Source organism: Mucilaginibacter sp. (assembly GCF_965277465.1).
Taxonomy (GTDB): Bacteria; Bacteroidota; Bacteroidia; order Sphingobacteriales; family Sphingobacteriaceae; genus Mucilaginibacter.
In genome coordinates, this window is sequence record NZ_CBDICW010000001.1 from 2,649,574 (window position 1) to 2,734,076 (window position 84,503).

Annotated in this window: 85 protein-coding genes, 4 tRNA genes and 1 pseudogene (1 of these 90 running past the window's edge); 51 read left to right on the plus strand and 39 right to left on the minus strand. The window is 41.6% G+C overall.

The annotated features are described in order from the left end of the window. A protein-coding gene (locus ACQY4U_RS11860) for a TCR/Tet family MFS transporter (protein WP_428329625.1) crosses the window boundary here: on the plus strand, positions 1 to 135 show its 3' portion. The gene continues 1,092 nt to the left of window position 1, outside the view; 135 of the gene's 1,227 nt are visible here — the last part of the coding sequence; its start codon lies beyond the left edge, outside the window; its stop codon occupies positions 133 to 135. A 34-nt stretch (positions 136 to 169) separates the two neighbouring features. Beyond that, positions 170 to 1,390 (plus strand): TCR/Tet family MFS transporter, encoded by a 1,221-nt coding sequence (locus ACQY4U_RS11865; RefSeq protein ID WP_428329626.1) that lies wholly within the window; start codon positions 170 to 172, stop codon positions 1,388 to 1,390. Here the strand turns inward: ACQY4U_RS11865 and ACQY4U_RS11870 are convergent, their stop codons facing one another. The 4 genes from ACQY4U_RS11870 to ACQY4U_RS11885 all read right to left on the minus strand — a co-directional run bounded on the left by ACQY4U_RS11870 (position 1,391) and on the right by ACQY4U_RS11885 (position 5,694). Then, positions 1,391 to 1,984: a DUF502 domain-containing protein gene (locus ACQY4U_RS11870; RefSeq protein ID WP_428329627.1), complete on the minus strand. Its 594-nt coding sequence runs from the start codon at positions 1,982 to 1,984 to the stop codon at positions 1,391 to 1,393. 87 nt (positions 1,985 to 2,071) lie between these two features. After that, a complete protein-coding gene (locus ACQY4U_RS11875; protein ID WP_428329628.1) occupies positions 2,072 to 2,605 on the minus strand; it encodes a hypothetical protein in 534 nt (177 codons plus the stop codon). 147 nt (positions 2,606 to 2,752) lie between these two features. After that, positions 2,753 to 3,091 (minus strand): hypothetical protein, encoded by a 339-nt coding sequence (locus ACQY4U_RS11880; protein ID WP_428329629.1) that lies wholly within the window; start codon positions 3,089 to 3,091, stop codon positions 2,753 to 2,755. Positions 3,092 to 3,234: 143 nt separating this feature from the next. Next, positions 3,235 to 5,694, minus strand: a complete 2,460-nt coding sequence (locus ACQY4U_RS11885) for a bifunctional UDP-N-acetylmuramoyl-tripeptide:D-alanyl-D-alanine ligase/alanine racemase (RefSeq protein ID WP_428329630.1) — start codon at positions 5,692 to 5,694, stop codon at positions 3,235 to 3,237. Between the two features lie 60 nt (positions 5,695 to 5,754). On the opposite strand from ACQY4U_RS11885, the gene ACQY4U_RS11890 reads away from it, so the two are divergent. From ACQY4U_RS11890 to ACQY4U_RS11900, 3 genes are all read left to right on the plus strand, one after another. Next, complete coding sequence (locus ACQY4U_RS11890) at positions 5,755 to 6,246, plus strand: regulatory protein RecX (RefSeq protein WP_428329631.1); 492 nt, start codon at positions 5,755 to 5,757, stop codon at positions 6,244 to 6,246. Between the two features lie 115 nt (positions 6,247 to 6,361). After that, positions 6,362 to 6,434: transfer RNA gene (locus ACQY4U_RS11895), tRNA-Gly, on the plus strand. A gap of 49 nt (positions 6,435 to 6,483) precedes the next feature. After that, positions 6,484 to 6,568: transfer RNA gene (locus ACQY4U_RS11900), tRNA-Leu, on the plus strand. Positions 6,569 to 6,677: 109 nt separating this feature from the next. Here the strand turns inward: ACQY4U_RS11900 and ACQY4U_RS11905 are convergent. Beyond that, the gene (locus ACQY4U_RS11905; RefSeq protein WP_428329632.1) at positions 6,678 to 7,256 is read right to left on the minus strand and encodes a YdeI/OmpD-associated family protein; all 579 of its coding nucleotides are present in this window, start codon (positions 7,254 to 7,256) and stop codon (positions 6,678 to 6,680) included. A 141-nt stretch (positions 7,257 to 7,397) separates the two neighbouring features. Beyond that, positions 7,398 to 8,084: a class I SAM-dependent methyltransferase gene (locus tag ACQY4U_RS11910; protein WP_428329633.1), complete on the minus strand. Its 687-nt coding sequence runs from the start codon at positions 8,082 to 8,084 to the stop codon at positions 7,398 to 7,400. Positions 8,085 to 8,135: 51 nt separating this feature from the next. On the opposite strand from ACQY4U_RS11910, the gene ACQY4U_RS11915 reads away from it, so the two are divergent. Continuing rightward, positions 8,136 to 8,852, plus strand: coding sequence for a DUF92 domain-containing protein (locus ACQY4U_RS11915; protein ID WP_428329634.1), 717 nt, complete (start codon positions 8,136 to 8,138; stop codon positions 8,850 to 8,852). A 16-nt stretch (positions 8,853 to 8,868) separates the two neighbouring features. Further along, the gene (locus ACQY4U_RS11920) at positions 8,869 to 9,678 is read left to right on the plus strand and encodes an SDR family oxidoreductase (RefSeq protein ID WP_428329635.1); all 810 of its coding nucleotides are present in this window, start codon (positions 8,869 to 8,871) and stop codon (positions 9,676 to 9,678) included. A gap of 79 nt (positions 9,679 to 9,757) precedes the next feature. Here the strand turns inward: ACQY4U_RS11920 and ACQY4U_RS11925 are convergent, their stop codons facing one another. From ACQY4U_RS11925 to ACQY4U_RS11965, 9 genes are all read right to left on the minus strand, one after another. Beyond that, a complete protein-coding gene (locus tag ACQY4U_RS11925; RefSeq protein WP_428329636.1) occupies positions 9,758 to 10,522 on the minus strand; it encodes a polysaccharide deacetylase family protein in 765 nt (254 codons plus the stop codon). Between the two features lie 155 nt (positions 10,523 to 10,677). After that, a complete protein-coding gene (locus ACQY4U_RS11930) occupies positions 10,678 to 11,766 on the minus strand; it encodes a Gfo/Idh/MocA family protein (protein WP_428329637.1) in 1,089 nt (362 codons plus the stop codon). A 16-nt stretch (positions 11,767 to 11,782) separates the two neighbouring features. After that, positions 11,783 to 14,062 (minus strand): GH92 family glycosyl hydrolase, encoded by a 2,280-nt coding sequence (locus tag ACQY4U_RS11935; protein ID WP_428329638.1) that lies wholly within the window; start codon positions 14,060 to 14,062, stop codon positions 11,783 to 11,785. Between the two features lie 42 nt (positions 14,063 to 14,104). Next, positions 14,105 to 15,127 carry a Holliday junction branch migration DNA helicase RuvB gene (ruvB, locus tag ACQY4U_RS11940; RefSeq protein WP_428329639.1) on the minus strand — a complete coding sequence of 341 codons (1,023 nt, stop codon included), beginning with the start codon at positions 15,125 to 15,127 and terminating at the stop codon, positions 14,105 to 14,107. Positions 15,128 to 15,299: 172 nt separating this feature from the next. Further along, on the minus strand, positions 15,300 to 16,031 hold the full coding sequence (locus tag ACQY4U_RS11945) for a polyprenol monophosphomannose synthase (protein WP_428329640.1): 732 nt from the start codon (positions 16,029 to 16,031) through the stop codon (positions 15,300 to 15,302). Positions 16,032 to 16,144: 113 nt separating this feature from the next. Then, positions 16,145 to 17,632, minus strand: a complete 1,488-nt coding sequence (locus ACQY4U_RS11950; RefSeq protein WP_428329641.1) for an MFS transporter — start codon at positions 17,630 to 17,632, stop codon at positions 16,145 to 16,147. A gap of 227 nt (positions 17,633 to 17,859) precedes the next feature. After that, positions 17,860 to 18,213, minus strand: a complete 354-nt coding sequence (locus ACQY4U_RS11955) for a hypothetical protein (RefSeq protein ID WP_428329642.1) — start codon at positions 18,211 to 18,213, stop codon at positions 17,860 to 17,862. Between the two features lie 144 nt (positions 18,214 to 18,357). After that, complete coding sequence (locus ACQY4U_RS11960) at positions 18,358 to 19,278, minus strand: hypothetical protein (RefSeq protein WP_428329643.1); 921 nt, start codon at positions 19,276 to 19,278, stop codon at positions 18,358 to 18,360. A gap of 8 nt (positions 19,279 to 19,286) precedes the next feature. Then, on the minus strand, positions 19,287 to 20,465 hold the full coding sequence (locus ACQY4U_RS11965; protein ID WP_428329644.1) for an acetyl-CoA C-acyltransferase: 1,179 nt from the start codon (positions 20,463 to 20,465) through the stop codon (positions 19,287 to 19,289). 155 nt (positions 20,466 to 20,620) lie between these two features. Between ACQY4U_RS11965 and ACQY4U_RS11970 the strand changes: the two genes are divergently transcribed. From ACQY4U_RS11970 to ACQY4U_RS11990, 5 genes are all read left to right on the plus strand, one after another. After that, entirely contained in the window at positions 20,621 to 22,687 is a 2,067-nt protein-coding gene (locus tag ACQY4U_RS11970) for an HD family phosphohydrolase (protein ID WP_428329645.1), read from the plus strand. Positions 22,688 to 22,766: 79 nt separating this feature from the next. Beyond that, positions 22,767 to 22,853 (plus strand) — tRNA-Ser (locus ACQY4U_RS11975). 144 nt (positions 22,854 to 22,997) lie between these two features. After that, positions 22,998 to 23,711, plus strand: a complete 714-nt coding sequence (locus ACQY4U_RS11980; protein ID WP_428329646.1) for a hypothetical protein — start codon at positions 22,998 to 23,000, stop codon at positions 23,709 to 23,711. Between the two features lie 152 nt (positions 23,712 to 23,863). Continuing rightward, on the plus strand, positions 23,864 to 26,119 hold the full coding sequence (locus tag ACQY4U_RS11985; protein ID WP_428329647.1) for an alpha-N-acetylglucosaminidase: 2,256 nt from the start codon (positions 23,864 to 23,866) through the stop codon (positions 26,117 to 26,119). Positions 26,120 to 26,407: 288 nt separating this feature from the next. Then, positions 26,408 to 28,987: a DUF5686 family protein gene (locus ACQY4U_RS11990; RefSeq protein ID WP_428329648.1), complete on the plus strand. Its 2,580-nt coding sequence runs from the start codon at positions 26,408 to 26,410 to the stop codon at positions 28,985 to 28,987. 51 nt (positions 28,988 to 29,038) lie between these two features. Here ACQY4U_RS11990 and ACQY4U_RS11995 read toward each other — a convergent pair whose 3' ends face one another. Further along, positions 29,039 to 29,644, minus strand: a complete 606-nt coding sequence (locus ACQY4U_RS11995; protein WP_428329649.1) for an START domain-containing protein — start codon at positions 29,642 to 29,644, stop codon at positions 29,039 to 29,041. A 556-nt stretch (positions 29,645 to 30,200) separates the two neighbouring features. Between ACQY4U_RS11995 and ACQY4U_RS12000 the strand changes: the two genes are divergently transcribed. From ACQY4U_RS12000 to ACQY4U_RS12015, 4 genes and pseudogenes are all read left to right on the plus strand, one after another. Next, positions 30,201 to 30,274: transfer RNA gene (locus ACQY4U_RS12000), tRNA-Pro, on the plus strand. 271 nt (positions 30,275 to 30,545) lie between these two features. Next, complete coding sequence (locus tag ACQY4U_RS12005; RefSeq protein ID WP_428329650.1) at positions 30,546 to 31,787, plus strand: site-specific integrase; 1,242 nt, start codon at positions 30,546 to 30,548, stop codon at positions 31,785 to 31,787. A gap of 235 nt (positions 31,788 to 32,022) precedes the next feature. Continuing rightward, positions 32,023 to 32,212 (plus strand): annotated as a pseudogene (locus tag ACQY4U_RS12010) (IS1 family transposase); the annotation flags it as partial. Positions 32,213 to 32,338: 126 nt separating this feature from the next. Continuing rightward, positions 32,339 to 32,791 carry a helix-turn-helix domain-containing protein gene (locus ACQY4U_RS12015; protein WP_428329651.1) on the plus strand — a complete coding sequence of 151 codons (453 nt, stop codon included), beginning with the start codon at positions 32,339 to 32,341 and terminating at the stop codon, positions 32,789 to 32,791. A gap of 385 nt (positions 32,792 to 33,176) precedes the next feature. Here ACQY4U_RS12015 and ACQY4U_RS12020 read toward each other — a convergent pair whose 3' ends face one another. From ACQY4U_RS12020 to ACQY4U_RS12040, 5 genes are all read right to left on the minus strand, one after another. After that, complete coding sequence (locus ACQY4U_RS12020) at positions 33,177 to 33,365, minus strand: hypothetical protein (RefSeq protein WP_428329652.1); 189 nt, start codon at positions 33,363 to 33,365, stop codon at positions 33,177 to 33,179. A 211-nt stretch (positions 33,366 to 33,576) separates the two neighbouring features. Further along, positions 33,577 to 34,101 carry a hypothetical protein gene (locus ACQY4U_RS12025; protein WP_428329653.1) on the minus strand — a complete coding sequence of 175 codons (525 nt, stop codon included), beginning with the start codon at positions 34,099 to 34,101 and terminating at the stop codon, positions 33,577 to 33,579. Positions 34,102 to 34,163: 62 nt separating this feature from the next. After that, the gene (locus ACQY4U_RS12030) at positions 34,164 to 34,502 is read right to left on the minus strand and encodes an SDR family NAD(P)-dependent oxidoreductase (protein WP_428329654.1); all 339 of its coding nucleotides are present in this window, start codon (positions 34,500 to 34,502) and stop codon (positions 34,164 to 34,166) included. Between the two features lie 154 nt (positions 34,503 to 34,656). Continuing rightward, positions 34,657 to 34,857: a hypothetical protein gene (locus ACQY4U_RS12035; RefSeq protein WP_428329655.1), complete on the minus strand. Its 201-nt coding sequence runs from the start codon at positions 34,855 to 34,857 to the stop codon at positions 34,657 to 34,659. Positions 34,858 to 34,988: 131 nt separating this feature from the next. Continuing rightward, entirely contained in the window at positions 34,989 to 35,426 is a 438-nt protein-coding gene (locus tag ACQY4U_RS12040; protein WP_428329656.1) for a MarR family winged helix-turn-helix transcriptional regulator, read from the minus strand. Between the two features lie 267 nt (positions 35,427 to 35,693). Here ACQY4U_RS12040 and ACQY4U_RS12045 point away from each other — a divergent pair, with 267 nt between their 5' ends. The 23 genes from ACQY4U_RS12045 (at position 35,694) to ACQY4U_RS12155 (ending at position 54,485) form a co-directional block, all read left to right on the plus strand. After that, a complete protein-coding gene (locus ACQY4U_RS12045; RefSeq protein WP_428329657.1) occupies positions 35,694 to 36,011 on the plus strand; it encodes a helix-turn-helix domain-containing protein in 318 nt (105 codons plus the stop codon). 3 nt (positions 36,012 to 36,014) lie between these two features. Continuing rightward, positions 36,015 to 36,350: a hypothetical protein gene (locus ACQY4U_RS12050; RefSeq protein WP_428329658.1), complete on the plus strand. Its 336-nt coding sequence runs from the start codon at positions 36,015 to 36,017 to the stop codon at positions 36,348 to 36,350. Between the two features lie 192 nt (positions 36,351 to 36,542). Then, the gene (locus ACQY4U_RS12055; RefSeq protein ID WP_428329659.1) at positions 36,543 to 37,148 is read left to right on the plus strand and encodes an AAA family ATPase; all 606 of its coding nucleotides are present in this window, start codon (positions 36,543 to 36,545) and stop codon (positions 37,146 to 37,148) included. A 70-nt stretch (positions 37,149 to 37,218) separates the two neighbouring features. Further along, positions 37,219 to 37,479, plus strand: a complete 261-nt coding sequence (locus ACQY4U_RS12060) for a hypothetical protein (protein ID WP_428329660.1) — start codon at positions 37,219 to 37,221, stop codon at positions 37,477 to 37,479. A 176-nt stretch (positions 37,480 to 37,655) separates the two neighbouring features. Then, entirely contained in the window at positions 37,656 to 38,078 is a 423-nt protein-coding gene (locus ACQY4U_RS12065; protein ID WP_428329661.1) for a plasmid mobilization protein, read from the plus strand. Further along, on the plus strand, positions 38,033 to 39,289 hold the full coding sequence (locus ACQY4U_RS12070; protein WP_428329662.1) for a relaxase/mobilization nuclease domain-containing protein: 1,257 nt from the start codon (positions 38,033 to 38,035) through the stop codon (positions 39,287 to 39,289). Before ACQY4U_RS12065 ends, ACQY4U_RS12070 begins: the two co-directional genes overlap by 46 nt. Before the next feature lie 10 nt (positions 39,290 to 39,299). Then, positions 39,300 to 41,225, plus strand: a complete 1,926-nt coding sequence (gene mobC / locus ACQY4U_RS12075; RefSeq protein WP_428329663.1) for a conjugal transfer protein MobC — start codon at positions 39,300 to 39,302, stop codon at positions 41,223 to 41,225. Positions 41,226 to 41,339: 114 nt separating this feature from the next. Continuing rightward, positions 41,340 to 42,206: an RteC domain-containing protein gene (locus tag ACQY4U_RS12080; protein ID WP_428329664.1), complete on the plus strand. Its 867-nt coding sequence runs from the start codon at positions 41,340 to 41,342 to the stop codon at positions 42,204 to 42,206. Positions 42,207 to 42,359: 153 nt separating this feature from the next. Beyond that, a complete protein-coding gene (locus ACQY4U_RS12085; protein ID WP_428329665.1) occupies positions 42,360 to 42,899 on the plus strand; it encodes a hypothetical protein in 540 nt (179 codons plus the stop codon). Between the two features lie 88 nt (positions 42,900 to 42,987). Further along, positions 42,988 to 43,269 (plus strand): DUF4134 domain-containing protein, encoded by a 282-nt coding sequence (locus tag ACQY4U_RS12090; protein WP_428329743.1) that lies wholly within the window; start codon positions 42,988 to 42,990, stop codon positions 43,267 to 43,269. Between the two features lie 11 nt (positions 43,270 to 43,280). Beyond that, the gene (locus ACQY4U_RS12095; protein WP_428329666.1) at positions 43,281 to 43,595 is read left to right on the plus strand and encodes a DUF4133 domain-containing protein; all 315 of its coding nucleotides are present in this window, start codon (positions 43,281 to 43,283) and stop codon (positions 43,593 to 43,595) included. A gap of 3 nt (positions 43,596 to 43,598) precedes the next feature. Then, positions 43,599 to 46,079, plus strand: a complete 2,481-nt coding sequence (locus tag ACQY4U_RS12100) for a TraG family conjugative transposon ATPase (RefSeq protein WP_428329667.1) — start codon at positions 43,599 to 43,601, stop codon at positions 46,077 to 46,079. Positions 46,080 to 46,104: 25 nt separating this feature from the next. Beyond that, positions 46,105 to 46,479: a hypothetical protein gene (locus ACQY4U_RS12105; RefSeq protein ID WP_428329668.1), complete on the plus strand. Its 375-nt coding sequence runs from the start codon at positions 46,105 to 46,107 to the stop codon at positions 46,477 to 46,479. Between the two features lie 60 nt (positions 46,480 to 46,539). Then, the gene (locus ACQY4U_RS12110) at positions 46,540 to 47,223 is read left to right on the plus strand and encodes a conjugal transfer protein TraI (RefSeq protein ID WP_428329669.1); all 684 of its coding nucleotides are present in this window, start codon (positions 46,540 to 46,542) and stop codon (positions 47,221 to 47,223) included. Beyond that, entirely contained in the window at positions 47,210 to 47,902 is a 693-nt protein-coding gene (locus ACQY4U_RS12115) for a hypothetical protein (protein ID WP_428329670.1), read from the plus strand. The genes ACQY4U_RS12110 and ACQY4U_RS12115 overlap by 14 nt, the downstream gene beginning before the upstream one ends. Before the next feature lie 4 nt (positions 47,903 to 47,906). Next, the gene (locus ACQY4U_RS12120; RefSeq protein ID WP_428329671.1) at positions 47,907 to 48,557 is read left to right on the plus strand and encodes a TerB family tellurite resistance protein; all 651 of its coding nucleotides are present in this window, start codon (positions 47,907 to 47,909) and stop codon (positions 48,555 to 48,557) included. Positions 48,558 to 48,620: 63 nt separating this feature from the next. Continuing rightward, complete coding sequence (traJ, locus tag ACQY4U_RS12125; protein WP_428329672.1) at positions 48,621 to 49,838, plus strand: conjugative transposon protein TraJ; 1,218 nt, start codon at positions 48,621 to 48,623, stop codon at positions 49,836 to 49,838. A 25-nt stretch (positions 49,839 to 49,863) separates the two neighbouring features. Then, positions 49,864 to 50,481, plus strand: a complete 618-nt coding sequence (traK, locus tag ACQY4U_RS12130; RefSeq protein ID WP_428329673.1) for a conjugative transposon protein TraK — start codon at positions 49,864 to 49,866, stop codon at positions 50,479 to 50,481. Positions 50,482 to 50,483: 2 nt separating this feature from the next. After that, positions 50,484 to 50,846 (plus strand): hypothetical protein, encoded by a 363-nt coding sequence (locus tag ACQY4U_RS12135; protein WP_428329674.1) that lies wholly within the window; start codon positions 50,484 to 50,486, stop codon positions 50,844 to 50,846. Further along, positions 50,831 to 52,114 carry a conjugative transposon protein TraM gene (traM, locus tag ACQY4U_RS12140; RefSeq protein ID WP_428329675.1) on the plus strand — a complete coding sequence of 428 codons (1,284 nt, stop codon included), beginning with the start codon at positions 50,831 to 50,833 and terminating at the stop codon, positions 52,112 to 52,114. The genes ACQY4U_RS12135 and traM overlap by 16 nt, the downstream gene beginning before the upstream one ends. A 13-nt stretch (positions 52,115 to 52,127) precedes the next feature. Continuing rightward, positions 52,128 to 52,958 carry a DUF4138 domain-containing protein gene (locus tag ACQY4U_RS12145; RefSeq protein ID WP_428329676.1) on the plus strand — a complete coding sequence of 277 codons (831 nt, stop codon included), beginning with the start codon at positions 52,128 to 52,130 and terminating at the stop codon, positions 52,956 to 52,958. Positions 52,959 to 52,987: 29 nt separating this feature from the next. Next, positions 52,988 to 53,758, plus strand: coding sequence for a hypothetical protein (locus ACQY4U_RS12150; protein ID WP_428329677.1), 771 nt, complete (start codon positions 52,988 to 52,990; stop codon positions 53,756 to 53,758). A gap of 133 nt (positions 53,759 to 53,891) precedes the next feature. Continuing rightward, complete coding sequence (locus tag ACQY4U_RS12155) at positions 53,892 to 54,485, plus strand: hypothetical protein (RefSeq protein ID WP_428329678.1); 594 nt, start codon at positions 53,892 to 53,894, stop codon at positions 54,483 to 54,485. An 82-nt stretch (positions 54,486 to 54,567) separates the two neighbouring features. On the opposite strand, the gene ACQY4U_RS12160 is transcribed toward ACQY4U_RS12155, so the two are convergent. Then, complete coding sequence (locus tag ACQY4U_RS12160) at positions 54,568 to 56,103, minus strand: IS630 family transposase (RefSeq protein ID WP_428329679.1); 1,536 nt, start codon at positions 56,101 to 56,103, stop codon at positions 54,568 to 54,570. Positions 56,104 to 56,264: 161 nt separating this feature from the next. Here ACQY4U_RS12160 and ACQY4U_RS12165 point away from each other — a divergent pair, with 161 nt between their 5' ends. Next, positions 56,265 to 56,495 carry a hypothetical protein gene (locus ACQY4U_RS12165; protein ID WP_428329680.1) on the plus strand — a complete coding sequence of 77 codons (231 nt, stop codon included), beginning with the start codon at positions 56,265 to 56,267 and terminating at the stop codon, positions 56,493 to 56,495. Positions 56,496 to 56,606: 111 nt separating this feature from the next. Here ACQY4U_RS12165 and ACQY4U_RS12170 read toward each other — a convergent pair whose 3' ends face one another. Both ACQY4U_RS12170 and ACQY4U_RS12175 read right to left on the minus strand, forming a co-directional pair. Beyond that, a complete protein-coding gene (locus tag ACQY4U_RS12170) occupies positions 56,607 to 56,945 on the minus strand; it encodes a hypothetical protein (protein ID WP_428329681.1) in 339 nt (112 codons plus the stop codon). Further along, positions 56,942 to 57,124, minus strand: coding sequence for a hypothetical protein (locus tag ACQY4U_RS12175; RefSeq protein ID WP_428329682.1), 183 nt, complete (start codon positions 57,122 to 57,124; stop codon positions 56,942 to 56,944). Before ACQY4U_RS12175 ends, ACQY4U_RS12170 begins: the two co-directional genes overlap by 4 nt. A 416-nt stretch (positions 57,125 to 57,540) precedes the next feature. On the opposite strand from ACQY4U_RS12175, the gene ACQY4U_RS12180 reads away from it, so the two are divergent. Both ACQY4U_RS12180 and ACQY4U_RS12185 read left to right on the plus strand, forming a co-directional pair. Beyond that, a complete protein-coding gene (locus ACQY4U_RS12180; RefSeq protein ID WP_428329683.1) occupies positions 57,541 to 57,897 on the plus strand; it encodes a hypothetical protein in 357 nt (118 codons plus the stop codon). A gap of 470 nt (positions 57,898 to 58,367) precedes the next feature. Then, a complete protein-coding gene (locus ACQY4U_RS12185; RefSeq protein ID WP_428329684.1) occupies positions 58,368 to 59,540 on the plus strand; it encodes a M23 family metallopeptidase in 1,173 nt (390 codons plus the stop codon). A 181-nt stretch (positions 59,541 to 59,721) separates the two neighbouring features. On the opposite strand, the gene ACQY4U_RS12190 is transcribed toward ACQY4U_RS12185, so the two are convergent. Then, positions 59,722 to 60,273: a transposase gene (locus tag ACQY4U_RS12190; protein ID WP_428329685.1), complete on the minus strand. Its 552-nt coding sequence runs from the start codon at positions 60,271 to 60,273 to the stop codon at positions 59,722 to 59,724. After that, positions 60,264 to 60,959 (minus strand): IS110 family transposase, encoded by a 696-nt coding sequence (locus ACQY4U_RS12195; protein WP_428329686.1) that lies wholly within the window; start codon positions 60,957 to 60,959, stop codon positions 60,264 to 60,266. Before ACQY4U_RS12195 ends, ACQY4U_RS12190 begins: the two co-directional genes overlap by 10 nt. Positions 60,960 to 61,377: 418 nt before the next feature. On the opposite strand from ACQY4U_RS12195, the gene ACQY4U_RS12200 reads away from it, so the two are divergent. Together ACQY4U_RS12200 and ACQY4U_RS12205 are read left to right on the plus strand one after the other, a co-directional pair. After that, complete coding sequence (locus tag ACQY4U_RS12200; RefSeq protein WP_428329687.1) at positions 61,378 to 61,626, plus strand: hypothetical protein; 249 nt, start codon at positions 61,378 to 61,380, stop codon at positions 61,624 to 61,626. A 2-nt stretch (positions 61,627 to 61,628) separates the two neighbouring features. Continuing rightward, positions 61,629 to 62,555, plus strand: a complete 927-nt coding sequence (locus ACQY4U_RS12205) for an SOS response-associated peptidase family protein (RefSeq protein WP_428329688.1) — start codon at positions 61,629 to 61,631, stop codon at positions 62,553 to 62,555. A 3-nt stretch (positions 62,556 to 62,558) separates the two neighbouring features. Here ACQY4U_RS12205 and ACQY4U_RS12210 read toward each other — a convergent pair whose 3' ends face one another. The 6 genes from ACQY4U_RS12210 to fbp form a co-directional block, all read right to left on the minus strand. Then, on the minus strand, positions 62,559 to 65,762 hold the full coding sequence (locus ACQY4U_RS12210; protein WP_428329689.1) for an error-prone DNA polymerase: 3,204 nt from the start codon (positions 65,760 to 65,762) through the stop codon (positions 62,559 to 62,561). Continuing rightward, entirely contained in the window at positions 65,759 to 67,261 is a 1,503-nt protein-coding gene (locus tag ACQY4U_RS12215; RefSeq protein WP_428329690.1) for a Y-family DNA polymerase, read from the minus strand. Before ACQY4U_RS12215 ends, ACQY4U_RS12210 begins: the two co-directional genes overlap by 4 nt. Then, positions 67,254 to 67,985, minus strand: coding sequence for an ImuA family protein (locus tag ACQY4U_RS12220; RefSeq protein WP_428329691.1), 732 nt, complete (start codon positions 67,983 to 67,985; stop codon positions 67,254 to 67,256). The genes ACQY4U_RS12215 and ACQY4U_RS12220 overlap by 8 nt, the downstream gene beginning before the upstream one ends. A gap of 3 nt (positions 67,986 to 67,988) precedes the next feature. Further along, the gene (locus tag ACQY4U_RS12225; RefSeq protein WP_428329692.1) at positions 67,989 to 68,285 is read right to left on the minus strand and encodes a hypothetical protein; all 297 of its coding nucleotides are present in this window, start codon (positions 68,283 to 68,285) and stop codon (positions 67,989 to 67,991) included. Between the two features lie 374 nt (positions 68,286 to 68,659). Further along, the gene (locus ACQY4U_RS12230) at positions 68,660 to 69,139 is read right to left on the minus strand and encodes an Lrp/AsnC family transcriptional regulator (protein WP_428329693.1); all 480 of its coding nucleotides are present in this window, start codon (positions 69,137 to 69,139) and stop codon (positions 68,660 to 68,662) included. A gap of 10 nt (positions 69,140 to 69,149) precedes the next feature. Further along, a complete protein-coding gene (fbp, locus tag ACQY4U_RS12235) occupies positions 69,150 to 70,181 on the minus strand; it encodes a class 1 fructose-bisphosphatase (protein WP_428329694.1) in 1,032 nt (343 codons plus the stop codon). 340 nt (positions 70,182 to 70,521) lie between these two features. Between fbp and ACQY4U_RS12240 the strand changes: the two genes are divergently transcribed. Further along, positions 70,522 to 71,460: a hypothetical protein gene (locus tag ACQY4U_RS12240; protein ID WP_428329695.1), complete on the plus strand. Its 939-nt coding sequence runs from the start codon at positions 70,522 to 70,524 to the stop codon at positions 71,458 to 71,460. Positions 71,461 to 71,462: 2 nt separating this feature from the next. Continuing rightward, the gene (pckA, locus tag ACQY4U_RS12245) at positions 71,463 to 73,001 is read left to right on the plus strand and encodes a phosphoenolpyruvate carboxykinase (ATP) (protein WP_428329696.1); all 1,539 of its coding nucleotides are present in this window, start codon (positions 71,463 to 71,465) and stop codon (positions 72,999 to 73,001) included. 128 nt (positions 73,002 to 73,129) lie between these two features. On the opposite strand, the gene ACQY4U_RS12250 is transcribed toward pckA, so the two are convergent. Continuing rightward, a complete protein-coding gene (locus ACQY4U_RS12250; protein WP_428329697.1) occupies positions 73,130 to 73,708 on the minus strand; it encodes a hypothetical protein in 579 nt (192 codons plus the stop codon). Positions 73,709 to 73,777: 69 nt separating this feature from the next. Further along, entirely contained in the window at positions 73,778 to 74,680 is a 903-nt protein-coding gene (locus ACQY4U_RS12255) for a DUF72 domain-containing protein (protein WP_428329698.1), read from the minus strand. A 69-nt stretch (positions 74,681 to 74,749) separates the two neighbouring features. Here ACQY4U_RS12255 and ACQY4U_RS12260 point away from each other — a divergent pair, with 69 nt between their 5' ends. Further along, positions 74,750 to 74,980, plus strand: a complete 231-nt coding sequence (locus tag ACQY4U_RS12260) for a hypothetical protein (RefSeq protein ID WP_428329699.1) — start codon at positions 74,750 to 74,752, stop codon at positions 74,978 to 74,980. Positions 74,981 to 74,995: 15 nt separating this feature from the next. After that, the gene (locus tag ACQY4U_RS12265) at positions 74,996 to 75,769 is read left to right on the plus strand and encodes a DNA-formamidopyrimidine glycosylase family protein (RefSeq protein ID WP_428329700.1); all 774 of its coding nucleotides are present in this window, start codon (positions 74,996 to 74,998) and stop codon (positions 75,767 to 75,769) included. A 200-nt stretch (positions 75,770 to 75,969) separates the two neighbouring features. Here ACQY4U_RS12265 and ACQY4U_RS12270 read toward each other — a convergent pair whose 3' ends face one another. Both ACQY4U_RS12270 and ACQY4U_RS12275 read right to left on the minus strand, forming a co-directional pair. Next, complete coding sequence (locus ACQY4U_RS12270) at positions 75,970 to 76,197, minus strand: hypothetical protein (protein WP_428329701.1); 228 nt, start codon at positions 76,195 to 76,197, stop codon at positions 75,970 to 75,972. Between the two features lie 179 nt (positions 76,198 to 76,376). After that, positions 76,377 to 76,967, minus strand: coding sequence for an SGNH/GDSL hydrolase family protein (locus ACQY4U_RS12275; RefSeq protein ID WP_428329702.1), 591 nt, complete (start codon positions 76,965 to 76,967; stop codon positions 76,377 to 76,379). A 524-nt stretch (positions 76,968 to 77,491) separates the two neighbouring features. Here ACQY4U_RS12275 and ACQY4U_RS12280 point away from each other — a divergent pair. Next, entirely contained in the window at positions 77,492 to 78,649 is a 1,158-nt protein-coding gene (locus ACQY4U_RS12280; RefSeq protein WP_428329703.1) for a hypothetical protein, read from the plus strand. Between the two features lie 194 nt (positions 78,650 to 78,843). Here the strand turns inward: ACQY4U_RS12280 and ACQY4U_RS12285 are convergent, their stop codons facing one another. The 3 genes from ACQY4U_RS12285 to ACQY4U_RS12295 form a co-directional block, all read right to left on the minus strand. Next, a complete protein-coding gene (locus ACQY4U_RS12285) occupies positions 78,844 to 79,119 on the minus strand; it encodes a hypothetical protein (protein ID WP_428329704.1) in 276 nt (91 codons plus the stop codon). Next, a complete protein-coding gene (locus tag ACQY4U_RS12290; RefSeq protein WP_428329705.1) occupies positions 79,052 to 79,987 on the minus strand; it encodes a S1/P1 nuclease in 936 nt (311 codons plus the stop codon). Before ACQY4U_RS12290 ends, ACQY4U_RS12285 begins: the two co-directional genes overlap by 68 nt. 419 nt (positions 79,988 to 80,406) lie before the next feature. Beyond that, entirely contained in the window at positions 80,407 to 80,637 is a 231-nt protein-coding gene (locus ACQY4U_RS12295) for a glutaredoxin family protein (RefSeq protein WP_428329706.1), read from the minus strand. Between the two features lie 320 nt (positions 80,638 to 80,957). On the opposite strand from ACQY4U_RS12295, the gene ACQY4U_RS12300 reads away from it, so the two are divergent. Together ACQY4U_RS12300 and ACQY4U_RS12305 are read left to right on the plus strand one after the other, a co-directional pair. Then, positions 80,958 to 81,545: a U6 snRNA-associated Sm-like protein LSm8 gene (locus ACQY4U_RS12300; RefSeq protein ID WP_428329707.1), complete on the plus strand. Its 588-nt coding sequence runs from the start codon at positions 80,958 to 80,960 to the stop codon at positions 81,543 to 81,545. Positions 81,546 to 84,304: 2,759 nt separating this feature from the next. Continuing rightward, the coding region (locus ACQY4U_RS12305) for a hypothetical protein (protein WP_428329708.1) at positions 84,305 to 84,503 on the plus strand (199 nt) is incomplete at its 3' end.

Sequence of the window (84,503 nt, forward strand, 5' to 3'; positions counted from 1 at the left end):
TTTTACTATTTCACCAAGCCTAATTCACTGTTTCAATTTCCGGGTGCACCTTTTGTTATTGGTGCTTTGCTGATGCTTTTAAGTGCTTTACTTGCTGTACGCAGCTTTAAGAAAAATATAATTCCGGCTGTTTAAAACATTTAGCGCCCATCTTTTATTTAAATTTTGAATGGACAAGGAACCTAAACACAAAAAAGCTGCGCTGGGATTTATATTTATAACCATTTTTATTGATGTATTGGGTTTGGGTATCATTATCCCGGTGATGCCTAAATTACTGCAAACCTTAGGGCATATCAATATCAGTGTAGCCTCACAATACAGCGGCTGGTTAACTTTTGTATACGCCTCCATGCAATTGGTATTTGCATCGGTATTGGGTAACCTGAGCGACAGGTACGGCCGCCGCCCGGTTTTGCTGATCTCTTTATTTGGCTTTAGTATTGATTATATGTTTATGGCCTTTGCGCCAACTATAGCCTGGTTATTTGTGGGCAGGTTTATTGCAGGTATATCCGGCGCAAGCAATGCCACCGCCACAGCTTACATTGCCGATGTTAGTACCGGTGACAAAAGGGCGGCTAACTTTGGTTTGGTAGGGGCAGCTTCGGGCTTTGGCTTTATTATAGGGATTGCCTTAGGGGCCTATTTAGGAGCCATCAATATAAAAATACCTTTTATGGCGGCGGCAGGGCTTGCTTTTGCAAATGGCTTATACGGCTTATTTGTTTTACCCGAATCTTTGACCCTTAAAAACCGCAGGAGATTTGAGTGGAAACGTGCTAATCCATTAGGTGCCTTGTTGCGGGTTTTTACCAAACAACCTGCATTAGCCGGCTTATTGGGTGCTATCACCTTGGTATATATCGGCCAGAAAGCGGTGGAGTACCTGTTATCCTTCTTCCTGTTTGAAAAATTTAACTGGACATTGAGCAGTGTAGGTACCCTCGGTATTTTTATAGGAGTGCTTTTAGTGGGGATACAAGGCGGTTTAATACGTTATACCATCCCCAAATTTGGGCAGCAAAAAAATATCATAGCAGGGCTGATATTTTATGCCATAGGCTTAACGCTGATAGCTTTTGCAAACCAAGGCTGGATGATGTACCTGTTTATGATCCCTTATTGTTTGGGCGGCATATCTGGCCCGGCTTTACAGGCCCTTGTTACAGGCAAGGTAGCGCCGAATGAGCAAGGGGAGTTACAGGGAGCCATCACCATCATCAGCAGTTTAAGTGTAATTATAGGGCCGCTAATTTTCAGCTATATATTTTCCTACTTTACCCATAAAAATTCGTTGGTTTATTTCCCGGGGGCGGCATATCTTTTGGCGGCAGCTTTAATGCTGATCAGTACATTTTTTGCCGTGCGAAGCTTTAAACGGATCTGATCAATGTAAACCGCTTACCCCGCCCGAGATCACGAACTTCATCATGTCGGCAGCGCTTTTGTCTATCGGTTTTACCTTGTCTGCCGATACAATTACCACCTGCCCGGCAAAAGAGTAGGACAGGGGGAAGTAAACCGCGACCTCGCCCGGCAGGTTTAAAGCCGAAAGATCTTTCTGAACCATGAAGCCTATTTTTTTTAGTCCAAATTCATTGATCTCCACCAATACAGGCTCATTGAATTTCTTTTCCTCACCCACAAAGGCTTCGGTAAGATCTTTAATGGATGAATACAGGAATTTGAACAACGGCAACCTGTTGAGCCATCGGTTAAACCAGCGTTTAATAGGATCGGTAACTACGTTGGTAACCAGTATACCCGCTATCAGGATAACTACAATAACGTTAACAATACCCAGGCCCGGTATGTAAATAGGCTTCCCGGCTTTATCAGTCCATATCTCGGCACTCAGGTTCAGTGCGTTATCAATACTGCGTACCGCCCAAAATATCAGCAAAAAGGCAGCACCTAAAGGCACTACGATCAGTAGCCCCTTTACAAAATAATTTAATAATGCCCTGAATATCCTTTTCATCTTGCTATTGCCTTCAATTCAAAAGTACATTCTTTTAGATTGGTAAAAAAAATTAAATAAAAGACCATTTTTAGAATTAAAAAGAACTTATGACCTATATTTCCTTTTCGCTTTAAGTTTCTCCCTCTGTTGCATAGTTAAATCAATATCCATTTCAACATTCAGCAGGTAAGTTTTATAGAATGTTTCAATGTTTGGGTAACCAAGCTTTTGTACTTCAGTATCATATTCTCTGTTAAGATGACTATTTGTTTTAGATAATAGAATTGCCTGCTTAATATCTTCAATCGCTCCCTCAATATCGCCTATTTTACTTTTTGATAGATGCCTGCCGAAAAATATATTTGAATCTTTTGGTGAATTACTGATTGCTTTTGTAAAAGCTTCAATAGCTTCAAAATCATAATCAAGCTTTTGTAAAATAAATGCTTGTGGGCTTAAAGCCCTGTTTAATCCTCCATTTATTGCTATATCATAATATTTAAGAGCTTCTTCCATATTCTCTTCCAATTCAAGTTTCCGGGCAGTTTCAAACGTGTCATATCCTTCTAACAATAATATAGCTTCGGAGCTTTCTTCCTTGCGACCTGCTGAAAATAGCTGTTTGAAAAAATTCACCATGGGAGTTATTTATTTTGAATTGTCTGAATATTATTTAAAAGCTATAACTTAAAACGAAACATATCCAAATTAATCCTTAATACAGCAGGCGCGTTTAAGGTTGAGGTTACATATAATATAATACTTGGAATGCAAAAATTTAGTTAATTATTTAGTGATTATCTCTTTTACAACGTAGGTGACAGTGAAGCTAAAAGGTAGCAATTCGTCGATTCCATAAACATTTGTTCCGTAGTCCATCCAGTCAACATCCGTTTTGTTTTTAAATGAAGTTCTAATCCCTGTAATCTCAAAATGTTTATCGGTAAAATGAAATTTGTCGCCGATGTTTAGTGACGTAGTGTATTCATCGTCATTGCTTTTTTTGACATTAACTTTCAATGACTCTAATTCAAACATATAGTTTATTCGGTTGCCATTTTCTTCAACTAATTGTATCCGTGTAACTATGCCATTGTATTGTTCTAAAAATCTCTTATTATCCATTGTTTTCTGTTGATTTTTTAATGCTAAGTATAAAGTTAATTAAAAGCTCTATCCCCAACCCATTCTTGTATTTAAAGTATAGATTTCTTTTATTGAAAATTATAGATCTTAATGAAGACAAAAATCTATCCTACCACAACCTTCTACTCATAAAAATACACCCTTTTTACCCTTTGCGATACATTGGTCAAAATCTCGTAGGGGATAGTGCCAATCTGTATGGCAAGTTCTTCAATGCGGTGCTGGTCGTTAAATATAATCACTTCATCGCCTTCCTGTGCGTCGGTGCCGCTTACATCAATCATACACATATCCATAGTGATATTGCCAACGGTTGGCGCCATAACACCCCTAACCATCATTTTACCTTTGCCGTTACCAAAGGCACGTAAATATCCATCGGCATAGCCAATGCGTACGGTGGCTATTTTACCGTCTTTAACCAGGCTGCCGCTGCGGCTGTAACTGATGGTTTCGTTAGCTTTAACCTTTTTTACCTGGGCTATGCTGGTTTTTAAACTGGCTATGGGCTGCAGTCCGGTATCATCAGCTGTTGCCAGATCTACCCCGTATAAGCCTATGCCCAGCCTTACCATATCATAATGGGCATTTGGCCAGCGTGTAATGCCCGATGTATTACAGATGTGCCTGGTTACCTTATAGCCCAAGGTTTTCTCTACCTGTTTAAATGCTTTTTCAAAATTGGCTATCTGTTTTAAAGTAAAGTCATCATGCTGTTTAGCCTCGCTGGCTACCAGGTGCGAGAATATAGACTGCACGTGCACATACCGGTTTCTCTCCAACAGGTCGCACAGGGTTTCTATCTCAAAATCTTCAAAACCCAGGCGGTGCATACCCGTATCAATTTTAAGGTGAACAGGGTAGTTGAGCACATTTTTGGCCTGTGCATATTTTATAAAATCGTCAAACAGGCCAAAACTGTAAATAACAGGTTCCAGTTTATACTCGGTTAATTTATCAAACGCCGATGCCTCGGGGTTTAAGATCATGATGGGCAGGGTGATGCCGGTATTGCGCAGGGCAACACCTTCGTCAATATAGGCTACGGCCAAATAGTCTACCTTGTTGTATTGTAAGATGTTAGCCACCTCAAAAGTGCCGCTACCGTACGAGAATGCTTTTACCATTGCCATCACTTTAACCCCAGGTTTTAATTTTGAACGGTAAAAATTAAGGTTATTGAGCAGCGCATTAAGGTTTATCTCCATTACCGTTTCGTGGGCCTTTTGCACCAGTACGCGGCTGATGCGTTCAAACTCAAAGCTGCGCGAACCTTTTATCAGGATGGTTTCTTCCTTAAAATTAAGGGCCCGCAGGTGTTGCAGCATTATGGAGGTATCCGGGTAAAAGTATTTTTCGGCTACCTCAAAGTAGTCCTGGTATTTATTTAAGGCTTCGCCCACACCGATAAACTTATCCACCTTTTTTATGCGGATCATATCGGCCACCTGTTGATACAAAACATCGGGTTGCAAGCCAGACTGGAATATATCCGACAGGATCAAGGTCTTTTTGTTATGCTGATTTTGCTGATTTAAAAAGTTGAGTGCTATCTCTAACGACTGAATATCTGAATTGTATGAATCATCAATAACCGAACAATCATTGACGCCTGTTTTAAGCTCCAGGCGCATGCTTACGGCACTTAACCGCTCTATCCGTTTATCAGCTTCGGCAGGGCTGTAGCCCATTGCCAGCATAAATGCCCAGCAAACTATAGCATTCTCGATAGATGCTTCATCCAAAAAGGGGATAAGGCACTCAATCTCGTTGCCTTTATATTTGGCTCTTAAATAAAAGTTTTTGGAGATCACCGTTTCGCTGAACACGTACAGATCAGCCTGCTTGAATTTTGTACTCCAGGTAAAACAGTTTTTAACCGCAATTTCGTCTTGCAGGTCTATAAGCTCGTCGTAATTATGTATAAGCAGCCGACAATTTTTAAACAGCGTAAGTTTTTCGGCTACTTTTTGTCTGCGGTTTTTAAAGCCCTCATCGTGTGCGGGGCCAATATGGGTAAGCACGCCGATGGTGGGCTTTATAATAGCCTCCAGCTTACTCATTTCGCCAACGGTAGAGATCCCTGCTTCAAATATGCCCAGATCGTTTTGCTCGCTGATCTGCCATACAGAAAGGGGTACCCCAATTTGTGAGTTATAACTTTTTGGGTTGCGAACTATGTTTTTATCGGCGGCCAATAACTGGTAAAGCCACTCCTTAACAATGGTTTTGCCGTTGCTGCCGGTTATGCCTATTACATCTAAATCAAAACGGCTGCGGTGATAGGCCGCTAAGGTTTGCAATGCCTCAAGTACATCCTCAACAATTAAAAAATTAGCTTCGGGTACCTTTATTTCGGGGCCTTGCTTTACTACAAAGTTACGTACGCCTGCGGCATAGGCTTCGGCAATAAACTCATGGCCGTTCCTTCGGCCGCTTAGGGCGAAAAACAGGGCTTCTGTTGGGTTATTTATACGGCGGCTATCAGTTAACAGGGTACTGATGGGTTGATCCTTTACAATTGATCCGCCGGCATTGATGATCTGCTGAATTGATGTTATAGTGTATTGATAGCTGAGCATGGCACGAAATTGCTTATATTTCTGTCAATAGAAGAATTTTTAACGATTTTTGGCTTTTAAATGGATCAACCCAAAGTAAATAAAATAACTGACGAAAAGGTTGCCCTGGCAAAAGCTGAACATTATTGTGCTTACCAGGACCGCTCACAACAGGAGGTTAGGGATAAGCTGTATGAATGGGGGTTATGGACAAGCGCGGTTGAAAATATTATCAGTTTACTGATAAGCGATAATTTTTTAAATGAAGAACGGTTTGCAAAAGCGTATGCCATAGGAAAGTTCAGGCAGAAGGGCTGGGGCAAGATCAAGATAAAACAGGGCCTTAAATTTAAAAAAGTACCCGATGTTTTGATAAAAAAAGCGCTGATGACCATACCCGATGACGACTATTTACAGATGCTGCAAAAGATTTTGACCAAAAAAGCAGCTACTGTAACCGAAAAGGATGCCTACAAACGGAAATATAAGCTGCAATTGTATGCTTTGGGCCGGGGATATGAGAGTGATTTGATTTTATTTGTTTTGAAAGACAGCGACTTATTAAAAAAATGAAAAAAAATACAATCTACCCCTTGCGGAATATGCTTTTCTGTCTATATTTGCACTCCGCAATCGCAAGAGGTACACGGTTAACGAATACCAAAGGAAAACGGAAAAAATAACCAACGCGAAAGTAGCTCAGTTGGTAGAGCACGACCTTGCCAAGGTCGGGGTCGCGAGTTCGAATCTCGTCTTTCGCTCAAATCCCTTCCACAAGAAGGGATTTATTGTTAAAAGGTTTATACGCCTGCTCAGATGGTGGAACTGGTAGACACGCAGGACTTAAAATCCTGTTCCCGTAAACGGAGTGCGGGTTCGATTCCCGCTCTGAGTACTTAGAAAACAAAATCGACACAAAGCCTGGTATGAAAATACCAGGCTTTGTTGTTTTATGACCTTTTATAGCTTTGGGGACTTATATCTATTTCTTATCTGCTGGCACACTAATCATTCAATCCCTTACCATTCAGAATTTGTGGGATACATTTCTCAACCCTTGCTTCGCGGGTTTTGGCTTGTTTGGGTGCTGAAAAATAAAGGTTATAAGCGTTTTGTCGCCCGGGGGTTAAGGCATCAAAAGCAGCTCGCAGAGCCGGGTTATCATTTAATTTACTTTCAAATTCTTCGGGGATGGTAAATTCTGCTGCCTTCTTAAAATTAACTTTCAAGCCGGCTTTTTCTACCTCAATAGCTTCAAAAATATAAGCTTTCAACAAGGCTTCATTCTCAACTATCTCTTCAACGTTAGTGAACCTGATCTGCCGGGCCGACTGTACATTCTCCGTTTGCTGTATCAGCATACCATTGGCATCATTTAGCAAAACCCCTTTAAAAAACAAAAACGCACAGTAGTCTTTAAATTCGTGTATTAAAACGATGTTGCTTTTATTTAAAGTATAACAAGCAACACCCCACTTCAATTCCTCCGTCAGTCCGCAATCAAGGGCGATCCCTCTTAATTTTTCTAATTCTTCCTTCCATCTTTTGGATTTATTGAAAAAGAAATCAACTTTAGGATTCATCGTTAATGGAATTGGTTTAAATGGTTTACCGTGTTATCCAAATATCACTTGTTTAAAGAGTAAAAGCAAATGGGCTTAGGCTAAAATGATAAGAGGTTACGCCCTAAGTTTTTTAAAGTGAAGTTTTAGTACTTGAGGAACTTACAAAGTAAGCCTTGCCAGGTACTGCCCAAACTCATCTTCTAATAATACTTCCATGTTAAACCCGGCTGCTCCGGCGGTTTGCTGCATGGTTTTTTCATCAATATAAAGCCAGGGGAACCATTCTGTTTTTTGCTTTTTATATTCGTACTGGTAGTTGATCTCGCCGTAGTAATTATGCTTCGGTAGTTCTTCTCCCTCGTACAGGTAGGCAATATCCGATGAATCAAAAATAAGCTGCGCACCTTCGTTCATCAAATTTTTAAGGTGGCTCAAAAGCTTTTTCAGGTTCTCTATGTTTCCGGCTAAGCCTATGCCGTTCATCAATAAAAACAGGGTGTCAAACTTCTCAGCCTTGTAAGTAAATATATCGGCTTCAAATGCATTTTTAACGCCCCGGGCTTTCATAATAGCCACAGCCAATGGAGAAATATCAATAGCGGTAACATCCTGCTGCTGTTGCTGTAAAAGCAAGGCTTGGCTGCCTGCACCGGCACCAACATCTAAAATTTTACCTTCGCACTTTTCCATGGCAAGCCACTCAATGTCGGGCATGTCTATTTCTTTTCTGAAATAGGCGGCAACCGGCATTTCTTCTTTTGGGCCGTACTGGTTATGGATCCAAAGTTTGCTTTTTGATAGCTTATGATAATGATCATGCAGGGCTTGTCCTAAAATATCGTTCATTAAAGGCAAATGTATAAAGTAGCTTTATATTTGGCCAACTATTATAGTTGTATGCACACTTTTGATTACCTGGTTTACATTTTTCTGTTAATAGGAGTAGTGCTGAGCATAAAAACCAAAAAGCTTACGGTTAAAGGTGCTTTAACAGGTGGCATAATCGGGGTATTAGTATATGAAGGGGCTGGTTTTTGCGGCATAGCAATGCTTGCGGTATTCTTTTTATCAGGATCAACAGCAACCGGCTGGCAATTAAATAAAAAGCTCCGGATGAATGTGGCCGAAAAACGCAAGGGACAACGTACCGCCGGGCAGGTACTTGCAAATGGGGGTATAGCAGCTATGTGCGGGGCAATTAGCTGGTATAGTAACCAATTAGCCGGATTGATGCAGTTGATGATGGCAGGCAGTCTTGCTGCTGCCATCGCCGATACCTTATCGTCGGAATTAGGTGTAATTTATGGGCGTAATTTTTATGATGTGATCAGTTTTAAAAAAGTGCAGCCCGGGCCCGATGGTGTGATTAGTTTGGAAGGAACTTTAATAGGCATAGCAGGAGCCATTTTGATAGCGACTATTTATGCGCTTGGATTTGGATTTAACATAAGCTTTGTTTTTATTGTGATTGCCGGGGCAATTGGTAATTTATCCGACTCGGTAATAGGTGCAACTTTAGAACGCCGGCAATGGATCGGTAACAATACAGTTAATTTTTTAAATACGTTTGTCGGGGGAATGACTTGTTTCATACTCGGTCTTATTGATAAATAAATTGAAATTATAATTAATGATAGTTAGCATTTTAGGTTGCGGCTGGTATGGTAAGGCTTTAGGGCAGGCATTAGTTAAAAGCGGTTTAACGGTTAAGGGCAGCACAACCTCTGCTGATAAATTTGAACAGCTTTCAGCTTTGGGTATTGACCCTTATGCGGTAAATTTTAGTGCAGAAGGCGAAACTTTTGACGCCGGATTTTTTAAGTGTGATGTATTGGTAGTAAGCATTCCACCTAAAATAAGGCATGGCGAAACGATTGGTTTTATCCCGAAAATGGAAAGGATAGTTCATACTATCGTTAAGCAGGGTATTAAAAAGGTAATCTATATAAGTTCGACAGGGGTATATAAGGATGATAACCGGATAGTGGATGAATTGGATTACCCAACGCCAGACACTGATGCAGGAAGGTTATTATTACAGGCTGAACATCTTTTTCAAGACACGACAGACTTTAGTTCTACAGTAATTCGTTTTGCAGGCTTAGTTGGCCCAGGCAGGCACCCCGGTCGTTTTTTTGCGGGTAAAAAAGATATTCCAAATGGGTTGTCACCTGTTAACCTGATCCACCTTAGTGATTGCGTGGCAATAAGTAATACCCTTATTGAAAAGGATCAGTTTGGTTACGTGATAAATGCCTGCTCGCCGGATCATCCTGCAAAAAAGGATTTTTACACGGCTGCTTCCATAAATGCAGGTTTGCCTGCGCCGGAGTTTATAGATGAGTTAAAGGAATGGAAACAGATTGCTTGTAAGTTTCTGACAGAAACCCTGAATTACCAGTTCAAAGTTCCGCTGTGGAAAGATTGTAAGTTTGATTAATGAGTTAAAAATAGTCTGCTAAAAAGAAACCCCAATTCAAGTAAATGAAATGGGGTTTCTTTTTTTAGTAGGATGGTAATTAGAAGCTATGTCTAACACTGTTGCTAAATGTTTTGGTTGTCCAGTAACCGCTGTCAAGTATACGTCTAACAGTCATTAACGGATCGTTTGCATCGCGTTTATCAGCTAACTGGAAAGCCAGTTTAAAGCCTCTTTTATGTAACTGAGGCAGGTTTTCTGCATTCCATAAGCCAAACGGATAAGCAAAGTATTTAATTGGCTTGCCGGTTATGTCTTCTAATTTTTTGGTTGGTTTATCTAACTGAATTTCCCAATCCTTACCCTGGAATTTTTTGAAGTTATGGTGATCCCAGGTATGGCTTCCAATTACGTTACCCCAGTCAGATAGTTGTTTAACCTGCTCTTTGCTCATGTAGTGCGGTCTGCCTAAAGAAACGGTCATGATAAAATAAACACCTTTAAAACCGTATTTCTTCAGCTCGGGTGCAGCAATAGTGAACTGATCAAGGTCAGTGTCATCAAATGTCAGCATAATAGGTTTGCTGGGCAGGGGAGTACCTTTGGTAAGGTAATCATATAACTGATCTGGCAAAATAGTATGGTAACCGCTATCGGCCAGCATTTTAATGTGTTGCTTAAATGCCGCTATCGGGATAATATAATCTTTAGCTGTTTTTGAATCGGTAGGCTTCCAGTCGCGGATCTGGTGGTAACATACAACCGGAACCTGTTTACGGGCCATTATAGCCGAATTATTTCCTTGCGCAATGGCCGCACAGCTTAAAAAACAAAAAAGTATTGGCGTAATTAAATGCTTTAACATAAGTGAGAGATGATGTATTATTAATGATTTAAAGTGGGCAAAAATAGAATAAATTATCTTTTAATTAACCACCCAACTGATAATTGATAAAGTTAATTACCATTAAAATGTTTGGTTCAATTACCCCGATCTTTAATTAAAAATCAAGGTGAAAATTATAGTACTATCCTTTTACCTTCTTTGATTGATCGTTTTGCAGCATCTAAAATTTCCATCACTATCATGTTATATTTTAAAGATGAACGGTCATCGTCAGCCTTAATGCTTTTGTTTAAAAAGGCATTGTAATACGTTACAGGGTCATCATTTGGTGCTACCAAAGGCGGCACTGTTTTTACACTTTTTATATTCTCGCGCATGCGCATGGTGAGGTTTTTACCATCCAGGGCGTGCAGGTAGCCTGTTTCGCCAAAAACTTCCAGGTCTTTAATGCTGAATGGCCAGCTCCATGATGCTTCAATTTGGCCTGTGGCTGTTTTATATTCAACCAATATGGTTGCATCATCCTCAACCTTGGGGTAAACGTTAGGCTTATAATGTTTGGCTATGGCAGTTACGGCTATGGGTCTTTCGCCATGCATTAACCAGGTCATCAGGTCGGCACCATAACAGCCAAAATCATTAAGTGCACCTGCACCGTTTAAAACAGGATCAGTTAACCAACTTAAAAACTCTTCGCTGCAACCAATTTCGCGCGGCCCCTGGTGTCCGTCATGCACCACCATGCGCCGGATGGCACCAATACTGTCTTTATTAACAATATCATATACCGCCTTGTAGGATGGATACCAGGTAGTTTCGTAATTGGTTAATACGCTTACATTATATTTAACAGACAGCGTCTCTATCCTTTTAGCCTGTACAAGGGTAGCGGCCAAAGGCTTTTCAACCATAACGGGTATACCCAATGGAGCGCATACCTCAACTATATCCACATGGTTAGCTACGGCATTATAGCCTAAAACAATAGCGGGCCTGCGTTTGCTTACCATCGTTTTAAGGTCGTCAAAAAACAAAGAATCAGGGATATGGAACTGTTTGCCATATTTAGCCCATAACTTTCTGTTGGGCTCGGCAATGCCCACAATATTTACACGTCCTTTACTGTAATCGTTCAGGATGTTGTAAATATGATCGTGGTTTAAACCTGCAACCCCAACCCTGGGGCCTTGTGCATGGGCGCTGTAAAACAGGCCGAAAAGCAATACAGCAAGAGATGTTGATCTCTTGCTGTAGCTAATCATAGTTTTTATGATTGAATTATTTTTCATTTGATAACGAATATGGAACATCAGATGCTTTGATACCACGTTGTTTGTTTGGCGTGGCCGACATATTGTAATTGATAACTGCTCCCTTTAATAATGAGCTATGGCTTAACCAGTTAAAATCATAAGGTTTGCCATTTACATTCATGGTGTTTACATAAATGTTCTTGTCGCTGTTATTAGGGGCATTAATTATTACCTGCTTGCCATTCTCTAAATTTAAGGTAAGTTTTTTGAATAATGGTGCGCCTAAAACATATTGGTCACTGGCAGGGGTTACCGGGTAAAAGCCCATTGCCGAAAATACATACCATGCTGAGGTTTGTCCATTATCCTCATCACCGCAATAACCATCAGGTGTTGCCATGTAAAGCTTGTTCATTACATCACGCACATGGAATTGTGTTTTCCACGGCTCACCTGCATAGTTATACAGGTAAAGCATGTGTTGTATTGGCTGGTTACCATGTGCATACTGGCCCATGTTCACGATCTGCATTTCGCGGATCTCGTGGATCACTTCGCCATAATAGCTATCATCAAAAATAGGGGGCAGTGTAAATACAGAATCAAGCTTGGCAATAAATTTCTTTTTGCCGCCCATCAGGTCAACCAAGCCCTGCATATCCTGGAAAACACCCCAGGTATAGTGCCAGCTATTACCTTCGGTAAAGGCATCGCCCCATTTAAACGGATTAAAAGGTGTCTGGAACGAACCATCTTTATTTTTACCGCGCATTAAGCCTGTTGAAGGATCAAACAGGTTGCGGTAATTCATACTGCGTTTTTTATAAATATCAGTTTCTGATGTCGGTTTGCCTAATGCCTTACCTAATTTGTAAATGGCAAAATCATCATAAGCATACTCTAAGGTACGGGCAGCGTTCTCGTCAATTTTAACATCATAAGGCACATAACCTAATTTGTTATAATACTCAACCCCGGTACGGCCTGTTCCGGCAGGGCCTGCGTTGTTGGCACCATGTACCAATGCATCATATAATTTATTGATGTCGTAATTACGGCCACCTTTTAAATAAGCTTCTGATACGATTGAAGCAGAGTTATTACCGATCATCACGTTTGAGTAGCCCGGGCTCGACCATTCTGGCAACCAGCCGCCTTCTTTATAATCGTTAATTAAGCCTTCCTGCATCTCTTTAACTATGCTTGGGTAAACAAGGTTAAGGAAAGGGTAAAGTGCCCTGAAAGTATCCCAAAAGCCTGTACCTGCAAACATATAGCCCGGCATTGTTTTTCCGTTGTAAGGGCTGTAGTGAACCAGTTGGTTCTTGGCATCAATCTCATACAACTTATTCGGGAAAAACAGCATGCGGTATAGGCATGAATAAAAAGTACGGGTTTGATCAATTGAACCGCCTTCAACCTTTAAGTGGTTTAATGTTTTGTTCCAGGTATCTTTAGCTTTTTGTTCAGTTACATCAAAGCTGTCAGTTCCCTGTTCTCTTTTTAAGTTCAGTTCAGCCTGCTCAATGCTGATGAATGATGAACCAACTCTTAAATGAACCTGTTCGCCGTTTAGCGTTTTAAAGCCGATAACCGCCATTGCATGTTTGGCATGTAATGATAAAGAGTCAGTTAAGGTACTGTCGCTGTAGGTTTGAGCCATAACAATAGGCTTATCTACATAAATAACAAAGTAGTCTTTAAAGTTTTTTAGCGGACCGCGGGCATATTTGCTCGAATAACCGATGATCTTATTTTCGCCAGGGATGATCTTTACGTAAGAGCCTCTGTCAAAAGCATCAATAATGATGTATGAACTATCTGTTTTTGGATAAGTAAACCTGAACTGGGCGGTACGCTCGGTAGGGGTCAGCTCGGCAGTTACGTTATGATCGGCCAGGAAAACGCTGTAGTAATAAGGTTTAGCAACCTCAGCCTTGTGCGAAAACCAGCTGGCGCGGCCATACTGCGTTACTTTTAATTTACCCGTAACCGGCATTATGGCAAACTGGCCATAATCATTCATCCACGGGGATGGCTGGTGGGTTTGTTTAAAGCCATTGATCTTATGGGCATCATAGGTGTATTGCCATCCGTCGCCCATGTTACCGGTTTGCGGCGTCCAGAAATTCATACCCCAGGGTAAAGCAATTGCAGGGTAAGTATTACCGTTAGACAGATCGTACTTTGAGTCGGTACCCATCAGCGGGTTGATGTATTCAACGGGGTCAGTAACCTTATTAACTTGCTGCGAAAAGGATTTAGCAGTTATCAATAAGGCAAAAAACAAAAGGATATTTTTCATTAATGGTTCGGGTATTTAGTTAAAAATTTAGTTTTGAATTTGTTAAAATAATGACGGATTACCACCCATTTTTATGCGGCCCAAATGCTTGTAAGCACTTTCCGTAGCTTCGCGGCCACGTGCTGTACGCATTAAAAAGCCTTCCTGTATTAAAAAGGGTTCGTAAACTTCCTCAATAGTGCCTTCATCTTCGCCAACTGCAGTCGCTATAGTTTTTAAGCCAACCGGGCCGCCTTTAAATTTATCAATAATGGTGGTTAGTATCTTGTTATCCATTTCGTCCAAACCATGCTCATCAACATTTAATGCATTCAAAGCATATTTGGCAATTGACGTATCAATATTTCCATCACCTTTTATCTGGGCAAAATCACGTGTGCGACGTAATAAAGCATTGGCAATACGTGGTGTACCACGGCTGCGGCGGGCAATTTCGTAAGCGCCCTCGTCACTTATTGGTGTTTTTAATATGGATGACGACCGCAGTAAAATAGTAGTAAGCAGTTTGGCATCATAATACTCTAACCTTGAGTTGATACCAAACCTTGCACGTAAAGGTGCTGTAAGTAAACCCGACCGGGTAGTAGCCCCAACCAAAGTAAAAGGATTTAGTGAGATCTGCACCGAACGGGCATTAGGGCCGCTCTCCAGCATTATATCTATTTTAAAATCTTCCATTGCCGAGTACAGGTACTCTTCAACCAAAGGGCTAAGCCGGTGGATCTCGTCTATAAAAAGAATATCTCCAGTTTCTAAATTGGTCAATAAACCGGCCAGATCGCCTGGTTTATCTAATACCGGGCCCGAGGTTATTTTAATACCAACCCCCATTTCATTAGCAATAATGTGCGATAGGGTGGTTTTTCCTAATCCCGGGGGGCCATGAAGCAATACATGGTCAAGCGCTTCGCCACGCTGGCGGGCTGCCTGTACAAATATCTTTAAATTAGCTAATAGTTTATCCTGCCCGGTAAAATCCTCAAAAGCCTGTGGCCGCAACACTTTTTCAATGTCATGTTCAGCAGTAGAGAGGCGCTCGCGGTCGGGATCAAGATGCTCGTTCATTCAATGACGAAATTAAATTTTATTTCGGAATATAGGATGTAAAAATGTAATGTCATTTCAACCTTCTACAAAACCTCGCACAAAAAAATTAACGCCATGCCGCATAAACTGCAAAAAGGGAATTATTTATTATACAAGATCTGTGGTCAGTAATAATAACAATACTACTTATTTATCCTTCGGGGTATTTTCTGAAAATGCTGTTTATCCGCATTTGGATCACACCCCAAAATGCTTCCTTGAAAATACTTGTCGACATTTTTGAAGTACCAAGGGTACGGTCGGTAAATATGATAGGGACTTCTTTTAACGTAAAACCATGTTTAACGCTGGTATATTTCATCTCGATCTGGAAGGCGTACCCAACAAACTTTATTTTGTTAAGTTCGATGGTTTCCAAAACAGGGCGTTTATAGCACATAAAACCGGCCGTAAAATCACGGATCTGGATCCGGGTAATAAAGCGCACATATACCGATGCAAAATAACTCATCAGTACGCGGCTCATCGGCCAGTTAACTACGTTTACACCATTAATATATCTTGAGCCAATAGCAGCATCAGCACCATCAACACAAGCCTGTCTTAATTTTAACAGGTCATCCGGATTGTGCGAAAAATCAGCATCCATCTCAAAAATATAGTCGTATTGATGCGCAATTGCCCATTTAAAACCATGTATGTAAGCAGTGCCAAGCCCTTGTTTGCCTGCGCGCTCTTCAATAAAAAGGCGCCCGGCATATTCCGGTTGTAACTGTTTTACAATATTCTGAGTGCCATCGGGCGACCCATCATCAATGATAAGTAAGTGAAAATCATGAGGTAAAGAAAATACTCTGCGAATCATCCGCTCAATATTTTCCTTTTCGTTATAGGTGGGTATAATAACTATGCTATCGGGCACTTCAAAAAATTATGTAAAGCAAGCGGCTAAAATAATTCAATTTTAGCATCATTAAAAATAAAAAGCAGTAAAGTATTTATTACCCTACTGCTTTTTATTTAATCTATTAAATATTACAGGTTAATCGTATCTGAAATTACCTGGTTATCAATGTAAGGGTCAGTTATGTAATTGCGCTCTTTTAAATGTGGCGAAACAATTAAGAAAGCTATAATAAACACGCATATAAACGCTACAAAGAACCATTCGTAATTTGCACCTTTAAGATTTCTTGCCCACCAGCCGCCTTGTTCAATAAAATTGTTAACCAGGGCGGTAATAAGGTTACCAAATGACACTACTAAAAACCAAATACCGGTCATTGTACTCTTCATTGATTTTGGTGAATGCGTATACGCATATTCCAAACCTGTTATTGACACCAATACTTCCGCTGCAGAAAGTATCATGAATGCAAATACCTGCCACCAAATAGATGGTGTGCCGCCGTTAACAATATTGTTGTGCGTTATACCTATTACCACAAATGATAATGCCGTTAAAATTAAGCCTGTGCCCAAACGACGCAAAGGCGTTGTTTTTAACCCGATTTTATCAAACCAAGGATATATTACATAGTTAAATAACGGAATAAATAGCAGCAGGAATACCGTGTTAACGGTTGATAACTGACCAGGCTCTACAGTAAATGAGGTGAAACTAAGGTTAATAACACGATCCATTTTATCTGCATACAAAGTCCATTCAGATAAGCATTGATCCCAAACAGCCCAAAATGCCAGTGCGAAAAAGAATACTGCCATAACACGATAAACCGCTTTAACGCCTTCAACACGTTCAGGATCATAAGGGCCTTTGGCAACATCAAGCAGGGATTGCCCCGGTTTTTTTTGGCTTAAGTGAGTTAAGGCATACCAGGTAATGAAAACGAGATTATTTCTGTTTACGCCTTGCGGCGGAACTTTTACATATCTTTTACGGCCTGAAAAAAAGATGATGGTGGCCAGCGCCATCAGGAAACCCGGAACCCCAAAAGCCCATTTCGGGCCAAAATATTTATAAACCTCCGGAATGGCAACGGTTGAGATCATAGAACCGGCATTAATACTGAAATAGAACCAGCCATATACTTTTGAAAGTAAATCCTGGTTGGTAGCATCAAATTGGTCGCCAACGTTTGCAGATACACATGATTTAATACCACCGGCACCTATAGCAACTACAAGCAAACCTAATTCAAAGCCATTGAGGCCACCGTCAAACATCGCCAATAAAAAATGCCCGAGGCAATAGATCATCGATACATATAAAATAAGCTTGTATTTACCTGTAAACCAGTCGGCTATCATCCCACCTACAAAAGGTAGAGCATATGCTACCATCACAAATAAATGGTGAATCTTATTAGCATGTGCATTAGCTTGATCTGTTAAGGCCGCATTTCCTTTAGGATTAAAAAATTGGTTAACCAAAAAAAGTGTAAGTATAGAACGCATACCATAAAAACTGAAGCGTTCTGCGGCTTCGTTCCCGATAATAAAGGGAACACTTCTGGGGAAACGGGACTTGGAAGGTGCTGTAATAGCAGGGCTTTCTTGCATTTATTTAGTTTAATTTTTCACTAAAGTAATATATTTCCAGTAAATCAGAATTTAATACGGGTTAATGATTTAAATTTTTGTGGATCGGGCTGAATTACAACAACTAAGCTATATAAAATTTCATGTTACAACTTTAATGTGAAGAGAATAATAAAAAACGCGTCATTTTGCTCTTGTTGGTGTTGTCACCAACGCCGCGTGCTTAGTATGCGTAAAGGCTACATTACTTATTGTTTGCAATCGAAATTTATTCTAAATCTTTTAATATGATTCACTGTTAGCAAGTCAGTATTTTTGGATTTCAATATGCTATCACCGGGCTTTACAAATTCATAATACCCACTAGTATCATCAATAAACCGTATCTCTATCAATTTATTATTAGTAGAATACAAAACTGTTTTAAAATTGTGATTTTTCTCATCTAAATATTTATTGATAACAATAGCGTTATAAGTTGAATTAATAAATTCCGATTTGTCACTACAAGGTTTGCTTGGACCAAGGTTACCTATTAATACCAAAGCAATAAATGCAACTATAAACAATGCGGGAAATATATAAGTGAGTTTGTTATTCATAGGTTTTGTGCCCTTATTGGTGTCGTCATCAACAAGCCGCGTGATTAGTAAGGGTAATGTAATAAAACATTTTAATTTAAGCGTAGAATGTTGGTGACAACACTAACAACGGCGGAAAATATATAACAATAATGGTCTGTTATCTCAATTCTCAGCAGGCGGTGGTGGATTAGCTCTGTCTAACTCTGCCTGTTTTTTTGGATCAGTGTACTTTTCGTCCTTATCCTCGGGTACGTTCCGCATGTCCAGGTTTTCAACATAAACCCATCTGCCGTTTTTTAGCTTATAGCCATCATAACTTAAATCAGGCCCATAGGTATCGTGCTGGTTTTTTAATTTAGGATCAGGAGGGGAGAGGTGATCAAAAACGATCAGGTTTTGCTCTGGTACATACCTCAGCAGCATTGATGCCTGGCGGGTATATTCAAAAACTACTCTTTTACGGGTTTTTCCGTTACCGTCAAAAATTGGTAAGCCTAATTCGGGCTTATTATCTTTAAACGAGAGTACATCAATAACTTTTTTGGTTGATTTTACCGTATTGCCTTTCCAGCCAATTAAAACATAATAGAGTTTTGGTGAGTATACGGGGATAATTTTATAATACTGCGCACCGTACCATTTATGGGTACTGGTAACTGAATCTTCAGGGTTTTTTAATAATGGGGAGTAATCCTCGAGCGGATACATTTGCAAATTGCCGCCTGTGTTTATTTGGATGGTTCCATAAAAACGGTTACTGCCATCCTGGTTTACCACGTGCCAGCTCAGTATACGGAACCGGTTATCAGGCGAGTTAATAATACTGATGCTTTTAACCGAATCAAACGGGAAAAGGAATGAGTTAGGAACCTTTAGCGCGCTAACCAGCGTTTTTATAAATGCGTAATTGGCATTTTTTCGTTCCAGGTCGTTTTCATCATTAATAAACTTTTTACCTAAATCGCTTAGCGTATCTTCATACAGGTGCAGTTGTTTAATGCGGCCGCTCTCGTCCGAATGCTGGGCGAATATTAATTGCGGCAGCATAGCCAGTAACAGAAAGGAAAATATGATCGTTTTCATTACCCTAATTAACGAAAATTTTCGATAACCATTGCACTTGCACCCCCGCCGCCATTACAAATTCCTGCTGCGCCGTATTTTCCATTATTCTGCTGTAAAACATGCAGCAAAGTTACAATGATGCGTGCACCCGATGCACCAAGCGGGTGCCCCATAGCAACAGCGCCGCCATTAACGTTTACTTTTTCGGGATCGAGTTTTAAAATTTGGTTGTTGGCTATTGATACTACCGAGAACGCCTCGTTGATCTCGAAGAAATCTATCTCATCGCCTGATAAACCGGCCCTGTGCAATGCCAGCGGAATAGCTTTTGAAGGTGCTGTAGTAAACCACTCGGGTGCCTGCTGCGCATCAGCATAGGATACTATTTTGGCTAATGGCTTTATACACAATTCGTCAGCCTTTTCGCGGCTCATTAATACTAATGCTGCAGCACCATCATTTAAGGTTGAGGCATTGGCTGCGGTTACTGTGCCATCTTTTTTAAATACCGGCTTTAACGATGAGATCTTATCAAACTTAACGGCTTTTGGCTCCTCATCATCGCTAAACAAAGTGATGTCGCCCTTTTTATCTTTTAACTCAACCGGTGTTATTTCCTGCTGAAATTTCCCTGCGGCCTGTGCAGCCTGCGCACGTTTGTATGATTCTACGGCGAAAGCATCCTGATCTTCGCGGCTTATATGGCAATCGGCAGCACATAACTCAGCTGCTGATCCCATGTGGTAATCATTGTATACATCCCAAAGTCCGTCTTTTATCAAGCCATCGGTAATTTGTCCGTTACCTAAACGGTAACCGTTACGTGCCTTGTCTAAGTAATAAGGTACGTTGCTCATACTTTCCATTCCGCCGGCTAAAACAATATCATTTTGCCCTAATGCTATACTTTGGGCGGCCAGCATTATTGCTTTCATGCCAGATGCACATACTTTATTTACTGTAGTGGCTGGCATATAAGGTAGCCCGGCAAATATAGCGGCCTGTGTAGCAGGTGCCTGCCCAATATTGGCCGATAGTACATTACCCATATAAACTTCCTGTAACTGCGCTGGTTTTAAACCGGCTTTTTCAACTGCCGATTTAATTACAATTGCACCTAATTGTGTTGCTGATAAACTGGCAAGGCTGCCGCCAAAGCTACCGATAGGGGTACGGGTTGCTGAAACTATTACTACTTCTCTCATAAAATAAATGGTTGAACTGGGATGCAAATTTAGTATTTTATATTATGCATGCATAGTAAATTATGTGCTTTAGTTTTATACAGATGTTAGCCTATAATGACTAAAAGCTGCGGATAACGGAAACTTATATTAATTTTGAAAGGATATACATATAAATGGCACAATTATCTTCATCACGTCAAAAGGCACTGTTACGCAAATATGCCCGTAATCTTAAGTTTTTAATGATGCTGGTTAGTGTTTGTTTAATTGTTTTTACACTACCTAAGCAGGCAAAATTTAGTTACGATATTGAAAAGGGCCGTATCTGGAACCAAAAGGACCTTATCTCCCCATATAACTTCGCCATACTAAAAACACAGCCTGAGATTGAAAGCGATCAAAAAGTTGCCCTGGCAAGTATAACACCTATATACCAGGCCGATGATGATTTAAGCGTACAGGAGTTGGATGGCCTAAAGAATGATCTGGAAATTAAATGGCACAATGCAGGCATACCTGACCGCCAGAAACCCCGATATATTACCGAAGCCATTAATTTGTTAAGGGATGTTTATGATAAAGGGATTTTATCCCTGAATCCTAAATACCAGCAAAGTGCCGAAAATTATCCCATCACTATTCTTGATAAAAACGTTGCGACCGAGAAAAACACCTCTGATGTTTTTACCAAAGAAAAAGCTTTAAGCTATTGCAACCAGCAACTAAGCGGGCGCAATGATTTAAATAAAGCCTTTTTACTGAACCTAATAAGCGACAGGATTCAGCCTAACCTGGTTTATGATAACAAACTAACCTCAAGGCTTGAAAAAGAAGTTGTTGAAAATTTATCTACCACACGCGGCATGGTGCAAAAAGGGGAGGTAATTGTAGGTAAAGGATCGGTAGTAAGTGATGAGGTTTATCAAAAGCTGCAATCGTACAAAAAGGCTTTTGAGGATAATGCCCGTATCAACGGCGATCACCGTTTGGTATTGCTTGGCCAGTTTTTATTGGTAGGCCTTTCAATTACTTTGTTAATGGTGTTCCTGTACCTTTTCCGTAAAGATATTTATGCTGATAACAGGCTGGTGAGTTTAATATTGCTGGTAGTAACAGGCATGTTGTTTACGCTGTCAATAGCTATAAAACTGCAGCTGCCTAATTTATACTATATACCGTACTGTATTGTACCTATCATTATCCGGATATTATTTGATACCCGCCTGGCTTTAAACATCCATTTATTAGTGGTGCTAATTGCCGGTTTTTTTGTGCCCAATAGTTTTGAGTTTGCCTATTTTGAAATTACGGCAGGGATGGTATCCATCTACAGTATCAAAAACCTGATCCGCCGCGAGCAGTTCCTGCTTTCGGCCCTTATTATCACCATATCTTATTTTATTGCCTTTTTGGGAATCTCTTTTATCCGCGAGGGGAGTATCAAGAGCATTGACGTGATGGATTTTGTTCCATTTGTGGTAAGTGTTTTATTAACGCTGCTGGCCTATCCGCTTATTTATATTTTTGAAAAGGTATTTGCCTTAACATCTGATATTACCCTTATCGAGCTTACCAATACCAATGCGCCCTTACTGCGCGAAATGGCCTTTACTGCACCCGGAACCTTTCAGCATTCGTTACAGGTAGCCAACCTGGCCGAAAACGCGATATACAGTATTGGTGGGAATGCTTTATTAGTTAGAGCCGGGGCATTATACCATGATATTGGTAAAATGGAAAACCCTTTATACTTTATAGAGAACCAGAGTTCGGGCTTTAACCCGCATGATAAGCTGTCGTACCAGGAAAGTGCCCAGATCATTATCAGGCACGTAAGCAAGGGGATTGAAATGGCCCGTAAGGCAAACCTGCCTGAAATTGTGATCGACTTTATCCGTACGCATCATGGTGATACCCGGGTTGATTATTTTTACCAGTCGTCTTTGAAAAATTTCCCCGAAAAATTCATCGATGAGAACACTTTTAGGTACCCCGGCCCGGTGCCTTTCTCAAAAGAAGCCGGAGTTTTGATGCTCGCCGACTCGATTGAGGCTGCTTCGCGGTCGTTAAAGGAGCCTGATGAGATTTCTATCGGAAGTTTGGTAGATCGTATAGTAAAATATAAGCTGGATCAAAACCAGCTGAAAGACAGTAATATAACTTTAAAAGACATTGAAACTATTAAAGCAATTTTTAAAAGAATGCTGATGAGCATTTACCATGTGCGAATAGATTATTAGAAAATGAACTTTTTTTTTGATGGCATGCCCTAATTGCTATATTTGCAATCCCGAAAAACGGGGAATATTATTAAAACAAGGAGAGGTGCCTGAGAGGCCGAAAGGATCAGTTTGCTAAACTGACGTACTGGAAACGGTACCGAGGGTTCGAATCCCTCCTTCTCCGCAAACAAAAAATGCCACTAAATTTTAGTGGCATTTTTTGTTTAAATATTGTACAGTCTGCAAAAGCAATCACAATAATATGAAGTGCAGCTAAACTAATTCATGATTTTTTTAGACATTTAGCCATAGGTTTAAAATCGACATCATGCACAGTTTTTTAATTAAAAGATCAGTATTGGTAATTGTATTTGCGGTAAGCACATTTTCTTTATCGCTTGCAGCAAAAAAGCATTCAGCTATCCGGAATATTAACCTTGCCGGGTTAATTGTTAATGCACAAACATTAGCCCCGGTTGAAGCTGCCGAAATTTATGATGATAGCAATAAACTTTTAGGTGCTACCGATAAAAATGGATATTACAAAGTAGTGATAGCTTATGCCAAAACAGGTGCTATAAAATTCAGCCTAAAAATTAAGAAAAAGGGCTATCAAACATTTTCACAACACGAAAACTGGGCCGATTTTACGGGCGGTGCATCAGCTGCCATGTATTTTGGACTAAGAGAATTAAATAGCAAGGCAAGTTCTTTTACTGACTTTGGTGATAAAAATAATTTGAGTTACGATAACGTGCTGGCCGGTTTTAGTAAGGTGAGCGCTCAAAAAGAGTTTAATGATAAGCTCGCAGCTGCAAAGGCCGGAAATGAAAATGTACTTATCCATATTGATGATAAATATTATGTGGTGGCTAGCAGTGGATGGATCGGTATAAAATCTGATAAGGATACGATAGTGCTGAACGATAAAACAATACTCTTAGCTAATGAGCTTAATTCAGCTGTTAAAAGGAGCAGCATTAAATGGATGACGCCTTTACCTCCAAAAGGCGAAAAAGTTGCCATACATACTAAAAATTGATACAAATGTGAAACGTAGTCTGCTTTAAGTTAAATACTTAAAGTAAATGTGTAAAATATCCTATAATTTAAGCATTTTTAAGGTGTTATAGCTAAGTCATTTCATTAGTTAATACATTAAACTCATTTGCCCAACCTACTTAAACTATCATTTTGAATACAACATCTTATCAGTTAAAAAGAAATAAGCTTGCTACCATAGCCTTAGTAATGCTGACTATCAGCTTCCCTTTTATTGCTAAAAGCGCATCAACCATTGATAGCCAGGAAATGGACAGGCAGCAGGTAAGCGCTATGATAGAACGCTTGCTACCGGGCAAATCAGCATCGTTTATATTGCAAACTATGCCTGTTACAGCTGCAAGGGATAGTTTTTATATAGAAAGCAAGGCAGATAAAATATTTATAAAGGGAACTAATGCCCTGTCAATGGCTAAGGGCTTTAATTACTACCTTAAAAACTATTGCCATATCTCGGTAAGCTGGTACGCGAACGATGCTGTATCGTTAAGATCAGCACAGTTGCCCATAATAACAGCGCCAGTGGGAGAGGCTTGCCGGTTTGATAAACGCTTTTTTCTGAATTATTGCACATTTGGCTATACCACTTTGTGGTGGAAATGGAGAGATTGGGAACGTTTAATTGACTGGATGGCCCTAAATGGCATCAATATGCCTTTAGCTATTACTGGGCAGGAATATATATGGCAGCGTGTTTGGAAAAAGTTTGGTATGACGGATGAGCAAAGCCGCGCATTTTTTACAGGCCCTGCACATCTGCCCTGGCAACGCATGGGCAACCTCGACAGATGGTTAGGCCCTTTGCCGCAAAGCTTTATTGACGGGCAGTTTGCTTTGCAAAAACAAATACTGCAGCGCGAAAGAAGTTTTGGAATGAAACCGATCTTACCGGCCTTTGCAGGGCATGTTCCCAAAGATCTGAAAACAAAATTTCCGGATATTAAGCTAACTGACCTGGGTTCGTATGATACCGGGAGCGAGAACGATGCTTATTTTTTAGACCCCATGGATCCTTTATTTGTAAAGATCCAGAAGGCATATTTAAGTGAACAGCAGAAGTTATTAGGCACAGATCATTACTATGGTGCCGATCCGTTTAATGAAATGGACCCGCCAAGTTGGGAACCTGCTTATTTGGCAAGCGTAGCCAAAACATTGTATGGCGGCATGAAAGCCATTGACCCCAATGCCGTATGGGTACAAATGGGCTGGACTTTTTATTACGACCGTAAACACTGGACAAACCCGCGTTTAGAAGCTATGATAAAAGCAGTGCCTCCAAATAAAATGGTACTCCTTGATTATTTTTGTGAGAACACTGAAATATGGCGCTTAACCGATGGCTTTTTTAACGCGCCTTATATTTGGTGTTACTTGGGTAATTTTGGCGGTAATACACAGCTTGCAGCGCCATTATTAAAAGTGGCCAAAATACTACCGGTTACCGAGGCCGATCCTAATAAAAGGCAAATGGTTGGTATAGGAACCACGCTGGAAGGTTTTGGTATCAATAACTTTATGTTTGAGTGGTTGTTTGATTATGCCTGGAATGCTAGTGCAAAATACACCAACGACTGGATAATTACCTATGCCGACAGCCGGAGCGGTAACAACGACCCCATTATGCAATCCGTTTGGAGAAAACTTTTGCCCGTTGCTTATAACAAGCAGGTTTCTGACGTAGGGTTAGGTAATATTATCCAATCAAAGCCTATGCTCAAAGGTCATGGTGGTTATTCTTCATTAAGTAACTATGATTATAGCGCATTAGCCAATATCCTCCCGGTTTGTTTTTTGGCCGACTCCGTTTCTAAATCTTCGCCTGATTTTAACAGGGATCTTGCAATTTTAGAAAAACAGGTATTGGTAAATCTTGCAGTTTCCTTTCGGGATTCTATCTCCAAAGCATATTATTCCAAAAACGAAATAGCATTTGAAAAATATACTGGCCTGTTTAAAAGTTTATGCGAGGATGTAGATAAGGTTGCGGCTACTCAAAATGAATTATTATTAGGTAACTGGATTACACAGGCACGTGATTTAGGTGTAACTGATGCTGAAAAAAACTACTACGAGCGAAATGCCAGGGTACTGATCACTACCTGGGGTGGCGAGGATAACGGTATTACCGATTATGCAGCAAAGGATTGGTCGGGCTTGATCACCACTTATTATGAAGCACGCTGGGATTTGTTTTTTAAAGAACTACGCAAAACTATAAAAACAGGAGCCGAACCGGATATGGTAGCGTTTAACAAAATAAGGGCGCAGTTTGACTGGCAATGGGCAAATAAAAACCAACACGAACAATCTTTTATAAATAAACCGGTTGGCAATACATTTAATGTATGTGAGGGTGTGTACAAAAAATGGTTGTTGTATTTATAGTTTTATATAAACAAACATTACCTTAATAACACTGTTTTTAATAAGTATATATTTATACAAGCTATCCCCCATAATTTTTGTATATATATGTTAGTTGCTTAAAATGTGATAGTTAAGTATGGTGAATATCATGCTATTGCCATATAGCCAGCAATTAAGTTTACTAAATGTCACAAATTACTTGTAATCAAATATTTAAATAAAAGGGGCGTATATTGCGCACAATTTGAAAGTATTTGGCATAAAGCCCTGGTTTTTGTGCCACAATATTTAAAGAATAACCCGTATATGGAAAAAATATTTACATCTAAACTTTACAAATCTATATTTCAAATCTTTCTTTTTGGAGTATTAGCAATTGGCTGTGAAGCAGCTTATTCCCAACAAAACACCGTAGTTACAGGTACTATAATTGATGCTAAAACTAAAGAAACTATGCCGGCCGTTACCGTTACTTTTGATGGTACAACCATTGGAAGCAGTTCTGATAACGGCGGAAAATACACGGTAAAAACTACAGGTGCTTACACAAAGGTAAGGTTCTCTTTTATTGGCTATAAAACTCTGGTTAAAAACATAGTGCCGGGTAAAGAGCAAGTGCTCAACGTTGTACTTGCCGAAGACGATCACCTACTTAAAGAGGTGGTTATCAGTTCGGGCAAAAAGGTTAAATACCGCAACAAGGATAACCCGGCTGTTGAGCTTATCCGCAAAGTAATTGCGCACAAAAAGCTTAACAGGCTTGAGAATTACAACTACGCCGAATACCATCAGTACGAAAAGATGGCTTTTTACCTGAGCGATCTTTCTGAGAAATTTAAAAGCAAAGGTATCTTCAAAAATTATCAGTTCCTGTTCAGGGAACAGGATTCGACTGAAATAGGGGGTAAAACCTTACTGCCTGTTTATATGGAAGAGAAACTGTCTGATAATTATTTCAGGAAAGATCCTTTCGCTAAAAAACAAATTATACAGGCTAACAAGCAGGTAAAATACGACGAAGGCTTTATTGACAATGAAGGTTTAAAATCATACTTCAACAGGATGTATCAGGATATTAATATCTATGATAACAATATCTCGTTATTGGGTAACCAATTATTAAGCCCTATTGCCGATGCTGCGCCATCATTTTACATGTTTTTTATTACCGATACTATAAAAGACGTAAGCCCGCAATTGATTGAGTTAAGTTTTACGCCGCGTAACAAAACCGATCTGCTGTTTAGCGGAAGGATCTATATCACGATGGATGGTAATTTTGCGGTTGAAAAATCTGTTTTATCTGTAAATAAAAACATCAACCTCAACTTTGTTAGGCAGATGCAGGCTATCCTGTCGTTTGATAAAGATACTTTAGGGAAATATCACTTAAGTGAAAGTGACCTGAAGATGGATTTCGGCCTCAATAAAAAGAAAGGTGGCGGTATATTTGGGGAGCGTGTAGTTATGGTCAATAACTTTATAGTAAATACACCACGCCCACCACAAACTTACTCAGGCCCTGCGGAATCTGTTGCGCCGGATGCAGAAAAAAAAGGTGCCGACTTTTGGCGCCAGAACCGCCTGGATACCCTTAAAAAGAGTGAAGAAAATATTTATTCCAATATAGATAGCCTGCAAACCATCCCATCGTTTAAACGTACCATGCGGATAGCCACCCTTATATTAGCTGGTTATTATGATGTTGGTAAATTTGAAATAGGCCCTACAAACTCCTTTTATAACTTTAACCCGGTTGAAGGTTTCAGACTACGACTTGGTGGCCGTACAACGCCACTACTAAGCAAGCGTTACTATTTTGAAACGTATGGTGCTTACGGATTTAAGGACGATAAGTGGAAATACTTTTTAAGCGGTACTTACTCCTTGAATAATAAATCTATTTACTCGTTCCCGCAGGAGTATCTGCGTGCAAGTTTTCAGCACGATACAAAAATACCGGGGCAGGAATTGCAGTTTGTTGAAGAAGATAACTTCTTTTTATCATTTAAACGCGGTCAAAATACCACCTTACTTTATAATGATATAGCAAGATTTAATTATGTACATGAGTATTTAAACCACTTTTCTTACAAATTCCAATTTCAGGTCTGGAATCAGCACCCTGGCGGAACTTTATATTTCCAGAACGAGATAAACGGCGTTCCTAACAATTTAACAGGTCTTAGAACAACAGAACTATCTGCCGAATTCAGGTACGCACCCGAAGAAAAATTTTACCAGGGTAAATTGTACCGTACCCCTATACCTGATAAATACCCGATTTTTACATTGCGTTATCAGCAGGGCATAAAAGGTGCTTTTAACGGCGAGTATAATTACGAAAACATAACAGGTAATATCACCAAGCGCTTTTATCTTTCGCAGTTAGGATTTGCTGATGTAAGTACCGAAGGCGGTTACATTTTTGGAAAAGTTCCTTTCCCGCTGTTAGATATTCATCATGCTAACCAGAGCTATGCGTTACAGTTACAATCGTACAACTTAATGAACTTTTTAGAGTTTGTAAGTGACCACTACGCAGCTATTAATATCGACCAGAATTTTAATGGTTTTATATTTAACAAAGTACCTGTGTTAAAGAAACTAAAATGGCGCGAGGTAATATCGTTCAAAGCACTTTGGGGTGGTATAAGATCAGAGAATAACCCTGCTAATGATCCTGCACTTTATCAGTTCCCTAAAAACGGTCAGGGTGTAGCAACTACTTATAGCTTAAACAATGGTGCTTATACCGAAGGTAGTATTGGTATAGCCAATATATTTAAACTATTAAGGCTTGATTATGTGGAGCGTTTCAACTACCTGGATCATCCTTATGCGCCAAGGCATGGTATAAGGGCACTGGTTGTTCTCCAGTTTTAAAAAGAAAATACTTTTTTAATCAGTATAAGTAAAGGCCCGCAAGGGCTTTTACTATTTTTTAGTCTCTATTAATGCTTTTAAATTTTTAAAAGTATTAAATGGCCCTGCAGTAGCTAAAAAATTAACTACCCATGCCGGTAATGAACCACCCGGGTCAACACTAAATATATATTCAATCCTGATCTTATTGTTCGGCATGGTTTTAACCGTCCACAGCCCCAACGAGTAGGGTACACGCACCAATTTAGGTTTAGGCGGCATAACGTTAGTAACTGTTTTTACTTCTATCCTGAGAGCTTTATTTACAGTATCCCTGATAAAGCATTGCTGCATAACCAAATCACGGTTACTTACCGGCCAGGGGAGTGAAACCTCTGAATAATAAGTAAGGGTGTCCCTGTTTTTTCTGTTGATGAGGTAGGATACTTTATTGTTGTAGATCCAGTCTTTATTATGATCAACATTCTGCATGATCTTGATCAATTGGGCAATGGTACCTTTAAATTCACAGATCACCTTTATCTCCTTAAATTTTTCGTCCTGTAGTTTTGCGGTGTAAACTGCAATGCCATCCTCGTTTTTTTTTAATTCCCACTTTTGAGCTATACATATAACGGGCAACGCGAGTATCAATATTATTAAATGCAGCTTTTTCATTAGGGTAAAGTATCTATAATTGCAGATGATTTGTTAAATAACGTTAATAAACCATAAAAGTTCAACGAAATATAGTTTTAAGGTAATTTTATTACTTAAAATTTAATATATTTAGCATTTAGTTTTATTTCGTATTACGAATACCTAATTGCATAGCCTTATCTTATCTTTAATTTAACAATGATAATGAAGAAGTTTTTATTTTGGACGATTGTAATTCTTGGTTTAATTTCAACTATTGCCCTTGCAATTATCATCATCAGGTGGTCTGTTAACACCAGTTTGTAAATAATTAACCCTTGCGGTAAAATAATTTATAATCTCTTTTATCAATAAAACAGCAATCAATTTTTTAATGTTTAACAGCAAGTTCCATGTTTAAACAGGTAACCTGTTGATTAATAGAAGCTATAATAATTGGGTTGTATGCCTATTGAAATGTTAGATTTTTATATCATCCTTAAGCACCTTAGAACAAAGAATATTAATTGCAATTTATTTAAAAAAAGATTTGCAGTGGTGGTTTTAAAAGTTACCTTTGCAGACCATTAAGAAACGGGGTGTAGCGTAGCCCGGTATCGCGCCACATTTGGGATGTGGAGGCCGCAGGTTCGAATCCTGCCACCCCGACAACAAGCGATACCAAGTAGTATCAAAACCCTCTAAATTGTATGATTTAGAGGGTTTTTTTATGGATTTTGCAAAATTATAGTTCAAAGTAATCCATATTAATACAAACTTCTACATGCCCTATTTCGCACCCTCTTTTTAATCTGTAAAATTGTTCAATGCGTTTTTACTCGCAACCCGGGGTTGCTTGTAACTGATTTCGTGTTTTAATCCGTTTGTCGTAAAATGTATTTGCGTCGACGGGGATAATATCAAATAAGTAAAACCGCGTATGAAAACAACAAATTCATTCAGTATCCTTTTTTTTCTAAAAAAGGATAAAGCAAGCAAAGGGATCGCCCCCTTGTATGTGCGAATCACCATTAACAAGAAGTTCGTCGACATTTCTTTGAAACGAAGGCTCAAGTTGATATCCTGGGATCATAAATTTCAAAAAGTAATTGGAGCCGATAAGGAATTAAGAGAAGTACAGGAAAAGGTGCGGCAGATGCGCACGGAGATTAATTTAGCTTATGACACCCTGCGTTACAATAAAGAAGTCCTGACTGCTGATAGCATCAAAACTTTTCTGGAAAGCGGTGGCGAGGAAGAGCAAACTACATTGCTTTTCCTAATGAACTATCATAACACGGAGGTCAAAAAGCTTCTGGAGCCAGGCACGATGAAAAACTACTACAGTACCGAGCGGTATGTTAAAGAGTTTTTGGTTAAACGAAAAAAGCGTACGGACATCTTTTTATCCCAGTTAGATTATAAGTTCATAATTGACTTCGAAATTTACTTACGTCAACGTGAACCCGATAAAGGCCAGCGGCCTTGTACGAACAACACCGTGATGAAACACATCGAACGGCTACGTAAGATGATCAACATCGCGCTGAAGAACGACTGGATAGTTAAAGACCCCTTCCTTCGTTTCGAGCGGCACATGATCTACAAGGATAGGCAGTGTTTAGAATTGGAGGAATTGGAAACTATCAAAGCTTTGAATTTCGATATTCATGGACAAGAGATAGTAAGAGACACTTTTGTTTTTAGCTGTTATACAGGCTTGGCTTTTGCCGATGTGTGCAACTTGAATAGTGAACACTTAGTAACCGATATAGAAGGCGAAAAGTGGATCGAAATGGTGAGGCAAAAAACGGCCAATTTTTCCGGCAAGAAATTTTATGTTTTATTGTTGCCTGAAGCCATCGAACTAATCAAAAAATATAGAGGCCATCCAATGGCATCTTATACCGGTACCGTCTTTCCTATCTATTCAAACCAGGCTACCAATCGCTACCTAAAAGTTATCAGCAAAATGGCGAACCTGAACTTCTCTTTAACCTATCACATTGCGAGGCATACGTTTGCAACTACCGTGACTTTGGAGAATGGTGTACCCATGGAAAGTGTATCTAAAATGCTTGGACATTCTAGCATTCGGACAACGCAGATCTATTCTAAGGTCAAGAAAAAGAAGGTTAGTACTGATATGAAAATCTTAAGAGAACGCCTGAAACAGGCATAATCAATAGTAAAGAGCAAGATACTATTATGAAAAGCAAATTTTATTCGACATATTTGAGAAGGGCCTAAAAAAACCTTTTTTGATATACCAAATATCTGTTTGATTTTTGAAGGGCAAGATGTCTTTTTGTCGGACAAAAAGTCTCTTGCCCTGCGGGGCATTTTTCGGAATTTCGCAACTCATTCCTAATGTTGGGCGGAAAAACTGTACTGCCGGAAGATAGAGTCTCAGTTTGAACATGCGTAGGTTTACAAGGCCTACAAATTCGTTCTCAAAGAAGATGGATAATGATTGCTATCGATTTACACTGTGTTTATTACAACTTAGCTAAAATACATAAAACCTTAAAAGTAACTCCAGCAATGGAAGCAGGATTACCAAAGGACGTTATGACTATTGAAGAGATCGTAAAGCTTGCAGATTAAATCTGCTTACTTATTTATAACTTTAAGCCACCTAATAAGTGGCTTTTTTTGCGGGATGGGAACTCATGTGGAATATGATAAAGTTTGCAAACAGGGCGAACAGTATACAATTAACCTTTATTAAAGATGGAAACAACATTTTTAAGATATACCGTCATAAAAAATAAAAGCCAATACGAAGAGTATTGTAACCAATTGGAAGGCTTGCTCTCTGGTGGAATTAATAATGCAATACAGGATGAAGTTGATCTGTTAACGCTATTGATCGAAAAATTCGATGAAGAAAATAACACGTTCAAAGAAAGCGACCCTATTACCTTACTACGTTCCTTTATGCAGGATCATCATTTGAAACCGCAGCATTTAGTTGATATACTGGGCATTAGTAAAGGTTATGTGTCTGATATATTAAACTATAAAAAAGGGCTGTCTAAAGAAGTTATTAGAAAACTGGCTGATTATTTTAAAGTTAGACAGGAAGCTTTTAACAGGCAATATAAGTTGATACCTACTGCTGAAAATTACACTAATCCAAACTTGATAAATACTTCTAAGCAACTTCACACAGCTAAACATTAATTTAAAGCGTTATAGCAAATAATAGTGGACTGCTATAATCGCTGTGGCAGGTTCCTACATTGCACCACGCGCTATCGCACCGGGTTCCATTTCGTCACCAGCCTCGCTTAACAGCGCAGAAATGCCTTCGTACCTCGGCATACCTGCGAAGACTTGGTTAATAAATTTCATCATATTCTCACCGCAACACGCAAAGATATCCTGCACAACGAAAGCATTAAAGGGTATATAAATGAGTGCGCTGTATTTGTTTTTTAGGGCCGGCACTTACCCTTGACAGCTTCCGTTGAAGTCATCTTCAGCAAATTTAGTTTTTATGAGGCAGGCTTATTGAGATACACTAACAATTTCAAGGAGCCATAATCCCACTCCCTCAATTGGCGACTTAATTTTCTTCAAACTTTTCCATGATTTGATCCTGTACTTTGTTTTTAAAACCGTTGTCAAGTTTGGTGGCTTTAGGCGCGTCGAACAAATCATGAACCAATTTATTAATCATTAAACTTTGCTGCTCAAAAATCCTGCAATAGGAGCAACTTGTCAGGTGTATCTTCAATACCAGTTTCTCACCCATATTTATTTTTCGGATCAGCTTTCTCTCAATCAGAAGTGTAGCCTTTTACAGTTCTAAACAATTTCTTTGAATACGCTCCCATCCATTTTCTTTTACTTTTTTCAATTTCGACTTGATTTAAATGTTAATTAACACAAAACAAACCTAAAATAACTCCCGCTTTGCATCGTTGTGACCCTATGTAGCCTCATATTTGGATTACTTTTCGAGCCTATTTGATGAAACGGTGAATTGCTTCATAGGCGTTATCCTGATAGTTAATATTTTTCAGATCAGTGTAAAAAGTACTCTGGTCAACGACATCGCCCGATAACTTGTCTTCTTTACTTGCATAAAAAACGCCGCTTTTATATCTATCTTCCGAAACGCCGTCGGCAAAGCGTTTTACCCCTACTTCTAAACTATGAACCATTTCTCCTAACAATGGAAATACAATAGGCATCATAATATATTTCAACATAAAGCGCATAGGCGCGGGCAAACTATCCGGTGCACCGGTTCCCTTCGTGTTCCCTGGACTCATCACCACAAATTTGAGGTCAGGATATTTTCTGGCCATGGCTAACGTCCACATCGTTCCTGCATATTTAACGTATCCGTATGCTTGCGTTAAATCGAATTTATCGCCAAAATAGGTTCCATTAAGAACCCCGGCAAACTCATCTACTGAAGAAGTCGCCATGGTAACCGGTTTCATCCCGAGGCTCTTTACGCCGGGTACAGCTTCGGCACTCACGAATAGCACTGTTTTTTTTAACAAATCGCGTTTGAGTAATTCCTCTACTAAAATGACATTACCTAGATATTGGTGGCGGCTAATAGATTCATACCAGAACGCGTCATGTTCTCTGCAGTTTTCCCAACCATTCCACCTGCATTTAAAATTGCGGCATCAATAGGTTCTTTTATTTTTTCTACCGCATTTCTTACCGAATTGATGTCTGAAACATCGCCAATTACGATTTCAAAAATCCTTTTTCCCGTTTGGGCCTCAAGGTCTTTTTTTGCTGCCTCGGCTTTTGCTTGGTTCCTGCAGAAAAGAATTACCTTTTTCGTTTCTCTTTTCAATGCTAACTGACGGGCAGCTTCTTTCCCAAGTCCCGCATTTGCTCCGGTGATTAATATACTTTCGTTCATTTTTCTATCCTTTTTTGTTACTAATTGTTGTCCTTATAAGTATTATTTTTTCGCCTCGATTGGCTTAGATCGCTTGAATTACTTGTGGCAAATTGCTCAAAGCCCAAGTGTCTTGAATTTGATTACAACATCTTTGTTTTTTTCAATACTCGATTTATTTACTCACATAGTTGTCCGCTAACAATTCTTTATTGATTTCTACATTTCCGGATTGCCAATACTCTGTGTTGAATTTGATCACGGTCTCTTTGTTTTTCTGCACTTCGGAATTTTTTTCCGCGATTTTTCCTTGTGCATTTACTAAAGATGCCGCAGCCATTAAGAAGGCAAATAGTTTGATTTTCAGCGTCTTCATTTTTTGTTTAGTTTAAGATATTTAATTCGTTTGTGCAATATTACGATTATCGAAGTAATTAGCGAAATGATCTTATATTTTATTTCGATTAGGGAATAGTACGGGTATGGAAATAAATCAGCAAAAAAATTTTAAAGCTGTATTGAACTTGTGAGTTGAGTGAGATTAGCAATAAGTGTTACCTGCTCCACCTCAGTTAAATGGCCTAATACCTTTTTTGCCACGATTTCTCGCCTGTTTTGAAATTCCTTATAAGAGGATTTTCCTTTCCGGTCAAGCTCAACTTTAACAACACGCCGGTCGTCGTTAGAATTATACCGTAATAGGAATTTATTAGTGACGAGTTTGTCAACGATGGTAGTCAATGTACTAAGGGGCGCTTGTATAAAATCAGCTATATCACTCATTTTGACACTTTGTTTCCCCCCGATAAAAGATATAATGAAAAGTTCCTTTTCATTAAGATCACCACAAATTTTACAACAATACTCTGACTCACTTTTTATCGCATTGTTTAAGCTAAACATAACGGATAAGAATTTCTCCTCATTTCCCACTGCTACTTCCATATTTATATTTTTTCTGGACTTTAAAAATTTTTAAAGGAATAATATTCGTTACAAAAATAGACGATTAAAATTAAAAATTTAGTGTCCCTTAATTTAGAGTTGTCTTATTATTTGACGTTATCCATTTTGAGCTTATTGAATTGAAATGGTGTATATATAAACCCGCTTTTTAATTGGAATTTCTCAAAAAAAAAACACCTAAGTTATGTACAAGTGGTGAAAAACTTAAAATGTTCCTTTGCAATTTTGTCGGATAAAATATTGATTATGGATAAAGCTATTTCACATTTCGATGAACAGGGAAAGATGTTTCGTGACCAATTGATAACAGTTGGTGACCTTTTAGAATTTAAAGACCTTTTGCTTTCCGATATTAAATCTGTGCTTAAAGACCAAGTGAGCGGGAAGACCAAAAAATGGTTAAAAGCTATGGAGGTTCGTAAGATGCTTAATATATCGCACGGCAAGCTACAGGCTTTGCGGGATAACGGGAAAATTCCTTTTACAAAATTAGGCAAGGTTACATATTATGACGCCGACAAAATAGAAGGGCTGATGGAGACAGCAGCCGTCATAAAATCCTAAATAATGTTAAAGCGTAGGGCAAAACGGCGAGTTATTCAGCAGCATAAGGTAAACACTGCTTTTGATGACATTTTGGCTGATTCTACCAATCATGGAATGGGCCATCAGTTCCCACCGCTTATCAGCCATGTGGCAATTTATTTCAATCAGCAAAGCATGGCTTTGCCGGATGCCCAAAATTTTTTTCAGCATTATGAAAAAATGAAATGGAAAACCGTAACCGGCAGGCCGCAGAAAAATTGGAAAGTTTTAGCAAAGGACTGGATTTACAATACTATTCAGCAAACAAAATTATTGGAACGTCAGGAAGCAAAACGAATAGCCTTCCCTGATACATAATTATAGATTTCTGTATTTACAGTAATATGCAATTATAGAATTATGTAGGTATAGAAACCTCTAAATGTTGAAATACAGGTTTACAGCAATATGTATTGAAAGACTTCTGCAAATGAAGAAATATGTATTAAAAGATTACAGCATTGTGCATTTACAGCATTATGTATTTATAACAATTTAGAATTACATAACATGGGAAAGATAATCACAGTAGCCCACCAAAAAGGGGGCGTAGGAAAAAGCACATTGGCAATGAATTTAGCAGTGTGTTTTCAGGATCAATTAAACGTTGCTTTGGTTGATACGGATTTGCAGGGCAGCCTTTTTCAAATCAAAGAGGAGTTGCCAGGCCTGGCAGTTGTAGGTAATGACCAATTGCAGGAAATTAAACGTTTGGATTACGACCTCGTTATAGTTGATACCCCACCTTACCTGTCAAACAAACTACCTGAATTATTCAGCCTTTCGGATTTTATATTGATACCCACTAAAGCAGGCTTTTTTGACGTAATGGCTATCCGCTCAACTATCGCTTTATTGAAGGATGCGCAGGTTAAAAAGCCGGACATACAGGCTGGCATTGTAATGAATATGATTAAACCACGCTCAGGTATAACCAAAGAAGTGAGCAATCTTTTGCAAAGCATGGAAACTCCCCTTTTGGCAACCATGATACATGACCGGGTGAGCATTGCAAGGTCGTCAATTACCGCAGGGGTGCTGCAAGGAAGCGATAACAAAGCCATAGAGGAAATAACATCTTTAGCGGAAGAAATCGTTAACCGCATCAGTGCATAATTACTAATTTACATATTTGTGTAATTGTCAAATTCTCTTATGAAATGAGGTAATTAAATAAAGGTTTACAATGACAGATTATAAAGACAAGCTGGGCGGGTTAGCGGACAAACTTAAAAAGGACACTCCCAAAACGCCCATACAGGAAGTCCACCCAATCAGGCAAAGCGCGACAGTGAAAGAGGATGAGGCGCAGTTAAATGTTTGGATTCCAAAGACGCTTTTAAAGCGCATGAAATCTTACGGAATAGAGTATGATGCGTCTTTAAAGGACATTAGCATAGATGCCTTAAAGTTCTTCTTAGAAGCTAAATTAAAGAAGTCAACATAAGGCAGGTCTTAACGGAATGCTGGCAGATTGAAAAAGTCTTGAAGGATGAGATTGCCTCTTAACAGCAATCAGCAAGATAAACGTTTGTCGGACAAACGGATCTTGCCCCTTCCTTCCAAAGTCAGTCGGGGGACATGGAAAAATCCTCCAGGGTCGGATTTTAAAAGATTACAGCAATGGAAAATGAAGAAGAAAACCGATTAAGAAAAGTGACCACGAGGTTCAAACCTAACGAATTTAAGGTGCTTGACACGAAGTTTAAGAAAACGCGCTTCCTTAAATTAAGTGAGTATATCAGATGTGTTTTACTCGAAAAACCAATCAACGTAAATTACCGTGATAAGTCGATGGATGAAATCCTGGAAGAACTCGCCTTACTCCGAAAAGAGTTAAATGCAATCGGCAATAATCTTAATCAGGCGGTCCGGCAAATTAACAGTGCCCATGGACATGGAGATAGTAGAGTATGGCTTAATCTACTTTCGATTATTGGAAGTAAGGTTGATCCGGCAATTACTCAAATCAAAGAGCGGATGCAAAATTTCTCAGAATTATGGTCGCAAAAATTAAAACCGGACGAAGCATCATCGGTGCAATAAACTACAATGAACATAAAGTGAGATTGGGCAAAGCAGAACTGATTTTAGCACAAGGTTATCTTAAAGACCCGCCCGATCTAACATTTAACGACAAGTTGGTAAGGCTGACAGATCTTGCCGAACGTAACCAGCTTACCCTTGTCAACACCTTGCATGTTTCGTTAAATTTTGCAGTTGGTGAAAACTTGGATAATGATATCCTTCAGCAGATTGCAGATGATTACATCGAAGGCTTAGGTTTTGGAAAACAACCTTATTTAGTGTATCAGCATCATGATGCAGGGCATCCTCATTTACATATCGTAACAACTAACATTAAGCCCGATGGTAAACGCATCAGCTTTCATTTGTTGGCTAACAGGGCTTCGGAAACTTCCCGTAAACAAGTTGAATTAAAATACAATCTTATAAAAGCGGAGGATGAGGGAAAACAGCAAAAAATTATTAGCAAGGCATTGGAACAAGTCGATTACGGGAAGTCAGAAATCAAAAGATCGATTACAAATGTCGTAACCGAGGTGGTCAGAGCCTATAAGTTTACCAGCATTCCAGAACTTAATGCCGTACTCAATCAGTACAATATTACCGCAGATCGTGGGTCTAAAGATTCAAGAATGTATGAAAAGAAAGGGCTGGTTTATTGGGCTTTAGACGGAAAAGGTAACAAACTTGGTGTGCCTATTAAGGCGAGCAGCATCTATGGCAAGCCCACATTGAAGACACTTGAAGAGCGTTTTCGGCTAAATGAAATGCTCCGTAAACCTTTAAAAGAGCAGTTAAAAACTAAACTTGATAGAACATTATTAAAACCTCTGTCTAAATCTACTTTTGAAAACCAATTGAAAACGGAAGGTATTCAAGTCATATTCCGGCAAAACGAAGAAGGCCGGTTATATGGAATCACGTTCGTTGACCATAAATCAAAGGTTGTATTTAACGGCAGTGATCTTGGCAAAATCTATAGTGCTGCTTCTCTTACAGGTTGGTTTAAAAACGAAAATACAACCCTGAATCAGACTAACTTAAAAGAGCCAAACAAAGATTTCTCTTCTCACAAATTTACTGACAATATTTCAGGTTCGACCGCATCAAATGCTAATCAAGAATCCTTTATGAATGTGCTATTTAAGGAGGAACAACAGGACATGGCCGCCATCGGCAGGCTTAAACAAAACAAACGGAAGAAAAAAAGAAAAGGTCATTCACTTTAATTTTTAGATTATGCAAACCGGAGAAAATGAACAAGCACTAAGAAAGATCATTGACTTTACTAGGTTGTTGAGTTTAGCAATATTGATCGTGCATTTTTACTTATCATGTTATCCCGCTTTTCAGGAATGGGGTTTAACAAAACCGTTGGTTAATCATGTAGTGTTACCTTTATCCAAAATGGTAATATTTAAAACCGTTTTGTATGCGAAAGCAGCTGCACTGCTATTTTTACTGGCTTCATTAATTGGGAGCAAAGGTAAGAAGGACGAAACGATCAGGATTAAAACAATCATTACTTATTGTATATCAGGATTGATAATTTACTTTATCAGCAATCTCGTATTAAATATAAATTACCCATATAGTGTAATAGCAATCCTCTATATCAGCTTAAGCTCGTTAGGATATATTTTAATGATGTGCGGGGGAGGTCTGCTTTTCAGGATGATCAAATTGAACCTGGGCAAAGACATATTTAACAAAGACAATGAGTCGTTCCCACAGGAAGAGCGCTTAATCGAAAATGAATACTCCATCAATCTACAGGCTATCTATAACCTTAAAGGCAAAAGCCGTAAAAGCTGGATCAATATCATCAATCCGTTTCGGGGCACTTTGATCGGAGGGAGCCCCGGTTCAGGGAAATCTTATTTTGTGATCCGGCATATCATTACCCAGCACATTCAAAAGGGATTTACCATGTTGCTTTATGACTTCAAATATGATGATCTAACTAAAATTGTTTATAATGCCTTACTCAAATATGGTCACTTATATACAGTTAAGCCGGTTCAGTATGTAATTAACCTGGAACAGATCATGCACCGGGCCAATCCACTAGAACCGCATACGATGGTGGATATTACGGATGCGATAGATTCCAGTCGCACCATTATGCTCGGTCTGAACCGGGAATGGATCAAAAAACAAGGGGATTTTTTCGTGGAATCGCCGATCAACTTTATTACTGCTATCATGTGGTTTTTGAAGAAATATGAAAATGGTCGTTATTGTACTTTGCCGCACGTAATCGAACTCGCTCAGGTGGATTATAAAGACCTCTTTCAAGTATTGTTGCAGGAGCCGGAAATTGACGTATTGATCAATCCTTTTGTATCCGCCTGGGAGAACGAAGCATTTGAGCAGCTGGAAGGACAGGTGGCAAGTGCAAAGATCAGCCTAGCCCGTTTATCTTCCCCCCAACTTTATTATGTATTAAGTGGTAACGATTTTTCACTGGACATTAACAATCCGGAGGAGCCTAAAGTTGTCTGCCTGGCTAATAATCCCCAAAAATCGCAGGTTTATGGTGCAGTTTTATCCCTATATATCAACCGTATTAATAAATTGGTTAATCGTAAGAACCAGCATAAATGCAGTATGATATTCGACGAGTTCCCTACCATTTATTTTAATGGCATCGATAACCTCATTGCTACAGCCCGCTCGAACAAAGTAGCCGTTACACTGGCGGTTCAGGATTACAGCCAGTTAAAGAAAGACTATGGCCGTGAGCAGGCGGAGGTGATTTTAAATATAGTGGGTAACGTGATTTTTGGGCAAGTAACCGGCGATACGGCAAAACAATTGTCCGAACGCTTTGGCAAGATCAACCAGGAAAAGGAAAGTGTAACGATGAATAGCCAGGATACTTCCATTAGTAAATCTGTTCAACTGGACTATGCCATACCTGCTTCAAAAATATCAGGACTTTCTTCCGGTGAATTTGTCGGAATGGTAGCAGATGATCCGGATAATAAAATTGAATTAAAAACTTTTCATAGCGAAATTCAAAATAACCACGAAGCTATGAAGGCTGAGGAATTAAATTTTACGCCTATTCCAATTATCCGGCAGATTGATCCAGCCATTATTCAAATAAACTATTACCAGATCAAAGAGGATATTAAAAATATCATCCATAAAAATACGTAAATTTTATGTGCTTAATAGTTAATAAGTTATAATTTTACTAATCAATAGTTAACAAATGTTGTAACATCTTAATTAGGCCGTACGTATTATTAAATACCTTAAGGCCTTACTACTATGCGAACATTTGCCGAACGACTTTTCAGCGCTTTAGAAAATCAATTAAATGAAACCTCTCTCAATGAGCAATCCTTAACAGAACAGTACCGTGCTTCGATCATCCTTTGTAAAAAGGCAATGAGTAAATTAAAGCGTTACGTGTCCAGTTATGCTTTTCAAAATAAGGAGGAAGAAATTCATTTCTTTAAGACGGTTAAGCCACAATTTTACAGTAAGTACATTTACTTTATCAGTGTATACAACTTCATTATCCAGCAGCCGCTTGGTGGTGATGAGATACTTAAGGAATACATCAATTTTCAACTTATTGATATCAAAAGGTATTTCGACCATAACCAGGCATTTTATCAATATTACCGTTCAGGATCTTCACAATTGGATGAGCTATACTTTACCCGTGGCGGGTTTGACGTCCAGGCGGAACTGGAGGATTTTGAAGAAGATGAGCTTTACTCAACGAGTCATGACTACAAGCTTTCCAAAATAATGGCAAATGAGAAATATCAGGACTACCTCAATCTTGAGCTAGCCAAAATCCTCAATAGCAGTATGCCAGTCAGCGAAATGCCTATTGATCTTTCGCTTACCTGGACCGCCAACAAAACAGATCTGGTGGAATTGCTGTATGCATTGGTCGCCTTAGGGGTATTTAACAATGGCAATGTGGAAATTAAGGCAGTGATGTCATTGTTTCAAACGATTTTCCAGGTGGATCTTGGGTCTTATTACCATAAATACGCGGATATTGCCAGGCGCAAGAAAGAACGTACCTCTTTTTTAGACAAATTGAAATTAGCGTTGCTCCGAAAAATTGAAGATAAGTTCGATGTGGAGAATAATCAGCAGCATTCCCTTAAATTTTAGATTTTTTAATACTTTCATTATCAATTAGTTAGAATTAATTGTAATAAATAAAACACCTAACTTAGGTACAAGGTGTGAAAAATTATTTCTGGGGACTTCAATCTTTGCTTTCAGAATCGCCGCATGGGGCGGCGGTTTTTAAACCAAAGCAATATGTTGTCTTCAATCTCCTGGCAGCACTACATAGCAGCCATCATTATCCTGACCGTTTCTTTTTACGGTTATGTAATCCTTCGCTATTATCAGCAAGAAATCTCCAGCCTGCTTAATCGTAAACAGAACTCCCCAAATTTATTTCCAAATGCCCATCCTTTAACGACTAATATAATGGGGCCAGCTAAAATGGATAACGGCGTTTCTTTATCAAAATCCGAAGAATTGTATTTCGCGGATTCGTCAACCGATGAAGCTGAAAGTGTAACTACAATTCAAGATACACCAGTTTCAGATTATCAGAATCACTATTCACCTTCTCAAGAGTTAGAATTTGAAGCGGGAAATCTCATTGCAGCTTTTCAGGATATTGATAATAAGCATGAATTTATTACACTGCTTAGGATTTTAATAGATTCTTACAAAAGGTTTAAGGACGAAATTGATTTGCCGGTTACACTAAACAGGATCGTTGAAATCTCCAAAGAAAGGCTAATGTTCCCGCTACTCTTAACGGACCTGCAGGGAACCTGGGCATAACACCATTTTATTCACACTTAATTTAATCATTATGAATGTTCAAAAATTCAAAAGCCGCATAAACGCGGTAAGTTTTATCAGGCACGTAATGGCTACAATAAGCCTGATCCTAATTAGTCTGTCACTATTTGCACAGGATGGTAATTCGGGGATAACAGCAGCCACAAGCCAGGTCAAAAGTTACTTTTCAACCGGCACAAGTTTAATGTATGCCATTGGCGCAATAATGGGCTTGGTTGGCGCGATCAAAGTATTCAAAAAGTGGAATGATGGCGAACATGACACCGGAAAAGTCGCTTCCAGCTGGTTCGGTAGCTGTATTTTTCTTGTGGTAGTTGCAACTGTCTTAAAATCATTTTTCGGGGTTTAACGGAATTAGTTATGGCACTATATCAAATTAACAAGGGCATTAATAAACCGATTGAATTTAAGGGGCTGAAAGCGCAATACATCGGCTATCTGGCAGGTGGGCTGGTTATCTTATTGGTCGGCTTCGCGATAATTTATTTGCTTGGTGTACCTGTTCATTACTGCATTTTGATCATTGCCGTTTTGGGAAGTGCATTATTTTATCAGGTTTTCAATTTAAGCCACAAATATGGTGAACATGGACTGATGAAAAAAGCAGCTAGACGTTACCTGCCTAACCATTTAAAATTCACGACCCGGAAGGTCTTCCTAAAATTAAAAAAATAGACAATGGCAACACATAGCAAAGCAGAACAGGTTTTTCCTGTATATAAGGTAGAACATCAATGTATGATCTCCGTGCAAGGTGATTTGACCATTGGCTTCAAAGTTAACCTGCCTGAAATATTCACCTTATCCAACGATGAGTACCTGGCATTTCACGAGGTTTTGATCAAAGCTTTGAGGCTATTGCCCAAAAATAGCATATTTCATAAACAGGATTGGTTTATAAATGAGCAGTACGAAGCAGTATTTGCTAAGAATAACGGTGCGAATGTTAAAACGTTTTTGTCACATTCCAGTGAACGTTACTTTCATGAACGGGCTTACCTTCATCATCACTGCCATATTTATTTGACGAAGAAGCCGGATAAATTTAAACAATATTCAAGTGCGACCAGCGTATTAATGCGTAAACGCATCGTACCCGTTCAAACTACCTGCGATGAATTATACCGCGATTTTTTAGACAGCGCAGGGCAATTCGTTCGGGTATTGGAAGACAGTGGTTTAATTTCATTGAAAAGATTGACAGATGATGAATTAACAGGCACCCTTCAAAATCCTGGCATTTTGGAACAATACTGTTTTTTGTTGAATAAAGATGAAGCCCCCGTTTTAAAAGATATTCATATCGAGGACGAGATCAGAATTGGCGACAGTCATTGCCAGCTTTACACCCTTAGCGATGTGGAAGACCTGCCCGCGCTTTGCGGGCCACGGATCACTTACGATAAGTACAGTACAGATAAAACGAAATTCAGTACAGGCTTTGCCACACCAATAGGGACTTTGCTGAAATGTAACCATTTGTATAATCAATACATATTTATCGGGGATAGTCAACAGACCATTAAAAAGCTGGAAGCCAAGAAATTGAGGCTTCAATCTCTCTCAGCCTATTCCCGCGAAAACGCTATTGGTCGCGATGCGACACATGATTTTTTAAATGAAGCGATTAGTCAGCAACGGTTGCCAGTAAAAGCCCACTTTAACATATTGGCATGGACGGATAATGCCGCTGGTTTGAAGGATCTTAAAAATAAGGTAAGTTCATCATTGGCACAGATGGATGCGCAGCCAAAACAGGAAACAGACGGAGCAGCACAAATATGGTGGTCAGGATTACCTGGTAATGAAGCCAGCTTCCCAATGAATGACACATTTGATACGTTCGTCGAGCAAGCTACTTGCTTTTTGAATCTGGAAACAAATTATCAGTCAAGCATAAGCCCCTGCGGTATTCGCCTGGGCGACCGCTTATCGGGCAAGCCGGTACACGTTGATATCAGCGATGACCCGATGAAAAAGGGCATTACTACTAACAGGAACAAATTTATATTAGGTCCGTCGGGCAGCGGTAAATCGTTCTTTACCAATCACATGCTGCGCAGCTACTTTGAACAAGGTTCCCATGTGGTTATCGTTGATGTAGGCCATAGCTACCAGGGCTTATGTGAATTTGTAGGCGGTTATTATTTTACTTATACAGAAGATAAACCGATCAGCTTTAATCCTTTTTACGTTCCTGAAGGTGATAACCTGGACACGGAAAAAAGAGAGAGTATCAAAGCAATGATACTCGCCTTGTGGAAAAAGGAGGATGAGGGTGTGCAACGGTCTGAATACGTCGCCATATCAGACGCTTTATATCACTATTATGAGAAGCTGAAAGTTCAAACCGAAATATTTCCCTGCTTCGATAGCTTCTATGAGTTCCTGTCTAATGAATTTTATGAAACGATGAAGCAATCAAAAGTGAAGGATATTCGTTTTGATATCGATAACATGCTTTTTGTATTGAAACCATATTACAAAGGCGGTGAATATGCCTACCTGCTGAATGCAAAAGAAAATCTTGACTTATTGCAAAAGCGCTTTATTGTCTTTGAATTAGATAACATAAAAGATCATCCTATTTTATTTCCGGTCGTTACTTTAATCATCATGGAAACCTTCGTTTCCAAAATGCGCAAGCTAAGTAAAGACACGCGCAAAATGATACTGATTGAAGAAGCCTGGAAAGCAATTGCGCGGGAAGGAATGGCAGAGTATATTAAATACCTTTTTAAAACCGTCCGTAAATATTTTGGTGAAGCTTTAGTGGTTACGCAGGATATAGAAGATATAATCAGTTCACCAGTGGTTAAACAGGCCATCATTAATAACAGTGATTGCAAAATATTATTTGACCAGCGTAAGTATCAGAACGACTTTCCTAAAATTCAGCAATTGTTAGGGATAACCGATAAGGAAACCGCCTTAATTATGAGCATGAACCGGAATAACGATGAAAATTTAAAATACAAAGAAGTCTTTATTAGTCTTAATGGCCAACTATCTAAGGTTTACCGTACCGAAGTTAGCCGTGAGGAATACTGGACTTATACCACGGAATCAGCGGAGAAAGCTAAAGTCCATGCCTACGCTAAGAAGTATGGCAGTATGCAATTGGGCATAGCCGCAATTGTCAGGGAAGAATTAGAATAAGTAGCATAAACTAAAAACCATAATTATGAAAGCATCAACCATTTTAATCGCTTTAATTACCACTGTTTTTATTGGATGTAGTAATCAAGCAAGTAAAGAAGATTTGTCCGGCACATATACCAATCAGTCAAAAAGCGAGTATAGTTTAGCATCTGATACGTTAATTATTACTGTGATAGATCAATCTAATAATAGTTATCAAATTGAACGAAAAACTGGCTTTCAAAAAATTCGCAATCAGATAACACAACCTAAACAATACAAAAATGAAAAGTGGCAGGCGACTTGGAACGCTGATAAAAAAATTTTATCTGAAACCGATCTTGGTCGGCAAATTAGCTTTGGTAAGGAAAAACATTCTTTGTCTTTGAAAGGCACTCAATACCAAAAGATTAACTAAGCGTCAAACATTTATTTCCAAAATTTAAACTCTCGTTTTGCGAGGGCATGGGAGGATTTTATGAAAAATTTAAAGGTTAAAATCATCTTCGCGATGGCAGTAATCCAGTTGTTTTTAGCTGTGAATAAAGCTAATGCCCAATTTGTAATTGGCGACGTTATCAAGCAAACAGTAACTAAGGTGATAAAAGCAATCGACCTGAAAGTTCAGCGGATGCAGAACAAAACGATCTGGCTTCAAAATGCTCAAAAGGTAATTGAAAACCAAATGTCCAAAACAAAACTGACTGAAATTTCGGGCTGGACGGAACAGCAAAAGCAATTGTATAGCAACTACTATACAGAATTAGGAATGATTAAATCAGCTATTGTAACCTACCAGCGGATCAAAGATATAACCATGAAACAGGCGGCTTTGGTTAGTGAATATAAACAAGCCTGGAGCTTATTCCGGCAGGATAGTCATTTTAACCCGCAGGAGTTAAGTTATATGCAGCAGGTTTATTCAGGAATATTAGATGCCAGCGTCAAAAATTTAGATGAGATCATGCTTGTTGTTAGCCCTGCTAAAACGCAAATGACAGATGAACAGCGTTTGGAGTTAATTAATCATGCAAGTGATCACCTCGACGAGAATTATAACGATCTGCACCAGTTTAATAATCAGGGTATTCAATTAAGCCTCGGGCGCAGCAAGGATTTAAACGATACGCAATCAATCAAAAAGCTTTATGGAATCAATTAATCGCCTGAAAGTTCCGGCGGATGAGATCCGCCGGAAAAGTAAAAAATTACTTGCCTTTGCCATCATGACCGTAACGGCATCAGCATTTGCCACAAAGGTTAAGGCCCAAACATTTGCAGAATGGTTTGACCAGAAGAATACACAGAAAAAGTATTTATTACAGCAAATCGCCGCTTTGCAAGTCTATGCAGCTTATTATAAACTAGGGAACAATATAGCTCATAACGGTTTGGGTTCTATCAATGGCTCACTTACTTCAGAAAATGGGTTGCACACCACTTATTACAATAACCTGCAGCATGTTAGCCCTGTGGTAAAAAACAACAAGCAGGTAAGCGATATCCTGCAATGGCAAAAGGATATCCTTACCCGGATGGGTAACCTGGACAAAACAGCAAATCTAACCGACAATGAAAAAAAGTATGTGGTTCAGGTTAAATCAGCCTTGATTAATGACTGTAACGAGCAAATAACTGAATTGCAAAATGTAGTGACAGATAATAAGCTGCAAATGAGTGATGAGGAGAGATTAAAACATATTGGTGTCATTCATAAAGCCATGCAGGATAATTACCGCTTTGCTTCATCATTCGCAGATCAGGTTAAAGTTTATGCCTTCCAACGAGTACAGGAAAACAACAACGTTATAGCCGAGAAGAAAATTTATGGTATTCAATAATAGCATGATGAAAAAGCATTTAAAATATATTATTACCACGCTGGTGCTTTTAACCTGTCTTGGAAGTGCAAAAAAAAGTAAGGCCCAGGCGCAGGAAATGCAGCAATTGATTTTGGATATAGAAAAGCTGACCCAACTAAAAGGCATCCTTACAGACATGAAAACAGGTTATCAGATTTATACACAGGGTTACGGCACTATATCACAATTATCCAAAGGGAACTTTGACCTGCATAGTGTTTATTTGAATGGTTTATTGTCCATCAGCCCAACGGTTAGAAATTATGGCAGGATCGCAGAAATAACTACCCAACAGGCCAGCTTGGTCATCGAGTATAAAAGTTCTTACAAGCAATTCCGGCAAAGCGGAACGTTTAGCGCAAGTGAATTGAGTTACATGAGTGATGTTTACACACAATTGGTAACCCAGAGTTTGGAGAACCTCAATGAACTAATCAATGTGTTAACGGCGGGTAAATTGCGTATGTCCGACGACGAGCGGATGAAAGCTATTGACCGGATCTACGGCAGCAGTTCCGAAAAGCTTCAGTTCCTACGGCACTTCAACCGGCAAGGCGTCGTACTCAGCCTTCAGCGAAGTAAGGAAATTGGCGACACCCAGACCTTGAAACAGCTTTATGGTATGAATAACTAATCGGAATTTTATGAAACCTCCATTTATGGAAGCTTCATCACCACTTAAAAACAAATAAATACGATGAAAAAGAAGATTTATTTAACCGCAATTCTTGCGGTAACGGGGATAGCTTTTCCTTTATTTTCCAAAGCAGACGGACTTGCAACCGATATTCAGGGCTTGCAAGGCACATTAAACGAGGTGTATAATGATATGCTTCCGATGTGCAGCCAATTGATCGGCGTAGGCCGTGCATTAGCCGGATTTGGTGCGCTTTTTTATATAGGCAGCCGTGTTTGGCGGCAGATAGCCAACGCAGAGCCAATAGATTTTTATCCATTAATGCGCCCTTTTGCGTTGGGTTTATCCATCCTTTTATTCCCCACGGTCATAACAATTATTAACGGGATCATGTCACCTACAGTAAGCGCAACGGGTAGCATGGTTCAAAATTCAGACGCAGCTATTGCAACCTTGTTAAAAGCAAAAGAAGCAGCCGTAGAAAAGACAGACACCTGGCAAATGTACGTGGGAGCAGATGGGGATGGTGACCGGGATAAGTGGTATAAATATACTCATCCGGATGATCCGACTGGCTCTAATGAAGGAATGCTTGCCAGAGTCGGCAACGATATGAAATTTGCCATGTCCAAGGCATCCTATAATTTCCGCAATACCATCAAGGAATGGATGTCAGAAGTATTGCAGGTGCTTTATGAAGCCGCCGCACTATGTATCAATACGATCCGTACTTTCTATTTAATCATCCTCGCCATTTTAGGGCCGATAGTATTTGGGTTAGCCGTATTTGACGGGTTTCAGCATACGCTTACCGTCTGGCTGGCTAAATATATCAATGTATTTCTTTGGCTGCCGGTTGCCAACATATTCGGTGCCATTATAGGAAAGGTGCAGGAGAATATGCTGAAACTGGATATTACACAGGTTCAGAGCGCCGGTGATACATTCTTCAGTTCAACCGATACCGCTTACCTCATCTTCTTAATTATTGGAATTATCGGCTATTTCACCGTACCGAGTGTAGCGAACTACATCGTCAATGCAGGCGGTGGGAATGGTTTGCTGCAAAAAGTCAACAGCCTGGTCAGCAATTCGAGTCAGTCAGTTATGAGTGCGGGTGGTTCCGGCAGCAGTATGCTCGCGGATGCTTTTGGCAACCAACGCTCGAATACCAGTGCAAGTATGGCCGACAGCGCCGTTTCCAAGCCTTATTTCCAGGATAAACAGCAGGGCGCAAACAGTCAGCAAGCCTCAAGAATAAATCCTCAAAAAGCATAATCATTCATCTTTAAATTTTTCCCTTATGTTTTCACAACTCAAAAATATCGATACCGCTTTTAAGCATATCAAGCTGTTCAGCTACCTGCTCATTGCGGCATGTACCATGATTTCCTGCTTCGCGCTTTTTAAAAGCTACCAGGCGGCAAATATTGCAAATAATCATGTTTATATCCTGGCGAATGGCAAGGCGTTGGAAGCTTTTGCTGCAGACCGCAAAGATAATATCCCGGTTGAGGCAAGGGATCATATAAGGATGTTCCACCATTACTTTTTCACCCTTGATCCCGATGAAAAAGTAATTGATGCCAATATGGGTAAAGCGCTTTACCTCGCTGATGAAAGTGCTAAGAACCAGTATAACGACCTCAAGGAAAAGAGCTATTACAATAACCTCATATCTGGCAATATCAGTCAGCAGCTTACAGTGGACAGCATTCAATTGGATATTAACCAATATCCCTACTATTTCAAATGTTATGCGACGGAGAAGTTGATCCGGGCCACATCAACCGTTAACCGCAGCCTGGTAACACAAGGTTATTTAAGAAACGTAACCCGTTCAGATAACAACCCGCATGGTTTTTTGATCCTGCACTGGGAAACTTTAGCTAACAAGGACACCACTTTACAAAATCAATAGCTATGAATTTATTTAAAAGCAAGCAACAGAACCATGCTGTACTAAAAGTAAATGAAAGGTTGGCTGCGATCATTGCAACTAAATTAATCGGGTTTCAATACCGGTTATCGATAATCCTGGGGAAGTGGTTTAATGCGTGCTCCGTTAGACAAAAAAAATGGATGGTCTTAACTGTTGGATTATGTATAACCGCCATTTTGTTATCAGGACTTTGTAATTCACTTTATATGATTCCGCTGCAACCGGTCCAAAACTATTCAGCTGCTCACATTGGTATGCCGTCCGTAATACCGCATCAAAAAATTAATAACAATCAAATAACAGATTCTTTAACCATAAAAATCAGATCATGGAAGCAACAATAACAAGCGGCCAAATGCCGCTGCATTCACCCGAATTTTTGAAGGAGCGAAAATTCTATATGATTATCCCCTTACTTATTCTGCCATTCCTCACCATGGGATTTTGGGCACTGGGCGGAGGCAAACAAAATAATATGGTCTACGATAGAGGTGCAGCCAAAGGGTTAAATGCGAGCCTGCCGCAGGCACAATTCAAAGACCAGAAATCGCCAGATAAAATGGATGTCTATCGAACTCAAAAGCAGGACTCGTCACGTTCGTCGGCTGACGGCGTAAGCCAAAGCTTCGTAAAAGCTATGGGTTTTCAGGATACAAAAGCAAAACATACAGACTCCATGGCTTCAAGTTCTCCTGTTAATTTAACAGGTGCATCGGTAGCAGCCGATGCGAATGAAGCAAAAATTCAGGCCAAGCTGGCGCAGATTAACCGCCAGATCAGTCAGCCCGAAAACCCCGATTATGGCACTCGTTCCGGCCAGGGGGAACAATCGGGAGCAGATGTTAAACGGCTTCAACTCATGATGAAAGCCATGAACGCTGGCGGGGGAAGTGGCAATGATCCTGAATTGAAGCAGCTTACCCAAATGCTGCAACAGATCAATGATATTCAAAACCCAGGCAATGCGAATAGCCGTTCAAGAAGCGAATCGTTGAAGAACCATCAGCGGGTTTATCCCGTTTTGGCTGCCGGTGATGACAACGATGATAACAATTCGAATAGTCAAATGCCGGTGCAGTACGCCGCCTATGATGGTGACGGTAAGCGTAAAAAACATCAATCTGCCGGGAACGGTCAGGTATCAGGCAATACAATTCAGGCCGTCGTACACGAAGATCAAACTTTGGTTAGCGGCGCAGTTATCAAATTAAGGTTGGAAGATGGCATTTATGTCAATGGCCGGATGATTCCCAAAGGAAGTTTTGTTTACGGCACCTGCGCACTCCATGATGAACGCCTGGAAATTAAGATCACCAGTATCCGCTACCTGAATGATATCCTGCCGGTTTCCCTTTCGGTTTATGATCTGGATGGAATAGAAGGTTTATATGTGCCAGGATCTATTGGCCGCGATGCTGCTAAAAACGGTGTGGGCGATGCGGTTCAGTCTATGCAACTCATGTCAATGAATCAATCCGTCGGTACACAGGCGGCCAGCGCAGGGGTGGAAGCCGCTAAGGGATTATTCAACCATAAGGTAAAACAGACCAAAGTTAAAGTTAAAGCAGGTTATGCAGTCCTGCTTAAAGACAGTAACGAAAGGGACAATTAATAAAAATAATACCATGAAAAAGTTAATAATCATTTTAATCCTCGCAGTAACAGTGACGGGCTCCTTTGCGCAGGATACCGCCTATATCAGCCGTGATAAAACAACCGCCTTGTTTTTCAGATCTCCTGTAAAGATCATCAGTAAAAAGCCCGCTGATTTTAGCATTGCGCAGAAAGAGCACGGCCTGATTACTTTAAAGGCTGAAAAGTCAGGGTTCGTTACATCCGTGATAAATGTGCAGGACCTTAGTACGCATAAAGTTTATCCTATAACTGTCGCATATTCTTACGGACGTGCTGGCAGGCGTATCGAGATCGGCGAACAATCCCCGTTGACCGTCACGATGATGAAGGATTCGCAAACCAGCTATGCACTGATAAGTGATCAGCTTGCCGCGGGGAAAAGATCAGCTGTTGTGGACAGGAAGAAAACAGGAGGGGTAAAGGTCTGGATCAATAAACTATCATTAGCAGGCAACCGGGTTTTTTTCAGGCTGGATATTCGCAATCGTTCCAAGCTGTCCCATGAAATAGATTTCGTTCGTTTTTATATCAGGGACTTGAAAACAGTAGCCAGGATGGCAACCCATGAGCAGGAAATTGTCCCGGTGTATGCCACCTTAAACCGGCATACGACTATCCTCGAGCGCCAGGAAACAGCTAAAATATTTGCTTTTCACCGCTTTTCGCTTTCGGAAGACCAGGCACTGAATATAGAACTCTACGAGCGCCACGGCAACCGCCATTTATATCTGCGGGTCAGACAAAAAGACTTCGACAACTTAAAAACAATTAACCCGGCAATGCAGCAGCCGGTAACCCTTGCTGCCCATATATCCAATTAACTGTTTATTTAATTTTTAATCATTAAGTTATGAACACGCAAAATGCTGAATTTTTGAAAAAAAGCTTGCTGAACCTGGGGTTCGGCGAGCAACTGAATGCAGAACTGGACAAACAGATCGCTGCAAACGCTCCTGAATTTAAGTTGAGCCTACAACACGAATTCAACCAGAAAACTATTGATTATACGCTGCATTTTAAAGCAGGCGATAATAAGGACATGTTCTTTTTCAATAAGTACGACGCAACCATTAGCCACAAAGATGATCCTGCAAAGAATATCAATCAAACTTTCTTTATCAATAAGGGCAGCGGTGTCACTGCTAAAGAAGCTTTTAATCTCATGGAGGGACGGGCTGTGCACAAACAATTGTATAACCTGGAAGGACAAAAATACAATGCCTGGCTAACCCTTGACGATAAGAACCTGACCGAAAGTGGTAACAGGAAGATTAATCATTACCATGAGAATTATGGTTATGACATCGATAAGGTGCTTGCTGGTAAAGGCATCAAAGAAATGGAAAATCCTAAAGCTAAAGAAGAACTGATGCGCTCCTTAAAAAAAGGAAATGCGCAGCAGGTCACTGTATCAAAAGACGGCTCTGATAAAAAGTATTTCATATCTGCCAATCCGCAGTTCAAAACAGTTGATCTGTACGATCACCAAATGAAGAAGATCAAACGCGAAGAAGTGTTGGAAGCGGCACAAAAACCTGTAAAAAACCTAAAAGAAAAGGAGCAGCAGAAGGAGGAGCTGCCTGCAAAAAAGCAGTCGCGTAAAAGTAAAATGAGTATTTAAACTACATATAGCAAACGGTTCTTAATCAACCTTGCTACAAAAAGGAAAAAATACTTTTTAAAGCGCACTATAAATGCTAATATATTTAGTATTTATAGTACGCTTTTTTTATATTTGAGTTCAATTTAACTTTATGGTAGATCACCAGACACTTATTTTAATTACCGCGATTTCCAGCCTTGCAGGCGCATTACTAACGCAATTAATGACCGGTTTTTTTAGTTATTTCAATGACCGCAGAAAGTATAAACAGGAATTAAAAAATACCTTCCGGAACCGGAGAACCGAGATCGGGGAGAGCTTTTATTTTATGAATGGGGAAGTAATGACCATCGTGCAAAAAAATATCGCTTACTGGCACAACCTGCATAGGGATAGGAGTGAGGATAGTCTGCAATACCTGCATCGTGAAATGGAGAAACTGACCGCACTGAATCAGAGACTGAATGAGGAGAACTGGAAATATAACCTGGTGGGTATTTATTATGAAGTGCCTTTTCCACTGCATGAAATACTGCAGGAAAATAAGAAAACCCATGCTTTGTGCCTCCGGATACTGGACCTTTCAGCGCAGATCAAAGTTACCCTGCCACAAGAGCAAGTTGATTTATACCGGGAATATAACCTGGTTATATTTGAACTGTGTGCGCAATATGAATCGGTCTACAGCCGGATGCAGGATAACATGACTTGTGTTAAAGCCGCTTTATTAGCAGATTACTTATAAAACACTATGTTTATTTCTACCGGAGGCCTTTATCCTAAAAAAAGCATGATTATCATTTACAGGATCATTCTTCGTTTAGGTTTCACAAATTCCTGCAGATGTTGGCTTTGTTAAATACCGCCTTCACTCTCTCTTTTCCCCATATCTTATTCCCTGCACGCTTTGGGTTTTCCAGAAAATACAGGTTCCGTTTTTGAAAATAACGGTCGATCGCCGCCCTGCATTCTACTACTGAATCGTAATCACTGTTACGGATCACCGATTTGGACATGCCGCTGAAAACGGATTCGATCACGTTCAGGTGTGGGGCGCGGGCAGGGAGCGGGGCAAGTGCAATCAAAGGTGTGTGCTTCTCCTTTCGGTAAGACGGTGCGTTGATCTCCTCCAGGTAATCAAGCAATTGTTTCGAAGCGTGCCAGCTGGCTGCATCCCAGGACAAGAACAGTCTTTTCTGGTTTTGGTACTGCGCCGACAAGACTTCAATGAGTTGGATCATTTCTGCCGTATCTTTCTTCCGGGAATAAAACCAGGTCAATTGGTTGGTCGATAATTCCAGCGCACACGTACAAATGAACCAGCCTTTCCCTTTATCCACTTTTTGATACACTGGTTGCTCCCCGGGCATGGCCAGTCTTCTGCCACCCTTAGGCCGGACCGAGCATGGACCATATTCATCAATAGAAAAGAATTTTTCATTCTTAGCCAGGTTTTCCAACACGTGCTGTATTGCCCGGTATTTCTCCAGAAAAAGCGGATCTGTACTGGCAATTACTTCTCTTGAACGTTTGTAACGGACACCTCTTCTTTTTAAATAGTTGGATACCGTACTTTGACAGATGTAATGTCCCGACTCCCGGCTAAATACCGTAGCCAGATCGGTGATACTCCAGGAGGCACGATCAATTCCGTAATTCTTCGGGCTCTGCCTGACCAGGTGTACCAACTCATCCATTTTTTTTTCGATCTCTGCAGCTCTTTCCGCTTTAATCGGACGTTTTGTCCCCGGCCGGTCCAGCCCCGCAAGTCCCTCTTTGCGATAAATATTAAGCCACCCCCGCAATGTCAAGGGTGTGCAATCGATACGTTGAGCTACTTTGTCCAGGGAATGATAAGTGTAAACAGACATCAAGGCTACTGCCACCTGCCAGCGGTGCCGGTCATTGGACCGGCGCCAGCTTTTTAAAAGTTCGATTTCCTCCTGGGTATATTTTGCCTGGATCTTTGCGGCACAAAGTGCTTCTTTGTTTTCATCGAACCAGCGCCGGAACAAATAATAAAAGCGTGCTTTGCTGTACTCCTGCGGATACCTTAAAGCGTATCTCCGGTAAAGTTTTGCGGCGAACAGCACCGGACCTTCTTCTGCTGCTACCAGTTCAGGCAATAATTCAACCAGGTGATGGTACCACGGTCCAGCCTTTCTCACTTTTTCCTTTCCAAGGAAAAAATTAAAATCCTGCAGCTTATCCGGAAACTCTTTTGCGATTATGTCGAAATCCTTCAGGTAAAAACGGATCGTTTCGGGGCGTAATTCCAAAACCTCCGCCATATGACAGATATTGAGCTGGCCCTCAATATAGTGCCTTCTGATAAAATCTTTTTTGGCCCTGGTAATGTACATCTGCTTAACAATTAGCTGCTACCTATAGACGGTTACTGTTCCTGTTACTAAAATACAAAAAATCTGATTGAAAATATCCAGCTCCTATGAAGTCCTGATTGTAGTAAGTTAATTTTAAGATATAACCGTTACAATTAGGCTGCAAAAGTATAATTTTGGCTATGCTGACTTTATACGAATTTAATGCGATGGATGATAACGGGCAGGCAGAGGCCGTATTTAAGGAAGGGATTTATGTCGATGACCGGGAAGATTCCGGGTTAAAAATTCAGCTGTACCGTTTGAATAGTTTTTATGTGGAAGTATTTTATGATGCCATAGCGAACAGGATCACCAGATACCGATCCTTTAGCGCATTGGCCCAGCTAGCCCCTTATGTAAAACTAACCTAAAGGCAATGCTATCCAGTTCATATATCATGACCGGGATGATAGGAGTGATCCAGCAATATGTCCGATGCTTTTACGAGTCCTGCTCATAATGGAAAGTGAAAGTTTAGATCATCAGTCAAGGCCAGGAGCCAAAAGATCAGGATTTATTGCGCCTCCGTTCGGTCTAGTGATCTTACTTAGATTATAATGCATCAGACCGTCATGTTCGGCACCGGTAAGGTGTCCTTTCTTAAAAAGATCATCCAGTGTAACTTTTACAAATGATCGGCTTTGGTCTGTTCCAAAACCGGGCTCCAGCTTTTCTAATGCTGCAATTACTTGCGTTGCCGTTCCCTCGCCAATCTGCGCAAGGGCAAAGATCATTTTATGAAGCTGGCTATCTGCTGTATCATAATGTGCCGGCACCTGAAGTGGTTTGTATTCCTCCCGGAATTCTGCGTCGGTCATCATAGTTTACCCTCCTTTTTCTTTTTAAAATGAATACGTGCCTGCTTAAGCCCTGTTGCAATGGCTTCACCTTCGTTACCGGTGGTTTTCAATACTTCATTAGCGATCGCTGTCGCTTTATCGCGGATGTTTTTAGGTTGATTTTTGAAAGATGGTGGATAGTTTCCGTCATGCCAGGGCATAGTCTCTACTTTTCTTTAATGAACATATCAATGTTGATTTGGTTTGATTAATCAGCATGCATAATTATGCTGCAACAATAAGACCTTAAAAGACGACCGCGTAACTTCTGAACCGGGTGTTGTCTTAACAGGAAGCTAAGCACTGCTTGCAGTAACTATAACGGGATAAGCTTTCCCCGGGAAAGCATTGTAGAAAGCGCTGGTCCATTTGCATTCCAGTATAACTATCACTAAAATATCTTTAGTTTAATCAATATGAACCTTCCTCTGCAAGAATAGCTGATAGTGCTATTGAAAACTTTAACATCCTAATGTACATCAATTAAAAATGATGGCAAATGTTTAAGAATTATGAACTCTTAAAACTTTTATTCTTAATTCCTCAAACTTTAAAGAGCGAAATTTGTCTTTGCAATATGATCAATCCCATACAGGCCAGTCTGTTACAAGCTGACGGTTCCGAACGTTATGTTATCATTGAACCTATTTTAGACAAAGATGACCGTGGTCAATTGGCTGGCACCGGGCAGTACAAGATCTATAAAGACGCCTTTGGTGATCAAACCTTGTTATTTACAGAACCTAATGAAAGCCTGGCAAAAAATGACCTGCCTGACTCTGCTAATCCGGACTACCTGGGCAGCTTTTCCATAGATGCTGAAACGGGAGAGTTTATCTATGAAGGCATGGTCATACTCACTGACGATGAATTGCAACAGGCCGGAAAATTAATTTTAAATAAGCTGGATTCTGGTACTTCATATAATTCATAGAGGTCAAATAAAGGTCGTTCAATACCGCTGAATCACTTCATATATGCTGATTTTTTAAGGTTATCTAAAATCTTGTCAATTAAGTTATTCGTAGTTCTCTCAGAATTTAATCAAAATTAAATGAGACTCATGGAATTCGGGGACTCCATTATTTACAATAGGACGTATGAGTTAAAACAGTCTTAATAGACATGGGACTAATTTTGATTGACGCAGGCTTCTGCAGTTAGTTTAATTTTTTTTGTTATAATTGTCTATTATTAGCGGGCATTCCTTTGCCTGCATTGTGATAAGGTTTTCTCTAAAAATATAAGCGTTAAAAATTCGTAAGCTAAAAGGATGCTTACAGAAAAATTGCGCAAATAACCAACTAATAAATCAGTCCCTGTCAATTTGCGAATTTTTGTTGAATCGATCGAGAATGTAACCTCTAAATGTTTTCGGCGTCTAATCGTAAAAAACATTTATAAATGATAATAGCTAATCGTCGAACATTTTTTTTAATACTAGTAATCTTTGTTTTTTTGCAATCGCGATTCTTGAAGGCTCAATCTTTGCCTTCTTACAGTCAAAATATTACGGTTAAACCGTTTTCTTTTCCATTACAATTAGAGATGCGTGTGCCTTTTGATCCGACTGCAATTCCAAGTGACCAAAAGTCTTTTTTGATATATGAGTTATACTTAACAAACTTCAATGCGTCTCCTATAAATTTGCGTCGCATTGAATTAATTGATGCAGATAAAAAAGAGAATAATCCGGTTGCAATCTTTGATACCACACAATTGATAACCATGGTACAGCCATTGGGCCGAGCTGTATCTGGTTTAGCTGGTAAACTAACCATTGCCGGTGGCCAGAGCGCAATTGTCTTTTTAGAAGTCATATCAGATCAGCATGTACCTTTTCCCAGTAAAATAATACATCGAGTTGTAACAGATAATGACTCACTAGAGGGGGCAACAATATCTACTCATAACACTATTTTGCAAGTCCTCAGCCCACCATTAGAGGGTGCTAATTGGATAGCAGCCGATGGCCCCAGCAATGACGTCGATAATCATCATCGGCGTGGAGTCATTATTCTGAATGGGCGTGCTGTGGATTCACGCCGATACGCTATTGACTGGAAAAAGGTTAAGGACGGCGCATCTTTTTCGGGCGATCCGCGAAATGTAAATTCCTATCTTTGTTACGGCGAAAAAGTATTAGCCGTTGCGGATGGTCTTATAATCAGAGCAAAAGATGGTTTGCCTGATAACATTCCTGGTCATGGTGAAGCATTTCATCCGGCTGTGCCACTTACATTCGAAACACTTGCCGGTAACAGTATTACAATTGACCTTGGAAACGGACATTTTGCTTATTACATGCATTTAAAGCCTGAAAGTTTACGCGTCAAAGTGGGAGATCGTGTGTACAAAGGCCAGATTTTAGCAAATATTGGCGGGTCAGGTGATGCGCGTGAGCCACATCTTCATTTCGAAGTCACAACTTCTCCTCAATTACTCTTAGGTGAGGGAATACCTTATTTAATAGACAGCTATCGCTTAAATTTTCAAAAAAAAGGCTATCCAGATATTCACCTACATGAATTACCGACTGACAAAGAAATTGTTGACTTTGGAAAAAAAGAGCGTTAAGTAATCAATGAGTAAAGATTAATCATAAAACTGAGTTTAGCCAGATAAATAACTACCGAATAATTATTAAAAAAATAAGTTTCCTCTACGTTCTCATGGAACAAGCCTGGGTGCTATCTAAAGTTTTGGCAGCTTAGGTTTCAGACTCTTTATTCTATTACCTTTTCCGTCCTTTTAGTGTTTAGTCATTATTTGCTTGAGGCCATGATAGCATTGCGTTATGATACAATGCTGCTTTTGACTGCAGGTCAACAAAGTGGGCGATGCCCTTTTCTTTGTAGATATTTAACGTTTCTAATGTGTTATATACGACTTTGAGCAATCTTATAGCGACAGCTACAATTGCTTTTTGCGCCTTCATACGCTTACGTAACTTATCAAATAGCGCATGCCAGTAAGAATCTTTCATACGAACAGCGGCCCAAGCTGCGCCGACTATAGCAACTCTTAAATAGCTGTTGCCCTTTTTAATGGAAGTGTTTTTCCGTTTACCTGCACTCTCATTGTTTCCTGGTGCAATTCCGCACCAGGCTGTAAAATGGTCAGCAGTCAGAAAACGGCTCATATCTTTTCCAGCTTCGCTGATAATGATTTCTGCCGATTTAATGCCTATGCCGCTGATGCTATCGAGGCACTCAAATGCCTGTGCATAATGCCCACTGATTATTTCAGTAATTGATTTATCTAAAAAATCAACTTGCTTTTGTACATGGTCATAGTCTTCTAACAGCATTTGTAGTTGATATGGTGATAACTTTGTAACGTGCCGTCCAGCGCTTTGATTAACTGTTCTTTTTTCGCCTTTACTTTACCTCTCGCACAATTGAGTAATTGTTCATGTTCGGTAACACCTTTTGCCAATAGTCGTATCATATCCATTGCAGATAATGTGTGGATCGAACTTATCACAGAGCACAGTTTGATATTGTTACTTTCTAAGATCTTAAGTAGACGATTCCTAATTCTGTTTAATTGCCATGTATAAAATAAGCGATTTCGGCAATAATCCCTGATTATACGCTGTGTATTATCTGGCATAAAGCTTGGTCGTACTAATCCATGCAGCAATAATGTACACAGCCATTTGGCATCTTTGCGATCAGTCTTGCGCTTTGGCATCTGCTTAATATGAACCGGGTTCGCCACGATAACTTCGATACCAGCTTCGGTAAGTATGGCGTATAAACTCATCCAATAAATACCAGTGCTTTCCATCAGGCAATGATGGATATTGTTTTCCTGTAGCCAATCTCTGATCTCTTTGAGTTCGCAGGTGTAAGTGCCAAATTCCCTGAACTCCTGATTGCTGCCATCTTTACAAGAAATAAAGCCGACGATCTTGTCCTTGTGCATATCCAAACCACAGGCTCTATCTAATTGAGGCATAATGTTCACATCTTCAATTACTTGTTGTTTCATAAATATCCTCCGTTGATTATCTATGATATACATTTTTATGAACCTGGGTGTTTTTCAAATCATAATACTTAGGTTAAAATCCCCAAGCAGCGAGTGTAAAGGGATTTTTATTTTCCCTTTTCACAAAAAATTTGGGGGTTATGGAATGTTAATATTTGTGTTTTGCCTATTGAAAATATTTGAGTCTTATTTATTTGGGACGCCTTGGAAATTGACCTTTGCTAACTAACTATGATAAATTCCAATCCTTTCTTTTCCTTGTTTAATCTTTGGTAACTGTGTCATTATGCCGGTTCGAATCTAAGCTAAATGCACCAGGCTGAATTCTTGCTTTGCAATCTATACCTCCGCTGTGAAGGTTTATGGAATTATACATTTTTGCTTCATCAACGTAAAAATTCTTAATTTTATAGTATATATGGAAAGGCCATTTTATATTGCATACGATGGATTTACTGCAAAAGTTACCGAACACGAGTTGCAGGAAATGCGGGTCTTTCATATAGCCTTTGATGGTACGCGAAAACCGCTGGTTATTACTGTTGCTGAAACCCCGGGTGGTAAGAAATGGTGGACATCGGTCCCACAGGGACGACAAAAAGAGGCGGAGGAAGTTGGCAAGCTTGTTGCTGATTATATCAGGGCGAAAAGAAAAGAAAAAGGTTGATCATGTGTTACTATAACGGACAAAAAGTTACCCGCGCTGAATTTATTCGATTGAAGGGAATAGAAAAAGCGATCAAAAATTTTAACTTCCTGAATGTTGGTGTACATAATGGTTTCAATTATGCGCCCTGTGCGATTTTGATTCCTTCAGCGGATGGTAAAGACTTTGATATTGTCCAGGCAGAATGGGGTTATGTTCCCGGATACGTAAAAACACGCGCTGAGGCCAATATCTTTCGGGCAAAATACACTTCCCTTAATTTTAAATCGGAGCATCTTTTTGTAAAAGAGGACGGCAAGCGGTCCATGTGGGCTGATGCAGCCAAGAATCGCCGTTGCCTGGTACTCTCTACTGGCATAGTGGAATCCCGTCATATCCCTAAAATTGGTAAAAAAGGCCAGCCATTAAAAGAAATGATCAGATATCCTTATCAGGTTAGCTTGAAGGATAAGGAATATTTTTATATGCCAGGCTTATACAACGAGTGGTTAGATCCGGAAACAAGTCAATTTGTAATGACCGTAGCTTTTGGAATCACTGATGCTAATCAGGTTATGTCGCAAATACATAATTCCAAAAAAAGAATGCCTTCCATTTTAACGGACGAACTTGCCTGGGAATGGCTGATGGAAAAACCCGGCGAAGAGCGCCTTTCCCAAATCGCCCGGACACAAATTCCGTCAAGGCTACTGGAGTTTTGTACCATTGACCGGAACTACCGTACTACCCTAGAAGCTACGCCTTTAGATTACCCGGAGTTAGCACCGATTAATATGAGTTTTGTAGATACGGAAGCCTTAGCATTTGATCACTGGCCAGCCAGCATGGAACCTGTATTGCATGAAAAAGAACAGCCGACGATGGTTGAGGCAACGTTCGGGACCTTTTATCCACCAGGAATTAAGAGTCAGGGCAATCTATTTAGCTAAACATTATTTAAAATTCCTTCCCTTATGAATGGCATCTTCCGCCTGCTGACTTTTCAGGGGGTTTTCCATAGGAATAAACGGCGAGGCTTTTTCGTCTGCCCGTGACAACGTTAAGACAGGTTGTTGCTCATTTCGGATGGCCGTCAGATTCCCTAATAGCTTGGTGATATCAGATACCCGCCTAACGATAATGTGGGTAACTTCTGTTTGTTCAACAACCCCTTCTACCATCAGCAGCCGGGCATGAAGGATCTCTTTACGGTATTGATCGAATAGCTTGGGAAAAACCACCAGATTCGTCGTGCCAGTCTCATCCTCCAGCGTGATAAAACACACGCCCTTTGCCGTTCCGGGTCGTTGGCGGATCAAAATCAGGCCGGCGGTTTTGATCATCGTTTTATTTGCGGTTTGAATAGCATCTTTAGCTGTTTTGATGTGCAGCAATTCAAGCGTTTTCCGGATAAAACTTAGTGGGTGGCCCTTAATCGAAAGGCCAGTTGTTGCATAATCCTGCACCACATGCTCTGACATCCGCAGTTCCGGTAAGCTCACCTCAGGCTCGTGAACGCTTTGCGATGGTTGTCCCTGCATCAATTGTACAGGTCGGTCATGAAGCGCGGATACCTCCCAAAGGGCGCGTCTACGGTCCAGGTTCATGGAACGAAAAGCATCGGCATTTGCCAATTGCTCCATCGTGGCAACGCTGACCCCGGCATCACAGATCTGGTGAGGTGCAGTATAAGGACTGGTCCTGCAGCCTACCAGTTTTTCCATTTCTTCCTTTCTAATGCCGTCAATCTCCCTAAACCCTAACCGGTGTGCAAAATATACACCTTGTTTGGTTTCCAGCGTGTTATCCCAATAAGAAAAATTAACATCGATAGGCAGTATTTTAACACCATGCTCACGTGCATTTCTTACGATTTGCGCCGGCTGGTAAAAACCCATTGGCTGACTGTTCAGCAGCGCCGCGCAAAATACTTCGGGGTAATAAAACTTCAGCCAGCAGGAAACATAAACCAATAGGGCGAAACTTGCGGCATGGCTTTCGGGGAATCCGTAACTGCCGAAGCCCTCCAGCTGTTTGAAAATACGGCGGGCATAGGCTTCGGTATAACCGCGGGCGGTCATCCCGCTGATCAGTTTATGCTCAAACTTGCTGACCATCCCGTTGAATTTAAAGGTCGCCATTGTCCGGCGCAGTAAATCCGCTTCGCCGGGTGTAAAGCCAGCAGCCACTATTGCCAGTTCCATCGCTTGTTCCTGGAAAAGCGGAACGCCAAGGGTACGTTCGAGAATTGACCGGATTTCTTCGGAAGGATAATCCACCGCTTCTTCGCCATTTCTTCGCCGGATATAAGGGTGTACCATGTCTCCCTGTATCGGTCCTGGGCGCACAATCGCTACTTCGATCACCAAATCATAAAAACAGGTCGGTTTCATGCGGGGCAGCATGGACATCTGCGCCCGGCTCTCGATCTGGAATACGCCAACCGTATCGGCTGCAGTGATCATTTCATAAACCTTAGGGTCATCCTGCGGAATATTGGCCAGGGTTAATCTTTTGCTGTAATGTTTTTGTACCAGATCAAAGGCTTTCCGGATACAGGTAAGCATACCCAATGCCAAAATATCCACTTTCATAAAACCAAGCGCATCGATGTCGTCTTTATTCCATTCGATGTTGGTACGGTTCTCCATACGGGCGTGGAAGATAGGGCAGAGGTCACTAAGCTTACCATCGGTTATAACAAATCCGCCCGTATGCTGCCCAAGCTGCCGTGGGAAACCGATCAGCAAAGAGGTCAGTTCGATCACTTTCATCAGATGCGGGTCGTTGGGATTTAGTCCCAATGCACCGATTTGCTCCGGGGTGATCTCCTCATCGGAAAGATCACCGTAAGCATTCGATAATTGCTTAACCACATCTGCCGAAAGTCCCATCGCACGGCCCACGTCATTTACCGCGCCTTTGTAATGGAGCATGAAAACCGTTGGCAGGATGGCTGCGCGGTCACGGCCAAAGCGATTATAAACATACTGTATTACTTCTTCGCGGCGCTCATGCTCAAAGTCAACATCAATATCTGGTGGTTCATTACGCTCCTTGGAGAGGAAACGGGCGAACAGTAAATTGGATTTATCAGGTGCAACTGAAGTGATCCCCAACACAAAACATACCGCGGAATTGGCCGCAGAGCCCCGGCCCTGGCAAAGGATATGCTGCCCGCGCGCCCAGGTGACGTAATCTTCGACCGTTAAAAAATAATCAGCAACATCCAGTTCAGCAATGATTCTTAGTTCTTCCTGAATGGCATTGACCACTTTTTCGGGGACTTGGTTCTCGTAATAGGCGTTTGCTCCTTTCCAGGCGAGGTATTCCAATTGCTCCTGGGGCGTACGCCCGGCCGTAGTCAGTTCACTGGGATACTTGTATTTCAAAGATTTCAAATCGAATGTACAGCTGTCCGCAATTATCCGGGCATTGATGATCGCTTCAGGATAATTGCGGAATAAGCGCGTCATTTCAGCCTTTTCTTTCAGATGCCTTTCGGCATTTTGGTGGAGTTTGTAGCCTGCATTAAAAATCGTGCATTTTTCCCGCACGCAGGTCAGGATATCCTGTAGCTCCCTGCGGCTGGGATGGTGGTAATGCACGTCATTGGTCGCTGTTAAAGGGATTTCTAATTCGGCTAACAGGAATAGTCGCTTGGCATCGTCACCCGTATAATATTTGGTGGCGGCAAGGTAGAGATTCGGCAGATTTTGCCGGTAATCTTTGACGTGTTGCGAAAAAACAAGTTCAAACTCAAAGTCCTGCGTGATCTTGTCCGGCGGGATAATGATGAAATAAGAACCTTCGGCATGCTGGTATACATCCCTTTTTGAAATATAACATTTCTCCTTTTCAGCACGAAGATTGCCCAGTGTAAGCAGCGCGGAAAGCCGGCCATAAGCCTCCTTATCGGTTGGATAGGCCAGCAAACTTGGGCCATCAAGCAGGTCCAGGCGGACACCTGGTATCAGCCGGATATTGCGGTCTTTGGCAACCTGGTAGGCGCGGACGATGCCAGCGAAAGTATTGCGGTCCGTGATGCCAATTGCATCATAGCCTAGGTCAGCCGCCTGGTCAACAAGTTCCTCGGGATGACTGCCGCCTCTGCGGAAGCTGAAATTGCTGGTCACCTGTAACTCAACGTAGCTCATGCGAAAAACCCATGTAAATACCAGTGCTGATTGTTTTCTGCTTTGTAGTGGCCGGATCGGAAAAGCCAGTAACGACGCCCGGCTTCGTCTTCGGCGATATAATAATCCCGGTGCTCACCAGGTTCAAGCCACCATTCGCGCTCAATGCGCTCGGGGCCATCTGCACCAACAATGATATGCTGTTCACCTTTCCAGATAAATAATTTAGGGGGATAATCTGGAGTCAGCGCCATCGCCTCAATACGTTCCGGTTGATCCAGTATTTGCATGGGACGCGGTTTATCCGTACGCCATTCGCTTTCGGGTAATTTTTGAATATCACCATTGGCTTCCGGCGTACGTTCCGGCCAGTAATGTTCGCCGGGCAGGTAACGATTGATATGGGCTGTGCCGATCCTGCCCGCTACGCGGTCAAGCAATTCAGCCACCTCTTCACCATCAGCTCCGCCCTTGGCTGACCAGAGTTCACTTTGTTTGTCATTTACCGCTTCGGTCTTCAGCGCATCTAAAACAAACAATTCAATGCCCAGTCCTGGCGCTATCGTTTCCAGTTTAATAAAAAACAGTTTGAATAAGTGCTGTGTCCGGTTACTTGCATGATTTGTGCCAATGGTGATGCTCCCGTTCCTGCCATCAACCCTGTACCAGGTTAACATCGCAGAGCGGATACCAAGCCCTTCACTATAAAGCCTTTTGCAAAGTCGTTCGAGCAGGTCTTTCAAACCAATTTCTATAGCTGGGCGGGTACGAACAGGCTCCAGGCAATCCAGACGTACACTGTAAGGCACCGGTTCTTTAAGCGGAAATAAATATTCTGCCTCCTGACCGAGCGCTTGTTGAAGCCGCAATACCATGTCTTTGCCAAAGCGCCTGCGCAGAACGGCGTTGGGCATATAAATAAAACTATTGATCTGGTACAGGCCCAAATTCCGCAGTTTCAATAGTTGGTTCTCTGGCAGACGAAGCGCAGCAGGAGGTAAAGGCATCAACGCATTCCTATGTTCGCCTTCGGGTACGATAAGGCCGGAGCTTGCCCAACGCGCTACGCCCCAGGCTGTGCCGATCGTATCAGCAATTGCGGGCCGCACATGATAACCTATACCTTTTAAGCGTGACACGATATCCTGTAAAAAAGCTTTTTCACCGCCTTTTAAATGTGTGCAGCCGGTAACGTCCAGTAATAGTCCGTCAGGCGGGTCAAGCTGTACGAGCGGCGTATAACGCAGGCACCACTCCGCGAGGCCGGTTAGTAATTTCAGGTTGCGGCCCGGTTTGCCATCGAAAACCTGGAGATCCGGCGCGATGACCCGTGCATCGGCAACGGTCATGCCTTCCGTTACCCCGTACTTACGGGCTTCATCAGTCAGCGCGGTAATGAGCATGCGGCCATGATCAGGTTCGGCAAAGACGTAGGCTTTCCCTTTCAGCCCGGTTTGGCGGATCGCTTTCCAGTCTGTAAGTAAATGCCGGAACCATATGGACGCAAAACGCTTAGGCATAGCGGCGCATTCCTTCCGTAACCTGGCGTGCAGGGACCGTTTGAAAATTCTGTTTTTTCCATTCTATAGTCCAGTTCCCTGGTCTGCCATTCCTTACTTTCAGCAATTCAACCTGCCAGCGCGGATGGCCGACGCCAGGCATACCTGCTCTTAGTTGACTGCGTACAGGCCGTATCTGCCAGCGCGTAACGCAGGCCGTAGTATTGACTTTTTTGACATCCTTTCGCAAAATAAATCCGGTTACATGGCTTTTCTCAACGGCTAATTGTAATCGCTGGGATTCTGTAAAGCTGAGGTCTTTAGTTTCACATATTACTGTAACAACGCCCTCACATTTCAGCGCTTCCTCGGTAACCCAAAGCACATCCTTTTGTAGCGGCACATCCACAAAAATAACGCGCTCAGGATCAACTCCGAACAGTTTCAATGCTGGCGGATATATGCGGCGGGTATAACTGATCCAGAGACAGGCCCCTCCGCTGCTCAACAGTTTTTGGACAAGTCCGGCAATAAAACCACCGCTGGCAGCGGTGTCTTCCGGACAGCTGCTGATGAACTCATGGGTCGCGCCGGTAGGGAATACGCCGTTGGGAAAAGCAGCGGCTAAAGGCCCAAGGCCGAGATCATTGTCCGCGCAAGCTTGCGGCGGGCGGAAACCCTCCCAGCGGATCATATCCTGCCTGATTTTGCTTATAATTTCTTCTTTCGTAGCAGTCATGGTCATCGTTTAAAAGTCAAAATGCATTTGATCAAAATTCAGCTTCCGGCTGTTGTTATATGCCCGGATAGCTGTGGCGATGGTTATTACTTCATCCGCCAAAAAGACCTCTTCTTCGCTAAAACCTAAAGGTTCTTCAGGGTCCAGCGGATCGTCTTCAATATTCACAGAAATTACTGAATGATGATTGAATGTCCGGATCTGATAGCGCATATAACCCAAATTATCAGAAAGTTGATCCAGCTGCTCAGCGGATAGTGTTATCAGCCGCTCATGGAGCTCGATTTGTAAATTGAATGGTACCATATTTGACTAATTTCAGGACCATAAAGTTATGCTAATATTTTTAGCATTTTACATGGCTTTTTTACAATTTTCTTCACATTTTTTTTAATGAAAGCGAATTTCGGAGCAGAACGCATGCTGATTAGTAAATGGCAGGGTGCATTATACCCGATAAGGTAGGATATGGGTTGTTTGGCTTTTGGAGAAACGGTATACCGGCCGCATTTTAGGGTGCTAAAGGTAACTGGATAAAATGGTCCGTTACTGGTAATGACGGACTGGAAGATGTAATGATTTGGAAAGAATGATCAAATACCCCAAAGATTATACGAATTATACCATTAGCCCAAATTCTTTCACTATGATGATGAACCGAAAAAATCCCGGTATTATAACTAAACTCCTTTGATTATGGGATAACTGGTCACCTGCTTAACCTCGTTCATTACAAAATGACTGGTGAAGTTTTCAATTCCCGGCAGATTGGATAGTTTCTTCAGCAATACCTGGCTGTATTCAGCCATATCATTTATGGCGACCCGCAGTAAAAAATCATAGGCGCCAGTCAAATGATAACAGGCCATGACTTCATCCAGCTTAACCACCTCCTGCATAAAATCAAGCAGGCTTTTTTCGGTATGCTTCTCCAGGCTTACTTCAACGAAGCCGGTCAGCCCGCGCCCGATCTTTTTGTTGTCTACGATTACCGTGAAGCTTTTAATGTAACCATCATCTAACAGCCGTTTGACACGAACGTGCACAGCAGTTACAGACTTATGGACTTTATGGGCGATTTCTTTGTATGAGATGCGGGAGTCACTTTGCAGCAGGTTAAGGATGCGGCGGTCCGTATCGTCCAGTTGATTGTTGATCATAGTTATTAATTTAATCCAGGTAAGACCGGTTAAGCGTCAGGCTTTCTTCGGCCAACATCGCTTCCGCTGCCAGTACCATTTCCGCAGAACCGATAAAAATAGGAGATCGCTGGTGTAGCTTGGATACCTCCAAATCCAATATCCTTTCAGTGCCGTTCGTTGCCCTGCCGCCCGCCTGCTCGATCACCAGGGCCAAAGGATTGCATTCGTAGACCAGCCGCAGCTTGCCATGGGGCGCAATTGCCGTTCCCGGGTAGATAAATATGCCGCCCTTGACCAGATTGCGGTGTATGTCAGCCACCATAGAGCCTATATAGCGCGATGAATAAGGGCGGTTGCTTATATCGTCGTTCACTTGGCAATATTTGATGTACTGTTTAACGCCTTGCGGGAAGTGTACATAGTTTCCTTCATTGACGGAATAAATGCTGCCTTGCTTCGGGATTTGCATGCCAGGATGTGACAAGCAGAATTCACCGATAGCGGGATCAAGTGTAAATCCATTAACGCCCTTGCCGGTCGTATAAACGAGCATGGTCGAAGATCCGTAAAGTATATATCCTGCAGCCACCTGTTCCTTGCCTTTTTGAAGCACATCTCCGAGGACGGCAGACCCTGCCCGGCTCAGTCTCCGGTAGATAGAAAAAATTGTTCCTACCGGTACGTTGACGTCGATATTGGATGAGCCGTCCAGCGGGTCAATGGCAACGGCATATTTGGCGGTTTTTGAAATTAATGAATTGATCGGGATGATGTGCTCATTTTCTTCTGATGCAATAATGCAGCATTCACCGCCGCTCCGAAGTGCGGCTATGAATTGTTCATTGGCATAAATATCCAGTTTTTGCTGGACCTCGCCCTGGATGTTGCTCGTACCCGCTGCTCCGGTGATATTCATCAGTCCGGCCTTGTTCACCTCTCTGCTCACGATTTTGGCGGCAATCCCGATATCGCGCAGCAGGCGTGAAAGTTCACCTTTGGCATAAGGGAAATCGGCCTGTTTTTCAATGATAAATTGCCCCAGTGTTTGAAATTCCGGCATAGGCTTAGTGTATTTTATACGTTTATTTTTGGCTACAATTGATGGACGAATGTAAATACTTTTAACCTAAAAAATAGAATTTAATAATTTATAGATAAATACTAAGTGTACAGAAAGGTGATTTTATCTGTGCTTTTTGGCACTTTTTTCTAAAGCCTGGCTGTAAATGCCGGTAAAATGGTTTTTCAAACCGAAATGATGCAGTTAGTCGGTTTTTTTTTCTAAAGTTGACTGCCCATATAGTTTGTTTTCCATAAAGACCGAACCTTTGCAATAGAAATCAGCGGGCTGCGGCTGCTGCTTAATGAAAACCAAACGGGTATCAACCCGGATAGCAATTATGAAGAAAAAAGAAATTTTGATTATTGGTAATGGTTGCCCGTTTATGAAAAGCCTTTGTGCAGCGTTAAGGAATAAATATGGCCTGTCCGGCGTGGTTACTGCCGGTAAAACCCTTGCTACGGATATTTTACTGGATACTGCTAACCGGCAGGAACTGGAGCAGCTGCTTGGTGCAAATTCAATAAGGCAAATTTATTTCCTGGAAGGCTTAACAATTGAGGGTGAAACGGCTGGTAAAGATCATGCAGGTGAGTTTCCATTCAGAAGCCTGCCTGGTATATTTGAAGCGGCAGTCAAATACCGGGTCGAAAAGGTTTTTTGGGCCGGCAATATTACTCTTTCAATGGACATTGCTTCGGGCACCCTTGCGTATATTGATTATTGGTGCAACTTCTACTTCCAAAAGCTAAGACTAGACATTCGCGGAATACGATTCCCCTTTATTCTTTCACCAGGTTCGGAGGAATGCGGCCCTATGAGTAGCTATGTGGAAACTGCCTGCCGCTATGCTCTCGAAAAAAGAGCCTATACTTGCTTTTTTGCAGAAGATACCTTTCTTCCCTGGATATTTCTTCCGGATGCCCTGCGGGCTGTGCTGGAGTTCATGGATGCGCCGAAAGAACAGCTTAAATTTAGTACAGTTTACGATGTTAACGGAATGGCCTTCGCGCCCTGCGACCTGGCAGATGAAATCTGCAGGCAGCTGCCTGGATTTAACATAACATTTCAACCGGATCGCCGTGACCACCTGGCACGTCAGCTGTCTGCCACACTTAGCTGTGATAATGCCCAGAGAGACTGGGGCTGGAAGCCTGCCTATAACCTGGAGCGCACGGTAGCAGCAATAATAAGGAGTATTGCTCCTGAACCGGGTTTTCCGCTTCCGCCCGGTCAGGCCCGACAATTATATGAATTTTATCCCCACGAAACTTTTTAAGAATGAACATTACCGGATTAACAACTAAAATATTTTATCAGCTGACCCAAGAACAGCTAGTCTTGCAAACGTTGGAAAGAGGAGAGGGGCAGCTGAACGACACCGGCGCAATGGTTATCCGCACAGGTGTCTTTACCGGTCGCAGCCCGGCTGATAAGTTCATCGTCAAAGACAAAATGACCGAAAATACCGTGGACTGGAATAAATTCAATCAACCCCTCGGTGAAGCCTCATTTACCCTGCTCAAGGAAGCTATACTGGATTACCTTAATAAAAAGGCGGCGGTCTGGGTTCGGGATGCTTTTGCCTGTGCAGATCCGGCATACCGCCTGTCCCTGAGGATTATCAATGAACAGCCGTCTGCTAATCACTTTGCAGACAATATGTTTATAGCTCCTGACGCCGGTGAACTTAAAGATTTCCAGCCGGAATGGGTCATTCTTCAGGCACCAGGTTTTCAAGCGGATCCCGAACTGCACGGGACCCGGCAGGCTAATTTTACGATCATTTCCTTCAAGCATAAAACTATACTGATCGGTGGATCTGGTTATACCGGGGAGATCAAAAAAGGGGTATTTTCAGTGCTGAATTTCATCCTGCCACTACAGCATCAAGTACTTAGCATGCACTGTAGTGCCAATGCTGGTGTAAACGGTGATACTGCGTTATTTTTCGGGCTCAGCGGTACCGGCAAAACTACCCTTAGCTCGGATTCCAGCCGGAAACTGATCGGGGACGATGAGCATGGTTGGGATCACAAAGGTGTTTTCAATATCGAAGGCGGTTGTTATGCAAAAGTCATTAATCTCTCCAGAGAACTGGAAACGGCTATTTTTACGGCTATCCGGCCTGGTGCCCTGGTGGAAAATACAAGCTTCCTGCCGAATACGCAGTCCATTGATTTCAGCAGTAAAGTCATTACGGAGAATACGCGTGTAAGTTACCCGCTCGGGTTCATTAAAGACGCGATATTCCCTACGGTATCCGGACATCCGGATCATATTTTCTTTTTGGCCTGTGATGCCTACGGCGTTCTTCCGCCGATCAGCCGCCTTAACCGCGAACAGGCATTATATTATTTCATCAACGGCTATACGGCCAGAATTGCAGGAACGGAGGAAGGCATATTGGAACCACAGGCTACGTTCAGTACCTGCTTCGGTGCGCCTTTTTTGCCCCTGGCACCTGCTTATTATGCTGATCTTCTCCAACAAAAGCTGGAAACATCTGCTGCCGGCGTTTGGCTGGTCAATACGGGTTGGACCGGCGGGGAGTATGGAAAGGGCAGCCGCATCAGCTTACCTTATACGCGCGCCATGATTGCTGCAGTTTTAAATGGAAAACTTGTTGATGTGCTTTATGATGATCACCCCGTATTCGGTGTAGCCATACCCAGGGAATGTCCCGGCATTCCAGCTGAAATGCTTTGTCCATGGAATAGCTGGAAGGATAAAGGAGCCTATTTTATCATGGCCAGAAAGCTACACGAACTGTTTAAAAAGAATTACGAAAGTTTAAAGACTCCTGCTGACAAGGTATAAAAAATCAGTTTCGCAGGAGCCAATTTGATAACAGCGTTTGCCTAAAGCGAAAAACACGTTATAATCGTATTTTGCAGTCGTAAAACAGGTGTCTAATAGGAATCATTAGGGACAATGGAAATGACTGATTATTCATTATTTTGTTCGTAACCCTTAGGACTTTTCTTAAAAGTTGGATATTCGTTCGGCCCTTCATAGGTTAACTGCTCCAGCAGCTTGTCAAGACCACGCCCGTCTTGAATAGTTTTCCCGGATGCCCAGCCTGAATAAGGATAATATTTTATAACGGCAGCTTTATAGGTAAAATTAAGCTCGGTGTTGTTAATGATCTCAGGCCTGAATCCTAAGGCATTCAATGCATTTAAAGCAGTTTTCATGCGTTCAGGCTCGAGTTTGGCTTGCCGTTCTGCATCCAGCCGCGCTGATTGATATCGGCCCTGGGTTTCCAAAAACGCGTTAAAGTCATGCAGGTGTTCATTCACATAGGTTAGTTTAGCGGCATACTCATCCGTTTCCTTATTTTTTTGATGGGTGTAAAATTCTTCGATGATATTTTTGTGGCGTCCGGTGGGCAGATCAAAAATGTTATACGCGCTGATGTGTATGCCCAGCTGCGTTTCAAGATCTTTTATATCGTTTGCTGCGTAACCCATTGTGGAAAGTATTTGCAATATAATGATTATTTTTTTTTCGTTATCAGGAAACATCCGGAAGTTCCCTGGTTCCAGCTTTTTTTTGCTGCTGATTTTATGCCTCTGATGCTTGTTAACCGCTCCTTAACTATTTTCATTCAGGAAACGGGGCCCTGATAAAGTGGTTCCCAACTGCTCGTTCAGTTTTTTGATAAAATAATCACAGGCTTCAGGCACATGCCTCTCATCGTTCTGGTGCATAAAGAACCAGGCCGTTTTTAGTCCCATTGCCTTCCAATGCTTCAGCCGCTCGATCCACTCGTCCATCCGTGTGTAATCGCTTGCTGCCAGGTTATTGCCCACAAAACGGATCATTACTTCGCTTGTTGTGAGTTCCATGTGTAAACCATCTCTTCTTCCTGCGGTATCCGAGATAACTGTTCCTATGTTTAATGCCTGCAGTAATTCAAAAAAATCAGTACGGTTTGACGCAACGGCAAACCAATCCTTATGACGCACTTCTACACTGACTTTAATTGACCTTGGCAGGGATTCCAGGTAAGCTTTGAGCTGCGGAAAGCTTTTAGGTGAAAAATTTTCGCCCAGCTGCAGCAGCAAGTTACCTAAATGGTCACCAAAGCCGTCCAGGCTTTGATAAAACTTAGCCGTTTGTTCTTCTGCATTGGAAAGCCTGCGTATATGCGTAATGGTTTGTGGAAACTTTGGACAAAATTTAAAACCCGGCGAATCTGCTACTTGTTTAACCCATTTGCTTAGTTCATCTGCGCTGTAGATATTGTAAAAAGTGGGACCGAATTCAACTGTATTGAAGTTTTGGCAATAAAGCGGCAGCAAGGCATTGTCCGGGGTTTTTTTAGGATAAATTTTACCCACCCATTTTTTTTCAGCCCATTTTGGTGCGCCTACGTAAACCTGGAGTTCGTCGCCAGGTATGGTTTTTGCCAGTGTGCGCCTGGTCATTTCCGTATCCGGAGGAAGTGAAAAGTTGATATTGTCAATTGGGTCGTAAACGTGTCCGAATTCCATTCTTCAAAAATATATATTATCCGCTTTGCTATACAACAGTTCTTATTTTAAATGTTTTATTTTGTAGAAATGGATGATAGGGAACACCCGGTGATCGGTTTTGGTCTGGATTATGCAGGCCATTTGATCTATTGCGAAGCAGTGATGCAGGACGAGCACCATGACGTGCTTTTTAACGGTAAATGGGTCGCATCCATAGCTCATACCGAGCAATGGGACTGGATACAAGCCTCCGGCGTGATCCTGCCGGATGCGATCATTGCTGAAATAGGTTTAAGAATAGAAAGTAACTATCAATAAATAAAAAAAATCGCTATGCCTGAAATCCCGGATTTGAATATATTCAGCAGTAATCTCGCCAAGCGGCTTGTTGGCAAAACCCTCACCGCCATCCACATTCTTGTTCCAAGGAAACTCAAAACACCGGAAACTGCTTTTGCAGCGGCGCTGGAAGGGCAGCAACTCGTAGCTATCAACCGGGTTGGCAAGCAATTGTACTTCGTCTTTAAGGAAGGCCATGTACTGGGCCTTCATTTAATGCTTTATGGTGCTATGCATTGGTACGAGGGCGAAAACGAAAACAAGTTTACCATAGCAGAGCTGGAGTTTGCAGATGGTACGGGACTGGCCATTACAGACTGGCAGAAATCCGTAATGCTGTCCCTCGATCCGGAAATATCAAAAGTGCCGGACGCTTTAGCGCTTCCGGAAGGCTACCTGGGTACTGCGCTGAAGAAAATTAGCCGCCCTATTAAAACGGTACTGACTGACGGAAAGGTCGTTCAGGGTATCGGCAATGCCTATGTCGACGAGATCCTTTATGCAGCCGGGCTCTCGCCTTTTTCAATAGCTGAAAAGATTCCGAAAAACAAAATTGATGTATTGACCAAAGCGATCAAACAAGTGTTAACAGATGCAGAGGCTCACATTATCAAACATTTCCCGGATACAATTACTGAAAAGGAACGGGATTTTCTGAAGGTACACCTGCCTAAACACAAGCTGACACCCAAGGGCGAAGCTATTCTGGTAACAGAAATTGCTTCACGAAAAACTTACTATACCGAAGGCCAGGAATTATTTGAATGAGTTTGCCGTATTCGCTGCATAGCATGTAAATCCATAGGCACTTTTACGATAATGAATTTTTATACCCCCGTAATCATATTGATCCTATCCTAAAATAAGTCGTATTTCTTGGGATTTTAGGAGTACAGTACAAATGTGGTGATTCCATGCATCCTAGCAGTAAACGCCTGCCCTCGAAGGCAGGCGTTTACACAGCAGGATCAGTGTTTCTTTGGGGTAGCTTTTTTATTGGCTTTATACCTCATATCTGCGGTACCGTCTTTTTTTAGCGGGCCTGCCGGTTTCTTATTGGCTTTGAACCGTTTATCAGGGGTGCCATCTTTCTTCAAATGCTGCGCGGGCTTGGTCTGAAATGGCAACGCATTGACCTGGTTAAAGCTGGCCATACCTAACATCAATACAGTGAGAAATACAAAGATCTTTTTCATTTTTTTAGTTTTTTCCACTAAGCTAATGGGTTATCTATAGAATTGCAAGCCAATTTTTCTATAGTATTTAATTCCTTGCGGCTTGAAGGAATACCTTTTTGTCTTTTTTGTTTGGATATCAGGAATGCCATTATACTTTGAATTCCTGGCAGGATTGCTCTTGAGCAGTGTGCTTCCGATTATTCCAGATCCAATGCATTTTGTAGGACGCTTGCCCAAAGTTGATACCCCTTCCTATTCAGATGGAGCCCATCAGCGGCAAAATAATCGGCGTTAGGTTTTCCTTCATTGTTTAACATGGGTGTAAAAATATCTACCCAACTCCAATCCGGATGCTGACAGACCTCTTTTAATATTAGCTCATTGGTATATTTGAATTGATCGATAAGTCCCCAGCGCGCAATACTTGGTTTTAAGGATATAAAATAACAGGGGATCGTACCGTATTTCTTATTTACAGCTACTATCAATTCTTTAAAAAAGAGACATACCTCCTGAGGATGCCTGCCATCCGCCAAATCATTATCGCCCGCATAAATAATGATTCTGTCAGGCCGGTAACCGGACATTATCCGCTCAAAGAACCAAGCGCAGGCAGCCAGCGTAGAACCACCAAAGCCAAGGTTTACGGTACTTAGATTTTTAAAATCATCAGCGAGGGTCGTCCACTGCCTGATAGATGAGCTTCCGTAAAATAGGGTATCTGGCGTGTAGGTTAGTGCTGCCCGTTCTTTTTCCAAATGCACAATTTCCTCTTCATACCAAAGCATACCATTTCGTTTAAGCTGCCAAACCTAATTAAATGATTCCGGAATAATTATATAAATCCATTCAAAATTAACCCTTATTTGATTTGAATGGATTTAATCAACCAGGCAAAAAAGATGATCACCTTAGGGTTAGTTCTATTTAAATAAGCCCTTCCAACACTTTCTAATTATTTTCTAAACCGTATTAAAAAAGAATTTTTTTTATTATTTTAGAAGTGTCAAAAATCCTTTGGCAAATTCGATACTTTTTCTGGCATTCAGCTATTGGCTATCATTGAATAAATAATAGAAAAATTTTTATCAAAGAACCGCAGGGCAAAAAATGTTTGATGAATGCTGCCTTTTACCTGATGAAAAAAGAATTATCACTGAATAATTCCAGGATGATTTGGCAGACGCAAGTCGCTACTAATTAAACTGGAAGATTTTAAGATCAGTTTAAATAAATCAAACTAATACATCAAATAATAAAACTATTAAAGCAACCAGTAACTAATCACGCAATAAAGTCAAGGCAAGAATACATGAATACGAAAGAGACGGCAGAAGCGGCAAACCTTAATTTTGAATTTGAAGTCTACCAATTTTTAAACAATTGGATTTTTGAACATGAAGATGAAACGTTACTCCGGTTCGATCAATCATTAGCTGAATATTTATCAAATGATGCCTTACGCGATTTTTTCCTGCACTCTGTTCACCCGCTGAAAAAGTTATTGGAACAAAGCGCAATTGCCGGGCATTTGGGAAGAAGCTTAGCTGAGGTCTATTTTGATCCAGCTACGGGGGATCCTTTATTAGCTGCTTTTGAGCAGCGTATTTATAATCTTGCACACAGGATGGATAGCGAAAAAATGCATGTTCCTTTTCGTTCTGTACACCCAAGTAAACAAACCGAAGCAGGCGATAATTCGGATATTAGTACATATCCTGTTGAATCAGAGCAAATTCGTTATAATAGTGGTAATCATTTTGCCAGCCGCCCGGCTAACGGAAATGTATTCGATGAAAACAGTAAACGGTTTTCGGCTAAATCGGAAGGAAATTTAACGGTCATGTTCAAACTGGGATTTCTGGAGGATCGCTTACAGGAAATTAAAGAACAGGTAATCACATTACATGAAGCTGGAGTAAAAGATTTGCAATTCTTTGTCGTATGTAGCCGCCATTCCCCTACAGAGGGCCATTTTGGGACATCCTTAGTTATCATGAACCCATTAAATCCCCATTTTCCGGTACGTGTATTGGTCTGCGATACGCTATTGAAGGAACTTCCCCAGCATCCGCGTTGGTGGCATCACTTTATTGCTGAATATTCCAATGTATTTGGTAACGCCATCGGTGAAATCATGGAAGATCTTTCACTGCCCTTACAAAAAGTGAATATTAAAGGCGATCACCCTTACCGGCATGATTGGGATTGTCCATATTATGTAACCAGTATGACCGATGCTTTGGCTGAACTGATTCTAAGCGATGCGGAATTGGTTTTAAACGGGAGCTTACAGGAGATCCATCATGAAATGAAAAAGTTGATGCAGGATTATTATATGCCCAATCTGCTAATCAAAGACAGGCAAGAGATCAGATCCATAAACAGTTCAAAACGATGGAACAGCGGTCAGTCATTAATTAAGGAATTACTACTTGATATTGCAAAGAACTCATCCTATGAGCTTTAAATGAATTGCTTTGACACGCGGATTTCCAAATTGATCATACCAATCACCGGACGCTGGAATTGAGGATTACTTATTTATTGAAAACAGGCGGGCAAACCAATTGATTTCTTATCATCATTGCTAATTAAAAAACAGTATTTTTTCTTTTATGCTAGAAAGATGAAGCTCTAATTCCAAACTTAATTTTTATAGTATTAATTGCCGGCAGGTTGCAGCAATATTTGGTCATTCTTGGTGATTTCGATCTCAGGTTTGCCTTTATAATTGATCAGTGTGCCCAGCACAATAACAGCCGTTCCCTTAACTTTCAATGGATTGCCTATCGATTGGGCATCACCCTTGAATACGAGTGTTAAGGGACTGTTAGGGTAGGGTTCCCCCAGGTTGATCAGCAGCAGCTGTTCAAACTCTTTGTAACCTGCAACAACTCCTTTGACATTTACCTGCTCCAATATGTTTGCTGACTTCATTCAATTGAACGGGGGGGAAGATATTCCCGGGCCCGCTTTTTACTACCGGCGGCGGGTAAGATTCTTTATAGGGTGATTTTCCGTTGACACCTGTGAATATTTGATTAAGTAAACCTGCTAAGCGGATACCAGCCAATGCGATTCTTTGGTGTACAATGGGAATCTGTTTTTGATAATACGCATCATCCAGTATATTATTTTTTTCTACTGCAATATACAGCTGCGTGCTTAACTGGTAACTTTCCCATGCCCATTGCATCGGTGATTGAATTTGCCACCTTTTTATTTGTTCCGGATTTGCACTATCATATAACTTAGCCATCTGCTCCGTTGTTAAACCTTCCCGGTCAATCAACTTGCTGTCCCATAAACTATGAAGGTTCGTGTCTTTTCCCTCGAACTGAACTTGTATGGTATTGCCTCCTTTATCCTCGGCCCTGCTTACATGAAAGGGTTGATGAATATCCCCAACGAAATGAACTACGAATTTCAATGCTTCTGCTTTTTCATCTTTACTTGCTCCCGTGCTTGTCAGTAAAGCTGCATACTTCATAATAGCGCCGTAGACATTGTTATCTCCCTGTGATTTCACCAGTGCAGCAAACTGTTCATAGTTTAATCCTAATGGCGCATTGATATAATGCATGGAACTGGTTTGCTTATATGCAGCCTGGTTCCTTACCTCATCCGCCCAGGATGCGATTTCAGATATTTTCTGGCCGCCTAATAGGTTGATTATCTCCTCATTGGCTTTTGGCGTCAAATGATCTTCTGCAATTATCGCGACAGTCTGGTGTCCTTTAAAACCCCATGAAACCAAAGTAATGGCAAGCGAAATAAATATGAACAGGGACAGGTATTTCTTCATGAGACAAAGTTAAAACTAACTAATGTTTTTTTAGTCATATTTCTCCGTCGCTGCGGATATGATCGCTCTGCCAGCATATCTAACCTCTGCTTTGGCTAGCGCCAAGGGCTCGTATGCTCATTCGGCGCTGAACATGGCGAAGGGAGCGGCGTCGGGTATTGCGAAGATTACTGGCCCGTATGGACGATAGCGTCCCTTCTTTGTGAAAGCGTGTTGTGTGGTTGCTTGCGATCAGCTGTGAAGGAGGCAAGATACCCTCAGTGAGTCTATGAATGCCCCTCGGCTTCCTCAATCAGAGCCTCTACCTCCCCCTCCGTAAACCGATGCATCAGTTTTCGAGCTTCGGTCGCAATGTCCGGTTTCGAGTATGTATGGTGGATGCGCTGGACATGGACCTAAAACAGATGCTGTCGTTAGGGTCATGGAACTTGGCTGTGAGGTTGTAGACGTACCACAGGCGTATCGAATTCGTAGAGATCCCTCCATTGTTTCTGCCCGGGCTCCATGACGTTGATTTCGTTGTATTCGAACTCCTGGCTCTTTTTCACGTTGGACAAAACCGTCTTCGCCGTCTCGCACAGAGAGCAGTTGGCGCGAGTGAAGAGCGTTATGCGCGCCGTGTGCTGAAGAAGAGTCGGAGAGGGTCTCATTGTTAATTGAAAGCTATCGGCTTAATTGAAAGCTGTCGGCTAGCGGAAAGAGAAGGGGTGTTAGATCAGTCGAACATGAGACGAAATCCCATAAGATGCGTGCGCCATAGATTATATGTCTGCGGTGAAAAGAATCTCGAAGACGCGATCAACTTGCCAAACACTGATTCGGCGCTAGTTCGGCGCTAGTTCGGCCCTATTTCGGCCCTGCAAGTTCTTGCAGCAAAACATCTTCGAAATCGTACGACCACTGCAACGACACCAGCTCTGCCATGTCAACCTCGTCTCAACCCACAGTCGAGCTGCCTTGACGACCGGAAGTGTGGGGAGGTCCTGCCCGATTGAGGAGGATCGTACACGCGTGGCCGCTGGGCCCTTTGAGCGCCGGCACAGGCAAGCTCCTCGATGTCTCTCCAGCCCTACGTCAACAGTACCTCCTCCCCTCACTCCCCTCCCTTTCCTCCCCCGTTCCTGACCCATTTTCCTTACCCTTCCCCTCCCTTTTCTCCCCCATTCCTGACTCATTTTTCCCTTCCCCTTCCCCCCCTTTTCCTCCCCATCCCCCCACAAACTCACCCCCCACCCCCCACCCCCCTCTAGACCCCCAACTAACCCCCTACCCCACCCCCCCAATAGAAAAAGTCCTCATCCTCACAACCGACGGCCGCACCCTCCTCGGAACCCTCCTCTCCACAGACCAACTCACCAACCTCGTCCTCTCCTCCACAATCGAACGGATCATCCGCCCGCCCGACGACGACGAACCCAGCGCAGAAGTGAGCCATGGGCTTTATTTGATACGGGGGGAGAACGTCGCGGTTTGTGGGCTGGTGGATGAGGAGTTGGATGGGAGGATTGATTGGGGGAGGGTTAGAGGGGGGGTAGTGGGGGGGGTGAAGCATTCGTGAGAGAGGCTTGGGGGTGATGGGGGGATATGTGCGGTGGGAGGGATGATTGGGGGGGGTATGGTATGCGTTGGAGATGAGGTGGCGAAGTGGAGGTGGGGGTGGGACGGAGTTGGGATGGGATGAGAGAGGAATGACAAAGTACACAAGCGCAGTGCATGAGGAGAGGACGGGATAGGGCGGCCGGGCCAGAAGGGAGGGGCGCTGCAGAAGCACCTACGTACGAGGCTGGGGTTCGGGCAGTTGTGCTGGCGGGAGGGCACGCTGGCAGCCATAGTTTATTTTCGTATCTTGGCCCATGTACGACGGTCGGGAAGGACAGAAACCCGAATCGCGGCGGCTGCTCGGCTCCGTTGGCACGAGTCACTCGACGCCCAACCTTCGGAGGTCATGCGTGTGTAGATAAGGGATTGGCAGCGATGGTCACAACACCGAGCATGGTGCCATCGGCCGAAAGGCTCGTTTTTGGGATTGGACCGTTGGGTTTTGATATGGCATTCATAGGCCACTGGCAAGCAGACACGACACTTTGAGCTTTGCATGTTCAGCTGCAGTGACATTTCTCTTCGTGATTCCAGCTTTGTAGATTGGCGATGGATTTGGGATCCTCTCCCCTCCCATACCGAGGCCTATCTCGTCTAAAGTCTTCGCCCATGCTAAAGATATTCTTCCCAACTATCTCTTTCAGACACAATCCTCAATGATCGGCCGTGGTTCGTCCTGATGCGCGTCTTCTGGCGGACATGTAAGGAGATGAGAAGGAGTAATTTCCCAGTATCCAGGGGACAGAGGTGTATGCGTCTTCTCAATAGACGCTCAAACTCTGAGTAGCAACATCAGGGTATCTTGATTCACCTCAAACTCCCCCCCCCTCTGGACCCAACCATCGACGCATAGCATCAGCCCCGGTCCTGATCCCTCACAAAAGACACCACCATACCGCCAACCAAACCAGCGCCCATCCTAGCCCTTGGCAGCCACGCCCCCCTCCCTCACCCAATCCGCAAACTCCCTCCTACTAGCCTATATCCCAAACGCATTAGCCCTCATTTCCCAAACCCAAAACCCTCCCTCTCCATCCTTCCCTCCCTCCCATTCACCCCTACCCCTCCCCTTATCCTCCGACAAAAAAAAAACCCCCCTTTCACTCACCCTAACGTCCCAAAACCCCACCCTCCCCTCCAACCCCTCATACGGCCCTCCCGCCCCTCCCACTGTTCCCTTCTCTCTCTCCAACCCCCCAGCCCACACCCGCCAACTTATCGGCTTCAGTCCCTCCGCGCCCCAGACTAAGCCCACGCAGATGACGAGGACGGAGATGATGGTTTCGAGGGTGATGTCTAGGGGGAGGGATGGGCTGCTGGTGCTGCTGGTGGAGGTGGTGGTGAGGGACGGGGAGGATTGGTGTAGAGCGAGGAGGGAGGAGTGTTCGTGCGCGGAGTAGCATCTACGGGAGGGGGCGGGGGGGTGTTAGCTGCGGGGTTGGGGGGAGGGGGGGGGGGGAGGGGGGGATATGGAGATAGGGGAATGGAGAGTTAGAGAATAGAGAGGTATGAGAAGAGGGCGGGAAGGAGAAGAGGAAATGAAAGGGGTGGGGGAGAAGGAAGGGGGGCTTACGCGTGGGCGAGGAAGAGAAGGCCGAGGGCGGTGAGGGATTTTGCTAGGAAGGGCATTGTGGGCGGTGATTGTGTTGATTGTGAAAGATATAGATAAGCGATGATGAGTAGGACGAAGGGGGGGGGGGTGCAAAGTTTAGGGTTTAAATGGAGCGTGGAGTTTACAGGTGGAGTACGGCGGGCGCTGCAGACCTGGAGTGCTATTTCGGTTGAAGGATTGCAGAACCCTAGAGATAGAATCCCTAAAAATAGCCGCTTGCTTCACTGCATACAACATTGGCAAAATCACGAAACACCTCCATCGTTACCGACGCACCCATCCTTGTACCAAGTCATTCCGAAAACATGACATCATCCGGCCTCAAACTCCACCGATCAAAAAATACGCAAACTCCACTCCTCTCTTCGTTCCCGACTCTCGCCGTTACCGTTTCCGCTGCCCCCTACTCGTCCTCCAGTTTCTCCTGTCTGCAATAACCACAATGACGATGCCCACAAGCCGGACAATCCAACGATATCCGTTTCATCGGCGTCCACGCCTTACATTTGCAGCAATAAACGTTGACCCATCCCCTGGGCGCCTCAATGATGGACGGCTGTTCCAGGATGGGTAGCGAAATGGAGTCTGGAGTCATGATTGATGATTTGGGGTGCGGTGAGTGGGAAGGCTAATGCTGCCAGTGACTGTAGAAGAGGGCTGAAGGTCTGATTAAGTGGCCTGATTCTGCTTTAGCTTATGGAGCTTGGCTTTCGAAGGGACGGTCTAACCTTGAGAAGTGGATATTGGGTGTGAACTGAGTGTGGCTTCCTGGAGGTTCCAAATATGGCGTTCGAAGAGTGGTGGACCTCGAGAAGTGGAGGATGGGGTCGTGTCGAGTATGACTCTTTTAGCCAAGGAAGCCAATAAGAATCGGGCTTTGATGTTATGGGATGTTGAGATTGAGAAGTAAGGGAGAGGTAGAAGAAGCGGAAGGAGAATATCCAGCGCCTTTATGAGTTCTCGCAGATGGAGTTACACAGCTATAACGATGGCCTGAGACGGGATGTTTCGGAAGTGATGAGTGAGAGCGGAAAAAGAATCATTCACTTTATATTTGCAAACACGCTAAATGGGTTGTCCTCGTGGCATATGTGAGAGATATAACGATGACCAGAGAAGAAGATGTTTCAAAAGTGGTGAGTGACAACGGAATAAGAGCAACCACTGTGTACTTGCACACACACTTACATGATCTTCCCGATAGTATATACCATAAAATCCCGCAAGAACATCACGAGCATCCAAGCCCACGTAAATCCATGAAACGTCTCTGCCTAGCGAAGCCGAATCTTCACCCTCATCCTA

Bases quoted from the DNA above. Each gene is read 5' to 3' on its own strand.
- ACQY4U_RS11865 (WP_428329626.1), top strand. From the start codon at position 170: ATGGACAAGGAACCTAAACACAAAAAAGCTGCGCTGGGATTTATATTT.
- ACQY4U_RS11870 (WP_428329627.1), bottom strand. From the start codon at position 1,984: ATGAAAAGGATATTCAGGGCATTATTAAATTATTTTGTAAAGGGGCTA.
- ACQY4U_RS11875 (WP_428329628.1), bottom strand. From the start codon at position 2,605: ATGGTGAATTTTTTCAAACAGCTATTTTCAGCAGGTCGCAAGGAAGAA.
- ACQY4U_RS11880 (WP_428329629.1), bottom strand. From the start codon at position 3,091: ATGGATAATAAGAGATTTTTAGAACAATACAATGGCATAGTTACACGG.
- ACQY4U_RS11885 (WP_428329630.1), bottom strand. From the start codon at position 5,694: ATGCTCAGCTATCAATACACTATAACATCAATTCAGCAGATCATCAAT.
- ACQY4U_RS11890 (WP_428329631.1), top strand. From the start codon at position 5,755: ATGGATCAACCCAAAGTAAATAAAATAACTGACGAAAAGGTTGCCCTG.
- ACQY4U_RS11905 (WP_428329632.1), bottom strand. From the start codon at position 7,256: ATGAATCCTAAAGTTGATTTCTTTTTCAATAAATCCAAAAGATGGAAG.
- ACQY4U_RS11910 (WP_428329633.1), bottom strand. From the start codon at position 8,084: ATGAACGATATTTTAGGACAAGCCCTGCATGATCATTATCATAAGCTA.
- ACQY4U_RS11915 (WP_428329634.1), top strand. From the start codon at position 8,136: ATGCACACTTTTGATTACCTGGTTTACATTTTTCTGTTAATAGGAGTA.
- ACQY4U_RS11920 (WP_428329635.1), top strand. From the start codon at position 8,869: ATGATAGTTAGCATTTTAGGTTGCGGCTGGTATGGTAAGGCTTTAGGG.
- ACQY4U_RS11925 (WP_428329636.1), bottom strand. From the start codon at position 10,522: ATGTTAAAGCATTTAATTACGCCAATACTTTTTTGTTTTTTAAGCTGT.
- ACQY4U_RS11930 (WP_428329637.1), bottom strand. From the start codon at position 11,766: ATGATTAGCTACAGCAAGAGATCAACATCTCTTGCTGTATTGCTTTTC.
- ACQY4U_RS11935 (WP_428329638.1), bottom strand. From the start codon at position 14,062: ATGAAAAATATCCTTTTGTTTTTTGCCTTATTGATAACTGCTAAATCC.
- ruvB (WP_428329639.1), bottom strand. From the start codon at position 15,127: ATGAACGAGCATCTTGATCCCGACCGCGAGCGCCTCTCTACTGCTGAA.
- ACQY4U_RS11950 (WP_428329641.1), bottom strand. From the start codon at position 17,632: ATGCAAGAAAGCCCTGCTATTACAGCACCTTCCAAGTCCCGTTTCCCC.
- ACQY4U_RS11955 (WP_428329642.1), bottom strand. From the start codon at position 18,213: ATGAATAACAAACTCACTTATATATTTCCCGCATTGTTTATAGTTGCA.
- ACQY4U_RS11960 (WP_428329643.1), bottom strand. From the start codon at position 19,278: ATGAAAACGATCATATTTTCCTTTCTGTTACTGGCTATGCTGCCGCAA.
- ACQY4U_RS11965 (WP_428329644.1), bottom strand. From the start codon at position 20,465: ATGAGAGAAGTAGTAATAGTTTCAGCAACCCGTACCCCTATCGGTAGC.
- ACQY4U_RS11970 (WP_428329645.1), top strand. From the start codon at position 20,621: ATGGCACAATTATCTTCATCACGTCAAAAGGCACTGTTACGCAAATAT.
- ACQY4U_RS11980 (WP_428329646.1), top strand. From the start codon at position 22,998: ATGCACAGTTTTTTAATTAAAAGATCAGTATTGGTAATTGTATTTGCG.
- ACQY4U_RS11990 (WP_428329648.1), top strand. From the start codon at position 26,408: ATGGAAAAAATATTTACATCTAAACTTTACAAATCTATATTTCAAATC.
- ACQY4U_RS11995 (WP_428329649.1), bottom strand. From the start codon at position 29,644: ATGAAAAAGCTGCATTTAATAATATTGATACTCGCGTTGCCCGTTATA.
- ACQY4U_RS12005 (WP_428329650.1), top strand. From the start codon at position 30,546: ATGAAAACAACAAATTCATTCAGTATCCTTTTTTTTCTAAAAAAGGAT.
- ACQY4U_RS12015 (WP_428329651.1), top strand. From the start codon at position 32,339: ATGGAAACAACATTTTTAAGATATACCGTCATAAAAAATAAAAGCCAA.
- ACQY4U_RS12020 (WP_428329652.1), bottom strand. From the start codon at position 33,365: ATGGGTGAGAAACTGGTATTGAAGATACACCTGACAAGTTGCTCCTAT.
- ACQY4U_RS12030 (WP_428329654.1), bottom strand. From the start codon at position 34,502: ATGAACGAAAGTATATTAATCACCGGAGCAAATGCGGGACTTGGGAAA.
- ACQY4U_RS12035 (WP_428329655.1), bottom strand. From the start codon at position 34,857: ATGAAGACGCTGAAAATCAAACTATTTGCCTTCTTAATGGCTGCGGCA.
- ACQY4U_RS12040 (WP_428329656.1), bottom strand. From the start codon at position 35,426: ATGGAAGTAGCAGTGGGAAATGAGGAGAAATTCTTATCCGTTATGTTT.
- ACQY4U_RS12045 (WP_428329657.1), top strand. From the start codon at position 35,694: ATGGATAAAGCTATTTCACATTTCGATGAACAGGGAAAGATGTTTCGT.
- ACQY4U_RS12050 (WP_428329658.1), top strand. From the start codon at position 36,015: ATGTTAAAGCGTAGGGCAAAACGGCGAGTTATTCAGCAGCATAAGGTA.
- ACQY4U_RS12055 (WP_428329659.1), top strand. From the start codon at position 36,543: ATGGGAAAGATAATCACAGTAGCCCACCAAAAAGGGGGCGTAGGAAAA.
- ACQY4U_RS12060 (WP_428329660.1), top strand. From the start codon at position 37,219: ATGACAGATTATAAAGACAAGCTGGGCGGGTTAGCGGACAAACTTAAA.
- ACQY4U_RS12065 (WP_428329661.1), top strand. From the start codon at position 37,656: ATGGAAAATGAAGAAGAAAACCGATTAAGAAAAGTGACCACGAGGTTC.
- ACQY4U_RS12070 (WP_428329662.1), top strand. From the start codon at position 38,033: ATGGTCGCAAAAATTAAAACCGGACGAAGCATCATCGGTGCAATAAAC.
- mobC (WP_428329663.1), top strand. From the start codon at position 39,300: ATGCAAACCGGAGAAAATGAACAAGCACTAAGAAAGATCATTGACTTT.
- ACQY4U_RS12080 (WP_428329664.1), top strand. From the start codon at position 41,340: ATGCGAACATTTGCCGAACGACTTTTCAGCGCTTTAGAAAATCAATTA.
- ACQY4U_RS12085 (WP_428329665.1), top strand. From the start codon at position 42,360: ATGTTGTCTTCAATCTCCTGGCAGCACTACATAGCAGCCATCATTATC.
- ACQY4U_RS12090 (WP_428329743.1), top strand. From the start codon at position 42,988: ATGGCTACAATAAGCCTGATCCTAATTAGTCTGTCACTATTTGCACAG.
- ACQY4U_RS12095 (WP_428329666.1), top strand. From the start codon at position 43,281: ATGGCACTATATCAAATTAACAAGGGCATTAATAAACCGATTGAATTT.
- ACQY4U_RS12100 (WP_428329667.1), top strand. From the start codon at position 43,599: ATGGCAACACATAGCAAAGCAGAACAGGTTTTTCCTGTATATAAGGTA.
- ACQY4U_RS12105 (WP_428329668.1), top strand. From the start codon at position 46,105: ATGAAAGCATCAACCATTTTAATCGCTTTAATTACCACTGTTTTTATT.
- ACQY4U_RS12110 (WP_428329669.1), top strand. From the start codon at position 46,540: ATGAAAAATTTAAAGGTTAAAATCATCTTCGCGATGGCAGTAATCCAG.
- ACQY4U_RS12115 (WP_428329670.1), top strand. From the start codon at position 47,210: ATGGAATCAATTAATCGCCTGAAAGTTCCGGCGGATGAGATCCGCCGG.
- ACQY4U_RS12120 (WP_428329671.1), top strand. From the start codon at position 47,907: ATGATGAAAAAGCATTTAAAATATATTATTACCACGCTGGTGCTTTTA.
- traJ (WP_428329672.1), top strand. From the start codon at position 48,621: ATGAAAAAGAAGATTTATTTAACCGCAATTCTTGCGGTAACGGGGATA.
- traK (WP_428329673.1), top strand. From the start codon at position 49,864: ATGTTTTCACAACTCAAAAATATCGATACCGCTTTTAAGCATATCAAG.
- ACQY4U_RS12135 (WP_428329674.1), top strand. From the start codon at position 50,484: ATGAATTTATTTAAAAGCAAGCAACAGAACCATGCTGTACTAAAAGTA.
- traM (WP_428329675.1), top strand. From the start codon at position 50,831: ATGGAAGCAACAATAACAAGCGGCCAAATGCCGCTGCATTCACCCGAA.
- ACQY4U_RS12145 (WP_428329676.1), top strand. From the start codon at position 52,128: ATGAAAAAGTTAATAATCATTTTAATCCTCGCAGTAACAGTGACGGGC.
- ACQY4U_RS12150 (WP_428329677.1), top strand. From the start codon at position 52,988: ATGAACACGCAAAATGCTGAATTTTTGAAAAAAAGCTTGCTGAACCTG.
- ACQY4U_RS12155 (WP_428329678.1), top strand. From the start codon at position 53,892: ATGGTAGATCACCAGACACTTATTTTAATTACCGCGATTTCCAGCCTT.
- ACQY4U_RS12160 (WP_428329679.1), bottom strand. From the start codon at position 56,103: ATGTACATTACCAGGGCCAAAAAAGATTTTATCAGAAGGCACTATATT.
- ACQY4U_RS12165 (WP_428329680.1), top strand. From the start codon at position 56,265: ATGCTGACTTTATACGAATTTAATGCGATGGATGATAACGGGCAGGCA.
- ACQY4U_RS12170 (WP_428329681.1), bottom strand. From the start codon at position 56,945: ATGATGACCGACGCAGAATTCCGGGAGGAATACAAACCACTTCAGGTG.
- ACQY4U_RS12175 (WP_428329682.1), bottom strand. From the start codon at position 57,124: ATGCCCTGGCATGACGGAAACTATCCACCATCTTTCAAAAATCAACCT.
- ACQY4U_RS12180 (WP_428329683.1), top strand. From the start codon at position 57,541: ATGATCAATCCCATACAGGCCAGTCTGTTACAAGCTGACGGTTCCGAA.
- ACQY4U_RS12185 (WP_428329684.1), top strand. From the start codon at position 58,368: ATGATAATAGCTAATCGTCGAACATTTTTTTTAATACTAGTAATCTTT.
- ACQY4U_RS12190 (WP_428329685.1), bottom strand. From the start codon at position 60,273: ATGCTGTTAGAAGACTATGACCATGTACAAAAGCAAGTTGATTTTTTA.
- ACQY4U_RS12195 (WP_428329686.1), bottom strand. From the start codon at position 60,959: ATGAAACAACAAGTAATTGAAGATGTGAACATTATGCCTCAATTAGAT.
- ACQY4U_RS12200 (WP_428329687.1), top strand. From the start codon at position 61,378: ATGGAAAGGCCATTTTATATTGCATACGATGGATTTACTGCAAAAGTT.
- ACQY4U_RS12205 (WP_428329688.1), top strand. From the start codon at position 61,629: ATGTGTTACTATAACGGACAAAAAGTTACCCGCGCTGAATTTATTCGA.
- ACQY4U_RS12210 (WP_428329689.1), bottom strand. From the start codon at position 65,762: ATGAGCTACGTTGAGTTACAGGTGACCAGCAATTTCAGCTTCCGCAGA.
- ACQY4U_RS12215 (WP_428329690.1), bottom strand. From the start codon at position 67,261: ATGCCTAAGCGTTTTGCGTCCATATGGTTCCGGCATTTACTTACAGAC.
- ACQY4U_RS12220 (WP_428329691.1), bottom strand. From the start codon at position 67,985: ATGACCATGACTGCTACGAAAGAAGAAATTATAAGCAAAATCAGGCAG.
- ACQY4U_RS12225 (WP_428329692.1), bottom strand. From the start codon at position 68,285: ATGGTACCATTCAATTTACAAATCGAGCTCCATGAGCGGCTGATAACA.
- ACQY4U_RS12230 (WP_428329693.1), bottom strand. From the start codon at position 69,139: ATGATCAACAATCAACTGGACGATACGGACCGCCGCATCCTTAACCTG.
- fbp (WP_428329694.1), bottom strand. From the start codon at position 70,181: ATGCCGGAATTTCAAACACTGGGGCAATTTATCATTGAAAAACAGGCC.
- ACQY4U_RS12240 (WP_428329695.1), top strand. From the start codon at position 70,522: ATGAAGAAAAAAGAAATTTTGATTATTGGTAATGGTTGCCCGTTTATG.
- pckA (WP_428329696.1), top strand. From the start codon at position 71,463: ATGAACATTACCGGATTAACAACTAAAATATTTTATCAGCTGACCCAA.
- ACQY4U_RS12250 (WP_428329697.1), bottom strand. From the start codon at position 73,708: ATGTTTCCTGATAACGAAAAAAAAATAATCATTATATTGCAAATACTT.
- ACQY4U_RS12255 (WP_428329698.1), bottom strand. From the start codon at position 74,680: ATGGAATTCGGACACGTTTACGACCCAATTGACAATATCAACTTTTCA.
- ACQY4U_RS12260 (WP_428329699.1), top strand. From the start codon at position 74,750: ATGGATGATAGGGAACACCCGGTGATCGGTTTTGGTCTGGATTATGCA.
- ACQY4U_RS12265 (WP_428329700.1), top strand. From the start codon at position 74,996: ATGCCTGAAATCCCGGATTTGAATATATTCAGCAGTAATCTCGCCAAG.
- ACQY4U_RS12270 (WP_428329701.1), bottom strand. From the start codon at position 76,197: ATGAAAAAGATCTTTGTATTTCTCACTGTATTGATGTTAGGTATGGCC.
- ACQY4U_RS12275 (WP_428329702.1), bottom strand. From the start codon at position 76,967: ATGCTTTGGTATGAAGAGGAAATTGTGCATTTGGAAAAAGAACGGGCA.
- ACQY4U_RS12280 (WP_428329703.1), top strand. From the start codon at position 77,492: ATGAATACGAAAGAGACGGCAGAAGCGGCAAACCTTAATTTTGAATTT.
- ACQY4U_RS12285 (WP_428329704.1), bottom strand. From the start codon at position 79,119: ATGAAGTCAGCAAACATATTGGAGCAGGTAAATGTCAAAGGAGTTGTT.
- ACQY4U_RS12290 (WP_428329705.1), bottom strand. From the start codon at position 79,987: ATGAAGAAATACCTGTCCCTGTTCATATTTATTTCGCTTGCCATTACT.
- ACQY4U_RS12295 (WP_428329706.1), bottom strand. From the start codon at position 80,637: ATGAGACCCTCTCCGACTCTTCTTCAGCACACGGCGCGCATAACGCTC.